Below are 114,932 nucleotides of genomic sequence, written 5' to 3'. Positions count from 1 at the left end.
GGCTCTCCCGCCTCGCCGGCAGGCTCCGTCGCCGCACCCGCGGCTGAGTCCGCACCAGCGTCACACACCGCGCCTCCCGCCCGTCGACCAGACGGACGGGAGGCGCGGTGCCGTCCGGGCGCTCGGCCCACCGCCGACGGGTGGTCCGGCCCGGCGGGACGACCTGTGGACGGGCACGCGGGTTGTCGGTCGTGACGGCTACCCTTGTCGCGTGGTCACCGCCCTGTATCGCCGTTACCGGCCCGAGAACTTCGCCGAGCTGATCGGGCAGTCGCAGGTCACCGACCCGCTCCGCACGGCGCTCCGCACGAACCGCGTCAACCACGCCTACCTGTTCAGCGGCCCGCGTGGCTGCGGCAAGACGACGTCGGCCCGCATCCTCGCGCGCTGCCTGAACTGCGCCGAGGGTCCGACCGACACCCCCTGCGGTGTCTGCCCGAGCTGCGTGGAACTCGCCCGCGACGGCAGCGGTTCACTCGACGTCATCGAGATCGACGCCGCGAGCCACAACGGTGTCGACGACGCGCGTGACCTGCGCGACCGGGCCGTGTTCGCGCCGGCCCGCGACCGCTACAAGATCTTCATCCTCGACGAAGCACACATGGTGACGCCGCAGGGCTTCAACGCGCTGCTCAAGCTGGTCGAGGAACCGCCGGAGCACGTCAAGTTCATCTTCGCGACGACCGAGCCCGAGAAGGTCATCGGCACCATCCGGTCGCGCACCCACCACTACCCGTTCCGGCTCGTCCCGCCCGCGGTGATGCTCGAGTACATCGAGCAGCTCTGCACGCAGGAGTCCGTGTCGGTGGCCCCCGGCGTCCTGCCCCTGGTGGTGCGTGCCGGCGGCGGATCCGTCCGTGACACCCTGTCGCTGCTCGACCAGTTGATGGCCGGTAGCGAAGACGGTGCGATCGCCTACGAGCGTGCCGTGGCCCTGCTCGGCTACACCGACGCCGCCCTGCTCGACGACGTCGTCGACGCGCTGGCCGTCGCCGACCCGGCGTCCGCGTTCGCCGCGATCGACCGTGTCGTGCAGACCGGACAGGACCCCCGCCGCTTCGTCGAGGACCTGCTCGAGCGCCTGCGCGACCTGATCGTCGTCGCGGCGACGAACGAGAGCGCCGCCGCGGTCCTGCGCGGGGTCTCGCCGGAAGCACTCGACACCATGAGCCGTCAGGCCGGGGTGTTCGGCGCGACCGGGCTCTCCCGCTCCGCCGACATCGCGAACCGGGCCCTCACCGAGATGACCGGCGCGACCTCGCCCCGGTTGCACCTCGAACTCATGACGGCCCGGATGCTCGTGCCCGAGGCCGACGACACCCAGCGCGGAGCCCTCGCCCGGGTGGAGCGGCTGGAACGTCGTGTCGGGGTGGGTGACGTCGGTGGACACGACGCCGGTGGACACCAGGCCGGCGCCGGCGAGCAGTCCGCTCCCGCCGTCGCCGCTGCACCGCGTCGTGAGCAGCCGGCAGCCGCGGCTCCCGCAGCGGCTGCTCCCTCCCTCGCCCCGACGCCCGCTCCGGCAGCGGCTCGTGCGACGCCCGAGCGTCCCGTCGAGCAGCCCGCCGCGCCGCAGGCCGACTCCGGAGCCGTGGCCCGCGACGCCGCAGCGTCGTGGGCAGCGGTCGCTCCGAGTACTTCTGGAGCGCCTGGACAGACCTCGGCCGAGCCCGCGAAGTCCGAGCCCTCGAAGCCGGATCCCGCGAAGCCGGAGCCCTCGAAGCCCGCGGCCGAGCCGGTCAGCCCGTCGTCCACCGGTCAGGGCACGACGATCGGTGACGAGCCCGCCGTCCGGACCGTCGGTGCCGTCGGCTTCCAGCAGATGCGCGACTCCTGGCCGCAGATCGTCGAGCACGTGCAGCACGCCAAGCGTTCGGCGTGGTCGGTGGTCGTCACGGCGCAGGTCACCGCGCTCCGCGACGACGTGCTGACGCTGACGTTCCCGAGCCAGCAGGACGTCGCCTCGTTCAAGGAGATGTCCGACCCGTCGGCCAGCGTCAGCGAACTGCTCCGTGCCGCCATCGTGGACGTCCTCGGGCTCCGGGTGAAGTTCGTCGCCCGCGGGCCCGGACAGCAGCAGCGTCCCCAGCAGCAGCAGCAGTCGGCTCCGGCACAGCAGGCCGCACCGGCCCAGCGTCCGGCGCCCGCTGCCCAGGCGCCCGCCGCCGCGGCCCCGGCGCCGGCCCCGGCGCCCGAGCCCGCAGCACCGGAGTCCCCGGCGCCGGCTTCCGCTGGTGAGCCCACGCCGACGGCTGCCCTTGCCGCCGAGCCGAAGGCCGCGTCGGCAGCACCCGGGTCGACGGCACCTCCTGTGCCGACGGCAGCGCCCGCGCCGAAGTCCGCGCCAGCGCCGAAGTCCTCGCCGGAGCCGAAGGCAGCGCCGATCGCGTCCGCCCCGCAGCGCGACCAGGCACCGGCCGAACCGGCCCCCGCTCCATCCGGTGCGCCGGTGACGGACTGGGCGGTCGCGACCATCCCCGCCAGCGACCCCACCACCGACGCCGTCCCGGAGTCCGTCGAACCCAGCTGGGCAGCACCCTTCGGCACCGTGCCGGCGTCCGCGCCGGTCGCCCCCGCCGAGACGAGCACGCCCCAGCCGGCCGAGTCGGCACCGTCGGCCGCACCCGCGCGGTCTGACGCTGCCACGGCGGGGCAGCCCGACCAGCCGACCACCCCGGGGCCGCAGGCGGCGCCCGGAGCGGGAGCCGTGCCTCCCGGCGGTCCGGTCGTGCCGGTCGTGCCGGGCGTCCCGGTCGACGACTACCCACTCGACGACGAACCGTACGACGACGGCGCACCGTTCCCCGACCCGGGGATCGGACGCGGCGCAGCGCCCGCAGCCGCAGCGCCCGCAGCCGCAGCGCCCGCAGCCGCCGCGCCGGCAGCCCCGGCGCAGCAGACCGCACCGCAGCGTGCGGCCCAGCCCGCAGCCGCTCCCGCGCGCACCGCACCGCCCGCACGCCGGGCCCCGGTCGCCGGCCGGTACGGCGAGGCGGTCGTGCGTGAGATCCTCAACGCCCAGTTCATCGAGGAGACCGCTCTCCACCAGGACGGTGCCTGATGTACGACGGGATCGTCCAGGACCTCATCGACGAGTTCGGTCGCCTGCCCGGCATCGGCCCGAAGTCGGCGCAGCGCATCGCCTTCCACATCCTGCAGACCGAGTCGTTCGACCCGAGCCGGCTGTCCGAGCTGCTCGCCGACGTCAAGGAGCGGGTCCGCTTCTGCGAGATCTGCGGCAACGTCACCGAGAACGTCCAGTGCAGCATCTGCCGCGACCCGCGCCGCTCGCCGGCCACGATCTGCGTGGTGGAAGAGGCGAAGGACGTCGCGGCGATCGAGCGCACCCGGGAGTTCCGCGGGCTGTACCACGTGCTCGGTGGGGCGATCAGCCCGATCGACGGCATCGGGCCGGACGACCTGCGCATCCAGCAGCTCATGACACGTCTGGCCGACGGCACCGTGGCCGAGGTCATCATCGCGACCGACCCCAACCTCGAGGGCGAGGCGACGGCGACGTACCTCAGCCGGCTCCTCGTCCCGATGGGCATCCGCACCACGCGGCTCGCGTCGGGGCTGCCGGTCGGCGGCGACCTGGAGTACGCCGACGAGGTCACGCTCGGTCGTGCCTTCGAAGGGCGCCGCGTCGTCGGCGGCTGACCGCCACGCAGGATCCTTGCGTCGGGGCCCGCTCGCACGCAACATCCCCGAAACACCGACTACCATTGTGAGACCGCGTGACCTCGCGGTGTCGCCGTCTCCGGGAGTACCAGCCAGTGGCCTTGATCGTGCAGAAGTTCGGTGGTTCATCCGTCGCGGACGCCGAGAGCATCAAGCGCGTGGCGAAGCGGATCGTCGAGACGAAGAAGGCCGGCAACGACGTGGTCGTGGCGGTGTCGGCGATGGGCGACACCACCGACGAACTCGTCGACCTGGCGCACTCCGTCACGCCGATCCCCGCCGGCCGTGAGCTCGACATGCTCCTGACCGCGGGGGAGCGCATCTCGATGGCGCTGCTCGCGATGGCGATCAAGAGCCTCGGGGTCGAAGCGTCGTCCTACACCGGCAGCCAGGCCGGCATGCTCACTGACGCTCAGCACGGCAAGGCCCGCATCGTCGACGTCACCCCGAAGCGCGTGCGCGAGGCGCTCGACTCCGGCCACGTCGCGATCGTCGCCGGGTTCCAGGGCTTCAACCGCACCACGGGCGAGATCACCACGCTCGGCCGCGGCGGTTCGGACACCACCGCCGTCGCCCTCGCCGCAGCGCTCGACGCCGACGTCTGCGAGATCTACACCGACGTCGACGGCATCTTCACCGCCGACCCCCGCGTCGTGCCGAAGGCCCGCAAGGTCGACCGCGTCACCAGCGAGGAGATGCTCGAGCTCGCAGCCTCGGGTGCCAAGGTCCTGTACATCCGCGCCGTCGAGTACGCCCGGCGGCACGGCGTCACCCTGCACGTCCGGTCCTCGTTCAACAACAACGAGGGCACCATCGTCTACAACCCTGCCGAGGGGGAAACCGTGGAAGAACCGATCATCACCGGGATCGCCGGAGACCTCTCCGAGGGCAAGATCACCGTCGTGGGGGTCCCGGACCAGCCGGGCAAGGCCGCCGAGATCTTCACCAACGTGGCACGTGCCGGGGCGAACATCGACATGATCGTCCAGAACGTGTCGGCAGCGTCGACCGGGCGGACGGACATCTCGTTCACCCTGCCGAAGGACCAGGGCCAGACGGTGCTGACGGCGCTCGAGGTCGCGAAGGCCGACATCGGCTACGAGAGCATCCAGTACGACGACCAGATCGGCAAGCTCGCCCTCGTCGGCGCCGGGATGCGCACGAACGCCGGCGTCTCGGCGCAGCTGTTCCGCGCCCTGCACGACGCGTCGATCAACATCGAGATGATCTCCACGTCCGAGATCCGCATCTCGGTCGTGACCCGAGCCGACACCCTGAACGAGGCGATGCGCGTCGTGCACAGCGCGTTCGGCCTCGACGCCGACGCCGAGGCCGTCGTCTACGCCGGCACCGGCCGCTGACGCCCGCCGACCCGTCGATCCGCTGAACCACCAGGAGCACCGCATGAGCACCCTCACCGTCGCCGTCGTCGGCGCCACCGGCCAGGTCGGCGCCGTGATGCGTCGCCTGCTCGAAGAGCGCGCGTTCCCGGCCGACCGGGTCCGCTTCTTCGCGAGCGCCCGTTCCGCCGGCACGACGCTGCCGTTCCGCGGCGAGCAGATCGTGGTCGAAGACTCCGAGCTCGCCGACCCGTCCGGCATCGACATCGCGCTGTTCTCCGCCGGGGCCACCGCCTCCCGGGCCCTCGCGCCGAAGTTCGCCGCCGCCGGGGCACTCGTCGTCGACAACTCGAGCGCCTGGCGCATGGACCCCGACGTCCCGCTCGTCGTGAGCGAGGTGAACCCGCACGCCATCGACCAGGCGCCGAAGGGGATCATCGCGAACCCGAACTGCACGACCATGGCGATCATGCCGGTGCTCAAGGTGCTCGACACCGAGTCCGGGCTCCGCCGACTCGTCGCCACGACCTACCAGGCGGTCTCGGGTTCCGGGCTCGCCGGGGTCGAGGAACTCCTGGGCCAGGCGAAGGCCGCGCTCGAGCAGGACACCGCTGCGCTGACGCACGACGGATCCGCCGTGACGTTCCCCGAGCCCGTCAAGTACGTCCGCCCGATCGCCTTCGACGTCGTGCCGCTCGCCGGCAGCATCGTCGAGGACGGCCTGGGCGAGACCGACGAGGAGAAGAAGCTCCGGAACGAGAGCCGGAAGATCCTCGAGCTCCCCGACCTGCTCGTGGCCGGCACCTGCGTGCGCGTCCCCGTGTTCACCGGGCACTCCATCTCGGTGCACGCCGAGTTCGAGCGTCCGCTGTCGCCCGAGCGTGCGACCGAGATCCTGTCGAGTGCACCCGGAGTCGAGCTCTCCGACGTCCCGACCCCGCTGCAGGCCGCCGGCCAGGACCCGGCGTTCGTCGGCCGCATCCGCGCCGACCAGTCCGCGCCCGAGGGCCGCGGCCTCGTCCTGTTCGTCAGCAACGACAACCTGCGGAAGGGCGCCGCGCTCAACGCGGTGCAGATCGCCGAGACGATCGTCGCGCGCCGCTCCGTCGACGCGTAGCGCGCCCCGAGCGCGACCAGCAGACGGACAGGAGGCCCGTGGCGACACCGCCACGGGCCTCCTGTCCGTCTGTCGGATGCCGCCGGTAGGATCGACGGGTGGCAGAGCAGCAGGTGGACCCCATCGACGTCGTCCTGATCGGCGGAGGCATCATGAGTGCCACGCTCGGGGCCATCATCCACAAGCTCGAGCCCAGCTGGAAGATCCGCGTGTACGAGCGGCTCGGCACGGTGGCGCAGGAGTCCTCGAACCCGTGGAACAACGCCGGTACCGGGCACTCGGCCCTGTGCGAGCTGAACTACACGCCGGAACTGCCGGACGGCCGCGTCGACATCGCGAAGGCCGTCACCGTCAACGAGCAGTTCCAGGTCTCGCGGCAGTTCTGGGCACACATGGTCGAGACCGGCGTGCTGCCCGAACCCACGAACTTCATCAACCCCACGCCGCACATCTCCTTCGTGTGGGGCGAGGCCAACGTCGCGTACATGCGCGCCCGGTACGAGGCCATGCGGAACCACCCGCTCTTCGCCGGCATCGAGTTCTCGGACGACCCGGCGCAGATCCGGAAGTGGGCACCGGCGCTCATCCCCGGCCGCAAGAAGGACCAGCCGATCGCGGCGACGTACTCGGCAGCCGGCTCGGACGTCGACTTCGGGTCGCTCACCCGCCAGCTCTTCGACCAGCTCGAGATCGACGGTGTCGAGTTCGAGCCCTCGCACCAGGTCACCAACCTGACCAGGTCGAAGGTGTCCGAGGGCTGGGTGCTCAACGTCCGCAACGAGATCGGCCGGTCGACGCAGCGCATCGCCGCGAAGTTCGTCTTCGTCGGCGCCGGTGGCGGAGCCCTGCACCTGCTGCAGAAGTCCGGCATCCCGGAGATCCGCGGCTACGGCGGCTTCCCGGTGTCGGGCGAGTTCCTGCGCACCGACGACCCCGAGGTGGTGCAGAAGCACTCCGCCAAGGTCTACGGCAAGGCCAGCGTCGGTGCCCCGCCGATGTCGGTGCCGCACCTCGACACCCGCATCGTCGACGGTGGGTCGTCGCTGATGTTCGGGCCGTACGCGGGGTTCAGCCCGAAGTTCCTGAAGCAGGGCTCGGTCCTCGACCTGTTCCGCTCGATCCGGCCGCACAACCTCCGCCCGATGCTGAGCGTCGCGTTCTCGAACTTCGACCTGGTCCGCTACCTGGTCGGCCAGCTCCTCGCGTCGAAGCACACCAAGTTCGAGGCGCTCCGCGACTTCATGCCGAGCGCCGAGCCCGAGCACTGGCACCGCATCACCGCGGGGCAGCGCGTCCAGGTGATCAAGCCCGACAAGGACAAGGGCGGCGTGCTGCAGTTCGGCACCGAGGTCATCACCGCCGCCGACGGCTCGATCGCCGGCCTGCTCGGAGCGTCGCCGGGTGCCTCGACCGCCGTGCCGATCATGCTCACGATGCTGCGCCGGTGCTTCCCGGACCGGTGGGACGGCTGGCAGGACGACGTCCGAGCGATGGTGCCGACCTACGGGCAGGACCTGGGGGACGACCCGGCTCTGGCGGACGCCACGCTCGAGCGCACGGCGAAGGTGCTCGGCCTGCACCGCTGAGGCTTGCGGCGGTCCCTTCGGCTTGCAGTCTGTTCGAACGTGTGTTCGAATGACGGCATGCGGTGGAGTGGACAGGCGATCGACGCCGAGCAGAGCGACGCGCTGCCCGGGATGGAATCGAACAGCGGGTTCGTCCGGAGCGTGACGACGCCCGAGTTCGCCGGGGTGACCTTCCACGAGGTCCTGGCGAAGAGCGCCCTGAACCGGGTGCCGAGCGCGGACGGGTCGGGGACCTACGGCTGGACGATCAACCCGTACCGCGGGTGCAGCCACGCCTGCGTGTACTGCTTCGCCCGCCCGACCCACACCTACTTGGAGTTCGACGGCGGCGCCGACTTCGACCAGCAGATCGTGGTGAAGACGAACGTCGCCGACGTGCTGCGTCGTGAGCTCGGCAAGCCCTCGTGGGACCGTCACCCGGTGGCGCTCGGCACGAACACCGACCCGTACCAGCGGGCCGAGGGGCGGTACCGGCTGATGCCCGGCGTGATCGAGGCGCTGGCGGAGTCGCGCACCCCGTTCAGCATCCTCACGAAGGGCACGCTGCTGCGCCGCGACCTGCCGCTGCTGGCCGAGGCGGCGAAGGTGGTGCCGGTCGACCTCGCGATGTCGATCGCCGTGTACGACGACTCGCTGCAGCAGTCCGTCGAGTCCGGCACCCCGACGACGTCCGCCCGGCTGGCGACCGTGCGGGCCATCCGCGACGCGGGGCTCGACTGCGCGGTGTTCCTGATGCCGGTGCTGCCGTACATCACCGACACCCGGGCGCACCTCGACGACGCCATCGGTCGGGCGACCGCGGCCGGCGCGACGAGCATCATGTACTCGGCGCTGCACCTGCGGCCGGGCGTCAAGCCGTGGTGGTTCGAGTGGCTCGGCCGCGAGCGACCCGACCTGGTGCAGCGGTACCGTGCGATGTACCTCGACAACACCTACGCGCCGAAGGACTACCGACGGTGGCTGTCGGAGCGCATCCGCCCGATCCTGGCGGCGCACGGGGTCGGACTGGGGCGAGTGGACCCGGCGACGGGGTCGATGGGCTTCTCGGAACCGCGGACGCTGCAGCCGGGCGTGCCGCAGGGGCTGGGCACGGGCGGGCCGCAGGCGCTGCCGCAGGAGCAGTCGGTGCCGACGGTGTCACCGCTGAAGCGCGCCGACCCCGGGTTCGACCAGCGGCTGCTCCGGCCGGCTGCGGCGCAGACGCTGTTCTGAGGGGCGTCCGTCCGGGTCGTGTCCGGTCCACGTTCGGGGGACAGCAAGACCCCGGTCCGGGCCGCTATCATCGTGCGGGTCGCCGCACGGCCCCGGATTCGGGGTACACGGCCGCTGCTCCGGTGGTTGGATCGTGGACGGCGCCCTCGCCACCCGGAAGGATCCACCTCGTGCTCGGCATCCCCACGCACCTCGCACCGCGAGTGAACGCGTGGTCGACCGTGCGCGCGTTCCACGCCGGCGCCTTCGGGTCCCTGCTGGCCGCGGCCATCACCCTCGTGCTGTACGGCCTGTCCGAGCCCGGGGTGCAGGTCGTCGGCACCGCGTTGGCGGTCGTCCCGATGCTCGCCATGATCGGCGTGCACGTGCAGTTCGGAACCCGGGTCTCGGCGATCGCGTTCCTGGTCGTCGGCGGTTTCTGCGCCTGGTGGTTCGCTGTCGGGGTCCAGGAGCAGGTGCCGACCGGCTGGGTGACCTCGTACCTGATGTCCCTCGTCGTGATCCCGCTCATCCTGGTCGGGGGAGCCGGTGCCGTGCCGACCCGCGTCGTGCTGTGGTCCTTCGTGGGCTTCCTGGCCGGACGACTCGCGACCTGGATCGCCATCGTGCAGGCCGACGAGTCGCCCCGTCCGCTCATCCTGGCCTGGGTCACCCTGGGCTTCGTGGTCGCGCTCGTGCTCTTCACCACCCGCAGCACGGGGCGGAGCGAACGGGTGCAGCCCGAGCTCCTGCGCTCTGCTCGTGAAGAACACGTGTCCGCCTACCGCGCCGGGGTCGAGGCCGAGGCGTCCGCGATCCTGCACGACACCGTGCTCAACCACCTGGGCGCCATCGCCCTCGCGCCGGACGGCCCGATGGACCCCCACCTCGCCGAGACGGTCGACGCCGACGTCGCGGTGCTCACCGGCAAGGGGTGGCTCGCGCCGGCCGCCCGCCCGCGTCCCGGGGCCGCGGCCGAGGCGTTCGGCGCCATGGTCGACGAGCACCGGACGCTCGGGCTCGACGTGACCGTCTCCGGTGACACCTCCGCGCTCGAGCGCCTGGACCACCGTGCACTGTCGGCGGTCGTCCGGGCCGTCGGCCAGTGCCTGGCCAACGTGCGGAAGCACGCGGGGACCGACGCCGCAGAGGTCAGCGTGTTCGACGACAGCGCGTCCTGCACCGTCATGGTCGTCGACGACGGTCGTGGGTTCGACGAGGACGCCACCGGAGCAGACCGGATGGGCCTCCGCGGTTCGGTGCGTGAGCGGATCGGCCGGGTCGGCGGAGACGTCCAGATCTGGTCGTCGCCCGGTTCCGGCACGAGCGTCATGATGACCGTGCCGTACGGACCGGTCACCGGCGCGGTCACCGTGCCGGTGGTCGGCGACGACCGGGGGACCGAGCGATGACGGCTGCCCGGCAGCGCCTCGGATCCCGATCCGGGTCCCGCCGCACCGCCCAGCAGTACGACCCGCTCGGCGCGATGGGGTCGCGGCCCCTGGCCCTCGTGCTCGGGGCCGGCAGCGTCCTCTGGGCCCTGCTCGTGTCGATCTTCGACCGCGACGTCGAGGGCAGCCCCACGCTCAGCGCCCTCACCGTGCTGCTCGTCGCGGCCTCGGCGGTGGTGGTGCTCGCTGCCTCGAGCCCGTTCCGTGCGCCGTTCCCGCGCTCGGCGTTCGTCGCGCACGTCGGGTTGCTCGGCCTGGCGTCGGTCACGAGCGTCGCGGCGCAGTGGGGGCCGGACCGCAGTGCCCTGAACGACTTCATGTCCCTGATCACCGCGACCGGCATCGTCATGGTCGCGCCGTACCGTCCGTGGACCGACCTGACGATCGGCGGGGTCGTCCTGGCCGCGGTGAACGCCGTGACCTGGGGCGCGGGCGCCGCCGAGTTCCCGCACGAGGTGCCGGTCGCCGTCGCGGCGTTCCTGGCCGCGGCCCCGACGCTCGTGCTGACCGCCGCGTCCGCGGTGTTCGCCTGGACCTTCGCGGGGCTCGCCGAACGGGTGCAGATCCGTGCTGGGTCGTACTCCGTCGCACGCGCCGAGCGGGACGGCATCGCGGCGAGCGTGCAGCAGGACCGCTCGACGATCCTGTCCCGCGACGTCGCCCCGTTCTTCGCCGAGCTCCGCACGCGCGACGTCATCACCGACGCCGACCGTGCCCGTGCCCGTGCGATCGCCGACGGCATCCGCGCGTCCATGGTCGCCGACGCCGACCGCACCTGGTTCGAGCACGCCGTCCGGGTCGACGGCGGCCAGGCGCCGGTGGTCGACGACCCCGACGGCCTGATCGCGACGCTCGACACCGACCAGCGGGCTGTCGTCCGCACCTTCGTCCGTGCGGCCCTCCGTGCCTCGACCGTCGACCCGGCCGGCTTCCGCGCGACCGTGCGACGAGCCGACACGGCGGCGGGCCCTGCGGCCCCGGCTCCCCGGCCCGCGCAGGCACCCGCACCCGCTCGGGTGTCCGTCGACGTGGAGCTCGCCGTCGCGGACTCCGACATCGGCATCCACCGTACCTTCGACCCCTACTTCGCAGTCCTCCGCGTGACGTTCCCCGACCTCGACGTCGCGGTCCGCCCTTCCGCCCTCGCACTAAGGTTCTCCTATGACCAGCACTGACCCGAACAGGCTCTCGGAGGGGTCGCCGTCCCTCCCGAACCCGGGAGCACGACGTGTGCGGCTGGCCATCCTCGACGACCACGAGGTGCTGCTGGACAGCCTGTCGAGCTGGATCGCGGTGAACGCGTTCGACTTCGACCTGGCCCTGACCGCGCACACCTGGCTCGAGATGGTCCACAGCGACAGTTTCCCGACCGACCTGGTGTTCCTGGACTTCCAGCTCAAGGAACCGGTGTCGATCGAGGCCCGCGTCCGCACCTGCCGTGCCGCCGGGGCGAAGGTGATCGTGCTCTCGAGCGTCGACAGCCGTGAGTCCCGCGACCGCGCCCTGGCCGCAGGCGCCGCGGCGTTCCTGTCGAAGTCGCTCCCGATGCGCGAGGTCATGGACGTCGCCCGCGAGATCATGGGCGTCGCCCGTGAGACCCCGCAGCCCCGTGAGTGGCGTCCGCTGCCGACCGGTGCCGCCGCGCACCAGCGGCCGAAGCTCAGCGCCGGTGAGGAAGAGGCGCTGCGGCTCTACGTGTCCGGCTACTCGACGAACGAGGTCGCCGCGCAGATGAACGTGCAGTACGAGACCGCCAAGACCTACCTGCGTCGCGTGCGCGAGAAGTACAGCAAGGTGGGCCGCCCCGCCTCGAAGAAGTCCGACCTCATCCGTCGGGCCGCCGAGGACGGGTTCCTCGCGTAGTGGCGAAGCTCTACTTCCGCTACGGCGCGATGAACAGCGGCAAGAGCACGGGGCTCCTGCAGGCCGCCTACAACTACGAGGAGCGCGGGCACCGGGTACTGCTCGCCAAGCCCGCGGTGGACACCAAGGGCGACCGTGAGATCGTCTCCCGCCTCGGCGTCACCCGGACCGTCGACATCGTGTTCTCGCCGGACGCCGACGTGCGCCAGGCGGTGACCGCCGCCGGGGCCGTCGACCCCGAGTCGGACCGCCTGGACGGCATGGTGCGGCCGGTCAGCTGCGTGCTCGTCGACGAGGCGCAGTTCCTCACCCCGCGTCAGGTCGACGACCTGCTGCGCATCGCTGTGCTCGACGAGATCCCGGTCATCACCTACGGCATCCGCACGGACTTCCGCACCGAGGCGTTCCCCGGCAGCGCCCGCCTGCTCGAGGTCGCGCACTCCCTCGAAGAGCTGAAGACCATCTGCCGCTGCGGCCGCAAGGCGGTCTTCAACGCCCGGACGGTCGACGGCCGGTTCGTCTTCGACGGCTCCCAGGTCGCGATCGACGGCGTCGACGTCGCCTACGAGTCGCTCTGCGCCAACTGCTACCTGACGGAGTCCGGCGGCCGCCTCGACGGCGCCTGACCGCTCGTGCCGGCGTGCGTCCGGTACGCACCCAGCAGACGGACTGGAGGCCCGTGGCGGCGCCGCCACGGGCCTCCAGTCCGTCGCGTGCTCAGGAATGCACGTGCGCCGGCGCGCGTTGGTGACCACATGACCGACGACACCCTGCACCTGTCCGTCCTCGACCTGGCCACCCGCGAGTACGGCCAGTCCAACACCGAGGCCCTGCAGGGGTCCATCGACATGGCCGTGCACGCCGAGCAGCTCGGGTACGAGCGGTTCTGGGTCGCCGAGCACCACGGGATGCCGGGCATCACGTCCTCGGCTCCGGCGGTGCTGCTGAGCGCCGTGGGTGCGGCCACCTCGACCATCCGCATCGGGTCCGGTGGCGTCATGCTGCCCAACCACGCGCCCCTCGTCGTCGCCGAGCAGTTCGGAACGCTCCGTGCGCTGTACGGCGACCGGGTCGACCTCGGGCTCGGGCGCGCTCCCGGCACCGACGGTGCGACGGCGATGGCCCTCCGCCGCACGGACCGACTCGACGTCGACGACTTCCCAGACCGCCTGGCCGACCTGATCGGGTTCTTCACCGGCATGGGCGCGGAGAACCCGCTGGCCGGCATCCGCGCCGTCCCGGGCTACGGCGACGTGCCGGAGTTCTGGCTGCTCGGGTCCTCCGGCTACAGCGCCCAGGTCGCCGGTGCGCTCGGCATCTCCTTCGCCTTCGCCCACCACTTCGCGTCGGACAACACCGAGGCGGCACTCGCCCTGTACCGCGATTCGTTCCGTCCGTCGCGCTTCCGGCAGACGCCGAACGCGCTGATCGGTGTGCAGGTCGTCACCGACGAGGACCCCGCCGTCATCGACGAGCAGAGCGCCCCGGGCATGATCTCGTTCATCCGGATGCGCTCGGGCCGGAAGCCGGAGCCGGTGTCGATGGACGAGGCGCGTGCGTACGAGTTCAACGACCTCGAGCGTCGGTTCATCGCGGCCCGCACCGAGCGTCAGGCGTACGGCAACGCCGAGCAGGTCGCGGAGAAGATCAACGCACTCGTGGCGTCGACCGGGGCGAACGGCGTGATCGTCTCGCCCGGTGCTGCACAGGCGCGGTACCGGCACCAGGCGCTCGACGTCGTGGCCGGGCTGCACGCCGCCGGCAAGCTCGTGCCCGCGGGTGCTGCTGCTGGCGCCGGGGCGTCGTCCGTCGGCTAGTCCGGGTCGCTTCGTCGAGTTCGTTCGTTTCGTGGGCAGGAATGGTCGGGTGTCCGCTGGGCACCCGACCATTGCTGCTCACGAAGTTCCGTGGCGCCTCAGGTGAGCAGGCCCAGGCGCGTGGCCGCAGCGACCGCCCCGACGCGGGAACCGACGTCCAGCTTGCGGAAGACGTTGTAGACGTGCCGCTTGACGGTGCCGATCGCGAGCTGCAGGTCGGCGGCGATCTCGGCGTTGGTGCGCGCGGCGGCGAGGAGTCGCAGGACCTCGAGCTCGCGGTCGCTCAACGGTGAGCCGGCTCGGGCCTCGGTCACCAGGTCGACGGGGAACGTGACCGGTGCCGCATCGGCGTGGGCTGCTCGGGCGATCCGGTCGACGAGTTCGCGGCTCGGGGTGTCCTTCGTGACGAAGTCGACGGCGCCGGCATCGAGCAGGGTCCGGCGGAGGACGGCGTCCCGGTGCATCGTCAGCACCACCACCCGGATGTCCGGGCGAGTCCGGCGGACCGTGGCGATCGTCGTCCGTGCCGGGGGCCCGTCGAGTTCGACGTCGAGCAGCAGGACGTCGATCGCGGCGGCCTCGGGCGAGTCGAGCACCTCTGACGGTCGTTCGCCGTGCGCCACGACGCGGATCGTGGGGACCGCCGCCAGGATCGTGGCGAGTCCTTCGCGGAAGAGCCGGTGGTCGTCGACGATGGCGACGTGGGTGACGGTCACAGGGTCCCCCTCGGGATGGTCAGACGGACGGTGGTGCCGTGGTCTCGGCTGCCGCAGACGCTCTCGACGTCGAGCCGGGCGCCGATCACCGCGGCACGCTCGCGCATGGTCTGCTGGCCGAGGCGGCCGTCGGCGTCGCTCTGCACGTCGAAGCCCGGGCCGTCATCGGCGACCGTCACCACCAGCGCTGCGGGGGACCACGCGAAGCGCACCCAGGTCGTCGAGCCCGGGGCGTGCTTGCTGCGGTTCGTGAGCGCCTCGAGCAGGATCGTCAGTGCTTCCTCGGCCTGCCAGTTCGGCAGGGGACCGGCCACACCCGTCGACTCGATGGTCAGGAGGTCGTCGTCGGGGAACAGGTCGCGCACGTGCCGCCGGAGCGCGTCGTCGAGCAGGGCATCCCCGACCCGGGCGTGCAGGCTCACTGCGAGGTCCTGTACGTCGCCGAGTGCGCTCCGGAGCAACCGCGCTGCGTCGTCGAGCTGGTCAGCTCGTTCGTCCGCCGGCGGGTCCGTCAGCAGGACGAGGTCGAGGCGCTGCAACCCGGCGAGGATGCCGTGGGCGACGCGGTCGTGCAGGTCCCGCGCGATCTGCGTCCGGGAGTCCAGGTGCGCCGTGGTGAGGCGTTGGCGCAGTGCCTCCGTGTACGCCACCGCCCCGGCCGGGAACCGGCTCCAGATGCCGGCGTGCAGGGCCCTGGTCGCCCGCAGGACCTCGGCGGTGGACTCTGCGCCGACCTCGTCGACGAAGACCGGCAGGTAGGCGTCGAACAGCATCTCCGCCGCGAGCATCGCGCCGGCCGGGTGCTGGGCGTGCTCGGCGTGCAGACTGCCGGTCGCCAGGTGCGCGGGGTCGAGGAACGTGCGGCTCACGACGCTGCCATCGGTCCCCGCGGCGTAGCGCTCGTGGGCCTCGGCGATCATCGACGAGACGTTCTCGGTGAGGCTCTGCGCCAGCGCCGGGTCGTCCGCGATGTCGGGGAACTCGGCGGCGATCGCGGCGAGCACGGCGGCGAGGGGATGGTCGTTCTGCATGGCGCTTGCGAGCGTAGCGGGAGGGGCTGCTCGCGATGGGGCGGCTGACGGCTGACTGGGTCGTGCGACCCATCGGGCAGCCGAGATGCACCCGGGGAAAGCAGAAGGCCCCGGTTCCGGAGAACCAGGGCCTTCTTCGTACTGTCTCAACACAGTGTCGGGGTGACAGGATTTGAACCTGCGACCTCCTCGTCCCGAACGAGGCGCGCTACCAAGCTGCGCCACACCCCGCGGTGCGGCTACCTCTACGAGGCAACCCGACCAGCATAGCTGATAGGGCCGAGAGGTGGCGATTTTGCGATGATGCCCGGGCGAGTCGGCCAAGCAAAGGGCTGGAGTGGGTGCGTCAGCAGGTTGTGGACTTGCCTCCGACCTTGTACCAGGGGCCCGTGAAGGAAGCGGGTGACCCAGAGTCCCGGGAGTACACCATCCGAGCGCTGACGACACCCGATTTGTACGCAGTGATGTGCGACGCGGTGCCACCTACGCTACTGATAACCCTTGATTCGCCGTTATACTTCTTGCCGCACGCGTTCTGGTACTGAAACTTGATTGTTCCCCCGCCGTCGACCTTCGTCGCTGTCGGATTCCATCGGAGCCAAGCCGTGCCGTTGCAATTGCTAGACCCGCGGAGCTCCACATACTTGTTCAGCATTGTGACTCCGTGATAAGTGCGCCCACCGTCGGTGCAAGCGGCGGCGTGAGCGGACCCATTGCTCCCGACAAGAGGGAGAATTGGCGCGAGGGCTCCAAGTGTGACTGCTACCGCGAGTATCCCGAACGACCTGCTCATCAGGTTCCGGGTCTTGTTCTCGTGCGTTTTCATAGTTCGGTCTCTTCCGTTGAGCTACGGTGAGCTCATTCGCCCCCCGATCGACGATAGGCCAGCACGGAGCATTCGGTCAACTAGTCTTTGCTCTCGAGAAGGTCCCCCAAAGTGCGGACTGTGGACTCATTGCCCCCATGACATGGTGAGATCGGGGACCGGAGGCCAGTGCTACGCAGCTTCCTCCGCGGTAGACTTTTTGCGAATTCGACGTGGTCTTCTTTTGCGAGTTCGTGTGTCGAACTGTTGTGACCCGACGTTGTCAGCGGCAACGCGCTCGATCGCCAGAGGACTTAGTGCGAATTGCGGCGCTCGAAGCCCTGTTGAGAATATCGAACGAACTCCTCACGGCGTTGCTGCTGTATCTCGAAGGCTTGTCGACGGTCCGGTGTCGGGCGCTAGTGGCGACGCAAGCTATGAACCAAAGGCGCAACTGAGGGAACTCGAGACACAACCCCTTGGTCAGGTATCAGCATGTCTCCGGGCTTGTTCGAGTCGACCTCAAGTCGTGAACGCCCTGCGGTACAGTGTTTGTCGACTCCGAGTCATTTGCGGTATTCGCGTCTGAGGGTGGCGTGGGTGCCATAACGCCGACGTAGGGGGGGGGCTGCACGCTCGAGCAATCGAGCGATGTGTAAGTGCACATTGCCCGAACAAAGTTATGCCAAATTACGGGCGTGCGGTCAGGGTGACCACGACGGCCTCGGGTCGGCAGGCGAACCGGACGGGCGCGTAGATCGAGGTGCCGAGGCCCGCGGAGACCTCGAGCCACGACCAGTGGTTGCGGTGCTCCCACTTGTGCAACCCGCTGGCGTACCGGCGGGGGAGGTCGCTGTTCGTGACGAGCGCGCCGACCCCGGGGACCGCCACCTGACCGCCGTGGGTGTGCCCGGCGAAGATGATGTCGGCACCCTGGGTCACGAAGGCATCGAGCACGCGACGGTACGGCGCGTGCGTGACTCCGATCGCGACCGGAGCGGGGCCGTCCTCGTCCTCGGACCACGGCACGTCGCTGCGCATCTCGTCGACGTTGGTGGGGAGCAGGTCGAGGCGGTCCCAGTCGCGGTGCGCGTCCGAGGTGCCGAACAGCTCGAACCGGGAGCCGCGGAGTTCGATCGCGTGCGCCTGGTCGTTGAGGTCGAGCCAGCCGAGCGACTCGAAGAACGCCGTCTGCCGATCGATATCGAGACCGACGGGCTCCGCAGCCTTGTGCATCCGGCTCGGCCCCGAGAAGTACTTGAGCGGGTTGCGCGGGGAGGGCCCGAAGAAGTCGTTCGACCCGTAGGCGAAGACACCGGGCACCCCGCGGAACGGCTCGAGCGCGTACTCCACGGCGGCGTTCGCGGTCGCGTGGCCGAGGTTGTCCCCGGTGTTCACGATGAAGTCCGGTTCGACCAGGCTCAGGTCGCGCAGCCACTGCTGCTTGTCGGCCTGCCACGGGGCCATGTGGATGTCGGAGAGGTGCAGGACAGTGACGTCACGGGATCCCGGCGGGAGCACCGGGACGGTCTCCCACCGGATCCCGAAGCGACGACGCTCGACGAGCGAACCCCACGCTGCCGAAGCAGCTCCGACGGCCGCGCCGGCAGCGAGGACACCGAGTGCGGTGCGACCGCGGGTCACTTGCAGTCCTTGGGCGCCTTGCCGTTCTTGTCGCCGTAGAGCTGGATCGTCACGTTGTCGTTCTTGTTCGCCGTCGCGTTGATCGCCGGCTCGACCGCGGCGACCTTGCAGGTCTTGCCACCGCCGCCCTTGGCGTAGCTGTTGGCGAGGTTGACGCTCGTGAACCCGGCATCGTTCAGGGCCGAGCGGGCGTCCCCGAGGGAGTCGCCGCCGATCTCGGGAACGGTCGCCTGGGTGCCGTCGGACGTGTAGACGGTGACGCTCGAACCCGAGGACAGGAGCGCACCCGCCGCCGGGGACGTCGAGGTCACGGAGCCGGGGTTCCCCGGGCCGGGGCGTGCCCCACCGTCGACGTAGGTGAACCCGGCGCCCGAGATCGCCGCGCGGGCTTCGTCAGCCGTCTTGCCCTGCAGGTTCGGCAGTGCCTTGGCGTTGCCGCGGATCGCGTTCTGCTGCGGGTCCGTGAACGGGCCAGCGGGGTAGATCGCGTTGATCGGGGTCATCGCCTCGCGCCAGACCTTGGCGCGGTCTCCGGCGTACGTTCCGCCGACACCGTTGCTGAAGTGACGGAGGTTGATCTTGCGACCGTCGGTGTTGCCCTGCCAGTAGGCGGTGGCCACGCGCGAACTCGCACCAACGAGCCAGATCTGGTCAGCCTCGTCGGTGGTACCCGTCTTGCCGAACAGCTGGGTGCCGTCAGGCGTCTGCGCGCCCACTGCCGTTCCGCTCCTGATCGTGCCCTTCATTGCATAGATCGCTGCCTGGGCGAAGGCCGGATCGACGGCCTGCTGGCAGTCCTTGGTCTGGCCGCCGAGCTTCTTGCCGGACGGCGACGTGATCTCGTCGATCGCGATCGGCTTGCAGTAGATGCCGTTGTTCGCGACGGCCGCATAGGCCGCGGCCATCGTCATCGGAGCGATCTCGTTCGTGCCCAGGATCGCGGAGGGGTTCTGGTACTGCAGCTCTCCGCCGTCCGCACGGTGGACACCGAGCGACTGCGCGATGTCACGGATGTCGCAGAGATCGAGCTTCTGCGCCATCGAGGCGAACGCACCGTTGATCGACCCCGCCGTGGCTCCCATCACGCTCCAGTTGCCGCCCTCGCCGGGAGCGTCGTTGGACACCGGGAAGGGGGTTCCGACCGTCTGGCCACAGATGGTCCAGGGGGACACCGTTCGTTCGGCACCGCTCACGGTCTCGTTCAGGCCGTGTCCGGCCTTGACCCAGTCGAGCAGAGTGAACAACTTGTAGGTCGAGCCGGTCTGGAAGCCCTTCGAGCTGCCGTACTTCTCGTCGACGCTGTAGTTCAGCGAGGTCGATGTCGGCGCCGACTTCAAGGACTCGTCGAAGTCCTTGTTCTGTGCCATCGTGATGATTCGGCCGGAGCCAGCCTCGATCGAGTTGAGCGTCGAACCCAGGGCCAGGTTCGTCTCGGCCTTGTTGTCGTAGGTGTTCAGCAGACGCTTCTGCTCGGCGTTCAGGTCGATGTTCAGCGTCGTCTGGATCTTGTAGCCGCCGTTCCGCCACGCGGTGTCGCGAGCCTTCTGCGACGAGCCGAGCTGCGACATCTCGAGCACGACCTTCTTGGCGTAGTCGCAGAAGAACTGCGAGCCGTCGCCGACCGAGGCGCGGCAGCCCTGCGACGGCTGCGTGAGGTGCACGTAGTCCGCCGGCTTCGACTGGCGAGCCGTTCGGTACTCGGCCTCGGTGAGGTTCTTCTGGTCGTACATGGAACGGAGCACGACGTTGCGTCGGGCGACGTTGGCGTCGTACTTCTTCGGGCTCGACAGGTTGCGCGCCTCGGGGTACTGCACGATCGCGATGAGCGACGCGGCCTCGGCCGGGGTCAGGTCGGTCGCGCTCTTGTTGTAGTAGTGCTGCGCCGCGGCCTGCACGCCGTAGGTCTGGTCGCCGAAGTAGGCGATGTTCAGGTAGGCGGTGAGGATCTCCTTCTTGGAGTACTTCTTCGCCAGCCCGATCGCGAGCTTCATCTCCTCCAGCTTGCGGGGGATGGTCTGCTCGACGGCCTCGTTGTAGGCCTTCTCCTGCTCCTCCTTGGTGGGGAGGTTCAGGGCTTCGTTCATCTTGATGTTGCGGACGAGCTGCATGGTCAGCGTCGATCCACCGCCCGAGTCGCCGAGGCCGCCCGCGATGCTGCCCACACCGGCGCGGATGAGCGACGTCATGTCGACGCCGCCGTGGTCGTAGAAGCGCTTGTCCTCGCCGTCGATCGCCGCGTTCTTCAGCTGGTCGCTGATCTGGTCGAACTTCAGCTCTTGGCGGTTCTGGTCGTACAGGGTGGCGAAGTGCACGGACTTGCCGCCCGAGTACGCGTACAGCTCGTTGCGCTGCGGCAGGTCACCGATCTCGATGTACTCCGGCAGGGACTCGAACACACCGATCGTGGACGTCGTGGTGACACCGGCGACGGCGATGGCCGGGGTGACCCCGATCGTGACGAGCAGGCCGGCGAGGGCACTGAACCCGACGAATCCGATGAAGGCGCCGACTGCTGAGACGGGCTTGGTCCGCGATGCAGACGTCTTCTGGGCAGACATAGGATGCAGCCTAAACGACACCCCCGACTGAAAGGCTGGCAAGGAACCGCATGACTCGCTGGGAGTACTTCACCACGCCGCTGATGATCCACAACACCACCGCGATCCTCAACAACTACGGGGACGAGGGCTGGGAGCTGGTCCAGATCGTCACCGGGCCCGAGGGCGGTCTCGTCGCCTACCTGAAGCGCCCCAAGGCCGACGCATGAGCGTCTCCGACCGGCTCGCCGAACTCGGCCTGACGATCCCCGCGGTCGCCGCGCCCGTCGCCGCCTACGTGCCCGCCGTCGTGACGGGCCAGTACGTCTACACGGCGGGCCAGCTGCCGTTCGTCGACGGCTCCCTTCCCGTGACCGGCAAGGTCGGCACCGACGTCGACGCCGAGACCGCCGCCGCGCAGGCTCGCGTGGCCGCGCTGAACGCCCTGGCCGCCGTGCAGTCGGTCGCCGGTTCGCTCGACCGCGTGGCCCGTGTCGTCAAGGTCACGGTCTTCGTCGCGTCGGACCCGTCGTTCACCGGGCAGCCCGGCGTCGCGAACGGGGCATCGACCCTGGTCGGCGAGGTCTTCGGTGACGCCGGCGTCCACGCGCGGAGCGCGGTGGGCGTCGCGGTGCTCCCGCTGGACGCACCGGTCGAGGTCGAGCTGGTGGTGGAGCTCACCGCCTAACGGACCGTCAGCCGAACGCAGAACGCGAGCAGGGCCTCCAGTCCGGATCTGACTGGAGGCCCTGCTTCCGTCTGGCGGGACTACATGAGTTCCGCGATGGTCGCCATGATCGTCGGGTCGGCGAGCGTCGTCGTGTCGCCGATGCGGCGGCCCTCGGCCGCGTCGCGGAGCAGCCGCCGCATGATCTTGCCGGAGCGTGTCTTCGGCAGCTCCGGCACGATGACGACCTGGCGCGGCTTCGCGATCGCGCCGATCCGCTTGCCGACCCAGTTCCGGAGCTCCGCCGAGGCGCTCTCGCGGTCGACGTCTGCGGCGGCCTCGGCGGTCAGGATGACGAAGGCGACGACGGCCTGCCCGGTGGTCTCGTCGGCGGCCCCGACCACGGCAGCCTCGGCGACGCCCTCGTGGCCGACCAGGGCGGACTCGATCTCGGCCGTCGACAGGCGGTGTCCCGAGACGTTCATGACGTCGTCGACGCGCCCCTGCACCCAGATGTCGCCCTGCCCGTCGAGCCGCGCGCCGTCGCCGGCGAAGTAGCGGCCGGGGAACCGCGACCAGTACGTCTCCACGAACCGGTCCGGGTCGTTCCAGATCCCGCGCGCCATCGACGGCCACGGCTCGGTGATCGTGAGGTAGCCGCTCTCGCCGGGGTCGGCCCGGTTGCCGTCGTCGTCGACGATCTCGGCGACGATGCCCGGCAGGGGCGTCTGCGCGGCGCCGGGCTTGAGCTTCGTGACGCCGGGCAGCGCGGAGATCATGATTGCGCCGGTCTCGGTCTGCCACCACGTGTCGACGATCGGCGTGCGGTCGTGGCCGATGACCTGGCGGTACCACTGCCACGCCTCGGGGTTGATCGGTTCGCCGACGCTGCCGAGCAGGCGGAGGGTCTCGAGGCTGCGCGCCTCCGGGATCTCGCGGCCGGCCTTCATCGCCGCACGGACCGCCGTGGGTGCGGTGTAGAGGACCGTGACGCCGTACGCGTCGACGAGGTCCCACCAGCGGCCGGGCTTCGGCTCGTCGGGGGTGCCCTCGTAGAGCACCTGCGTGACGCCGTTGGCGAGCGGGCCGTAGACGACGTAGGAGTGACCGGTGATCCAGCCGATGTCTGCGGTGCACCAGTAGACGTCCTTCTCCGGGTGCATGTCGAAGACGTTCTTGTGCGTGTAGGCCGCCTGCGTCAGGTAGCCGCCGGAGGTGTGCACGATGCCCTTCGGCTTCCCGGTCGTGCCCGAGGTGTACAGGATGAACAGCGGGGTCTCGGCGGGGAACGCCTGGGCCTCGTGGGTCGGCGCCGCCTTCGCCAGCTCGTCGTGCCACCAGAGGTCGCGGTCGGTCCAGGCGATGTCGTTGCCGCCGCGCTTGACGACCAGGACGTGCTCGACCGTGTCGGTGCCCTCGCCGGTCAGTGCCTCGTCGACGGCGGGCTTGAGCGGTGAGACGGCACCGCGCCGCCACCCGCCGTCCGCGGTGACGACGAGCTTCGCGCCGGCGTCCTCGATGCGGGCACGGAGGCTCTCCGCGCTGAACCCGCCGAAGACGACCGAGTGCACGGCACCGATGCGGGCGACGGCCAGCATCGTCACGACGGCCTCGGGGATGAGCGGCAGGTACACGACCACCCGGTCGCCCTGGCCGACGCCGAGGTCGGTGAGCATGTTCGCGGCGCGCTGCACCTCGGCGGTCAGCTCGCCGTAGGTGATCCGACGCGTGTCGCCGGGAGCGCCCTCGAAGTGGATCGCGACCCGGTCGCCGTTGCCCGCGCGGACGTGCCGGTCGAGGCAGTTCTCGGCGACGTTGAGCGTGCCGTCGGCGAACCACTTCGCGAACGGGGCGCCCGACCAGTCCAGGGTCTGCGTGAACGGGGTGCGCCAGTCGAGCAGGGAGCGGGACTGCTCGGCCCAGAACGCCTCGCGGTCGGCCGCTGCTGCGTGGTGGAGGTCCTCGCCGGCGACCGCGTCGGCCACGAACTCGGGCGGCGGTGCGAAGGTCGCTCCGTCGTCGCCTCGGGGGTCGGTCTGGGTCGGAGTGGACATCGATGTCCTTTCGCGTCGTTGCGGCCTCTGGTGGCATCCGTCGTGGATGCGTGCGTGCATCCGTCGCCGGTGCCTGCGTGCATCCGGAGACTACCCCTCGGCCGGGTTGGGGCGCGGCACGCCCGGAGGTCGTGTCCGGGGTTGCCCCGGAGGGCCGATCGTGGGGTACAGTAGATCCCGCTGGACTCGTTTCCGGCGGCATCGAATCGGATTCCCCCCAATCCCTCGATGTCAAGGCGGCACCTGTTCCCCCCAACCGGTGCCGCCTCTTCTGTTTCCCGGGGTCCGACTCGAGCGATGCTGGCTCGTCGGGCTCCGTCGTGCGCCCCGATCCGCGCAGGGAAGCCGGTCGCGTGGACAGACCGGTCCATGCCCGTGCATGCATTCTGCATGTTCTTGCGGAGCAGGTGCTCCGCACAGTCCGGCCGGGGGAAGCGGGGGTGGTGGGCAACCCCGAGCGCGTCGGTGTCGCATCATCGACCGGGGTACGGCTTTCCGTTTCGGGGGACAAACCGGTCCGTTGGTGGGGCACTCCGACGTTGTCCACAGAAGTGGGGACCGTCACGGCTGAAGGCCGACGTGCTCCCTACCGTCGGCGCCATGCCCCTGCACCGTGCTCCACTTCTTCCCCACGCCTCGGCGCCATCCGCGTCGACATCGCCTGCGTTCTCGGCACCGGCGCGGGCGCATGCTCCGTCGGCGCCGTTCCTGCCCGGAGCAGCGCCTCCGGCTCGTCGTCGGGCGTCCGTGGTCGTCGAGTTCGAGGAACTGGCCGCCCTGGTGACTGATGCCGCCGTGACGGACGTCCTGGTGCTCGGTGGCGTGGGGACGTGGGTCGACCGCGGGACCGGACTCGAAGTCGTCCAGCCGCGACTGACCGAAGCACGTGCCCGCGAACTCGCGACCCGGCTCGTCGCGCTCGGCGGCCGCCACGTCGACGAGACCACCCCGTGCGCGGACGTCCGGCACGGCGACGGCGTCCGGGTCCACGTCGTCCTCGCTCCGGTGTCCGTCGGGGGCACCGCAGTGTCGATCCGGCTGCCACAGGTCCAGCGCCCCTCCCTCGCCACCCTCGAACGCGGCGGGACGTTCGCGTTCGTCCCGCGGTCGGTCGTCGAGGACGCCGTCGCCGCGCGCCGGAACGTCCTGGTCACCGGCGCGACCGGCAGCGGCAAGACCACCATGCTCGCGGCGATGCTCGGGAACGTCCCCGTCGACGAGCGAATCGTGACGGTGGAGGACGTCGCCGAACTCCGGATCGCCCATCCGCACGTCGTCGCGCTCGAGGCGCGGCAGGCGAACGCCGAGGGGGTCGGCGCGCTCGACCTCGACCGGCTCGTGCGCGAGGCGCTGCGGATGCGACCCGACCGGATCGTCGTGGGGGAGTGCCGCGGCGCCGAGGTCCGCGAACTCCTCTCCGCCCTGAACACCGGGCACGACGGGGGAGCCGGCACCGTGCACGCCAACGGCATCGCCGACGTGGCCGCTCGCCTCGAAGCGCTCGGGGCGCTCGCCGGCCTCGGTGCCGAGGCGCTGGCCCGGCAGGCCGTCAGCGCCTTCGACCTGGTCCTGCACGTGGAGCGACGAGCAGGACAGCGGCGGCTCGGTGGCGTGGGCGCCTTGCGCGTCGGCCCGGACGGGAGGCTCGAGGTGCGTCCGGTGGACGGGCTGCGGTGAGACGACCCACACCCGACGGCCCGGCGCGGGTGGCCGGGGTGCTCGACCGGGTGGCGACGCTGGTCGCGGCAGGAGTCCCGCCGCCGCGAGCCTGGCGGCTCGTCGGCGGGCTGCCCGGGGTCGGAGGACCCGCCCAGCAGGACATCGTCGTCGTCCTCCGCGTGGCGGACCGGACGGGAGCGCCCGTCGCGGAGACCCTCCGCGGGCTCGCCGGCGCGCTCCGGCGCGCCGCGGCATCGGACCGGGCGATCCGGGTCGCCCTGGCGGGCCCGCGGACGAGCGCCCGGGTCGTGCTCGCGCTGCCGTTCTTCGGGTTGGGACTCGGTGCGGCCTGGGGCGCCGGTGCCGTCGAGGTCCTGGTCGGTTCACCGGCCGGTTGGGCGTGCTCGTGCACCGCGGCGGCCCTCGTCCTGGCCGGGCGACGGTGGACCGCCCGGCTGGTCCGTTCCGCGACGCCCGACGGCCGAGTCCCCGGGGTGCTCCTCGACGCCTGGGCCGTGGCGGTCGCCGGAGGCGGGTCGTGGACCACCGCCGGGCAGGCAGTCGCCGAGGCGTCCGCGGGAGCCGCCCCGCCCGCCGAGGACGTGCACCGGCTGCGGGAGGTCCTCGACCTTGCCCGGCGGGCGGGGGTGCCCGCCGCGGGGTTGCTCCGCCGCGCCGCCGAGGACGTGCGTGACGAGGCCGCTGCCGACGGGCTCGTGGCGGCGGAACGACTGGCCGTCCGACTGGTGCTGCCGCTCGGGGTCTGCGTCCTGCCGGCGTTCGTGCTCGTGGGGGTGGTGCCCGTGGTGATGGGGGTCCTCTCCTCCACGGTGGGCGGGGCCGCGTGACCTCTCCACAGATGCCACCGGGACCCCTTCGTCGACACCCCAGCCCGGACAGGCTGGTCCCACCGAACAGAAAGGACGGACTCCATGAGCACCACGTCTTCCCCCGACCGCCGCACCCGTCGGGCCATCTGCCACCGTCGCCCGCGTCCCCCCGCCGCCCGGTGGTCGTCCCGGCTGCGGGACGACCGGGGATCGGCCACCGCCGAGTACGCGGTCGTCATCCTCGCCGCCGTGGCCTTCGCCGGTGTGCTCGTCGCGGTCATGCGCTCCGGTGAGGTCCAGACCATCCTCACCGACCTCGTCCGTGGCGCGCTCTCGCTGTGAGCGCGGCTCGGTGACCGTCGAGTTCGCGGTGGCGCTCCCCGTGGTGGCGATCGTGTTGACCGCCCTCGTCGCGGCCGTCCTCGTCGTCGACGCGCAGGGCCGTCTGCAACTCGCCGCAGCCACCGCCGCCCGGGCGATCGGGCGTGACGACGAGCACCAGGGCCGGTCCGCGGCCGACCGGATCGCTCCGGGGGTCTCGGTCGTCGTCCGGTCGGACGGCGACCTGGTCTGCGTCGACGCCACGCGCGGCGGGACCGGTCCCTTCGCGGCGCTCCCACTGACCGCGACGGGGTGTGCCGCGGCCCGAGGGGGCTGACGTGACGATCCCCGACGGCCAACGCGGCTCGGCGACCGTGCTGCTCGTGGCGATCCTCGGCGTGGGGGTCCTCGTCGGGTCGACGGCGCTCGCCGCCGCCGGCCACCGCACGCAGGCCCTCCGCGCCCAGGGCGCCGCCGACGCCGCCGCCGTGGGCACCGCGGCGGCCGCCACCGGGCTGGTATCGGGGGAGCCGTGTGCGGTCGCGACCCGGATCGCCACGGCGAACGGGGCCGCCCTCGACGCCTGCGAACTCGTCGCCACCACGGCCCGCGTCCGCGTGGTCGTGGGCACGGGACCGTTCGTCGTCGGCGCACTCGCGGTGGCCGGTCCGGCGGGCGACCCGCCCGAACACTATGTGTATGGTGTGCCTGTCGGCCCGCGGTCACCGATGTCCCGGTCGACCCGGACACGCTCGTGGCCAGGGCCGATCAGCACCATCGATCAAGGAGACACGTGCCAGGCACGAAGAAGCTCGTGATCGTCGAGAGCCCTGCGAAGGCGAAGACGATCGCGCAATACCTCGGTGACGGATACGAAGTCCAGGCCTCGGTCGGACACATCCGCGACCTCGTCGAGCCGAAGAACCTGCCGCCCGAGCTCAAGAAGGGCTCCCTCGGCAAGTTCTCGGTGGACGTCGACAACGGCTTCGAGCCGTACTACGTCGTGTCCGACGCCAAGAAGAAGACCGTCTCCGAGCTGAAACGCGCCCTCAAGGACGCCGACGAGCTCTACCTCGCAACAGATGAAGACCGCGAGGGTGAAGCGATCGCGTGGCACCTGCTGCAGGTCCTGAAGCCGAAGGTCCCCGTCAAGCGGATGGTCTTCCACGAGATCACGAAGGAGGCGATCCAGCGCGCGCAGGAAGCCACCCGTGAGCTCGACACCGCCCTCGTCGACGCGCAGGAGACCCGCCGCATCCTCGACCGTCTGTACGGGTACGAGGTCTCCCCGGTCCTGTGGCGCAAGGTCGCCCCCGGTCTGTCCGCCGGCCGTGTGCAGTCCGCCGCCACCCGTCTCGTCGTCGACCGTGAGCGCGAGCGCCTGGCCTTCGTGTCCGCCAACTACTGGGACCTCTCCGCCCGGTTCGAGAAGGCCGGCGAGTCCTCCTTCTCGGCGCGACTCGCCCGGATCCACGGCACCCGCGTCGCCTCCGGTCGTGACTTCGATGACCGCGGCACGCTCAGCGGTGACGTCGTCCGGCTCGACGAGGCCGCTGCCGCGTCGCTGACGACGGTCCTCGAGCGCGCCGGTGACGCCACCGTCCGCAGCGTCGACTCGAAGCCGTACACGCGACGCCCGGCCGCGCCGTTCACCACGTCGACGCTCCAGCAGGAAGCCGCGCGCAAGCTCCGTCTGTCACCGCGACAGACCGCTCGCGCTGCGCAGACCCTGTACGAGAACGGCTACATCACCTACATCCGTACCGACTCGGTCTCGCTCTCGAAGCAGGCCATCGACGCGGCCCGCAAGCAGGCAGCGGACCTGTACGGCTCGGCCACCGTGCCCGACAAGCCCCGCCTGTACGCGAGCAAGAGCAAGAACGCGCAAGAGGCGCACGAGGCGATCCGTCCCGCCGGCGACTCCTTCCGCACCCCGCAGGACCTGCAGGGCACCCTCACCGGTGTCGAGTGGCGCCTCTACGACCTCATCTGGAAGCGCACCATCGCCTCCCAGATGGCGGACGCCAAGGGTTCGACCGCGTCGATCGTGCTCGGCATCTCCTCCACCGAGTCGGTCGAGGGCATCGCCTCGACCGCGAACGGCACGGACGCCGAGTTCACCGCATCCGGCACCGTCATCACGTTCCGCGGCTTCCTCAGCGCCTACGAAGAAGGCCGTGACGAGGACCGCCACGAGTCGTCCGAGCGCGCGGGCCAGGACGTCGCCCTGCCGAACGTGACCCAGGGCGAGCACCTCGCGGTCACCGACGTCGAGGCGAAGGGGCACGACACCACCCCGCCGCCGCGCTTCACCGAGGCGAGCCTCATCAAGACGCTGGAAGAGCTGGGGATCGGGCGTCCGTCGACCTACCCCACGATCAGCCCGACGATCATCGACCGCGGCTACGTCTCGCTCCGCGGCACGCAACTCGTTCCGAACTGGATCGCGTTCAGCGTGGTGCGCCTGCTCGAGGAGTACTTCGGCGAGCTCGTGGAGTACGACTTCACCGCCGAGATGGAAGAAGACCTCGACCGCATCGCCCGCGGCGACGCCGACCGGGTGGATTGGCTCAAGGGCTTCTACTTCGGTGGTGGCGACGACGACCAGCGTGGCCTGCGGACCGTCATCGACAACCTCGGTGAGATCGACGCCCGCGAGATCAACTCGGTCGAGCTCGCTCCGGGCCTCACGCTCCGGATCGGTCGGTACGGCCCCTACATCGAGGTGCCGAGCGACGACCCCGAGAAGCCGCGGCGCGTGAACGTGCCCGAGGACCTCGCTCCCGACGAACTCACCGTCGAGAAGGCGAAGGAACTCGTCGACGCCCCGGTGATCGGCGACCGCGTCGTCGGGGTCAACCCGGAGACCGGAAAAGAGGTCCTGGCGAAGGACGGCCGCTTCGGCCCCTACGTCACGGAGCGCACCCCGGAGCCCGAACCCACCGTGGACCCGAAGACCGGCGAGGTCGTCGAAGCGCCCGCAGCGGCAGGGGCCCCCGTGGCCGACGCGGCTGCTGCGACCGCGACGAGCGAGACGGCGTCGGCGACGGCGACCGCGAAGAAGGCGCCCGCCAAGAAGGCGCCCGCGAAGAAGACGACGAAGAAGGCGGCGGCGCCGAAGGAACGCACCGCTTCGCTCTTCAAGTCGATGGACCCGCAGACCGTCGACCTCGAGACCGCGCTGAAGCTCCTCGACCTTCCCCGCGTCGTGGGCCAGGACCCGGAGACGGGCAACGACATCACGGCGCAGAACGGCCGGTACGGGCCGTACCTGAAGAAGGGGACCGACACCCGGACCCTGCCCGGCGAGGACGCGATCTTCGACATCGACCTGCCCGGTGCACTCGAGCTGTTCGCACAGCCGAAGTACGGCGGCAACCGCACCGCGAGCGCCGCGCTCAAGGAGTTCGACGCCGACCCGGTGTCCGGCAAGCCGATCAAGATGAAGGACGGCCGGTTCGGCCCGTACGTCACCGACGGCGAGACGAACGCGACCATCCCGAAGGGCGAGGACGTCGAGGCCGTCGACCACGCCCGCGCGGTCCAGCTCATCGCCGACAAGCGTGCCAAGGGGCCGGTCAAGAAGAAGACCCCGGCTCGTCGGACGGCGGCCAAGAAGAAGTGACCGGTCGCTTCATCACGCTCGAGGGCGGCGACGGCGCGGGCAAGACGACCCAGGCGGAGCTGCTCTCGGCGTGGCTCGATGCGCACGGTCGGACCGTGGTCCGCACCCGCGAGCCCGGCGGCACCGACCTTGGCGTCCAGATCCGGCAGATGGTCCTGCACGAGCGGGGCCACGTCGCACCCCGGGCCGAGGCGCTGCTGTACGCGGCCGACCGTGCCCAGCACGTCGAGACGGTCGTCCGTCCGGCGATCGCTCGCGGCAAGGTCGTCCTGCAGGACCGCTACATCGACTCGTCCGTCGCCTACCAGGGCGTCGCGCGCGGGCTCGGCGCCGAGCAGGTCCGGTCCGTCTCGGAGTGGGCAGCGGACGGTCTGGCACCGGACCTCACGATCCTGCTCGACCTCGACGTCACCGTCGGACGCGCCCGGGTGGCCGCGGCGCGGGGCGACACCTTCGACCGTCTCGAGTCCGAGGCTGCGGCGTTCCACGAGTCCGTTCGTCAGGCCTTCCTCGCGATGGCCGAGGCCGAGCCGGCGCGCTTCCTGGTGGTCGACGCCTCGGCCCCGACCGACACCGTGCAGGACGCGGTCCGTCGAGCGGTCGCCCCGCTCGTCGGGATCGACCCGGCATGACGGTGGTCACTGACAGGATGGTCCCGTGAGCGTGTGGGACGGCCTGACCGGGCAGGAAGAAGCGGTCGCGTCGCTGCGCAACGCGGCCGAGTCCACCGGCGGCACCGGCGGCATGACGCACTCGTGGCTCATCACCGGCCCGCCCGGATCGGGTCGGTCGAACGTGGCGACCGCCTTCGCCGCGGCGCTCGTGGGCAACGGCCCCGACGACGACCACACCCTGCGGCAGATCACCGCGAAGACCCACCCCGACGTCTCGGTGCTCACGACCCAGCGCGTGATCATCACGATCGACGAGATCCGGCAGCTCGTCACCTCGTCGTACTACTCGCCGTCGGTCGGCCGCTACCGGGTCGTCATCATCGAGGATGCCGACCGCATGACCGAGCGCACGTCGAACCTGCTGCTCAAGGCGCTCGAGGAACCCCCGGAGCGCACGGTGTGGATCCTCTGCGCCCCGAGTGAGGCCGACCTGCTGCCGACGATCCGGTCCCGCGTCCGCTCGGTCCGCCTGCGCGTGCCCGGCATCGAGTCCGTCGCCGACCTGCTCGTCGCCAGGACCGGCGTCGACCGTGCCCTCGCGATGGATGCTGCTCGTCAGGCGCAGAGCCACATCGGCATGGCGCAGCGCCTCGCCACGAGCGAGCCGGCACGAGACCGTCGCCGCCGGACCCTGACGACCGTGCTCGGTGTGCGGAGCGTCGGTGACGCCGTCATGGCGGCAGCCGAACTCCTCGCCGTCGCCGACGAGGACGCCAAGTCCATCACCGAGCAGCGCGACTCCGAAGAGCGAGACGCAGCCCTGCGGTCGCTCGGGGTCGAACCCGGTGGGACGATCCCGCCGGCACTCCGGTCGCAGCTCCGTGCCCTCGAGGACGACCAGAAACGCCGGGCGACCCGCAGCCTGCGCGACGGCCTCGACCGGATCCTGGTGGACGTCTCCTCCCTGTACCGCGACCTGCTCCTGCTGGGGCTCGGAGCCCCGGCGGAACCGGTCAACCTGGCCATGCAGGACCAGCTCGAGCACGCGCTGCCGACGACACCGCCGGCTGCCGCGCTCGAGGTCCTCGACGCCGTGGCCCTGGCTCGCCAGCGCATCGCGGCGAACGTGGCCGCACTCCTGGCGCTCGAAGCGCTGCTCGTCACCATCGCCCGCGCCCGCCGCTGAGGCCCGGCGTGCGACAATCACGGCATGCCCGACGCTGAACCCGGCCTGCGCGAACGGAAGCGCCGCGCCACCCGGCGCGCCATCCAGCAGGCTGCGCTCCGGATCGCCATCGAGGACGGCCTCGGCGCGGTCACGGTGGACGAGATCTCCCGGCGGGCCGACGTCTCGCCCCGGACGTTCTTCAACTACTTCCCGAGCAAGGAGCAGGCGATCCTCGGGGACGACCCGCAGCTGCCCGACGACGCCGCGCTGCAGGCGTTCGTCGACGGTGGTCCGAGCGGTGACCTGCTCGCGGACATCGGCGCGCTGCTCGTGCACTCCACGCGCGAACTGATCGAGGAGCGCGGGCTCATCGAGGAGCGGCAGCAGGTCCTCCGCGCGAACCCGGAGCTGTTCAGCCGTCGCATGGCGTCCATGAAGGAGTTCCAGGCGGAGCTGCAGGCGGCCGTCGCGCGCCGGCTCGAACACGCCGACCCGGAGCTCGCCGCCGACGCCGAAGCACTCCGCCGTCGCGCGGGTCTCGCGGCCATCGTCGCCCTCGCCGCCCTGCGCCACGCGTGGTGGGAGTGGTCGGGTTCCGAGGCTGGTACACACCTGGTCGACGAGCTCGAGCGGTCCTTCTCCGAGCTCGGCGTGCTGGTTTCGCGTTCACTCGTCTGAACCTGTATAGTCATTGCTCGTGCCACTCCGGACATGGAGTGTGCGCCGCCTTAGCTCAGTCGGTAGAGCGATTCACTCGTAATGAATAGGTCGTCGGTTCGATTCCGACAGGCGGCTCCGTGAACGCCCCGGTCAGACCCACTCGAAGTGGCTCTGACCGGGGTTTTCGTATTCCGGACGAAATCCGTGTCCCTCGCCCGAGGGGGCAGACGTCGGGCGTGTTCGCGGGCTAGCCTTGTCCGCGATACGGGGGACACGATGACCGACCACCAGCCCAGCGCTCCACCGGCGGTGACGCCGTGCTGAAGCGTGTCCTGGTCATCGTCGTGGTCGCTGCCACCGCCGGAGCCCTCGCGGTCACCGCGGCAGCCGTGCCCGAGTCCCGTGCCACGTCCGCCTCGACCTCGTCGCCGAGCACCGGTTCGTCTGCGACCCCGACGGCGTCCGCGACCGGCCCCGCGTACCTGGCGGACCGCGAGCCGACCTTCTCCGAGGACTTCGACACCCCCGCAGCAGCCGGCGGCCCCTTCGCCGAGACGTACCGGAACTCGTGGCAGCCGTACCCCGACGGCACGGGCGGCAAGTACTACTCGGACAAGCTCATCAGCGCCCACGACGGCTACTTGGACGTCTCGATGGACGGGGAGCACGGCGCTGCCGGGACGTTCGGCACGCGCACCGGTGCCTGGTCACACGTCGGCGGCACCTTCAGCATCCGTGCGCGGGCGACCGGTGGCGACGGCAACGGGATCGCGGTCATGCTCTGGCCGACGTCGAACGCGTGGGCCGACGGTGAGTTGAACTACCCGGAGGGGCAGTTCAACGGCTCACCCCGCGTCTTCCACCACTCGATGCTCCAGGGGCTCGAGAAGCGGACCGAGCACTACAACACCCGGGTGTCCTGGAACGATTGGCACACCTACACGACCGAGTGGGTGCCGGGGAAGATCATCCGGTACTACCTCGACGGCAAGCTGGTGTTCACGGTGCCGCGCAACGTGCCCACCACCCCGCACCGCTACATGTTCCAGATCGGCAACTGGGGCGACCCGGGGCACGTGCAGATCGACTGGGTCCGCACCTACGACACGGAGTGACCAAACCCCCCGGACGGGGGCTCCGAATCAGTCCGGTCGTACGACCCGACACCCGTGTGCTCGCGTCGATGACCCGAACCTCGACGCGGGTGCGCGGGCGGGAACGATCCCCGTTCTGGGGCTGCCCCACGGCGTCGGCGCGGTCCACGATGAGAGGGAACCCGTTCCGTCGTCTCCGAGAGGTCGTCATGCTGCTGTCCCTGGTCTACATGAGCGCAGCGAACGAGGTGTTCGACCAGGAGCGGCTCGACGCGCTGCTCGAGCACGCACGGGTCCGCAACACCGCGTCCGGCCTGTCCGGTCTGCTCGTCTACAAGGACGGCCGGTTCATGCAGCTGCTCGAGGGTCCCGAGGCGGCGGTGCTCGAGACGTACCAGCGCATCGTCGACGACCCGCGGCACACCGACGTCGGCCTGCTGGTCGAGGAGCGCATCCACACCCGGCGTTTCGGCGAGTGGAAGATGGCGTTCCACCGCGAGCCGGACGCCGACCTGCCCGACGGCTTCGACTCGTTCCTCGCCGAGGGAGACGCGAGCGCCGACACGAGTCGTGCCCGTGAGCTCCTGCGCTGGTTCCGGAACCACCCGATGGCCGCCCCGGACGCCGCGCTCGGCAAGCACCGCCGCTGACGACCCGAGCTGGGCCCCGCCGCAGCCCACCCCTCACTGGTAGACAGGACCCATGACGGTTCGCTGGGGAGTCATCGGCACAGGCGGCATCGCACGGTCCTTCGTGGGTGACTGCACGGCGGCCGGCATCGTGTTCACCGCCGTGGGCAGCCGCACCCGCGATCACGCTGAGGCCTTCGCCGCGGAGTTCGGCATCGAGCGGGCCCACGGTTCCTACGAGGACCTGGTGGCGGACGACGATGTCGACGCGGTCTACGTCGCGACCCCGCACGTCCGGCACGCCGAGGACGCCCTGCTCGCGATCCGGGCGGGCAAGCACGTCCTGGTCGAGAAGGCCTTCACGATGACCGCGGCCGAGGCCCGGACGGTCGTCGACGCGGCTCGGCACGCGGGTGTCGCGGTGATGGAGGCGATGTGGACCCGGTTCCTGCCCCAGATGGCGATGATCCGCGAGGTCGTCGCCGAGGGACGGATCGGCCGCCCGATGGTGGTCGAGGCGACCCACCACCAGGCCCTCCCGACGGACCCCGGCCACCGGTTGCGCGACCCGGCACTCGGCGGCGGAGCGATGCTCGACCTCGGGATCTACCCGGTGTCCTTCGCGGTGGACGTGCTCGGGGTGCCGACCACGCTGGTCGCAGCCGGGACGCTGAGCGAGCAGGGCGTCGACGAGCAGATGGGTCTGGTCATGACGCACGAGGGCGGTGCGCAGTCGATGATCCACTTCGGGATGGACCTGCGGAGCCCGAACACGGCGTCGATCATCGGCGAGACCGGCCGCATCGACCTCGACTCCACCTGGTACACGCCGACCACCTGGCGGATCCGTGACCGCGACGGTGCCGTCGTCGAGGAGTTCGACGGCCGCGAGGAGCTCGCCGGCTACGAGCACGAGGCCCGCGCCTTCGAGACGATGATCACGTCCGGCCGCCACGACGGCGGCCCGATGGACCCGGACGAGACCGTCGCGATCATGGCGGTGCTGGACGAGGCGCGGCGGCAGGTCGGGGTCCGGTACCCGGCCGACGGTCCCGTCACGGCTCCCTGATCCGGCTCCCGTCCGCCACGGATCCCGGATCCGGCCTGGAGGCTCCTGCCGCAGTTCCGTAGGATCGGTCGCGATGTCCGAGCAGCAGCCCACCCCGCGTTCCGTCCCGGAGCGGTTCCGCGCCGCCGTCACCGCGGTGCGCGCCTCCGCCGCGCGACGCCCGGTCCCCTGGATCGCCGGTGGTCTCGCGGCGCTGTTGGTGGTCGGTTCCGGTGGGGCCGTCGCCGTCGCGGCGGCCACGACCCCGGACTCCCGGACCGCCGCGGCGCCGAGTCCGACCCGGACCGCGTCCTCGGCTCCGGACCGGACGCCCACCACGAAGCGCCCGACCACGAAGCCGTCCCCCACTCCGACCGCCGATGCTCGCGCGGTGCCGGACGACCTCGCCGGTCCGTCCGCGCTCCGGACCTGCTCGATCGCGACGGCTGCGTCGGCGAGCGGCCTCGGTGACTTCGAGGGGTACGTGATGGACGCGAAGACGGGCAAGGTCCTGTTCTCGAAGCACGGCGAGCGGGCCGCCCAGACCGGCAGCGTCATGAAGACCCTGACCTCGGCGACCGCGCTGTCCGTGCTCGGAGGCGACCACCGCATCCCGACGACCGTCGCACGGGAGTCCGCGAACACCGTCGCCCTGGTCGGTCACGGCGACGCCACCCTGTCCGCCGGCGGTGGCACCGTCTACCCGGGCGCCCCGACCCTCGCCCAGCTCGCGCAGCAGGTGAAGGCGAAGGTCGGTGACACCCCGGTCACCACGATCGTCACCGACGACTCGTACTGGAGCGACGCCGACGCCTGGGACCCGACGTGGCCGGTGTCCGAGCGCACCATCGGGTACCAGCCGAAGGTCACCGCGCTCATGGTCGACGGCGACCGAGCCAACCCCGCCGCGGCGACCTCGCCCCGATCGGAGGACCCGGTCGGACGCGCCGGGATCGCCTTCCGGACGGCACTGGCGAACGCTGGCGTCGCGGGCGCCGGGTCCGCGCAGATCGTCAAGCGGGCGACCACCGGCACCGAGACGATCGCCACGGTGTCGTCGCAGCCGGTGTCGACGCTCATCGGGCAGATGATCCCGAACTCGGACAACACCCTGGCCGAGATGCTCGCCCGGGTGTCCTCGAAGGAGTCCGGCTCGAACGGCTCCGCGGCATCGCTGTCGTCCGTGTACCAGTCGGCACTGCGCTCCTACGGCCTCGACCCGGCCGGCATCGTGATCAAGGACGGCTCGGGCGAGAGCGCCTCGAACGCCGTGTCGCCGGAGTTCGTCGCGCACCTGATGGTGCAGGTCGCCTCCGGCGCGAAGGGCCTCGGCACGCTCGCGAACGCCCTGCCGGTGTCCGGGCAGTCCGGCACCCTGGCCAGCCGTTTCACCGGCGCGAACGCGGTCGCCCGCGGCAAGGTGCACGCGAAGACGGGCTGGATCGACAGCGCGAACACCCTCGGCGGCTACATCGACGCCGCCGACGGGTCGCGGCTGACCTTCGCCTTCTACGCCATCGGTTCGCCGCGTGCGGCGGCACTGCCGGCACTCGACGCGGTGACCGCCGCGACCTACTCCTGCGGGAGCAAGCTCACCGGCTCCTGAGCCGACGGGTGTTGGATGGACCCATGGCAAGAGCACTGCTCGTCGTGGACGTCCAGAACGACTTCACCGAGGGCGGTGCGCTCGCGGTCACCGGGGGAGCGGCGCTCGCGGAGCGCATCACCGCGTTCCTCGGTCGGCACGGGGACGAGTACGACCTGATCGTGGCGTCCCGCGACTGGCACCACGGCGACGACGACAACGGCGGACACTTCGCCGGACCAGACGGACCCGACTTCGTCGACACGTGGCCGGTGCACTGCGTCGCCGGCACACCCGGCGCCGACTACCACCCCGATCTCGACACCGCACTGATCGACGTCGACGTCCGCAAGGGGCAGGGCACGCCGGACTACTCGGCGTTCCAGGCCCGGACCGAGGCAGGCGTCCCGCTGGCCGAGGTGCTCTCCGAGCGCCGCGTGCACACGATCGACGTCGTCGGCATCGCGACCGACCACTGCGTCCGGGCCTCGGCACTCGACGCCCGTGCCGCGGGACTCGACGTCGCCGTGTACGAGGACCTCGTGGCAGGCGTCGACGCCGAGCGCAGCGCCCGGGCGCTCGACGAGATCCGGGCGGCCGGCGGACACGTCGACCGCAGCGACATGGACGAGGGCCTCGCGAACCCAGGAGGAGCACGACTGTGACCGACACCACCACGAACGAAACCACCACCACCACCGTCGCCGACGAGCACGTCCGCGTCGAGGGCGTCCCCACCGGACTCTTCATCGGCGGCACCTGGCGTGCCTCGTCGAGCGGGTCCACGTTCGCCGTGCACGACCCGTCGACCGGCGCCGTCCTGGCCGAGGTCGCCGACGCCACCCCCGAGGACGGCCTCGCTGCCCTCGACGCCGCGGCTGCCGCACAGGAGTCCTGGACAGCCACGGCCCCGCGCACGCGCTCGGACATCCTGCGCCGGGCCTTCGACCTGGTGCACGAGCACGCCGACGACCTCGCGGCCCTGATGTCGCTCGAGATGGGCAAGCCGCTGGCGGAGGCCCGCGGCGAGGTCGTCTACGGCGGCGAGTTCCTGCGGTGGTTCTCGGAGGAAGCCGTCCGCATCACCGGCGACTACCGGACGAACCCCGAGGGCACCGGGCGCGCGATCGTGCTGAAGCGTCCGGTCGGCCCCGTGTACGCGATCACGCCGTGGAACTTCCCGCTCGCGATGGCGACCCGGAAGATCGGCCCGGCCCTGGCCGCGGGCTGCACGGTGGTCGCCAAGCCGGCCGACCTCACCCCGCTGACGACCCTGTTCCTGGTCGAGCTGTTCCGACGTGCCGGCCTGCCGGACGGCGTGCTCAACGTGATCCCGTCGAGTGACGCCAAGGGACTGTCCGAGCCGATCATCGCCGACCCGCGCCTGCGGAAGCTGACGTTCACCGGTTCGACCCCGGTCGGTTCGGCGCTCCTCAAGCAGGCGGCGGACAACGTGCTCAAGACGAGCATGGAGCTCGGCGGCAACGCCCCGCTGCTCGTGTTCGACGATGCCGATCTCGACAAGGCGGTGGACGCGGCGATGCTCGCGAAGTTCCGCAACACGGGCGAGGCCTGCACCGCCGCGAACCGGTTCTTCGTGCAGGACGGCATCGCCGATGCGTTCGTCGCGGCCCTCACCGAGAAGGTGAACGCCCTGCGCGTCGGCCGGGGCACCGAGGACGGCACGACGCTCGGACCGCTCATCGACGACCGGGCCGTGGACAAGGCCGCGTCGCTCGTCGACGACGCCGTCGGCCGCGGTGCCCGGCTCGTCACGGGCGGCCACCGGATCGACCGCCCGGGGACCTTCTACGAGGCGACGGTCATCGACGACGTGCAGCCCGGCTCGGAGATCATGACGACGGAGATCTTCGGACCGGTCGCCTCGGTCACCCGCTTCAGCACCGAGGACGAGGGGATCCGGCTCGCCAACGACACCGAGTACGGGCTCATCGCCTACGCCTTCACGACCGACTTCCGGCGCGGTCAGCGGCTCGCCGAGCGCCTGGAGACGGGGATGCTCGGGCTGAACACGGGCGTCGTCTCGAACGCGGCGTTCCCGTTCGGCGGCGTGAAGTCCTCCGGCCTCGGCCGCGAGGGGTCGCACGAGGGCATCGAGGAGTACCTCGAGACCGTCTACGTGCTGACGCCGGACCCCTTCGCCGCCTGAGCCAGAGCCTGAGCCTGACCCCGAGCCTGGATCGCGGGTACGGCCGCGGTACTCGCGGCCGTACCCGAACTCACACGAGCAGCTGGTGCTTCGCCAGGTCGCGGTAGAGCGGCGTCGACTCCACGAGCTCGGAGTGCGTGCCGCTGCCGACGACGCGGCCGTGCTCGAGCACGACGATCACGTCGGAGTCGACCACCGTCGACAACCGGTGGGCGATGACGAGCAGGGTGCGGTCCTCGGCGACGGCGTCGATCGCGAGCCGCATCTTCTGCTCGTTGACCCCGTCGAGTGACGACGTCGACTCGTCGAGCAGCAGGATCGGGGGAGCGGCGAGCAGCGCGCGGGCGATGGCCAGGCGCTGCCGTTCCCCACCGGAGAGCATCACGCCGTCCTCACCGACCTGCGCGTCGAGACCGCGGGGGTCGCGGTGCAGGACCTCGCCGAGGTTGACCGCCTCGAGCACCCGGACGCAGTCGTCCTCGGTGGCGTTCGGTGACCCGAGCAGCAGGTTAGCGCGGATCGTGCCGGCGAGCACGGGGGCGTCCTGCTCGACGTAGCCGATCTGGGCACGCAGCTCGTCGCGGTCCATGCCGCGGACGTCGATGCCGCCCAGGCGGATGACGCCGTCGGTGGGATCGTAGAACCGCTCGATGAGCGCCAGAGTCGTCGACTTGCCGGCACCGGACGGGCCCACGAGTGCGACGCGCGAGCCGCGGGGCACCCGGAACGACACGTCGTGGAGCACCACGTCGTCGGCCGGGCGCTCGTCGTCGACGTGATCCGGGCCTCCTGGACGGTCCGCGGGGTCGGACGCGACCGCGCCGTCGGCACCCGAGGCGTCCGCCTGGGCGCGGTACCGGAACGACACGTGCTCGAACGCGATGGCGTCGTCGGTGGCGACGGCCGCGGCGGGCCGGACCGACTCGTCGTCCTGGGACTCCGTCGGCAGGTGCAGGATCTCCTCGATCCGGCCGAGCGCGCCGAGCGCCTGGGCGACGGCCACGGCAGCGCCCATCGCCTGGCCGAGCGGCATGATCATCATGAAGAGCAGCAGGATGAACGTGATGAGCGTCGCGATGGTGATGGTGCCGGCCGCGACCTGTGCCCCGCCGACGCCCAGGACGGCGATGAACGCGACCTGCATGACGATGCTCGCGACGGGGACGACGAAGGCGGACATCTTGGCGATGTCGAGGCCGCGCTTGTAGGCCTCGGTCGCGTGGCCGTCGACCTCGCGCACCTCGCGTTCGGTGGCGCCGGCCGCACGGATCGTGCGGACCGCGCCGATCCCGCGTTCGACCGCGGCGGTGAGGTCGCCGACCTTCTCCTGCGCACGCTTCGAGGCGACCCGGATGCGACGGCTCAGTCCGCCGACGACGACGATCGCGATCAGGACGATCACGATCACGATGCCGAGCAGCAGTGGGTCGATGATGGCCATCGCGACGATGGCGCCGATGAACGTGAGCGCGCCGCCGATCGACTCGATCAGTCCCTGGGTCAGGACGGCCCGCAGGAGCGTGGTGTCGCTGCCGACGCGGGACACCAGGTCACCGGTGCGCCGCGTGTCGAACTCCGAGATCGGCAGGTTGAGGATGCGGGCGATGAGCTTGCGGCGGGTGGAGAGCACGACGCCCTCGCCCGCGCGCTGCAGCAGGAAGTGCTGGACGCCGTTCAGCACCCCCGCGACGATGACGAGCCCGACCAGCAACCACACGAGCGTGCTGAGGGTGTTGCCCTGCTGCACCGCGGTGATGACCTGGTTGACCAGGAGCGGCTGCGCGAGCGAGGCCCCCGCACCGAGGACGCTCAGCACGATGATCACGACCATCGCGGGCTTGTTCTCGAACAGGTAGGACAGCAGGCGGCCGAACGTGGCGCGGGGGCCGTCGGAGGTCTTCGGGCGTGCGAAGGGGAAGCTCATCGTGTTCCTAGTTTCTGCCGTACTTCTTGTGCACTGCCTGTCGGCTGACACCGAGCAGCGTCGCGATCTCCTGCCACGAGGCGCCGGCGGTGCGGGCACGTCGCGCGGCGAGCTCTTCGGTCCGGTCGAGCTCACGGCGCAGTTCGCGCACGCTGGCGAGGGCGGAGAACGGGTCGTCCCCCGATGCTCCGGCCGCGAGGCTCGTGATGGTCGGTCGGTCCATGCCTGTCAACCTACATTGACGCACCGACATCCGTCAACCTGCGTTGACGGAATCTCGCACCGGGGCAGTGGGGTCGCGCACACGACGGACGGGAGGCCCGGTGCCAGCTGGCACCGGGCCTCCCGTCCTGCGGATGCGTCCCCGATCAGGCGTCGGCGATGTCCTTCGACTTCGTCTCGCGCACGAACAGCAGCGCGACCAGCGTCACGACCGCCGCGATCGTCAGGTACAGGCCGACCAGGAAGATGTTGCCGTCCGGCTTCCAGAGCGCCAACGCGATGGTCGGGGCGAGTGACGCACCGAGGATCGACGCGACGTTGTAGGCGATGGCCGAACCGGTGTACCGGACGTTCGTCGGGAACAGCTCGGGCAGCAGCGCACCCATCGGACCGAAGGTCAACCCCATCAGCGAGAGCCCGACGATGAGGAACGTCACCACGGTGATCGGGCCGCTCGACGCCGCGAACCAGAACTGGAACGTCAGGCCGAACAGCGCGATGCCGATCGTGGTCGGGATGAGGGTCTTGCGGCGGCCGAACTTGTCGGCGAGCAGTCCTGCGATCGGCGTGAAGATGCCGAAGAACACGACGCCGATCATGAGCAGCGTCAGGAACTCGCCACGGGTGTACCCGAGGCCGACCTTCGGGACGAGTGCGCTGGCCTCGGAGCCGGTCGTGCCGTACGACAGGGTGAACGTCGTCATGAAGTAGAAGAGCACGTAGGTGGCGACCATGCCGAAGGTGCCGACGATGACGGCCCGCCACGAGGTGCGGAACACGCGGCCGAGCGGGACCTTCGCGACCGTGCCGGACTCCTGCACGCCGCGGAACACCGGCGACTCGACGAGCTTGAAGCGCACGTACAGGCCGATGATGACGAGCACGGCGGAGAGCAGGAACGGGATGCGCCAGCCCCACGCCTGGAAGTCGGCGTTCGGGGTGCCGTCGGCACCGGCGGGCATCGCCGCGTTGATCGCGATGAACAGGCCGTTCGCGAGCAGGAAGCCGATCGGGGCACCGAGCTGCGGCATCGAGCCGAACACGCCGCGCTTGCCCTTCGGCGCGTTCTCGGTCGCAAGGAGGGCCGCACCGGACCACTCGCCGCCGAGCCCGACGCCCTGGGCGAAGCGCATCACGGCGAGCAGGATCGGCGCCCAGACGCCGATGGTGTCGAACGTCGGCAGGCAGCCGATCAGGAACGTGGCGGTGCCCATCACGAGCAGCGACGCGACGAGGGTGGTCTTGCGGCCGATCCGGTCACCGAAGTGCCCGAAGATGATCGACCCGACCGGCCGGGCGAAGAACGCCAGGGCGAAGGTGACGAAGGACGACAGCTGCGAGGCCGTGGGGTCCTCGTTCGGGAAGAACAGCGTCGGGAAGACGAGCACCGCGGCGGTCGCGTAGACGTAGAAGTCGTAGAACTCGATCGACGTGCCGACGAGGCTCGCGATGACGACGCGGGAGCGCGGGTTGCCGGCGGGTGCCGGAGCGGAGGTGGGGGTTGCGGGTGCCGGGGCGGCGGTCATGACAGGGCGAGGTCTTCCGTGCTGCGTGCTTCCGACGGGGAACACGAGGATCCGAAACGGCGGACACCGATCGGTTCGCGCGGGGTGGCGCGGGCACCGGTCGGGTGCGTTCGGCTGAGGGGGGACCGCTTGTGACGGAAGCCCGATCATACGACAGATGTCGTCTGCCTGCGAATCAGCCCAGAGTCAGCTGGCCGAAGCGTCGGCCGTTTGCGCGCGCTCAGGCGCCCGCGCCGGCTCCCGCTTCGAGGTGCTCGGGCAGTTGGTGGCCCATCCGGTCGCGCTTCGTGTCGAGGTACCCGGCGTTCTGCGCCGAGATGCCGACGACGAGCGGCACGAGGGAGTCGACGGTGATGCCGTGCTCCTCGAGCTGGCGGCGCTTCTCCGGGTTGTTCGACAGCAGCCGGACCCGGGTGATGCCGAGGTCGGCGAGGATGCCCGCGGCGCCGCCGTAGGCGCGGGAGTCGGCGGGCAGGCCGAGCGCGAGGTTGGCGTCGAGGGTGTCGAGACCGTCCTCCTGCAGGCGGTAGGCCTTGAGCTTGTTGATGAGGCCGATGCCGCGGCCCTCTTGCCCGCGCAGGTAGATGACCACGCCGCCCTCGGCCGCGATCGTGTCGAGCGCGGCGTCGAGCTGGGGGCCGCACTCGCACTTGAGCGAGCCGAAGGCCTCACCGGTCAGGCACTCGGAGTGCACCCGGACGAGTGCGCCGTCGGTGGGCATCGAGCCGTCCGGCAGGGTGCCGATGATCGCGACGTGCTCCGCGCTCGTCACGAGGTCGCGGTAGGCGCGCATCTGGAAGGTGCCGTGGGTGGTCGGCACGTTCGTCGACACCTCGAACTTGACCGGGCTCCCCGGCGTGGGGGAGGTCAGCGCATCGGTCATGGGGTGCTCCGGTCGTTCGTGGGCCCGTCGTTCCCGAGCCCGGGTGTCGCGTCGTGCTGCTGCTGCCGGTCGTGATGGTGCTGGTCCTGGTGCTGGTGCTGGTGCTGCGGACGCTGCGGTCGGGCTCGGACCAGCAGGTCGGGGCCGAGGCTGGTGGTCGATAGTACGTCCAACCGCCGACGATCGGAGATGCTTCCCACCCCCAGGTCGTCGAGGGCGACACGGGGCCCGCCGAGCAGCACCGGGGCGATGTACACCAGGTACTCGTCGACGAGTCCGGCGGCGATGAGCGCCGACGCCACCGTGGGACCACCCTCGACGAACACCGAGTGCACGCCGTGCCCGCGCAGGGCGCCGAGCGAGGTGGCCAGGTCGTGTCCGGGCAGGGTGACGAGCCCGCGCGGGTGCCGACGGACCGCGGCGTCGGCCGGCACCGGGCGGTCACCGAGCACCACGGCGAGCGGCTGGTCGGCGAGGAGTTCGCCGGCATCCCCGCGGGCGGTCAGGCTCGGGTCGTCGGCCAGGACGGTGCCGGTGCCGACGAGGATCGCGTCGTGGGCGGCGCGCTGTTCGTGGACGTGCTGCCGTGCGGCGGCGCCGGTGATCCACTTGCTCGTGCCGTCGGCAGCGGCGGCGCGCCCGTCGAGGCTGGAAGCCCACTTCACGGTGACCCACGGTCGGCCGAGCCGGACCGAGAGCAGCCACCGTTCGAGGAACGCCTCGGCCTGGTCGGCCAGCACGCCGGAGACGACCTGGACCCCGGCGGCGCGGAGTCGGTCGGCGCCGCCGTGCACGTCGGCTCCGGGGTCGTCGATCGCGTAGACGACCCGGGCGATCCCCGCGTCGAGCAGTGCCACGGCGCACGGTCCGGTGCGGCCGACGTGGTTGCAGGGTTCGAGGGTGACGACCGCCGTCGCGCCGCGCAGCAGTGCCGGATCGACCTTGGCCATCGCGTCGACCTCGGCGTGCGGGGTGCCGGCGCCCTTGTGCCATCCCTCGGCGAGGACCTCACCGGTGGGGGAGAGGATCACGGCGCCGACGCGGGCGTGGTCGCCGACGACGGGCCCGAGGGCCGCGAGTTCGAGCCCGCGGCGCATCGCCCGGACCTCGGTGGGTCGTGCCGTGTCGCTCACGGGCCGAGCCTACCGGCGGTGGTTGGGTGACACGTCACCACGGTTGTGAGCCCGTTCAGGCGCTGGGCCAGGGGAGCTCGGAGGCGGGAGTGCCGTCGGCGCGTCGTAGTGCGGTCCACGCCGTGGTCGGGCCGCCGTCCCGGTCCGGGACCCGGGCTGCGCCGAGGCCGGTGTACGAGAACCCGGCCGCACGGGCGACCGCCGCCGAGGCCGTGTTGCCTTGGTAGCACTCCCAGTAGACGTCCGGCGCACCCTGCTCGAACGCCCAGCCGACGACGAGCCGGACGGCGTCGTGCATGAGCCCGGCGCCCCGCGCGGAGGGTGCGAGCCAGAACCCGAGGTCACGACCGGCGGTGCGGTAGCTGATGATGCCCGCGAGCCACGTCGAACCGGCCGGTCGGATCGCCCACGTGTACTCGCGGTCCGATGCCCATCCCGGTCCGACCAGGGCGTCGACGAAGGTCCGGGCGTCCTGCTCGCGGTACGGCGTCGGCACCGTCGTCCACCGGACGATCTCCGGGTCCTGGCAGGCCTCGGTGATCGCCGCGGTGTCGGCGCGGGTGGGCAGGTCGAGCCGTACCCGCGCGGACTCGAGTGTGACGGACTGCACGGTCAGCCGCGCGACCGCGGGACGAACCCGATGCGGTCGTAGACGCGGGCCAGGGTCTCCTGCGCGATCGATTCGGCGCGGTCGGCGCCGACGGCGAGCAACCGGTCGAGCTCCGCCGGGTCGTCGAGCAGCTCGAGCGTGCGGGCGCGGACCGGTTCGAGCTCGGCCACGACGGCGTCGGCGACCTCGCCCTTCAGGTCGCCGTAGCCCTTGCCGGCGAACGATTCCTCGAGCGCGGCGATCGAGGTGCCGGTGAACGCGGACAGGATCGACAGCAGGTTCGTCACACCGGGCTTGGCCTGGCGGTCGGCCCGGATCTCGCGCTCGGCGTCGGTGACGGCCGACTTGATCTTCTTCGCCGTGCGCTTCGGGTCGTCGAGCAGGCGGATGAGGCCGTTGTCCGACGCTGCGGACTTGCTCATCTTGCTGGTCGGGTCCTGCAGGTCGTAGATGCGCGCGGTCTCGGTCAGGATGCGTGCCTCGGGCGTGACGAAGGTGTCACCGAAGCGCGAGTTGAAGCGTCCGGCCAGGTCACGCGTGAGCTCGACGTGCTGGCGCTGGTCGTCGCCCACCGGCACGACCCTGGTGTCGTAGAGCAGGATGTCCGCGGCCATCAGGATCGGGTAGGTGAAGAGCCCGACCGACGCGGCCTCGGCGCCCTGGCGTGCCGACTTGTCCTTGAACTGGGTCATCCGGCTCGCCTCGCCGAAGCCGGTCAGGGTGTTCAGCACCCAGGCGAGCTCGGCGTGCGCGGGCACGTGCGACTGCACGAACAGCGTGGCCTTGGACGGGTCGATGCCCGACGCGATGTACTGCGCAGCGGTGGCCCGGGTGTTCGCGCGGAGCTCGGCCGGGTCCTGGGGCGAGGTGATCGCGTGCATGTCGACGACGCAGTAGATGGCGTCGTAGTCGTCGAGCAGGGTCCTCCACTGCATGAGCGCCCCGACGTAGTTGCCGAGGTGCAGCGATCCGGCGGACGGCTGGATGCCCGAGAAGATGCGGGTCTTGGTCATGGTGGTGCTCCGGTGCGTCAGGTGAAGCGAGAGAAGAGGGTCAGAGTTCGTAGTCGACGACCACGGGGGCGTGGTCGGACCATCGCTGGTCGTACGCCGCGGCGCGGTCGACCGTGTACTCCGTGACCTTGGCGGCCAGGTCGGGCGTCGCCATCTGGTAGTCGATGCGCCAGCCGGTGTCGTTGTCGAAGGCCTGACCGCGCCACGACCACCACGTGTACGGGCCGTCGACGTCGCCGGCCTGGGCGCGACCCACGTCGACCCATCCGAGGCCGGGGCCCGTGGAACCGTCGGCGCCCTCGACAGGCTCGCCGTCGGCGCCGAAGAACCGCGAGAAGTAGGCACGCTCGCGGGGCAGGAAGCCGGCTCGCTTGACGTTGCCCTTCCAGTTCTTGATGTCGCGCTCGTCGTGCCCGACGTTCAGGTCACCGACGACGACCGCGAGCGGGTTGTGCGCCCGGAGTGCCGGCAGCCGCTCGGTCATCGCGTCGAGGAACTTCCACTTCTCGCCCTGCTTCGGGGTGTCGACCTCGCCCGAGTGCACGTAGGTGGAGACCACCGTGACGGTCGTCCCGCCGATCTCGTAGTCGGCCTCGAGCCAGCGGCCGGCCGAGTCGAAGTCGTCCGGACCGAGCGCGACGCGGTGGATCTGAGCGGAGTGTCGAGATGCGATCGCGACGCCGGCCCGGCCCTTCGCGGTCGCCGGGTCGTGCACGATGTCCCACTCGTCGCCGAGCAGCGCCGCCAGGTCGTCGCTCGACGCGCGGACCTCCTGCAGGGCCAGCACGTCGACGTCACGGGTGGCGAGCCAGTCGCCCATGCCCTTGCGGAAGGCGGCGCGGACGCCGTTCACGTTGACGGATGCGAGGCGCAGGCGTGTCATGCAGAACACCTTATCGGCGGGTGCCGACAGCCCTGGACGCCCCCACGGACGCACGGGAGGCACGGTGCCAGCTGGCACCGTGCCTCCCGTCCGCTCTGTGGTCGCGTGCAGGACGCGACCTGCGCGATCAGGCCGCGTCGTGGTCCGTCTTGAGGAACTCGACCAGGCTGTCCGCCGTGGTCTCGGCGTCGTCGCCCGAGACGGTGAGGGTGACCTCGTCGCCGTTCTCGATGCCGAGCCCGAGCAGGGCGAGGATGCTGCCGGCGTTCCCGGACTTGTCGCCCTTGGCGATCGTGACCTGGTGCCCCGACGCCGTCACGGTCTGGACGAAGAGGGATGCGGGGCGAGCGTGCAGGCCGGATGCGCTGGCGACGGTCACGGTGCGGGTGGCTTCGGACATCGATGTACTCCTGTCGATGGGTGGTTGGCTCATGCTAGCGAGCACTGGGTGGGCGGGAACGGGGCGCGGTCAGGGTCGGCCGGGCCAGAAGACCTCGGTGCCGGCGGCCTCGACCTCGCGGACCAGGTCGAGGTTGACGGCGGGGTCGGTGATGATCGTGTCGATCGCGGCGAGCGGGGCGACGCGACCGAACTCCTCGCGGCCGAACTTGGTGTGGTCGGCGAGCAGGATGCTCCGTCGGGCGGACTTGATCATCGCGCTCTTCACGGCGGCCTCGGCCATGTTGTGGGTCGTCAGGCCGCGCTCGGGCGTGATGCCGTTGATGCTGATGAAGGCGACGTCGACGCTGACCATGCCGATGAGCTGGTGCGTCCAGGTGCCGACGCCGGCCAGGGAGTCGCTGCGGATGTTGCCGCCGAGCAGGTGCAGGTCGATGCCGGGGCGGTTCGCGACGGCGGTGGCGACGGGGAGCGAGTGCGTGACGACGGTCAGCCCGCGGTCGGTCGGCAGCAGCTCGGCCAGGCAGATGGTCGAGGTGCCGGCGTCGATCATGATCGAGCCGTTCTCGGGCAGTTCCGCCAGGGCGGCCTCGGCGATGACCATCTTCTCGGTCTGGTTGATGCCACCGCGGTCGCCGACGCCGGGGTGCAGGGTGATCCGCTCGACGGGGATCGCGCCGCCGTGCGCGCGGCGGACGAGACCGCGGCGCTCGAGGCTCGTCAGGTCGCGGCGGATGGTCTCGGGCGTGACGGCGAGCGACTCCGCCAGGTCCTTGACGTCCACCCGGCCCTGCGCGCGCGCCTGCTCGACGATGCGCTGGTGACGTTCTGGTGCGTACATCGGACCTCGTCGTCTCGGGTCGGAACGGAACGGACATGCTCGGGCACGGCATCCGCGACGTCGTCCCCTGCGTTCGATCCGCCAGACGCAAACGGGCATCTGTTTCTGCATTTTTATCCCCGGATGTGTTTGTTTGTCAACGCGAAGCGGGGTAGTGTGCTGCTCAGCCGCACGGGCGTGGTCTGTTCCCGTGTCGTGTGCACCGAACGATCCACCCCACCGCAAGCGCGTGTGAGATGAAGGAGTCTCGAATGTCCGAACTGCTCGGCACCGGCGTCGGCCGTGGCGTGGCCCACGGCCCCGTGCTCCGGATGGCCGACCCGCTCGGCGAACCGTCGAAGGACGCCCTGGTGGGCTCGGCGGACGACGCGAAGCAGGCCGTGCACGACGCACTGGCCGCCGTGGCGGACGACCTCAACAAGCGCGGACAGCTCGCCGGTGGCGACGCACAGGCCGTGCTCGAGGCCCAGGCGCTCATGGCGCAGGACCCGACGCTCCTCGACGACGTGCACACCCGCATCGACGGCGGCACCAACGCCGAGCGCGCCGTGTACGAGGCGTTCGCCCAGTTCCGCGACCTGCTCGTCGGCATGGGCGGCTACATGGGGGAGCGCGCGGCCGACCTCGACGACGTCGCCCAGCGCATCATCGCCAAGCTCCGCGGCGTGCACGCACCCGGTGTCCCCGAGTCGGACACCCCCTTCGTCCTCGTCGCCCGCGACCTCGCCCCGGCGGACACCGCGTTGCTCGACCTCGAGAAGGTCCTGGCGCTCGTCACCCGCGACGGCGGCCCGACCTCGCACACCGCGATCCTCGCCCGCGCCAAGGGCATCACCGCCATCGTCGGCGTGACCGGTGCCGACGACCTGGCCGACGGCGTCCACGTCGTCGTCGACGCCGTGGCCGGCACCGTCTCGACCGACCCGTCCGACGCGCTCGTGGCCGAGGTCGACCAGCGCATCGCCGACCGCCTCGCCGCCGCAGCAGCACCGCTCACTGCGGGTGCGCTCGCCGACGGCCACGTCGTGCCCCTGCTCGCGAACCTCGGCAGCCCCGCCGACGCCGCCGGCGCCGTTGCTCTCGGTGCGGAGGGCGTGGGGCTCTTCCGCACCGAGTTCCTCTTCCTCGACTCACCCAAGGCCCCCACGGTCGACGAGCAGACCGAGTCGTACCGCCAGCTCCTCGCGGCGTTCCCCGGCAAGAAGGTCGTCGTGCGCGCGCTCGACGCCGGCGCCGACAAGCCCCTGCCGTTCCTCACCGACAAGGACGAGGAGAACCCGGCCCTCGGGCGCCGCGGTCTCCGTGCCCTGCGGAACCACCCCGAGGTCCTGCGCGATCAGCTCACCGCGCTCGCGCAGGCCGACGCCGCGACCGAGGCCGACCTGTGGGTCATGGCCCCGATGGTCGCCGACGCCGAGGAGACCGAGTACTTCGTCACCCTGGCCCGCGAACTCGGCATCCGAACCGCGGGTGTCATGGCCGAGGTGCCGTCGCTCGCGCTGATGGCCGAGCAGGTGTTCCAGAACGCCGACTTCGTGTCGATCGGCACGAACGACCTGACCCAGTACACGATGGCCGCCGACCGCATGCTCGGCACCGTCGCGTCCTACCAGGACCCGTGGCACCCCGCTGTCCTGCGCCTCGTCGCGCAGCTCGGCTCCGCGGGCGCCACCGCCGGCAAGGCCGTCGGGATCTGCGGTGAGGCAGCAGCCGACCCGCTGCTCGCCGTCGTCCTGGTCGGTCTCGGCGCCACCACCCTCTCCATGACCCCCGCGGCCCTGGCCGACGTGCGCGCCGAACTCGGTCGCTACACGCTCGAACAGGCCCGCGAGATGGCGACGGCGGCACTCGCCGCGAGCACGGCGGCGGCCGCGAAGTCCGCTGCCGCGGCCGCGACGCACGCCGCCTGAGCCACCACCCCCGGCACCACCCCTCCCATCACCACGCAGCAGCTCCACCACACAGAAAGTCACCGCACATGACAACGTCGTCCGTTGCAGCGCCCGACGCACCCGCGAAGTCGCGGGGCGGCGCACGCGTCGCCGTTCAGAAGTTCGGCACGTTCCTCTCCGGCATGGTCATGCCCAACATCGCGATCTTCATCGCGTGGGGCATCATCACGGCCTTCTTCATCGAGACCGGTTGGACGCCGGTCGGCATCCTCGGCGGGTTCGGTGAGACCGACGGTGTCGCCAACATCGGCCTCGTCAGCCCGATCCTGACCTACCTGATCCCGCTCGCGATCGCCTTCCAGGGTGGCCGCATGGTCTACGAGACCCGCGGGGCCGTCGTCGGCTCGATCATGGCAATGGGGGTCATCCTCGGCGCCAACGGTACGATCATGATCCTCGGTGCGATGATCTGCGGCCCCCTGGGGGCTTGGCTCATCAAGCAGGTGGACAAGATCTGGGACGGCAAGATCAAGCCCGGCTTCGAGATGCTCGTCAACAACTACGCGGCGGGCATCCTCGGGTTCATCCTGGCGATGATCGGCTTCTTCGTGCTCGCCCCGATCTTCAAGGCGATCGCGAACGGCCTGGGTGCTGCGGTGGACTTCCTCGTCCAGCACTCGCTCCTGCCGCTCGCCAGCGTCATCATCGAGCCGGCGAAGGTGTTCTTCCTGAACAACGCCATCAACCACGGCGTGCTCGACCAGCTCGGTGCGGCCCAGGTCGACGACTCCGGCAAGTCGATCCTGTTCCTGCTCGAGGCGAACCCCGGCCCGGGTCTCGGCATCCTGCTCGCCTTCACGTTCTTCGGTGTCGGCATCGCCCGATCGACCGCTCCCGGCGCGATCATCATCCAGTTCCTCGGTGGCATCCACGAGATCTACTTCCCGTACGTGCTGCAGAAGCCGGTCCTGTTCATCGCGGTCATCCTCGGTGGTGCCACGGGTGTCGCCACGAACGTCGCGTTCCAGTCCGGCCTGGTCGCGCCGGCATCGCCCGGATCGATCTTCGCGGTGCTCGGTGCGACGTCGAAGGACAGCTTCGTCGGCGTCATCCTGTCGGTCATCCTGTCCGCCGCGGTCACCTTCGCGGTCGCGTCGTTCTTCCTCCTCGCCAGCCGCAAGCGTGACCTCGCCTCCGGCAACGGCGGAGACATGAGCGCCGCGATGGCGAAGCTCCAGGCGAACAAGGGCCGCGACGTCAACGCCGCCACCGCCGGCCTGCTCGGCAACAACTCCCCGGCCAACGAGGAAGAGGCAGAGGCCTCCCTCGGCGGCGTCGGCTCGGCGAGCACGGCGACGGCGACGAAGGTCCAGAACCTGGTCTTCGCCTGCGACGCCGGCATGGGCTCGAGTGCGATGGGCGCCAGCGTCCTGCGCAACAAGATCAAGAAGGCGGGCATCGAAGGGGTCACGGTCTCCAACAAGGCGATCGCGAACCTGTCCGGTGACGAGGACCTGATCATCACGCAGGAAGAACTGACGGACCGCGCGAAGCAGAAGAACCCGAACGCGCAGCACGTGTCGGTCGGCAACTTCATGAACGCTCCGCAGTACGACCAGGTCGTCGAGCAGCTGAAGAACCAGTAACGCCACAACCAGTAACGAAGTGCAGTATCGGAGGGGACGGGGCTGACCCGTCCCCTCCATCTCGTCCTCAACACAAGGAGAACCCCCGATGCCCGTCCTGCAGGAGAGCCAGATCCGCATCCACACCGAGGACACCGCGCCGACCAAGTCGGAAGCGATGAAGGAGGCGGCCGAGATCCTCGAGGCTGCGGGCGCGGTCACGGCCGACTACTACCCGGCCATGCTCGAGCGTGAGAAGAGCGTGTCCACCTACATGGGCAACTTCCTCGCCATCCCGCACGGCACCAACGACGCGAAGGACGCCATCAAGTCGTCCGCCCTGTCGTTCATCCGCTACGCCAGCCCGATCGACTGGGACGGCAACCCCGTGCGCTTCGTCGTCGGCATCGCCGGCGTGAACAACGAGCACCTCGACATCCTGTCGAAGATCGCGATCGTGTTCTCCGACGAGGACGAGGTCCAGAAGCTCACCGACGCCGCCGACACCGCCGCGATCCTCTCGATCCTCGGCGAGGTCAACGAGTGAGCACCAGCACCGCCGTCCACTTCGGCGCCGGCAACATCGGCCGCGGCTTCGTTGGGCTCCTGCTCCACGAGGCCGGGTACGAGGTCGTCTTCGCCGACGTCGCCGCCCCGCTCATCGATGCCCTGGCCGCAGCCGACTCGTACACCGTGCACGAGGTCGGGGCCGGGGCCCAGGACCACGAGGTCACGAACTTCCGCGCACTGAACAGCGCGCAGGACGAGGACGGCGTGGTCGCCGAGATCGCGACCGCAGCGATCGTCACGTGCGCCGTCGGCCCGAACGTCCTGAAGTTCATCGCCCCGGTCATCGCCCGCGCGCTCGTCGCCCGTGACGCGGACGCCGCACCGATCGCCGTCATGGCGTGCGAGAACGCCCTCAACGCCACGGACCGCCTGCGGGAGTTCATCGTTGCCGCCCTGCCCGAGGACGGCCGCGACGCCGCCCTGGCCAAGGCCGTCTTCGCGAACACCGCCGTCGACCGCATCGTGCCCGCGCAGCCCGAGGGCGGCGGACTCGACGTGACCGTGGAGACCTACTTCGAGTGGGCCATCGACCGCACCCCGTTCGGTGGGAGTGAGCCGGAGATCCCCGGTGCGCACTACGTCGACGGCCTCGCCGCCTCGATCGAGCGCAAGCTCTTCACCGTGAACACCGGGCACGCCACCGTCGCGTACCACGGCTTCGTCGCCGGGGCCGACAAGATCTCGGACGCCATCGCGATCCCCGCCGTGCGCTCCGAGCTCGAGTCCGTTCTCGCCGAGACGAGCGACCTGCTCATCCGCCGGCACGAGTTCGACCCCGAGGTGCACCGCGCGTACGTGCAGGCGATCATCGGCCGGTTCGAGAACCCGCACCTGCCCGACACGGTGACCCGCGTCGGGCGCCAGCCGCTCCGCAAGCTGTCGCGTGACGAGCGGTTCGTGTCGCCCGCCGCCGCGCTGGCCGAGGACGGCACCGAGCCCACCGCGCTCCTCGACGCGATGGCCGCGGCGCTCCGCTTCGACGTCGCGGACGACGAGCAGAGCGTCGAACTGCAGGCGCTGTTGGCGTCGGACGCGTCCGACGCGGACGTGGCCACGCAGATCACCGGTCTCGCCGCGGAGCACCCGCTGCACGCCGCGTTCGCCGATCGGATCCGGTCCGCGCGCGCCTGACGACGTCCGCAAGGGCGGCTTGACGACGTCCGCACGGACGGACGGGAGGCCCGTCACCAGCTGGTGACGGGCCTCCCGTCCGTTCCGGGGTCGCGACGCGTACCGTCGCCCGCATGACGAAGCACTGGATGGCCCCACGGTTCGGCGGCAGCGAAGTCCTGGAGTACGTCGAGGCAGAGGTGCCGGTGCCCGGCCCCGGCGAGGTCACGATCGCCGTCCGCGCCGCCGGCATGAACCCGGCCGACACCAAGCACACCCGCCAGGGCGACCCCGCGGACCTGCCCATCGCCGTCGGGTACGAGGTCGCCGGCGTCCTGTCCGCCGTCGGTCCCGACACACAGATCGCGTCCGGCGGGGGAGCGGTCGGCGACGAGGTCCTCGCCTTCCGCATCAGCGGCGGCTGGGCCGAGTCCGTCACGGTGCCCGCGGCCGACGTCTTCGCGAAGCCCGTCGCGCTCGGCTTCCCGGAGGCCGCCAACCTGCTCCTCGCCGGCTCGACCGCCGCCGACATGCTCCGCGTCACCCGCGCCGAGGGGCGCGACACCGTCCTGGTGCACGGCGCCTCGGGCGCGGTCGGCGTCAGCCTGCTCCAGCAGCTGCGGCTGCTCGGCACCCGCGTCATCGGCACCGGGTCGGAGCGTGGTGCGGACGTCGTGCGACGCTTCGGTGGCGAGTGGGTCGCGTACGGCGACGGCCTGGAGGCTCGTGTCCGTGATCTCGCACCCTCCGGCATCGACGTGGCACTGGACTGCGTCGGCACCGAAGAGGCCGTCGACGTCTCGCTCGCGTTGGTCGCGGACCGATCACGGATCGTGACGATCGCCGCGCAGGCGCGGGCTGCATCGGACGGCATCGCCGCGGTGGGCGGCGCACAGCTGGCCAGCAAGGCGTTCCGTGACTCGGTACGGCAGCGGCTCATCGACCTCGCCGGTGCCGGACAGCTCGAGGTCCCGGTGGCGCGGACGTTCCCGCTGGCGGAGGCGAAGGCGGCGGCGGAGCTGCTGGAGTCCGGGCACCCCGGGGGCAAGCTCGCGCTCCTGCCCTGACCGCACGGTCGAGCCGTGGTGTCGTCCGGGCAGTCCGCGCAGCCCGGTCCGGGCCAGCCGAGTGGTGGGAGGTCCGCGCCGGCGCGCTGGGCGCCCTGGTACCTGATCGGTTCGGCGGCCGTTGGCAGGGGTCACGCGCGGTACCGGTTCTGACCGCCGCTCAGGAGTTCTGGTTGACTCGACCGTGAACATCAGCCAACACTCGAGGGGGACCACGTGAGCGACCAGTACCCGCAGGATCCGAACAACCAGCCGAACGCCCAGTTCGGCGGTGCACCGCAGTACGGCCAGCAGCCGCCGACCGGACCCAACGGCGAACCGCCGCTCTGGGCGCCGTGGTACGGGATCTCGTTCGGCAAGGCCGTCGGCCGCTTCTTCAAGAAGTACGCCACGTTCAGCGGTCGTGCCAGCCGGAGCGAGTTCTGGTGGTGGTACCTCGCCAACGCCATCGTGGGTGCCGTCCTCGGCATCCTGTACGGCATCGGCTTCGCGACCTCCGAGCGCTCGACCGTGTCGATGTCGTCCTCGACGTCGGCCAGCGTCCAGTCCACCGTCACCGAGCCGTCCGCACTCTTCGTCATCGTCGGCATCGTCTCCCTGCTCTGGGGCCTCGCGATCATCATCCCGACGCTCGCCCTCGGCTGGCGCCGCCTGCACGACGCGAACCTCCCCGGTGCGCTGTGGATCATCGCGATCTTCGTCGGCATCGTCGGCATCGTCTTCGGTCTGCTGCCGTCAAACCCGCAGGGCTCGCGGTACGACCGCCCCGACTCGAGCCGATGAGCAACGACGGGACGCCCCAGTGGGGCCAGCCCGGCGGCGATCAGCAGCAGGGGCAGCCGGGGTCCGGTGAGCAGCCCGGGTACGGGCAGCAGCCCGGCTACGGGCAGCAGCCCGGCTACGGACAGCAGCCCGGGTACGGGCAGCAGCCGTACCAGCAGTACGCCCAGCCGTACGTCGGTGGGTACCCGCAGCTGGCGCAGCCGATACCGGTCGGCCCGGACGGCGTTCCGCCGCTGTGGGCCCCGTGGTACGGCATCGGGTTTCTCGACGCGTTCCTCCGGTTCTTCAGGAAGTACGCCCGCTTCGACGGCCGCGCCGGTCGCAGCGAGTACTGGTACTGGTTCCTGGCCAACGCCATCGTCACGCTCGTGCTCTACGGGGGCTTCATCGCCCTGCTGATCGCCACCAGCCCGACCACAACCGTCGTGGACGACTACGGGTACTCGCGCGACGTGTCGGGGGCGCCTTCGCCGTTCGCCTTCGTGCTGCTCGGGCTCTTCGTGCTGTGGTGGCTCGCCACCCTCGTGCCGAACCTGGCACTCGCGTGGCGCCGGCTCCACGACGCGAACCTGCCGGGCCCGCTCTGGCTCGTCTCGCTCATCGCGAGCCCCGCAGCCATCGTGTTCGGCTGCCTGCCGTGGAACCCGGCCGGTGCGCAGTACGACCGCCCCGACCTGCGGTAGCTCCACGAACGAGAACAGCCCGCCCCGCGCATCGAGCGCGGGGCGGGCTGTTCGTGTGTGTCGGACGGCTCAGACGACCCGGAGACGGACGAGCGCGCCGTCGACGACCAGGTCACGCACGGTGGCCGACGGGTCGGCGATCTGGAAGCGCAGAGCACCGCCCGGCTGCTCGAACCAGGGCTGGACGAAGCGGACGTTCACCAGGAACGGCCGATCGACGACGTACCGATGGGTCTCCGGCGACGAGGTCACGTGCGGGGGCAGCGACCGGCTGGGCAGCGGGGTGTCGAGCGGGTGCAGCAGGTAGCCGTCCGGGCCACCGATGCGGTCGACGGGGACACCGGCCGGGATCTGGATGGTCAGCCCCTGCTCGCCGGCCTGCGCGACCTGCTGCGCGAGCTGCGGGTAGGTCGACGCCGCACGGTCGCGGAGCCCCTCGAGCTCGTGGCGGGGGATGTCACGCGGTTCCGGGAACGGACGGTTCAGGAAGCGGCGCAGCATCTCGACCGCGTCGTCCTCGCCCGTGGCCTGCGCGAGACGACGAGCCGTTCCGTAGTCGACGACCTCGAGCGCGTAGCCGGAAGCGTCGGTCTGGACGATGCGGAGCGCCCCCTCGACCGGCGGTTCGTGCAGGGTCTCGCCGGGGAGCTGCACGTACCGGGTCGTGTAGCCGAGCTGGTCGAGGATGGGGCGGGTGTCCGCGAACGTCATGGTCGGGAGCCTATCGGTCGACGTGGTGCTGGGCCTTGGACGGAGCCGGGACTACGCGCGGCCGCGCATGATCGCCTGCTTGACCTCGGAGATCGCCTTCGTCACCTGGATGCCACGGGGGCACGCGTCGGTGCAGTTGAAGGTCGTGCGGCAGCGCCAGACGCCTTCCTTGTCGTTGAGGATGTCGAGACGGACGTTCGCGGCGTCGTCGCGGGAGTCGAAGATGAACCGGTGTGCGTTCACGATCGCAGCGGGGCCGAAGTACTGCCCATCGGTCCAGAACACCGGGCAGGACGACGTGCACGCGGCGCAGAGGATGCACTTCGTGGTGTCGTCGAAGCGGGCGCGATCGGCGACGGACTGCACGCGCTCCTTGCCGGGCGTCGGGGCCGACGAGGACTGCAGGAAGGGCTGCACCTCGCGGTAGCTCTGGAAGAAGGGCTCCATGTCGACGACGAGGTCCTTCTCGAGCGGCAGGCCCTTGATCGCCTCGACGTAGATCGGCTTCGAGACGTCGAGGTCCTTGATCAGGGTCTTGCACGCCAGGCGGTTGCGACCGTTGATGCGCATCGCGTCGGAACCACACACGCCGTGCGCGCACGAGCGGCGGAAGGTCAGGGACCCGTCCTGCTCCCACTTGATCTTGTGCAGGGCGTCGAGGATGCGGTCGGTCGGCAGCATCATGACGTCGAAGTCCTGCCAGCGCGGCTCGTCGTCGACGTCGGGGTCGAAGCGACGGACGATGACCGTGACGGAGAAGGATCCGGGAGGGGCGTCCTGCACGGTGTCGGTGCGGGGTGCGTCGGAGACCAGGGTGTCGGTCATCTCAGTACTTCCTCTCCATGGGCTGGTACCGCGTGATGACGACGGGCTTCCAGTCGAGCGTGATGTGGTCATCGGCGAGTGACGAGTGCGGGTCGCCCGTCAGGTACGCCATGGTGTGCTGCATGTAGTTCTCGTCGTCGCGCTTCGGGTAGTCGTCGCGCATGTGGCCGCCGCGGCTCTCCTTGCGGTTGCGCGCGGAGTAGACGACGACCTCGGCCAGGTCGAGCAGGAACCCGAGCTCGACGGCCTCGAGCAGGTCGGTGTTGAACCGCTTGCCCTTGTCCTGCACGGAGACCTGCATGAAGCGGTTGCGGAGCGTGTGCAGTGTCTCGGTGACACGGGCGAGCGACTCGTCCGTGCGGAACACCTGGGCGTTCTTGTCCATCTCCTCCTGCAGTTCCTTGCGGAGGGCGGAGACGCGCTCGGTGCCGGTCGAGGCACGGAGCTGGTCGAGCATGCCGCGGACGCCGGCCGCCGGGTCTTCCGGCAGCGGGAGGAACTCAGCGGTCTGGACCCACTCGGCGGCGTTGTTGCCCGAGCGCTTGCCGAAGACGTTGATGTCGAGCAGCGAGTTGGTGCCGAGGCGGTTGGAGCCGTGCACGGAGACGCAGGCGCACTCGCCGGCGGCGTACAGGCCGGGGACGACGGTGGTGTTGTCGTACAGGACCTCGGCCTTGACGTTCGTCGGGATCCCGCCCATCGCGTAGTGCGCGGTCGGCATCACCGGCACCGGCTCGACGACGGGGTCGACACCGAGGTACGTGCGGGCGAACTCGGTGATGTCCGGCAGCTTCGTCTCGAGGACCTCGGCCCCCAGGTGCGTGCAGTCGAGCAGCACGTAGTCCTTGTTCGGTCCGGCTCCCCGCCCCTCGGCCACTTCCTGCACCATGCAGCGCGCGACGATGTCACGCGGTGCGAGGTCCTTGATGGTGGGGGCGTACCGCTCCATGAAACGCTCGCCCGAGGCGTTCCGGAGGATCGCACCCTCGCCGCGGGCACCCTCGGTCAGCAGGATGCCGAGCCCGGCGAGCCCGGTCGGGTGGAACTGGAAGAACTCCATGTCCTCGAGCGGCAGGCCCTTGCGCCACACGATGCCGACGCCGTCGCCGGTCAGGGTGTGCGCGTTCGAGGTGGTCTTGTACATCTTGCCGAAGCCGCCGGTCGCGAAGATCATCGCCTTGGCGTGGAAGACGTGCAGCTCACCGGTCGCGAGCTCGAACGCGACGACGCCGGCCGGCTGCTGGCGGGTGACACCGTCGTCACCGACGACGTCGACCATGATGAGGTCGAGCGCGTAGAACTCGTTGTAGAACTCGACGCCGAGCTTCACGCAGTTCTGGAACAGCGTCTGCAGGATCATGTGCCCGGTGCGGTCTGCTGCGTAGCAGGCCCGGCGGACCGGGGACTTGCCGTGGTCGCGGGTGTGCCCACCGAAACGGCGCTGGTCGATCTTGCCCTCGGGCGTGCGGTTGAACGGCAGGCCCATGTTCTCGAGGTCGATGACGGCGTCGATCGCCTCTTTCGCCAGGATCTCGGCGGCGTCCTGGTCGACCAGGTAGTCGCCGCCCTTGATCGTGTCGAACGTGTGCCACTCCCACGAGTCCTCTTCGACGTTCGCGAGGGCCGCGGCCATCCCGCCCTGCGCCGCGCCGGTGTGCGACCGGGTGGGGTAGAGCTTCGAGATGACGGCCGTCTTCGCCTTCGGGCCGGCTTCGATCGCGGCTCGCATGCCCGCGCCTCCGGCGCCGATGATGACGATGTCGAACTGGTGGTGGTGGACGGTGGTCTCGGTCACAGGGGTCTTTCCGTAGACGGTGGGAACGCGGGCAGCAACGGTGGTGGTGCTACTGCGCCGGGCAGAAGGACGGCAGGTCGGCGGCAGCGGCGCCGGCGGGGCACGGGTCGAAGGTCCAGCAGACGAGGAGCCCGAGGACGATCAGCACGACGCAGGCGGCCAGGATCGCGACGAGGAGGGTCTTGCGGATGCCGGGCTTCGACACGTAGTCGTTGACGATCGTGCGCATGCCGTTCGAGCCGTGGATGAGCGCGAGGACCAGCATGAGCGAGTCCCAGACCTGCCAGAAGGGGTTGGCCCACTTGCCGGCGACGAAGGCGAAGTCGATCTGCTTGACGCCCTCGCCCGCCACCATGTTGACGAAGAGGTGGCCGAAGATCAGCACGACGAGCAGCACACCCGAGGCGCGCATGTAGATCCAGCCCCACTTCTCCCAGTTGGTGGTGCTGCGGGCGGCTGCGGCCGAGCGGGGAGGTTCGACGATCTGCGTGGTCATGTTCGTGCCCCTCAGTTGAAGTCCGCGACGAGGTTCATGAGCTGGCGGGGCAGGAAGCCCGCGATCGCCACGGCCCACAGGACCATGACGATCCAGAACATGGCCCGCTGGTACTTCGGGCCCTTCGACCAGAAGTCGATCAGGATGATCCGCAGGCCGTTGAAGGCGTGGAACACGATGGCCATGACGAGCGCGATCTCGCCGAGGTTCATGATCGGGGTCTTGTACGTGCCGATGACCGCGTTGTACGCCTCTGGGGAGAGCCGCACGAGCGCCGTGTCGAGGATGTGCACGAGCAGGAAGAAGTAGATCGCGACGCCGGTGATGCGGTGGAGGACCCACGACCACATCCCGATCGAACCGCGGTAGAGCGTGCCCTGTGGCGTCCGAGAAGCCCGTGGCGCATCGATACGCTCTCCGTCGATACGTACGTCGGGCACCGCGGTCGCCGTACCCCCGCCGGTGTGCTCAGCCATGAGCTCGTCCTTCCATAGGACGGGCTCGCCCGATCGGCGAGCCCTTGCCGTTCGTGTTCGTGTGGAACACGACCATCCTATGCGCGGGCGCTGACCTTCTCGTCCCGACCGGCCCGGAGGCCCCGTCCGACGGGCGGCGCGCCGATGGTGCGGGCCGTGTCGTGGTGGTCGAGGAGCTGGTCGCCGACTGCCTCCCAGGTGGTGCCCTCGACCCGGAGCCGACCGGCGGAACCCATCCGCTCCGCCAGCGCGCGGTCGTGGTGCAGCCGCAGGACCGCGTGCCGCAGGGCCTGCGGCGCATCGGCGTCGTAGAGCTCGCCGTCGAGCCCCGGGGCGACCAGGTCGAGCGGGCCGCCGGACGCCGGCGCGATCACGGGCAGGCCGGAGGCGTGGGCCTCCTGCAGGGTCTGCCCGAAGGTCTCGGCCGGACCGGTGTGCACGAACAGGTCGAGCGACGCGTACGCGTCGGCGAGTGCGTCGCCGCGCAGGGGGCCGGTGAAGGTGACGTCGAGGTGCCGGAGCCGACGTTCGAGCATCGCCCGCGACGGACCCCCTCCGGCCACGACGACCCGGATGCCGGGGACGCCGCCGAGTTCGGCGAGCCGCTCGACCTCCTTCTCCGGGGCCAGGCGTCCGACGTACCCGACGATGGTCTCGCCGTTCGGGGCCAGGCGGCGGCGGAGTGCCCGCACGTGCCCGGTCGACCGGCGCGCGGGGTGGAACAGCTCGGTGTCGACGCCGCGACCCCAGCGGGCGACGCGGGGCACGCCCTCCTCGGCGAGCATCGCGGCCGTCGCGCTCGACGGGGCGAGCGTCAGCGAGGCGCCGGCGTGGATGCGTCCGAGGATCTTCCGCACCAACGGGACGGTCGCGGTCAGGCCGTTGCGGCGGGCGAACCCGGCCACGTCGGTCTGGAAGACGGCGACGGAGGGGATGCCGAGCCTCCCGGCTGCCGTGATCGCGCGCCCACCCACCAGGAACGGACTGGCGGCGTGGAGCACGTCGGCGCCGGAGGCGGCGAGGATCGTGTCCAGCACCGGGTGGGGGAGTGCCACCGGGAACTGGCGGTAGGCGACGGCGGGGATGCGGTGGACGTCGAAGGAGCGGTAGCGCTCGACGGCGCTGCGCGACCGGAACTGGGCGAGCCCGGGGGTGTCCGGTGCGATCACGACCGCGCGGTGACCCCGTCGTTCCAGGTGGTCGAGGACCGCCAGGACACTGGTGGTCACGCCGTTGAGGGTGGGCAGGAAGCTCTCGGTCACGACGGCGACGGTCCGGGGGGACGTGCCGCGCTCCACGCTGCGTGCGCTCATGGTGCTGCCCATGCTCCGGGCGTGACGTGACCCGGTGGGGCCGACGACGTGAACGGGACGCGCGCGACGGGTGAACAACGCGACGGCCGACGCTGCGGGAGCCCGCATGCGGGAATCGTGCGGAGACCACCCAGGATCCGCCCGGTGGGACCGGTACGGTGAGCGCGTGGCTGACGCTCTCGAAGACTTCTACGCGATCATCCCCGCAGGGGGCATCGGATCGCGCCTGTGGCCGTTGTCGCGCGCGGACGCACCCAAGTTCCTGCACGACCTGACGGGCTCCGGCACCTCGCTGCTGCGGCAGACCTGGGACCGCCTGGCGCCGCTCGCCGGCGACCAGCGGATCATGGTCGTCACCGGCCGTGCGCACCGGGTCGCGGTGGAGTCGCAGCTGCCCGGCGTCGAGGACCACAACGTGGTGCTCGAGAGCGAGCCGAAGGACTCCACGGCCGCCATCGGCCTGGCCGCGGCGATCCTGGTGCGCCGCGAACCAGACGTCGTCATCGGCTCGTTCGCCGCCGACCACGTCATCGGGGACGCCCGCGGCTTCCGTCGTTCGGTGCGCGAGGCCGTCGCCGTCGCCCGCGCCGGCTACGTCACGACCATCGGCATCACCCCGACGGAACCCGCGATCGGCTTCGGCTACATCAACGCCGACACCGTCGCGCTCGACATCGAGGGCGCTCCGACCGCACACGCGGTGAAGTCGTTCGTCGAAAAGCCCGACCTCGACACCGCCCGCTCGTACGTCGAGCAGGGCAACTACCTCTGGAACGCCGGCATGTTCATCGCGCGCGCCGACGTGCTGCTCGCGGAGATCGGCCGGACGAAGCCGGAGCTGCTGGCGGGCATCAACGAACTCGCCGACGCCTGGGACACCTCGGCCCGCGGCGCCGTCGTCGATGCCGTCTGGCCGATGCTCGAGAAGATCGCGATCGACTACACCGTCGCCGAGCCGGCCGCCGCCGCCGGACGCATGGCGGTCGTCCCCGGTGACTTCGACTGGGACGACGTGGGCGACTTCGCCTCGCTCGCCAAGCTGCAGTCCGGCGGCCGGCCGAACAACCTCGCCGTGCTCGGGGACGGCGCCCGCATCCTGGCGGACTCGTCGAGCGGCATCGTGATCTCGCACAGCCAGCGGCTCATCTCGCTCATCGGCGTCGAGGACATCGTCGTCGTGGACACCCCGGACGCGCTGCTCGTCACCACGAGCGCGAACGCGCAGCGGGTGAAGAGCGTGGTGGATGCGCTGAAGATCAGCGGCCGCGGCGACGTCCTGTAGCGCTCCACCGACAAACCCCCCGAACTGGGGGTGCGTGGGTGGCCCCGCGTTACGGGCGCGTTTCGGCGGGGTCGCGATCCCGTAACCGATCCGCAGGACCCCCGCAACGGGTCCTGTACCGACCCGACGGTCGTGTACTGTCGCCACGATCGCCCGGAACGCACGTGGTCCGGGCACGCTCCCCGGAGGAACCAACCCGTGACATCTCGTACCCGACAGGTCGTCCTCAGCGGCCTCGCGCTCGCCGGCACCGTCGCCGTCCTGGCCGGCTGCGCCTCGGCGCCGTCCACCACCGACTCGGCGAAGAAGACCGACTTCCGCCCCTGCATGGTCTCCGACGCCGGTGGGTTCGACGACAAGTCGTTCAACCAGCTCGGCTACGAGGGCATGAAGGACGCCGCCAAGGACCTCGGCGCCACCTACAAGGAGGCCGAGTCGAAGGACGCCACCGTCTACGACTCGAACATCGAGCAGCTCATCGGCCAGAACTGCAACCTCGTCGTGACCGTCGGCTTCAACCTGGCGGACGCCACGAAGAAGCAGGCCGCTGCGAACCCCGACACCGACTTCGCGATCATCGACGACAACTCGATCGACGCGAAGAACGTCAAGCCGATCACGTTCGACACCTCGCAGGCGGCGTTCCTCGCCGGCTACGCGGCGGCGTCCTACTCGAAGACCGGCGTCGTCGGCACCTTCGGCGGCATGCAGATCCCGACCGTCACCATCTTCATGGACGGCTTCGCGGACGGCGTGAAGTACTACAACGAGCAGAAGGACAAGGACGTCAAGGTCGTCGGCTGGAACGTCGACACCGGCAAGGGCTCCTTCACCGGTGGCTTCGAGGCCGGCACGCAGGCCAAGTCGGTCGCGCAGACGCTCCTCGACCAGGACGCCGACGTGATCCTCCCCGTCGGTGGCCCGATCTACCAGTCCGCTGCCGAGGCCATCAAGGACGCCGACAACGGCTCCGTCCTGATCGGTGCGGACAGCGACCTGTACGAGGCCGACCCCCGCTACAAGGACATCGCCTTCACCTCGGTCGAGAAGGGCATGCGCCCGGCCGTGAAGGACGTCGTCGAGCAGGCGGCCGACGACAAGTTCTCGAAGGACCCGTACGTGGGCACCCTCGAGAACGACGGCGTCGGCATCGCCCCGTTCCACGACTTCGAGTCCAAGGTCGACAAGGGCCTGCAGGGCGAGCTCGACGATGTGAAGGCCGGCATCATCGACGGCTCGATCAAGGTCAAGACCCAGTCCTGACCCGATGAACGCGGGCGGGGGAGCATCCCTCGCCCGCGTTCTCGTGCGCCCGGGTGGCGCACACCACATCGTGCGCCCGGCGGCGCACACCACATCGTGCGCCCGGCGGCGCACACCACATCGTGCATCCGCGGGGTGCACGCGACACCGTGCGCCCGCGTGGCGCGCGCGAGACAGAAATAGACTCCCGAACATGAAGCTCGAACTCCGCGGCATCACCAAGCGGTTCGGCGCCCTGGTCGCCAACGACCACATCTCGCTCACCGTCGAGCCGGGTGAGGTCCACTGCCTCCTGGGTGAGAACGGCGCCGGCAAGTCCACCCTGATGAACGTCCTGTACGGCCTGTACGACGCCGACGAGGGCGAGATCCTGCTCGACGACGTGGTGCAGGACTTCGACGGCCCCGGTGACGCCATGCGCGCCGGCATCGGCATGGTGCACCAGCACTTCATGCTCGTGCCCGTGTTCACCGTCGCCGAGAACGTCATGCTGGGGCAGGAGCAGACCACCTTCGGCGGGCGGCTCGACCTGGCCGGTGCCCGCAAGCGCGTGCAGGAGATCTCCGACCGCTTCGGGTTCGACGTCGACCCCGACGCCAAGGTCGAGGACCTGCCCGTCGGTGTGCAGCAGCGCGTCGAGATCATCAAGGCGCTGTCCCGCGACGCCTCCGTGCTGGTGTTCGACGAGCCGACGGCCGTCCTCACCCCGCAGGAGACCGACGAGCTGATGGGCATCATGCGCCAGCTCCGCGAAGCCGGCACCGCGATCGTCTTCATCACCCACAAGCTCCGCGAGGTGCGCGAGGTCGCCGACCGCATCACGGTGATCCGCCTCGGCAAGGTCGTCGGCGAGGCATCGCCGACCGCCACGAACAACGAGCTGGCCGCGCTGATGGTCGGCCGTGCCGTCTCGCTCGTGGTCGACAAGGCTCCCGCGACCGGTGGCGCCGACGCCCTGGTCGTCGAGAACCTGACCGTGACCGACCCATCCGGCATCGTGCTCGTCGACGACGTCTCCTTCACGGTGCGCCGCGGCGAGGTCCTGGCGATCGCCGGGGTGCAGGGCAACGGGCAGACCGAGCTCACCGAGGCGATCATCGGCCTCGAGCCCGCCCACGCCGGCCGCATCACCCTCGACGGCAAGGAACTCACCGGGCGGAGCGTCAAGCAGGTGCTCGACGCCGGCGTCGGCTTCGTGCCGGAGGACCGGAAAGAGGACGGGCTCGTCGGCGAGTTCACGATCGCCGAGAACCTGATGCTGGACCGGGCCGACCACGCCGAGTTCGTCCGTGCCGGCACGATCCGGGCGGCCGAGCGCGACGCCTTCGCCGACGAGAAGATCGCCGAGTTCGACATCCGGACGCCGGGTCGCACCACCGCGGCCGGTCGGCTGTCCGGCGGAAACCAGCAGAAGATCGTCCTGGCGCGCGAACTCAGCCGCGAGCTGCGGCTGTTCGTCGCCGCGCAGCCCACCCGCGGCATCGACGTCGGCTCGATCGAGTTCGTCCACAAGCGCATCGTCGCCACCCGCGACACCGGTGTGCCGGTCATCGTCGTCTCCACCGAGCTCGACGAGGTCGTCGCCCTGGCCGACCGCATCGCCGTGATGTACCGCGGCGGCATCGTCGGCATCGTCCCCGCGGCCACCCCCCGCGACGTCCTCGGCCTCATGATGGCCGGGGAGATCCCCGAAGGAACGGAGCTGGCCGCATGACCGGTTCGGCCGGCGAGATCCACGCCACACCCACGACCGGAACGGAGCTGGCCGCGTGACCGCGCAGGAACCAGACAACACGCAGCAGCCGGTGCCGGCTGCGCACGGCACCGCGGACGCCCCGCTCACCGACGACCGTCTGCAGGAGGTCGAGTCGACCCCGCACCTGATGACGGACTCGGCGGAGGACACCGAGCGCCGCAACGGCGCCGGTGGTGACCGCTGGCAGGCCGCCCTGCAGGGGATCCTGAACGGCTCCGTGCTCGTCACGGTGCTCGCCGTCGTCCTCGCGCTGGTCGCGTGCGGCATCCTCATCGCGGTGACGGACGAGAACGTCCGTGCCACCGCCGGCTACTTCTTCGCCCGCCCCACCGACATGCTCCAGGCGATCGGCACCGCGGTCGGCGGCGCGTACGCCTCCCTGTTCCAGGGCTCGGTGTTCAACTTCGGCGCGGACTCGTTCCAGCAGGCGATCGGGCCGCTCACGCGCTCCGTCGACTACTCGGTGCCGCTCATCGCCGCCGGGCTCGGGATCGCGCTGTCGTTCCGCGCCGGACTGTTCAACATCGGCGGCCAGGGCCAGATCCTGATGGGCGCCGCGGCCGCCGGGTGGGTCGGGTTCTCGTTCGACGGCCCCGCCGCGATCCACATCCCGCTCACGATCATCGCCGGCATCGTCGGTGGCGCGGTCTGGGGCGGCATCGTCGGGGTGCTCAAGGCCCGGACGGGTGCGAACGAGGTGGTCGTCACGATCATGCTCAACTACGTCGCGCTCTACCTGGTCAGCTACCTGCTCCGCACCCCGGGCCTGCTGCAGGCCCCGGGCAGCAGCAACCCGATCTCGCCCGCCACGAAGGAGAGCGCCCTGCTGCCGCAGCTCTTCGGCGTGCGGTACGGCGTGGACCTCGGGTTCATCGTCGCGATCATCGCGGTCGTCGTCGTCTGGTGGCTCGTCAACAAGTCGTCGCTCGGCTTCCGGTTCCGCACCATCGGTGAGAACCCCCGTGCCGCCCGTGTGGCCGGCATGAGCGTCCCGTCGCTGACCATCTGGGTCATGGTCATCTCCGGCGCCCTGGTCGGCATCGCCGGTGCCTACCAGGTGCAGGGCGCCGTCACCACGGGCTTCACCTCGGGCATCGACGCCGGCATCGGCTTCGACGCCATCACCGTGGCCCTGCTCGGCCGTTCGAAGCCGTGGGGCGTGTTCTGGGCGGCGATCCTGTTCGGCGTGCTGAAGAACGGTGGCTACGCCATGCAGGCCGCCAACGGCATCCCGATCGACATCGTCGGCGTCATCCAGGCACTCATCGTCCTCTTCATCGCTGCGCCGCCGCTCGTCCGCGCGATCTTCCGGATCCCGCAGCCGGGTACACGCAAGCGCACGAAGACGAGCAAGAACAGCAAGAAGGCGGTCGCCGCATGAGCACCCTCAGCCCCACCGCGGCCGCGCCGCGCATGCCCCTGGACGACCGCCCGGTCGAGACGACCCGCAGCTGGAAGCTCCCGATCGGGTACGGCGTGTTCACGCTGCTCGCGCTCGTGCTGTTCGGCTTCGGACACCGCCCCGGAACGGCGACGCTCCGCCTGGCCTCGAAGGGCGACTTCTTCGCGCTGCCGAACCTCCCGCTGCCGGCGACGGCCACCGGGATCGTCGTCACCGTGCTGCTCGCGCTCGCCACGGTGTACGCGATCGTCGAGACCCGTGCCTCGCGTCGTGTGCCGCTCTGGGTGACCTCGGTGTTCGCGATCGTCTTCGTAGTCGGCTTCCTCGCATGGGCGGTCGCCGGCGACTCGATCACCATCCCCGGCATGCTCTTCGGTGCGCTCGGCCTCGCGGTCCCGCTCGTCTTCGGTGCACTCGGCGGTGTGATCTCCGAGCGTGTCGGCGTGGTGAACATCGCGATCGAGGGCCAGTTCCTCGCCGGTGCGTTCACCTCGGCGCTCATCGCCTCGCTGACCGGGTCGCCCTGGGTCGGTCTCGTCGGTGCCCTCGTCGCGGGTGTGCTCGTGTCGTTCGTCCTCGCGGCGTTCAGCATCAAGTACCTGGTCGACCAGGTCATCGTCGGTGTCGTCATCAACGCCTTCATCTCGGGCCTGACCGGCTTCCTGTACTCGCAGGTGCTGTCCCCGAACCAGCAGACGCTCAACATCGGCATACGGTTCCCGAAGTTCGAGGTGCCGGTGCTCCACCAGATCCCGATCATCGGACCGATCTTCTTCGAGCAGTCGGTCGTCGTCTACCTGGCCTACATCGCCGTCGCGGTCGTCACCTTCGGCTTGTTCAAGACCCGTTGGGGTCTGCGGCTCCGCGCCGTCGGTGAGCACCCGCAGGCCGCCGACACGGTGGGCATCAACGTCACGAGCACCCGGTTCTGGAACGTCTCGCTCGCCGGTGCGATCGCGGGCCTCGGCGGGGCGTACTTCACGCTCGATGCCACCGGCGGGTTCACGAAGGACATGACGGCGGGCGCGGGCTACATCGCCCTGGCCGCCGTGATCTTCGGCCGCTGGGACCCGATCAAGGCCACGCTCGCGGCGCTGCTGTTCGGCTTCGCGTCGAACCTGCAGAACACGCTCAGCGCGGTCGGCTCGCCCGTGCCGAGCGAGTTCCTGCTGATGCTGCCGTACGTGGTGACGATCTTCGCCGTGGCCGGCCTGGTGGGGCAGTCGCGCGGCCCAGCCGCGTCCGGCAAGCCCTACATCAAGAGCTGACGGCCTGGAGGCACGACACATGACCGACGCACACGCTGCAGGTGACCAGGGGGTCACCGTCACCGACCCGGCGGACGCCGCCACGGGCTTCCCGGTCGACGACGTGGACTGGGGCGCCCTGCGGGACGCCGCCACGGCCGCGATGCGGCGCGCCTACGCGCCGTACTCGTCGTTCCCGGTGGGCGCCGCGGCGCTCACCGACGACGGCCGGATCGTCTCCGGCTGCAACATCGAGAACGCGAGCTACGGGGTGACGCTCTGCGCGGAGTGCTCCCTCGTGTCGCAGCTGCACATGACCGGCGGCGGCAAGCTCGTCGCGTTCACGTGCGTCGACGGTGACGGGGCGACCCTGATGCCGTGCGGGCGCTGCCGCCAGCTGCTGTTCGAGCACTCGACCGAGGGCATGCTCCTCGAGACGCTCTCCGGCATCCGCACCATCGACGAGGTCCTGCCGGACGCCTTCGGGCCGCGGACCCTCGCCACCTACCAGCAGGAGCACTGACATGGCCGTCGAGCCGTTCGACACCGTCGACCTCATCCGCACGAAGCGCTCCGGCGGGGCCCTCAGCACCGCCGAGGTGGACTGGCTCGTCGACGCGTACACCCGCGGCTACGTCGAGGACCCGCAGATGGCCGCGATGGCGATGGCGATCTTCCTGAACGGGATGGAGCGGCGCGAGATCAAGGACCTCACGCTCGCGATGATCGCGTCGGGGGAGCGGATGTCGTTCTCGTCGCTCGGCAAGACGACCGTGGACAAGCACTCCACCGGTGGTGTCGGCGACAAGATCACGCTGCCGCTCGCACCCCTGGTGGCGTCGTTCGGCGTCGCCGTGCCGCAGCTGTCCGGCCGCGGACTCGGCCACACCGGCGGGACGCTCGACAAGCTCGAGTCGATCCCCGGCTGGCAGGCGTCCATCTCGAACGACCGCATGATGCAGGTGCTGCAGGACGTCGGCGCGGTCATCTGCGCGGCCGGGTCCGGCCTGGCACCCGCGGACAAGAAGCTCTACGCGCTCCGCGACATCACCGGCACGGTCGAGTGCATCCCGCTCATCGCGTCGAGCATCATGTCGAAGAAGATCGCCGAGGGCACCGGTGCGCTCGTGCTCGACGTCAAGTTCGGGTCCGGCGCGTTCATGCCGACCTACGAGGCGTCCCGGGAGCTCGCGCAGACCATGGTCGACCTCGGCAACGACGCCGGGGTCGCGACCTCGGCGCTGCTGACCGACATGGAGGTCCCGCTCGGGCTGACGATCGGCAACGCGCTCGAGGTGCGGGAGTCGGTCGAGGTGCTCGCCGGCGGCGGCCCCGCCGACGTCGTCGAGCTGACCGTGGCGCTCGCGACCGAGATGCTCACGCTGGCCGGACTGCCCGACGCCGACCCCGCCGCGGCGCTCGCGGACGGCCGCGCGATGGACACCTGGCGTCGGATGATCGAAGCGCAGGGCGGGGACCCGTCCGCCGCGTTGCCCGTGGCCCGCGAACAGCACGTCGTCACTGCTCCGACGTCGGGGGTCCTCACGCAGCAGGACGCGCTGCCGTTCGGCGTCTCGGCCTGGCGGCTCGGGGCCGGTCGTGCCCGCGCGCAGGACCCGGTGCAGGCCGGCGCGGGCATCGAGCTCCACGTCAAGCCGGGGGACATCGTGACCGAGGGCCAGCCGCTCTGGACGCTGCACTCCGACGACGCGTCGCGGATCCCGCGCGCGCTGGAATCGCTCGAGGGCGCGTGGACCATCGGCCCGGCGGGCTCCGCTGCCGCGGCACGGGGGCCGATCGTGCGCGAGCGCATCGGGTCCTGAACTCGGCCACCCGACCGACCGGAGGCTCCCTGCACACCTGTGGGGAGCCTCCAGTGTCTTCCGTCGTGGGTTGTGCACAGGTGCCTGCGCGGCGGCGGTGACCACCGATAGCCTGGGGGCATGAGCGCCGACGCCCCGACCTACCGCCTGCCCGACGCCGGGGCGGTCATCAACGACCTGCCGAAGGTCTCGCTGCACGACCACCTCGACGGCGGCCTGCGTCCCGCGACCATCATCGAGCTCGCAGCCTCGGCGGGTGTCACGCTCCCCACCACCGACCCGGCCGAGCTCGGGCAGTGGTTCGCCGACCAGTCGAACTCCGGCTCCCTGGTCGAGTACCTGAAGACGTTCGACGTCACCACGTCGGTGATGCAGACCGCGCCGCAGCTCACCCGGATCGCCCGCGAGTTCGTCGAGGACCTGGTCGCCGACGGCGTCGTCTACGGCGAGGTCCGCTGGGCGCCGGAGCAGCACCTGCAGGGCGGACTGACCCTCGACCAGACGGTGGAGGCCGTGCAGGCCGGCATCGAGGAAGCCGTCGACGCCGCCGGTGGGCGCATCCGCGTCGGCCAGCTCGTCACCGCGATGCGGCACGCCGACCGGTCGCTCGAGATCGCCGAGCTCGCCGTCCGGCACCGTGACGCCGGGGTCGTCGGCTTCGACATCGCCGGTGCCGAAGCCGGGTTCCCCGCCTCGAACCACCGCGCCGCCTTCGACTACCTGGCGTCCGAACTGTTCCCCGTCACCGTGCACGCGGGCGAGGCCGACGGGCTCGCCTCCATCCGGTCCGCGCTGGTCGACGGCCGGGCGCTCCGCCTCGGGCACGGCGTCCGCATCTTCGAGGACGTCGCCCTGTCCGACGCCGGCGACGGTTCGACGCTGGCCTCCCTGGGCGAGGTCGCCTCGTGGGTCCGTGACCGCGAGATCCCGCTCGAGGTCTCGCCGTCGTCCAACCTGCAGACCGGGGCGATCGCCGCGTGGGGCGACGACCTCGCCGACCACCCGTTCGACGTGCTCTACCAGCTCGGCTTCCGCGTCACGGTGAACACCGACAACCGCCTGATGAGCGGGACCTCGCTGTCGAAGGAGCTCGCACTGCTCGCCGGCACGTTCGGGTACGACCTCGACGACCTGGCCGCGTTCCAGATCAACGCCGCGCTCGGGTCGTTCCTGCCGCTCGAGGACCGCGAGGAGATCATCGCCACCATCACGGCCGGGTACCAGGAGGCCTGACGCATGGGACTGCCACCGCTGCCGGACACCGCCGTCCTCCTCGGTGCGGACGCGCCCGCGTGGCGTGACGCGATGCGCCTGGTCGGCGGTGCGCTCGCCGCTTCGGGCGCCACCACCGACGAGTACACCGACGCCATGATCGGCATGGTCGAGGAGCACGGGCCGTACATCGTCATCTCGCCGGGGCTCGCGTTCGCGCACGCCCGGCCGGGTGGTGCCGTCGTGCGGGACGGACTCGCGATCGTGACGCTCGCGTCGCCGGTGGTGTTCGGACACCCGCACAACGACCCCGTCCGTGTGGTGCTCGGGCTCGCGGTGGCCGAGGTCGGCACCCACCTGGAGTCGATCGGCGAGATCGCGAACCTGTTCAACGACGCCACCGTAACCGGACGGATCGCGGCGGCGACCACGGCGGACGAGGTCCGCGCGATCATGGGGGTCTCCGCGTGAAGATCGTGACCATCTGCGGCGCCGGCATCGGGTCGAGCGGCATCCTCAAGGTGAACGCCGAGAAGGCGCTCGACGCCCTCGGGTTGTCGGCGTCCGTCGTCGCGGCGGACGTCGCGTCCGTGCGGGACGTCTCCGACGACGCCAACGTGATCCTGACGAGTCAGGAGTTCGTCGAGGCGATCGGCGACACCTACGCCGAGGTCATCGTCATCGCGAACCACTTCGACCAGGGCGAGATCACGGCGGCGGTGGACCGGGCGCTCGGCGAGCACTGAGGCGGGTGCGGCGGCGGCCGTGCGGCGGGCGCGGCGGCGGCTGCTGCGGCGGGTGCGGCGGCGGCCGCTGCGGCGGGCGTCCGCCCTTTAGAGTTGGGGCATGAGCACCGAAAACCCGCTGAACGACCCCGCTGCCGACCCGTTCGAGGTCGCGCGGGCCGCCGCCGCCGTCATCGCCGAACAGTCCGGCATCGAGCGGCACGACATCGCCCTGACCCTCGGGTCGGGCTGGGGCAAGGCCGCCGACATCATCGGTGAGACCGTGTCCGAGATCCCGGCCGAGCAGGTCCCCGGGTTCAGCGCCTCGGCCGTCCCCGGACACTCCGGCACGATCCGGTCGATCCGCCTCGCCGACGGCCGCCACGCGCTCGTCATCGGGGCCCGTACCCACTACTACGAGGGCCACGGGGTCCGTCGGGTCGTGCACAGCGTCCGCACGGCCGCGGCGACCGGTGCCTCGATCATGGTGCTGACCAACGGTGCCGGCGGCATCAAGGAGCACTGGACCCCGGGCACCCCGGTGCTCATCAGCGACCACATCAACCTGACCGCGGACAGCCCGCTCGAGGGCGCGACGTTCATCGACCTGACCGACCTGTACTCCGCGCGTCTGCGTGAGCTGGCCCGGACGGTCGACCCGTCGCTCGACGAGGGCGTGTACACGCAGTTCCGCGGCCCGCACTACGAGACCCCGGCCGAGGTCCAGATGGCGAAGACCATCGGCGGACACATCGTCGGCATGTCGACCGCGCTCGAGGCCATCGCCGCCCGTCAGGCCGGCATGGAGGTCCTCGGGTTCTCGCTCATCACGAACCTCGCCGCGGGCATCCAGAAGACCCCGTTGTCGCACACCGAGGTGCTCGAGGCCGGCAAGCAGGCCGAGCCGGTGATCGCCGACCTGCTCGCACGCGTGGTCGCCGCACTCGGGCAGCCGGCATCGTGAAGCTCGACCTCGACCAGGTGCTCGGCACCGCGCGGACGTGGCTGGCGCAGGACCCCGACCCGGAGACCCGCGACGAGCTGGCCGCGGCGATCGACGCGGCGGCCGACGGTGACGGTCCCGCTGTCCGGGCGCTCGCCGAGCGGTTCGACGGTCGGCTGCAGTTCGGCACCGCGGGACTCCGCGCGGAACTCGGCTGGGGCCCGCTGCGGATGAACCGGGTCGTCGTGACCCAGGCCGCTGCGGGGCTCGCACGGTTCCTCATCGACACCGGCCGCTCGCGCAGCGTCGTGATCGGGTACGACGGCCGGGTGAACTCGGACGTCTTCGCACGTGACTCGGCCGAGGTCATGCGCGGCCTCGGGCTCGAGGTCACCCTGCTGCCCTCGGCCCTGCCGACGCCGGTGCTCGCGTTCGCCGTCCGGCACCTCGACGTCGGTGCCGGCGTCATGGTCACGGCGAGCCACAACCCGCCGCGGGACAACGGGTACAAGGTCTACCTCGGTCAGGACGACGACGGCTCGCAGATCGTGCCGCCCGTCGACGGCGAGATCGCGGACGCCATCGACGCCGTCGCCGCGGGCTCCGTCACCGACCTGCCGCGCGGCACGGACTACACCGTCGCGTCGTCGGCCCTGGTCGACGCCTACGTGGCCGCCACGGCCGCGATCGTGCCCGCTCCCGCACTCGGGGTCGACGAGCAGCCGAAGGTCGTCTACACGGCCATGCACGGCGTCGGGTGGGAGACCGCTCGCGCGGTGTTCGCGGCGGCCGGGTTCGCGTCACCGACGGTGGTGCCGGAGCAGATCGAGCCGGACGGTGCGTTCCCGACGGTGTCGTTCCCGAACCCCGAGGAGCCCGGCGCGATGGACCTGGCGATCGACCGCGGGCTCGCCGTCGGCGCCGACCTGGTGATCGCGAACGACCCCGACGCCGACCGGCTCGCACTCGCGATCCCGGACGGATCCGGTTCCTACCGTCGACTGTCGGGCAACGAGGTCGGCTGGCTGCTCGGGTGGCGGGCCGCTGCACGGGCGTCGGAGTCCGGTGCGACCGGCACCCTCGCCGCTTCGATCGTCTCGTCGCCGGCGTTGGCCCGGGTGGCCGCGCGCCACGGGCTGGAGTACCGCGACACCCTGACCGGCTTCAAGTGGGTGTCGCGGGTGCCCGAGCTGCTGTTCGGGTACGAAGAGGCCCTGGGCTACCTGGTCGACCCGTCGGTCGTGCGCGACAAGGACGGCATCTCGGCTGCGCTGGAGCTGCTGTCCCTCGCCGACGAGCTCGCCGCGTCGGGCTCGACCATCGCCGACCACCTCGAGGCCTTCGCCGCCGAGTTCGGCGCGTTCGCCTCGGGGCAGGTCGCGACCCGCGTCGACGACCTGTCGCGCATCGGCGAGATCATGGCGTCGCTCCGGTCCACGCCGCCGTCGACGCTCGGCGGGCTGGACGTGCACACGGTGACGGACTACGCCGACGGGGTGGCTGGCTTCCCGCCCTCGGACATCCTGCGCTACGACCTGTCCGGCGACGCCCGGGTGATCGTCCGCCCGAGCGGCACCGAGCCCAAGGTGAAGGTCTACATCGACACCGTCGCGGACACCCCCGCCGAGGCGCAGCGCCTGGTCGACGCCCTCGCCGACGCGGTGCGCCCCCTGGTGTCGTAGGGCGCGGTCCTGCCCGAACCAGGTTCCGGACACAGCACCGCGCATCTTCGCGGTGCTGTGTCCGTTCCGCAGTGTCGCGTGGGCCCGATACCGCTCCACAACGGCAACGGTCGCCTGGTTCTCCACAGCGACCGGGTGATCGTGCCGTGAGCGGTCGCCGGAACGACAGGCTGTCCCGATGGAACGCCTCACGCTCATGACGACTCCGGTGGACAGCGCAACGGCTCGCAGCATGCGGCGCAGAACGGAGCGGGGCGAGTTCCTCCGCATCGGCCACGGCGTTTCGACCCCCGCCCAGGCGTTCAGGGATGCGTCGGAAGCGGCTCGTCACCGTGCCCGGATCGACGCCGTCCTCGCTGCCTCCCGTCCGGGGCTGATCGTGTCGCACGCGTCGGCCGTCGTCATGCACGGGCTGCCGTGGTTCGGGTCGCTCCCGGATCGCGTGGCCCTCACCGACCCCACGCGCGACCGTGCGCAGCGCCTGCGGTTCAGCGACAAGGTGCCGGCGCGTGGTCGAGACGTGGCAACCGTGCTCATCGACGGGGTCGAGACGACGGACCTGGTGACCACGGCCATCGACGTTGCGCTCCGATCTGACCGGGGCCATGCCCTGGTCGTCCTCGACGCGGTGCTCCGACGAGGGGCCGATCGTCACGACCTGCTGGCCGAACTCGAATCGCGACCGACACGCCGTGGTGCCCAGCGGGTCCGAGCGCTCCTCGAGCTCGCGGATGGTCAGATCGAGTCCGTCGGAGAGAGCCTCGCGCTGTTGGTGATGCACGATCTCGGGTTGCCACGGCCGGAGCTGCAACACGAGTTCTCCGTCGACGGCCGATGCATCGCACGGGTCGACTTCTGGTTTCCGGAGCAGGGGGTGGTCGTGGAGTTCGACGGACTCGTCAAGTACCGGGCCGGCGAGGTTCGGGGCGCGCGGACGGCAGAAGAAGTGGTGATCGCGGAGAAGTTCCGAGAAGACGCGGTGCGTGCAGTCCCGGGGGTCCGCGGTGTCGCGAGGCTGATCTGGCGCGAGGTTCTGCCCGGCGGGGATGCTCCGTCCACGCTCCGGAGGTCCGGACTCCCGGTCCCACTGGCGAGCCGCACGACACCGACGTGGTGACGCACCGTGGAACGGACACAGCACCGTGTAGATGCACGGTGCTGTGTCCGGAACCTGGTTCCGGGGGAGAGAAAGAACCCCGCGCTACGCGAGCTCGAGCAGCATGTGACCGGACGAGACCGTCTGGCCGACCGGGGCGTTCAGCCCGGTGACGACGCCGTCCTTGTGGGCCTGCACGGGCTGCTCCATCTTCATGGCCTCGAGCACGACGAGCAGGTCGCCCTTCACCACGGTGTCACCCTCGGCGACCGCGAGCTTCACCACGGTGGCCTGCATCGGCGACGCAACGGACGACCCGGACTTCGCCAGACCCCCGCGGACAGCCGACGAGCGGCGCTTCGGGGGAGCGGAGGGGCCGGCCGGACGACGACCGGCGACACCGCCGGCAGCACCGCCACCGACGATCGACGGCATGGTGACCTCGATGCGCTTGCCCTGCACCTCGACGACGACGCTGTCGCGCGCAGCCGGAGCCGGAAGTTCCTCGGGGGAGCCGCTCCACGCCGGGATCTCGTTGACGAAGTCGGTCTCGATCCACTGCGTGTACACGGAGAACGGTGAGGAGTCGTCGGTCGCGAACGCCGGGTCCGACACCACGGCACGGTGGAAGGGCAGCACGGTCGGCAGGCCGGTGACCTCGAACTCGGCGAGTGCGCGACGCGAACGCTCCAGCGCCTCGGCACGGGTGGCGCCGGTGACGATCAGCTTCGCGAGCATCGAGTCGAACGAGCCGGACACGACGTCGCCGGAGACGACACCAGAGTCGACGCGCACGCCGGGGCCGGACGGCGCGTTGAACGCGTGCACGGGACCGGGCGCGGGGAAGAAGTTGCGACCCGGGTCCTCGCCGTTGATGCGGAACTCGAACGAGTGTCCCCGCGGCGTGGGGTCCGAGTAGTCGAGCACGCCACCCTCGGCGATGCGGAACTGCTCACGCACCAGGTCGATGCCGGTCACCTCTTCGGACACGCAGTGCTCCACCTGCAGACGGGTGTTCACCTCGAGGAACGACACGGTGCCGTCGGCCCCGATGAGGAACTCGCAGGTGCCGGCGCCGACGTAGCCGACCTCGCGCAGGATCGCCTTGGACGACTCGTACAGCGCGGTCTGCTGCTCGGGCGTCAGGTAGGGCGCCGGGGCTTCCTCGACGAGCTTCTGGTGGCGACGCTGCAGCGAGCAGTCGCGGGTGGAGACCACGACGACGTTGCCGTGCTCGTCCGCCAGGCACTGGGTCTCGACGTGGCGCGGCTTGTCCAGGTACTTCTCGACGAAGCACTCGCCCCGGCCGAACGCGGCGATCGCCTCACGCGTGGCGGACTCGAACTGCGCGGCGACCTCGTCGCGCGTCCGTGCGACCTTCAGACCACGGCCGCCGCCGCCGAACGCCGCCTTGATGGCGACCGGCAGGCCGACCTCGTCGGCGAACGCGATGACCTCGGAGGCGTCCTTGACGGGCTCGATGGTGCCGGGGGCGAGCGGGGCGCCCACCTTCTCGGCGACGTGGCGCGCGGACACCTTGTCACCGAGGCGCTCGATCGACTCCGGCGACGGGCCGATCCAGACGAGCCCGGCATCGATGACGGCACGGGCGAAGTCGGCGTTCTCGGCGAGGAACCCGTAGCCCGGGTGCACGGCGTCCGCGCCGGAGCGGCGGGCGACCGAGATGATCTTGTCGATGACGAGGTACGTGTCGGCGCTCGTGGTGCCGTTCAGCGCGTAGGCCTCGTCGGCGAGGCGGGCGTGCAGGGCATCGCGGTCCTGGTCGGCGTAGACCGCGACCGATGCCTTGCCCGCGTCGCGGGCCGCGCGGATGATGCGGACGGCGATCTCGCCGCGGTTCGCGATGAGGACCTTGCTGATACGGGGCATGACACATCAGCGTATTCGTGCGGCGGGAGTGCGTTTTGACTGGCACCCACAAAGAACCACCCCGAACAGGTGCGGATGTCTACAGTGCCCACAGGTCGTGCCAGGCGATGCCGAAGCCCCGGAGGAGCATCGATCGCAGCACCGGCAGCGACATCCCGATCACGGCGGACGGTGCCCCGTCGATCCGCGTGATGTACGCCGCGGCCCGACCGTCGATGGTGAAGGCACCGGCCACCTCGAGCGGCTCGCCCGTCGCGACGTACGCGTCGATCTCGTCGACGGACACGTCGTCGGCGAAGGTCAGCACCGCGCTGTCGACTGCGACCACGCGGTCGCCAGCGGCGGCCAGCGCCGACCCGCCGGGCGCGACGTCACCCAGCTGCGGAACGCCGGCGGTGGACGTGACCAGGGACCGGACGGGAGGCACGGTGCGGGCCGGTGCCGCGCCTCCAGGCCGTCCCGTGGCCGGGTCCAGGTCCCGGCGCCGGTCGTCGCGTCGGCGATCGATCACGCAGTGTCCGCTCCACAGCGTCCCGCCGCCGGCGGCGAGCATCTGCCGCCAGCGCTCCCGGGCGACTGCCGGGTCGTGCGGCTTGCCGTACAGCTGTCCGTCGACCTCGAACGCGGAGTCCCCGCCGAACACCACCCCGTCGACCGGTGACCCGGCGACCGCGGAGTCGGCGACTGCGGACGCCTTCGCGACGGCGAGGAGCGAGACGAGCTCCGGACCGGTCAGGTCACGGCCGAGGGACGCAGCTGCTGCGGCGCCGACGGCGTCCTCGTCGACCCCGGGGGACACGAGCACGGGTTCGATCCCGGACTGGGCGAGGAGTGCTCGGCGGGCGGGGGATGTACTCGCGAGGTACAGACGCATGGGACCATCTCACCATGGGTGAATCCGTCGGCACGCTGCTCGAACTCGACGTCACCGGGATCGCCCACGGCGGCATCTCGGTGGCACGGCACGAAGGACGGGTGGTCTTCGTCTCGGACGCGATCCCCGGGGAGCGCGTCGTCGCCCGGGTGACCGAGGACCGCAAGAAGTCGTTCTGGCGCGCCGACACGGTCAGCGTCGTGACGCCGAGCGAGCACCGCGTCGACCACGTCTGGCCCGAGGCCGCGCTCGAGCGTGACCCCGAGACGCGCCCGGGTGGTGCGGAGTTCGGTCACATCGCCCTCGCACACCAGCGCACGCTCAAGCACGACGTCCTCGTCGACTCGTTCGCACGGTTCGCACGGATGGACCTCGCCGAGGCGCTCGGTCACGACGTCGTCGTCGAGGCCGCGCCCGGCGACGACGCCGCGAACGGCCTCGGCTGGCGCACCCGCGTCCGGCTGCACGTCGACGAGCAGGGCACCGCCGGCCCGTTCGCGGCCCGCTCCCACTCCGTCATCCCGGTGACCGGCCTGCCGCTCGCGACCGCCGTCGTCCAGCAGAGCGCCCCGCTCGGCCGTGGTGCGCTGCCGGGCTCGTCGGTCATCGACGTCCTCGCACCGAGTGGCTCCGAGGGAGCGCGGCTCGTCATCGACGACCAGAAGCCCACCGTGGTGACCGAGGTCGTGGGAGAGCGCACGTTCCAGGTCGACGACAACGGGTTCTGGCAGGTGCACCGCGCCGCGGCGACCGTGCTCACCGAGGCCGTGCAGGACCTCGTCGACCGCGACCGCCTCGACCCCGAGGGCACCCACCTGGACCTGTACGGAGGTGTCGGCCTGCTCGCCGCCGCCCTCGGCGACCTGGTCGGCCCGAAGGCGCGCATCACGAGCGTCGAGAGCGCCGCCCGTGCCACCGAGCACGCGCAGGAGAACCTGTCCGAGTGGCTCGGCGCCCGCGCCGAGACCGGCCGCGTGGACCGCTGGCTGACGAACACGGTGGCGAACGCCTCGCGCGCCGAGAAGGACCGCTTCCGCGCCGGCACGATCGTGCTCGACCCGCCCCGCGCCGGTGCCGGTCGTGACGTGGTCGTGCAGATCGCCGCGCTCCAGCCGGAGCAGGTCGTCTACGTGGCGTGCGACCCGGTGGCGCTGGCCCGCGACGTCGCGACGTTCGCCGACCTCGGCTACCGGCTCGAAGCACTGCGGGCCTTCGACCTGTTCCCGCACACCCACCACCTGGAAGCCGTCGCACGCCTGGTCCCCGCGCGCTGAGGTCCGGGCGCGACCGGGGCGGGCGCGACCGGGGCGGGCCCGGCCGCCGCTCCTTGCGTGCCGGGGTGTCCACCAATCGGCGGACCGGCCAGCGTGGCGCGGCGGAGAAGCCCCGCACCTGAGTCCGGGCTGGGTATCCTGGGTCGTTGATGGCACTCCGGTTTCAGGGGCCGGCGTCGCGCATCGGAACGAGAGGCCACTGTGGCAGCAGGAACGACAACCACCAGCACCGAGACGTCAGGGGCGGCCGCCAGGCCGGTCCGGGTCGCGATCGTCGACGACCACGAGTCCGTCCGACTCGGGATCCAGGCGGCGTGCCAGAACGAGGGGTTCGAGGTGGTGCTCACCGCCGCCAGCGTCCCCGAGTACGTCCAGAACCTCGACGGGCGAGAGGTCGACGTCGTCGTCCTCGACCTGTCCCTCGGTGACGGCTCGACCGTGACCGAGAACGTCAAGGGCGTGCAGGGGACGGGATCGGCGGTGCTCGTGCACTCCATCGCGGACCGTGTCGCCAACGTGCGTGAGGCGCTCGCAGCAGGGGCTGCCGGCGTCATCCCGAAGTCCTCGGCCACCAAGACCGTGATGGCCGCGGTCGCCACCGTCGCACGCGGTGACGTGCTCAACAACCTCGAGTGGGCGAGCGCCATCGACGCCGACCGCGACTTCGCGAAGGCGCAGCTCGGCCGCCGCGAGCGCGAGATCCTGCACCTCTACGCTTCGGGCCTCCCGCTCAAGCTCGCCGCCCAGCAGCTCGGCATCGGCTACTCGACGGCCCGTGAGTACCTGGACCGGATCCGTGTGAAGTACGTCGAGGTCGGTCGCCCGGCCCCGACGAAGGTCGACCTGCTGCGTCGAGCCGTCGAGGACGGGATCCTCCCCGGGCTCGACTCGGGCATCGACCCCGACGGCGACGGTCGCTGACACGGATGGCGACCGCGGCTGAGTCGGCGCGGACGGTCGTCGAACCGGCGCCGTTCGGCGCCGATCCGGCGCGCAGCGTCCGCGCCTCGATCACGCAGGCGTCGGTCGAGCGCGCGTTCGCGATCCTCCTCGCGATGGCGGCGATCGGCCTCGGCATCGTCGATGCGCCCGCGGTCCTGCAGCAGCTGCCGTACCTCGACCCGTTCTGGGGTCCGACGCTGATGCTCGCCCTCGCGGCGTCGTTCGTGTTCATCGGGGTCTCGGCCTTCGTGCAGCGGGTCGCCCAGCTGGCGCAGATCGTCTGTGCGCTGCTGTTCCTCGTCGTGCTCGTGACGTGGACGGCGACCGTGCAGGAGCCCATCCCGTCGTCGCAGCAGCCGTGGCCGTGGTGGTTCTGCACGGTCGGCTGCACGGCGGCGGCGATGGGCTTCGCCACGTGGCGCGCGACGGTCTACACGGCGCTCGTGCCGGCGGTATACGTCGTGATCCGGCTCAGCCCGCTCGGCGGGGACGTCGGGGTCCTCGCCGTCCTGCTCGACGGCGTGTACACGGCGCTGCTCAGCGGCGCGGTGCTCGTCATCGCCGTGGTGCTGCGGCGTGCGGCCACGTCGGTCGACACGGCGCAGTCCACAGCCGTGCGGCGGTACTCGCTCGCCATCCGGGAGCACGCCACCGAGGTCGAGCGGGTCCAGGTGGACGCCATCGTGCACGACAGCGTGCTCACGACGCTGCTCTCCGCCGCCCGGGCCGACACGCTCGAGGCCAAGACCCTCGCCGCGCGGATGGCCCGGAACGCGATCGACCACCTCGAGGCCGCGGCCACCGACGGTCCCGGTGACGTCGCGCCGGTCGCCCTCGGGGAACTCCGGGCGCGCATCCGCGAGGGCGTGAGTGCGTTGCCCGCCCCGGTCCGTCTGGTCCCGACACCGACCGGGTCGGTCCGCCTGCCCGCGTCGGTCGCCGACGCGCTGGCCTCGGCGGCGCTGCAGGCCGCGGTGAACAGCGTGCAGCACGCCGGCGACGCTGCCGTCTCCCGCTGGGTCCGCATCGAGCAGCAGGGGCAGGGGGTGCTCGTCGAGGTCGGTGACGACGGGCGCGGGTTCGACGTCGCGGCCATCCCCGCCGAACGGCTCGGTGTCCGCCGCTCCATCGTCGAGCGGGTCGCGACCGTCGACGGCCGCGCCGAGGTGCACACCGCACCGGGCGAGGGCACCCGCATCGTGCTGACGTGGTCGCCGGCCGCGAGGACGACCGCATGAAGGTCTCCCTGCCGGCGAGCATCGCCCTGGGCCTGGCGTCGCTGTTCTCCCTCTACCACCTGGTCCTCGCCGCAGCTACGCTGCCGCGCGTCGACCAGGTCGCCCCGATCATCGCCTGCATGGTCCTGTACGCCGCGGCCACCGGCCTGGCACTGTTCGTCCCCGGCAGGGTCCTGCCGGTCTGGACGGCCTGCTTCTCCCTCGCCACCGCCATCGTGATGCCGGTGATCGCCGCCCCCGTCCTCGTCGAGGGTCGTGGTCCCGGCTCCGCAACCTGGTGGATCGCGGCCATCGGCACGCTCATGGTGGTGCTCGTCGTGCGCGGTCGGGGTCCCTTCGCGTGGGCCGGCGTGCTGTTCCTGACCGTGTACACCGTCGCCTGGGCAGGCCTCGGCTCGCTCGGCGGGCTCGGCGTGGTCGGCAGCGTCGCCTGGGTCGCGATCGCCACGGTCTTCGCCGCCGCGATGAGCCGTGCCATCCGGAACACCCGCGAGCTCGTCCTCGCCGAGCAGGAGACCGCCGACTGGCAGGCCGCGCAGGACGCCCACGTCTTCGAGCGGCAGTTCCGGCTGAGCCAGACCACCCGGATGGCCCTGCCGATGCTGCAGCGCATCATCGACTCCTGCGGCGACCTCGACGATGCCGACCGTGCCGAGTGCCTGCACCTCGAGCAGGCCATCCGCGACGAGATCCGGGGCCGGTCCCTGTTGTCCGACGACGTCCGCGACGAGGTGATGCGCCTGCGCCGCCGCGGAGCGACCGTCCAGCTGCACGACGACGGCGGGCTCGACGACCTGGACGCCCCGGACATCCGCCGCATCCACGCCCGTGTCGCCGAGGCGCTCCGGCAGGCCCGCGACGCCGACAACGTCATCGTCCGGACCGTCGGCGAAGGGTCCGACTCCGCGGTGACCGTCGTCGGACTCCGCCTCGACGGTGCGGCCAGCGAGTCCGCGGCGCTCGGAGCGGGGATGGACGACGACGACGGGGACGAGGACGACTCCGTCGCGCTCTGGCTGGAGATCCCGCGGCACGAGCCGGCGTAGCGCGCGGCACGCGCACGCACGCCCCGCGCGGCACGCGTGTTGCGACGATGCACCACGTGATCGACGCGTGGATCGTCGCGAACGTGGTGCTGACGGCGCTGCGGAGGCGGGTGGTGCGCCGGGCGCGCGGGCGGCGGTGGACGCGATGGGGGACAGCCTGGAGGCCCGCGGCGGCCCGCCACGAGCCTCCAGGCCGTCACGTGGTCGCGCCGGGCTGGCGCGCCCGCGGAAGCGACCATGCCGCTGTCGTACGACGTCGACGGTGTCGTTCGGCATCGGCCGAGGCATTGACCCGACGCCTGCCCGTACGCGCCGAACACGCGCCGGAAACGGGGAACGGGCCGGTCGGATACCGACCGGCCCGTTCACGACCCGAGGCTGAGCGACAACCCGAATGTCGCCCTGCCTCGCAGCGGACGGTGGCTTCGTACCCTAGTCGGCCACCGACCTGCGATGTCTTTCGTTGAAGGACACCGAACACCACCAACTATGCCCACACCCGTGTTGCATGTCAGTCGTCATTATGGGGGACAATTCCGGCATTTCCGGTCCGTATCCGCTGATCATGTCCCCCGAGCGAGGGGATACCGACCGGGAAGTGCGCCCTGCAACGCGTTCCGGTCGCCCGCGCACCAGGGGTACATCAGCGGAGTGATCGGCCCCAGGCGCCCGGTCCGTGGTCGAGCGGGCGGCGCAGTCCGCGGGCTGCGGCGTCCCACCCGGTGCGGGGCTCGACGACCACCGCAGCGCGACCGGCGGCCGCGGCCTCGTCGGCCTGGCGCTGCAGGACGGCCACGACCGCGGCGAGCTCCTCGGGCGTGGGGTCGCCGGAGACCACCCGGACGTCCGCCACCGAGGCGGGCTCGTCCGAGGGCACGGCTGCTGCGTGGCGACCCATCAGGCCGCGGGAGCGTGATGATCCCGTGCGCGGCGATTCGACCGGTTCCATCAGAGGGGGATGTTCCCGTGCTTCTTCGGGGGCAGTGTGGCGCGCTTGCCCCGGAGCGACCGGAGGGCCTTGATGACCGACACCCGGGTGGCGTGCGGCTGGATGATGCCGTCGAGCTCACCGCGCTCGGCCGCCAGGTACGGGGACGCGACGTTGTACGTGTACTCGTTCGCGAGCTTCGTGCGGACCGCGGCGACGTCCTCGCCGGACTCCTCGGCGCGCTTGATCTCGGCGCGGTACAGGATGTTGACGGCACCCTGGCCGCCCATGACGGCGATCTCGGCGGTCGGCCACGCCAGGTTGATGTCGGCACCGAGCTGCTTCGAGCCCATCACGATGTACGCGCCGCCGTAGGCCTTGCGGGTGATGACGGTGACGAGCGGGACGGTGGCCTCGGCGTAGGCGTACAGCAGCTTCGCGCCGCGGCGGATGACGCCGGTCCACTCCTGGTCGGTGCCGGGCAGGTAGCCGGGCACGTCCACCAGGGTCAGGATCGGGATGCCGAAGGCGTCGCAGAACCGCACGAAGCGGGCGGCCTTCTCGCCGGCGTCGATGTTCAGCGTGCCGGCCATCGCCTGCGGCTGGTTCGCGATGATGCCGACCGTGCGGCCCTCGACCCGGCCGAAGCCGATCAGGATGTTCGGGGCGAAGAGCGGCTGGACCTCGAGGAACTCACCGTCGTCGACGATGTGCTCGATGATCGTGGTGACGTCGTACGGCTGGTTCGTCGAGTCCGGGATCACGAGGTCGAGCTCGTGGTCGGCGTCGGTGGTCTCGAGCTCCGGGGCGACGTCGTAGGCCGGCGGGTCGGACAGGTTGTTGTCCGGCAGGAACCCGATGAGTGAGCGCGCGTAGTCGAGCGCGTCGGTCTCGTCCTCGGCCAGGTAGTGGGCCACGCCGGAGACCGCGTTGTGGGTCTGGGCGCCGCCGAGCTCCTCGAAGCCGACGTCCTCGCCGGTGACGGTCTTGATGACGTCGGGGCCGGTGACGAACATGTGGCTGGTCTTGTCGACCATGATGACGAAGTCGGTCAGGGCGGGGGAGTACACCGCACCGCCGGCCGCCGGGCCCATCACGATGGAGAGCTGCGGAATGACACCGGAGGCCTGGGTGTTCAGGCGGAAGATCTCGCCGTACTTGCCGAGCGCGACGACGCCTTCCTGGATGCGGGCGCCGCCGGAGTCGAGGATGCCGATGATCGGCACGCCCGTCTTCAGCGCGTGCTGCATGACCTTGATGATCTTCTCGCCGGCGACCTCGCCGAGCGACCCGCCGAAGACCGTGAAGTCCTGCGCGTAGACGGCGACGTTGCGACCGTGGATCGTGCCGACGCCGGTGACGACCGCGTCACCGTAGGGGCGCTTGGCGTCCATGCCGAACGACGTGGTGCGGTGCCGCACGAACTCGTCGAACTCCACGAAGGAGTTCTCGTCGAGCAGCTGCTCGATGCGTTCGCGCGCGGTGCCCTTGCCCTTCGCGTGCTGCTTGGCGATGGCGGATTCGCCCGCGGCGGTCACGGCCTCGTGGTACCGGTCGCGGAGGTCGGCCAGTCGGCCGGCCGTCGTCGACAGATCGGGGGAGTCTCCTGAAGTCACCCGCTCACCCTACCGGCGGGTGGGACGGTGCCGGTTGGAGGACCCCCACGGTTCCTGCCCGTACATTTGCGTGCATGTCCACATCCCCGTCGCCGTCCTTCCCCGCCACCAGCGCGGCCGTCCGGGCGGCGGGCGGGACGATCACCACCCCCGCCGAGACCGGGTCCACCAACGCGGACCTGCTCGCCGCCGCCCCCGAGCAGCAGCACGGCAGCGTCGTCGCGACCCTGCACCAGACCGCGGGTCGGGGCCGGCTGGACCGCACCTGGACCGCTCCGGCCGGTGAGACGCTCGCCGCCAGCGTGCTCGTCCGTGCGGACCTGGACGACCACGACCGCGGCTGGTTGCCGCTGGTCGCCGGGGCGGCGATGCGCGATGCGATCGCGTCGGTGCTCCCCGCCGGCGCCGACGTCGTCGTGAAGTGGCCGAACGACGTGCAGGTCGCCGGGGACAAGGTGTGCGGGATCCTCTGCCAGGTCGCCGCCGACGGCAGCGTCGTGGTCGGGGCCGGCGTGAACCTGACGATCCCGGCGGACCGGCTGCCCACCCCGACGTCCACCTCGCTCCTGCTCGCCGGCGCGGTCGACGACGCACCCGCCCTGGCCGACGCGGTCCTGGCCGCCTTCCTGCGGTCCGTCCTGGAGGCGGTGGCCGGCCTGGTCACGGGTGGTCCCGCCGCCGAGACGGTCCGGTCCCACGTCCGCGCCGCGTGCGGAACGATCGGTCGCCGCATCCGCCTCGAGCTGCCGGACGGCACCGTCGAGGAGGCCGACACGACCGGCATCGACGACGCCGGCCGCATCACGATCCGGGACCAGGCGGGCGTCACCAGGGGCGTCGCGGTGGGGGACGTCACCCACCTGCGGTATGCATGACGGCATGACCGCCGAGCCCCCGCCCGAACGTGTCGTCGCACGCCTGCGACCGCACGCCCGTCGGCTCGTGCGCCCGGCGGTGTTCGTCGTGCTCGTCACCGCCGCCGGCGGGTTCGGCTTCGGCGTGTTCCAGGCGCAGCTGGCGTGGCTGAACGCCGTCGTCGCGCTCGTCGTCGTGGTGCTCGTCGTGTTCGGTGGCGCCGTCCCGCTGTTCCGCTGGATGTCGGAGCGGTACGTCGTCACCACCCGTCGCCTGGTCGTGGTCAACGGACTCGGCACGCGCACCCGCAGGGAACTCCTGCACTCCCGCGGCTACGACGTCACGGTGCGGCGCCGCGGGCTGCAGGGGCTGTTCCGCTCCGGCGACGTGCTCGTGTTCCCCGGGGACGACCCAGCGGTGGTCCTCGCCGACGTGCCGCACGCCGACCTCGTCGTCGCCGTCCTGCACGACCTGGTGGAGGCGTACGAGGCCAGGCGTCGGCATCGTGAACCGGACTGGGACGAGATCGTCGGCGGTCCGGACCGTCCGCCGTGGGGCGACGTGCGGGCCTGACCCGGCGGCTGCGAGCGTCACTGCGGGCGTCGCCGGGGGCGCCGTGATGAGACTTCGGCGAGAAACCGGTACCTTCTTCGACGTGCGTATCTCTGTGATCGGCTGCGGCTACCTCGGTGCCGTGCACGCCGCCTCCATGGCCAAACTCGGACACGAGGTCGTCGCCGTGGACGTCGACCCCACCAAGATCGAGCGGCTCGCCGCGGGCGAGGCCCCCTTCTTCGAGCCCGGCCTGCCCGAGATCCTGACCGAGGCCCTCGAGTCCGGTCGGATCCGCTTCACCACCGACATGGCCGAGGTGGCCGGTGCCCGCGTGCACTTCCTCGCCGTCGGCACCCCGCAGGGTCCCACCGGCGCCGCGGACCTGACCTACGTGAACGCCGCCGTCGCCGCGCTCACCCCGCACCTGTCCGCCGGCGAGTTCGTCGTCGGCAAGTCGACCGTGCCCGTCGGCACCGCCGCACGTCTGGCCGCCGAGGTCAGCGAAGCCGTCCCCGGTGCCACGCTCGTCTGGAACCCCGAGTTCCTGCGTGAGGGCTTCGCCGTGCAGGACACCATCGCGCCGGACCGCTTCGTCTACGGCGTACCGGACGGCGAGGCCGGCGAACAGGCCGTCGCCGCCCTCGACGAGGTCTACGCCGAGGCACTGTCCACCGGCACGCCCCGACTCGTCGTCAACCTGCCCACCGCCGAGCTCGTGAAGATCAGCGCCAACGCGTTCCTCGCGACCAAGATCTCGTTCATCAACTCGATGGCCGAGATCGCCGAGGTCGCCGGTGCCGACGTCACGGCGCTCGCCGACGCGATCGGCCACGACGCCCGCATCGGCCGCAAGTTCCTGAACGCCGGCCTCGGGTTCGGTGGCGGTTGCCTGCCGAAGGACATCCGTGCGTTCCAGGCGCGGGCGAACGAGCTGGGGGTCGGGGAGTCCCTGGCGTTCCTCGCCGACGTCGACGCCACGAACCTGCGTCGTCGCGCGCACGTCGTCGAGCTGGCGCAGGAGCTGCTCGGCGGGGTCGTCAGCGGCAAGCGCGTCGCGGTGCTCGGCCTGGCCTTCAAGCCGAACTCCGACGACGTGCGCGACTCGCCGGCCCTCGACATCGCAGCCCGCCTGCAGGAACTCGGTGCCGTCGTCTCGGCGTACGACCCCGAGGCCGTCGTCACCGCCCGCCGCGTGCACCCCGAGCTCGACTACGTCGAGAGCGCGGCCGAGGCGCTGGGCGGGGCGGAGCTGGTGCTCGTGCTCACCGAGTGGACCGAGTTCCGCGAGCTCGACGCGACCGCCGCCGCCGCGCTCGTGGCGTCGCCGGTCGTCATCGACGGCCGCAACTGCCTCGACCGTGACGCGTGGACCGCTGCCGGCTTCACGTACCGCGGCATGGGACGCTAGCCCCGACCGACCGGAGGCCCGGTGCCGGTCCGTGGGACCGGCACCGGGCCTCCAGTGCGTCCGCCGCGTCGTCAGCCGATGGCCGCGCGCAGCACCGCCCGGTAGCGCTCGCCGATCCGTTCGGTGGAGAACTCCGCTGCCGAGACGACGGCCTGCTCCTGGTAGCGCGAGCGCGCTGCGTCGTCGGTGAGCACGCGCTGCAGTGCTGCGCGGAGTGCCGCGACGTCCCCCGGGGGCACGAGCACGCCGGACACGTTGTCCTGCACGACGTCCCGGATGCCCGGCAGGTCGCTCGCCACGATCGCGGCCCCGACCGCAGCTGCCTCGAGCAGGGTGACCGGCAGCCCCTCCTGGTCGCCGTTCGCCGCGGGGATCGACGGCACCGCGACGACGGTGGCGGACGCGAGGGTCTCGAGCACCTCGGTGCGGCCCCGCTGGCCCAGGAACGTCACCGGCAGCCCCGCTGCCTGCTGCTCGAGCTGGGCGCGGTAGGGGCCGTCGCCGACGACGGTGAGCCGCCAGGGCGCGTCGTCGCCCAGGCCGCGGAGCGCCTCGACCAGGTTGCCGAAGCCCTTCTTCTCGACCAGACGACCGACCGCGACGACGTGGTGCTCCTGCGGCGCGACGCGGGCGCGGGTGTCGCGGGCCGGGCCCAGATCGACACCCATCGGGATCACGGTCGAGCGCGAGTCGGGAACGCCCCACTCGGTCAGACGCTCGCGCATCTCGGAGTTGACGGTGGTGACGTGCGCCGACCGTCCGAAGATCCAGCGCTTGAGCCGGACCAGGGGAGCCGCACGGAGCGCGTAGATGTCCCCGCCGTGGGTCGTCACGACGACGGGCACGCCCGGGGCGGCCAGCGTCGCGACGAGGGCCTGCGGGATGGCCCAGTGCGCGTGGATGACGTCGGGCCTCGCGGAGCGCACCACGCGCCGCACGGCCAGGTACTGCGCGAGCACCAGCGCGGGCACCTGCACGATGCGGGAGCGCCGCTCCTTGAGGTTGTCGAGGATCGCGCCGTCGGCCAGGTCCTCGAAGCGACGCGGGAAGTACGGGTAGCGGCGCACCGCGACCTCGCCGATGCGCTCCTTCGCGGCACCGCCGGGGACACGGGGAGTGAGCACGAGGGTGTCGAACTCGGTGGCCTCCTGGTGGGCGAGGTCGAGCACGAACGCCGGCACGCCGTCGTCCGGACGGGCCGGGAACGTCGAGCCCAGGACGAGCAGGCGGGGGCGCTCCTGGCGGGAGCGGGCGGAGCGAGTGGTGCGGGACATCGTGCCTTTCCGGGGCTGGCGGGGACGGTCCGGTAGGCTCTCACCCCGTGCGCGTACTGATCCACAATAGCGATTCGCCCCACAACCGCGGGGACCGGGCGATCCTCGCCGGCAACGTCGAACTCGTCCGCCGCCGGTGGCCGGACGCCGAGATCGTGTCCCTGTCCCAGTACCCCGAGCGGGACGCTGCCTGGTTCGGGATCCGGTTCCTGCCGGTCTCCCCGTACAGCACCGGCATCGGCGACCTGTTCGCGCTGCTCCGTGCCGCTCGCGGCGCCGACGTGGTGCTCTGGGGCGGCGGCGAGATCCTGAAGGACTACACGAACAAGCTCGGCCTCGTGTACTGGTTCGGCAAGATGCTGCTCGTCCGTTCGGTCAACAAGAACCTCGTCGGGGCGTTCCAGGGCATCGGCCCGACCACCGCCGGGGTCAGCAAGCGCCTGATCCGCGCCACCGTCGACCTCTGCAGCGCGTTCGCCGTCCGTGACGACGAGTCCCGCGAGAAGCTCCTGTCCTGGGGTGTGACGACGCCGATCGTGTCGTCCTTCGACCCCGCGGTCGTCGGGACGGTCACTCCGCCCGACGCGGACGTGCTCGAGCGGCTCGAGCGCACCACGGGCCTGACGGCCGAGCAGCTCGAGGGCTCGATCGGCTTCGGCGTCCGTCGCTGGTTCCACTACAAGCGCAGTGGCTGGATCCCGTTCCGGTTCCTGCCGAAGCGCTTCCGCCAGACCGGTGTCGACAGCGACAAGCTCGTGACGTACCGGCAGGCCGTCGCCGACCTGGCCGACCGGGTCATCGACCGCTGGGACGCCGACGTGGTGTTCTACCCGATGCACATGGAGGCGTCCGAGGGCGACGCCGCCTTCGCCCGCGAGGTCATCGCGCTGATGCGGCACGCCGACCGCACCCACGTGGTCGAGGCCGACGAGTTCTCGCCGTCCGAGTACGCCGGGCTGATGTCGCGCAGCCGCCTGTTCCTGGCGAGCCGCCTGCACTCGGCGATCGTCGCGACCATCGCCGGGGTCCCCGCCGCGGTGCTCTACTACGTCGACAAGGGCCGGCTGTTCTTCGAGCAGATGGGCCAGCAGGCCTACTCGAAGCCGATCGAGGCCGCACTCGAGCCCACGTTCGTCGACGACGTCACGGCGCAGCTCGAGGCGCTCGACGCAGACCGCGACGCGGTCCGCGCGCAGCTCGCGCAGGGCGTTGCCCGCATGGCGACCGCCCTCGACGCCGACTTCGCCGAGGCGACGCGCGACGTCCGCTGACACTGTGCGCTGACACGGCGGGTGCGAACCCGCGCCCGTGACGGACAGGAGGCCCGTGGCGACACCGCCACGGGCCTCCTGTCCGTTCGTGGTGGCGGAGCGCCGGGGGCGCGCGCCCCTAGGCTGACGACATGACCGAGCGTCGATCCCTCACCGTCGCCGGCGGCGTCACCGCCGCCATCGGCGGAGCCATCTCCGGAACCGGGGCGCTGATCCTCACCGTTTACGCCGCGACCGGCGGGAGCTTCCCGTTCGGTGCGGCGTTCCTCGTCTTCGCGGGTGGGCCGTTCCTGCTCGTCGGCGCGGTGCTGGTCGCCGTCGGCTGGTGGCAGGGCCGTCGGTCGCAGCGCCGTCTCTGACGGGCGTCAGCTCGTCCGGGACGCGAAGCGCTTCAGGTATGTGATGTCGTTGCGGTAGACGTCCTGGTCGCCGGGGAGCGTGCCGCTGGCCGCCCACTGCCAGAAGGTCCACTTCGACCAGCTGCGTCCGAGGGTGCCGGGGGTGGTGAAGTTCTTCACCGGGTAGATCGCGACGAACAGCGGGTTCTTCGAGAACTGGTTGCTGTTGTTCGTGCAGCGCTTCCACCAGTCGGTCGTGGTGTAGATCGCGGGGTACCGACCCGTCTTGGCGACGACGGTCCGGTTGAAGTCCTTGATCCAGCTGCGCATCGACGACCACGACTTGCCGTAGCAGGTGCCCTGGGCAGCGCTGCCGTACTCGATGTCGAGCAGCGGCGGCAGGGTCTTGCCGTCCTTGCTCCACTGGCCGCCGTGGGCGAAGAAGTAGTTCGCGGTCGCGGCGCCGCTCGCCTGGCTCGGCTGTGCGTAGACGTAGCCGCCGCGGTACAGGTTGCGCTGCTTGGCGGTGGCGTACTGCTGCTTGTAGGTGGAGCTGACGTACGAGGTGCCCTCGGTCGCCTTCACGTACACGAACCGGGCGCCGTTGCGGTACGCCTGCAGGAAGTTGACGCTCGGCTGCCACGCGCTGATGTCGAAGCCCTGCACCCGGCCGGGAGGTGGCCCGCCTGCGGTGGCGGCAGCGGCCGACGAGCTGAGGGACTGTGCGCTCACCCCGCCGCCCGAGGTCGCGTCGGGGGAGGTCGTCACGTGGGTCTCACCGGCGTGGGCGGCGATGCCGGCACCCATGGTGTGGTTACCGGTGCGGTCCATCTCGGCGATGGAGAGCTGCTGACCGGTGTCGGCGGGTTCCGTTGCGGTCGCGCCGACCGCCGGGCCGCTGCCGAAGGTGATGGCCCCGGCGACGGCGGCAGCGGTGCCGAGTCCGAGGATCCTGCTGATGGGTGCGCGCATGTGGTCTCGTCTTCCCTGTCGAGATGCCGTGGGCCTGATCTCCCACGCCGCGGTCCGAGCGATGCTACCCGGCCTCGGCGACACCTGTCCGTGAGACGCAGCCGGACGGCGTCGACTGCAGCGCCCGTGTCGGGGCTAGCGGGCGGTGCGGGTGCCCTCGTCGGCCGTCTCGACCTCGGGCAGGCGCCCGCGCGAGGAGACCTCGCGGGTAGCGTGCTTCTGCCGGCGGTTCAGGAAGTTGCGCTCCACGAGCCACCACATCCCGACGCAGATCGCCAGGGTGATCGGGATCACCACGAAGACCATCATCAGGAACTGCCACTTCGGGTACAGGCCCATCGGCAGGAGCAGCAGGTTGCCGAGTCCGAGCAACGGGCTGTGGAAGAGGTAGATCGTGTACGACACGAGGCCGGCGAGCACGAAGGGCTTCCAGGCGAAGAACCGTGCGAGCCAGGTGTGCTGCCCGGTGACCGCCTTGCGCCCCATCCAGGTCAGCAGGATGCCGGCGAAGATGCCGAGGACGACCTCGGACGGCCAGGTCTGGTGCTGCCAGTAGTCGCGGTTGCGGAAGAAGACGAGGAGCATGCCCACGAACATCGCGGCCACGAACACGCCGCTCTGCCACCGCGGCCCGCCGAGCTTCGAGGTGTTCAACTTGCCGGTCAGGTGCTCGTCACGGGCCTTCACCGTGAGCTCGGCCGCGAGCATGCCGACCGCGAAGAGGCCGACGAACCACGGGTGCATCCACGAGTAGCGGCTCTCGGCGCCCATCCACATGCCGATGAGGACCAGCGAGGACGCGGTCGCCCACCCGCCGAAGACCTTCCAGAGCGGCAGGATCAGCAGCGGCATGAGGAAGTAGATCTGCCACTCGACGGCGACCGTCCACATCGGGCCGTTGATCTTGCCGATGTACTGCGGGAAGAAGTCGTGCACCAGGAAGAAGTGCGTGAGGAACGTGCCCCAGCCCATCGGCAGCTTCGTGTCCCACTGGGTGCCGCCGGGCTGCCCCATCACCGGGACGAACAGGATGATGAGCGCGAAGACGACGAGCGACGCCCAGTACGGCGGGATGATCCGTCGGGCGCGGCGCCAGATGAACTTCCAGAAGCCGCCGGGCAACCGGTAGCGGTCGAACCGGGTCACGACGGGCAGCATCAGGACGTAGCCGGACAGGACGATGAACAGCGGGACGCCGAGGTAGCCCCACCCGATGAACGGTCGGAGCCACGGCAGTTCGGTGGGCCCGGTGCCGGTCGTCCCGGTGAAGAGGTACGCGTGGTAGAACACCACGGCCAGGGCGGCGAGACCGCGGAGCCCGTCCAGGTACGGGAACTCGAGCCGACCCCCGGCGCGGGGAGCGGCGGCCGTCGGTTCGGCTGCGGATTCGGCTGCGCGGGTTTCGGTGGCCAACGAACGTCCTCGAGGTGGTCGGAGCGGGGTCCCCGGCAGTCTCCCACACGCCGAGCGGGGCTCGCGATCCGCCTCGGTGCGGTCCGACAAGCGAACGGATGTCATGATGAAGCACGTGACCGTGACGACGACCGCACCACCGCAGATCACCCACGAGCCCGCACGACGGCGTTCGGGGGCGGGTGCGCGACGGTACCGGCACGTCGTCGCGCCCCTGATCCTGGGCGTCCTCGTGGTGATCGGGGTCGCCCTGAGCGCCGCCGTGGCCTACCACAACCGCCTCGGCGTGACGAACGTCGACGGGATCTCCTACATGGGCATCGCGCGCGAGTACGCGAACGGCTGGCTGCCCGACGCGATCAACGCGTACTGGTCGCCGCTGGTCTCGTGGATGATGGCGCCGTTCATCGCGCTCGGCCTCGGTATGCAGACCGCCTTCGCGATCGTGAACTGCTTCGCCGTGGCCGTCGTGCTCGGCATCGGCGGGTGGCTGGTCTGGTCGCAGAACCACCGCATCGTCCCCGCCGTGCTCTTCATGGTCACCGCGATCCCCGCCCTGATGAGCGCCGTGTCGGTGCAGACCCCGGACCTGCTCGTCGTCGCGTGGGTCGTCGGGTTCCTCTGGGCGCTCCGGTGGGCCGACCAGGCGCTGCACGGCTCGACGCGTGCGCGGGTCGCCTCCGGCGCGGTGCTCGGCGTCGTGGCCGCGCTCGGCTACTTCACCAAGCTCTTCCTGCTGCCCGTGGCCGTCGGCGCCGTGATCCTCTGGTTGCTGCTGCGCGTCTGGTCCGCCCGCCGCCGCCGCGAGCCCGTCCGGCACTGGTGGACGGCCCCGGTCGCCACGATCGTCGTGTTCGCCGTCGTCATCGCCCCCTGGGTCGGCGCGCTGACCCTCAAGTACGGCACGGTGACGCTCGGGTCGTCGCTGTCGGTCAACATCGGTTCGAAGTTCGACGACGGCGGCCGTGCCACGGACTGGCCGTTCCTGCCGGTCCCGCCCAACGACCACGCCTTCTCGCCCAACGAGGACTTCACCCCGTCGGTCTACAAGCAGGGCCCGATGGACAACCCGGACCCCGCCGTGGTGCCGCCGCCCACGCAGTCGACCACCGAGGACACCGCGCCGAAGGTCACGAAGGAGTCCGGCATCGCGGCCCGCGCCGGGTACTACCTGCACGAGCGCATGCTCGCCCTGCCGTACTACCTGCAGAAGATCAGCACCTTCGCCCCGTTCGCGGCGCCGATCGCCCTGCTCTTCGCGGCAGCACTCGTCATCGGTGTCGTGCGGTTCCGCCGCTACGCGTTCACCTGCATCGTCGCGGCGACGACCCTGGTGTACTTCGTCGGCTACGGCATGATCACCTCGTCGTCGAGCGGCGGTGGCAACGCCCGCTACTACTGGCCGCTGTTCTACCTGACGGCGATGATCGGGGCGCTCATGCTGCCGGCCGTCTGGCGGCTGGTGCGCCGTCGAGGCGTGGTCCGCACGATCGTGGCGTGCGTCGCGATCGCCGTCGTGCCGATCGCCTCGTACACGCAGAACTGGTTCGGGTCCCCGGCGCCGTTCTACCCGTCGGTCAACCGCACCGAGGCGCTGCGCGTCTTCGGACCGACCGACGTGCCGGAGATCGTCCGGCTCGCCGACCAGATCCGGGCGAGCGGCGCGCTGCCCGAGGACGCCACCGTCATCGGCTCGAACTACCGCTCGCTCTCCTCGCTCGCGTTCCTGACCGACACGCGTGTGTACGGTCGCTCAGGTCAGGGCTACACGTACCACTCGGACGCGATGCGCAACCTGTTCATCGACGAGGGCGTGCAGTACTTCGTGCAGTTCGACCCGGCGACCGCCCCGGCGCGCGACTACTCGGTGGCCGGCAAGCTGGTCGGCACGTACAACGCGACGATCTCGTGCAGCGCGGACCGCTCCACCGACCCGGAGATCCCCTGCCGCGTGCAGATCGTCAAGCTCGCCCGGTGACGCTCGACCGGTGACCGTGCCCGTGACCCGCACCCTGCAGCAGCACCGCAGGGAGTGGCCCGCCCCACCGTCTACCATGACCTGAGCCCGTGACCTGAGCAGGAGACCCGTTTGTCCGCAAGCACCAGCGACACCCCCGCGCCCGAGGGGAAGCGTCCGTCGAAGCGACGACGATTCCTCGGCAAGGCGATCCCCATCGTCTTCTACGTCCTGCTCGCGGTGTTCCTCGTGCTGTACCTGCGCGGCGTCGACTGGGGACAGCTCGCCGGGCTCGACTGGCAGTGGTCCTGGGTGGTCGTCGCGACGGTGATCAGCCTCGGGTTCCGCTACTGGGGCGTCGGCATCTGGTTCTACCTGCTGCGACGGCTCGGTGCGACCGGGCTCAAGGGCAGCGGCGTCACCCTGACGTACGTGTACGCGAAGTCGTGGATGGGCCGCTACATCCCCGGTGCCGCGACCTGGATCATCGGCAAGGTCTACTTCGCCTCGAAGCACGGCGTCTCGAAGGCGCGGCTCGGTGTGAGCGGCCTGCTCGAGGGTGCCCTGCAGATCGCCGCCACCCTGGCCCTGGCGCTCGTGCTGCTGCTCATCGACCCGCGCACGCACGACCTCGACCCGTGGCTGATCGTCCTGATGATCGCGGCCTTCGTCGGCTGCGTCGTCTGCCTGATCCCGCGCGTGTTCGTGTTCCTGATCGGCATCGCGCTGAAGGTCCTGCGTCGCAAGCCGCTCGAGGCCGACGTCAGTCCGAACCTCGGCACGGTGCTCGGCGGCGCCGGGCTGTACGTCGCCGGCGCGGTGCTCTCCGGAACGGCCTACTACTTCATCACGCTGGCGGTGTACCCGTCGCTGAAGCTCTCCGACGCGGCGTTCGTGATCGGTGCCGCGAGCATGGCCTCGGCGATCAGCATGCTGGCCGTCTTCGCCCCCGGCGGGCTCGGCGTCCGCGAGGGCGTGCAGGCCCTCCTGCTGGCGCTCGTGATGCCGGTGCCGGTCGCCCTCGTGGTGGTCGTGGTCACCCGTATCTGGAGCCTGGCGGTCGACGGACTCTTCCTGCTCTGCGCTGCGGCCCCGACGTGGTTCCGGCGCAACCGCCCCACCGACGACCCCTCCGCGGTCGAGGGCGGCGTCCCCGCCGCCTGACGCGTCGCTTCGTGAGCAGCAATGGTCGGGTCCGGATGACGGACCCGACCATTGCTGCTCACGGAGTGGGGCACCGGTCGCGCGTGACGACGGACGGGAGGCCCGTGCCAGCTGGCACCGGACCTCCCGTCCGTCCCGTGGGTGCGCTCACCGCACGCCGCGCGCCGTCCGCAGAGGGGTCACGAAGTGTCGTCTGCGGCCTCGCCTGCCGACAGTTCGCGACCCCTCGGCGCCGCCTGCGGCACGTCGTGCCACCGCGGCGCTCCGCGGCCGCGCGTGTCAGCGGACGGGAACTGTCGTCGACAGGGCGCGACGGTCGGCGCGCGCGACCTGCACGACCGACGCGACGAGCCCCACCGCGACCAGGGCCACGACGACCACGAGCACCGCGGGTGGCACCGGCCCGATCTCGGAGTACCGCAGCAGCCCGCGGCCCGTCACCGGGAACAGCGCCGCGTTCCAGAACCAGGCCGACGCCACCGCGAAGCCGTACACGCCCACCGCGGGCAGCACGACGGCCAGCGCCACCGCGGCCCAGGTGCGTGCCCGGCCGGCCGGCACCAGTCGTCGCCACGCGAGCGCGCTCAGCACGATCAGGCAGATGATCGCGGGGAAGTAGTACCGGCCCTGGGTGGCGGCGACCTCGGTGGTGGTGAGGTACGAGTGCGCGCTCGTGCGGTTCTGGATGCCGATCAGCAGCGCCGGGAACACCGCGAGGCACAGTGCCACCCGCAGGTCCGGACCCCGGCGGAACGCCCAGCCGACGAGCACCACGAGGGCGACCAGGGTCAGGACGGCGGTGAGCAGGTCGCCGATGGTCACCTGGGCCCGACCGCCGAAGCTGCCCCAGAACGTGCGCGACAGGGTGCCCCAGCTGACGTCGAGGAAGTGTCCGAGCGTGGGGCTCTCGCCGGGCGGGAAGTCCTTCGGGGGCCGCATCGCCGTGTAGCCGTTCGGCTGGATCCGGCCGTACGACACGACGTTGTGCAGCCACCACCAGGCACCGATGCCGCCGGAGACCGCCATCGTGACGACCGTGCGGACGATCCGTTGCCGCAGGGAGAGGACCCCCGCACCAGCGAACAGCACCACCACCGCGACGAACGGCACCGCCGGCAACCCGGTGCCCTTGATCCAGACCAGGGCGCCGAGGACCACCGCCAGTGCGATCGTGGTGCGCCAGCGTATGTCGCCGGTGAGCAGACGGGTGGCCAGCCAGACGACGATCCCGGCGACCAGCAGCACCGGGGCGTCGTTCGAGAACGACGAGCCGATGGACGCGAGCTCCGGCGTCGCGAACACGGCGAGGGCCCCGATCAGCGCGGCGCGGGGGCTGCGGGTCACCCGGCGCACCGACGCCCACGCGAGCAGGGGGAGCGCGGTGACGGCCAGCACGTCGGCCAGGCGGAGGGCGATGAACGCGTGGTCCCAGCGGAGCTCGCCGAAGTCGACGGCCCGGAGCACGGCGGCTCCGGCCAGGTAGGCGGTCGGCGGGTGCTGGGTCATCTGGTTGACCGTCGCCGAGGGTCCCGGCGCGTTCTGCAGCAGCTCGCTCACCGTCGACCACTCGTCGGACGGCTTCGTCGCCTGTTCGACCTTCGCGGCCTGCACGGCGTTGGTGACGTGCAGCTCGCCGGGGGCCGCCCACGCGTCACCGAGGGCGACGTGCACGGCGGCGTCGATGTGCGCGGTCTCGTCCGGGGCCTCGAACACCGGGACGAGCAACGCCCACGCCACCAGCCAGAGCCCGAAGGTCGCCGTGATCACCGCGATCGCGACACGTTCCCAGCGCGCGGTGCGGGGTGGGGTGGGGGTGGTGGTCGTCTCGGCCGTCACCCCACCGATCCTAGGTCAGGCGTCGTGGGGGACCCGCGGCCCGTCGGACACCGACTCGTCGGCGGCGGCCGGCTGCGTGGCCGTGCGCTCGGGGTGGTAGACCCAGACCTTGTAGAGCCAGAACCGGAAGACCGTGCCGAGCACGAGCCCGATGATGTTCGCGACGTTGTCGGCCAGCACCGAGGTGAGCCCCATCGCGTAGTGCGACACCCCGAGGCAGGCGAGCGCGATGACCATGCCGCCGAGCGACACGACGACGAACTCGATGCCCTCGCGGGTGGCCACGGCGCGACGCTGCTCGCGGAACGTCCAGTACCGGTTGCCCATCCAGTTCACGAAGATCGCCACGACGGTGGAGATGACCTTCGCCCAGAACGGCCCCGAGTGGACGTCCTCGGGGTTCAGGACGGTGATGCGCAGCACGTTGAACACCGTGGTGTCCACGACGAAGCCGACGGCACCGACGACGCCGAAGCGTGCCAGCTGGGCGATGAGGCGCCGCACGAGCCCTCCAGGATCCGTAGAGTTGTGACCGGTCGTGCAGAGCGCGACCCGAACAGCGATTGTAGACAACGCGTTCCCACCGCACGGTGGGAGCGCCGGAAGGATCACACAGCATGGCGTTGCGCGTCGGGGTCATCGGTGGGGGACAGCTGGCACGGATGATGGTGCCGGCCGCGGTCGAACTGGGGATCGACATCCGGGTGCTCGCCGAGGGGCCGGGCATGTCCGCCGCGATCGCCGCCACCGCCGTGGGCGACTACCACGACGCCGCCACGGTGCTCGAGTTCGCCCGACAGGTCGACGTCGTGACCTTCGACCACGAGCACGTGCCGCAGGACGTCCTGCGCAGCCTGGTCGACGCGGGCGTGTCGGTCCACCCCGGACCGGACGCGCTGGCCGTCGCCCAGGACAAGATCACCATGCGTCGCCGGCTGAGCGAACTCGGGCTGCCGGTGCCCGAATGGGCCGCCGTGCAGGGACCTGACGACCTCCGAGCATTCCTGGCGGACCACGGTGGCCGTGCCGTCGTCAAGACGCCGCGGGGCGGGTACGACGGCAAGGGCGTCCGGGTCGTCTCCGACGCGTCCGACGTCGACGACTGGTTCATCGCCGTGGCCGAGGCCGGCGGCGACCAGGCCCTCCTGGTCGAGGAGCTCGTCCCCTTCACCCGCGAGCTCGCGCAGTCCGTGGCACGCCGTCCCTCCGGGCAGGTCGTCGCCTGGCCGCTCGTCGAGACCGTGCAGCGCGACGGGGTCTGCGCCGAGGTCATCGCACCGGCCCCGGACAGCGCCGGCCGGATCGCCGACCTGACCGAGTCGATCGCCGTCCGCATCGCGGAGGAACTCGGTGTGACCGGTGTGCTGGCGGTCGAGTTGTTCCAGACCGACGACGAGCGCATCCTCATCAACGAACTCGCGATGCGTCCGCACAACACCGGGCACTGGACCATCGACGGCGCCACCACGAGCCAGTTCGAACAGCACCTGCGCGCCGTCCTCGACCTGCCGCTCGGAGCAACCGGCTCGTTCGCCCCCGCGTCCGTCATGGTGAACGTGCTCGGCGGACCCGCCGACGGCGACCTCGCCGCCCGGTACCCCGCCGCACTCGAGGCCTTCCCCGAGGCGAAGTACCACTTCTACGGCAAGGCGCCCCGGCCCGGCCGGAAGATCGGGCACGTCACGGTGCTCGGCGACGACGTCGACGACGTCGTCTACCGCGCCCGCGCGGCCGCGGCCCACTTCGACGACTGAGCCGGTGTCCGCGACACCGGGTCGCGTCCTCGACGTGACCGGCTGACGGACGGGAGGCCCGTGGCGACGCCGCCACGGGCCTCCCGTCCGTCATGGGTGCGGGACACACTTGTCGGTCGCTCTGCGGACACCCCCTCGGGTGGCACCCGCTCGGGAGGCTGGCGGGGGCCGGGAGCGCGTGTTCCCCTGGAACGGTCCGTGCCCGCCGTCCAGGGAGTCTCCATGCGCCGCCGTCCGCGTCGTGCCGCCGTCTGCGGCGCAGCCGTCGCCCTCGTCGCAGCCGTCGCCGGCCTGCTGCCCACCGCGACCGCGTCCGCCGCGACCCCGGCCTCGACCATCCGCTCGGCCACGTCCGCGTCGCTCTACGGCGCCGGGCCGTACCGGTCGCCCACGAGCGAGGCCGCGAAGGCGCAGGCCGCCCTCGCCGCCACCGACCCGGCCGGGGCTGCTGCGGCGGCGAAGATCGCCGGCTACCCCGTCGCCACGTGGCTCGGCGACTGGAGCCAGGGGACGCAGCTGACCAAGACCATCAGCACCGCCCTCACCGGGGCGGAACAATCCGGCACCACGCCCGTGTTCGTGCTCTACGCGATCCCCGACCGCGACTGCGGCGGGTACTCCGCCGGCGGCTTCGACGAGGGGTCCTACGACGCCTGGGTCGACCAGGTCACCGCGGCGCTCGCCGGGCACCGCGCAGCGGTCATCGTCGAACCGGACTCCCTCGCGATGCTCAGCAACGCCAAGTGCAGCACCGCGCTCGACGAGCAGCGCTACCGGATCCTGTCCCGCACCGTCGCCGGGCTGACCGCCGCCGGGGTCCCCGCCTACCTGGACGCCGGCAACTCGAACTGGGTGCAGCCCGCGCTGATGGCGTCGCGGCTGAACAGCGCGGGCGTGCAGCAGGCCCGCGGGTTCTTCACGAACGTCGCGAACTACTACCCGACCGCGCAGGAGCAGGCGTACGCGCAGAAGGTGTCCGCCGCCACCGGGGGCTCGCACTACGTGATCGACACCTCACGCAACGGGCAGGGCTGGCGCGGCACCTGGTGCAACGGGCCGGGCGCCGGGCTCGGCACCTCGCCCCGGGTGGTGTCCGACGGCACGGCGCTCGACGCCCTGCTGTGGGTGAAGACCCCCGGCGCGAGCGACGGCACCTGCAACGGGGCCCCGGCCGCCGGCAAGTGGTTCTCGGCCTACGCGCAGGCACTCGTCGCGAACGCACGTCCGGGAGCGCCCGCCGCCGACCTGACGCCCCGTGGCACGCTCGAGGCCGTCGCCGGGACCGGCGGCGGCGTCCGCGTGTCCGGGTGGGCCTACGACGAGGACGACCCCACGCAGCCCGTGCGGGTCCGTGCCACCGTCGACGGTGTCTCGGCCGGCGTCACCACCGCCGGGCTCGACCGGCCCGACGTCGACGCACGCTCCGGGGTCGGTGCGACCCACGGCTTCGACGTCGTGGTGCCCGCAGCGGCCGGCGCTCGCCGCGTCTGCGTCACCGCGGTGAACATCGGCGCGGGGTCGGACACCCCGCTCGGGTGCTCGACCGTCCGCGCGTACCGGCACGACCCGTACGCCGAACTGGAGTCCGCCAAGGCCGCGACCCGGGGCATCGCCGTGCGCGGCTGGGCGTTCGACGGCGACGCGGTGGCCTCGGCGAGCCGGGTGGCGATCACCGTCGACGGCAAGCGGGTGACGTCGCTGGACGCCGGCCGCAAGCGCGCCGACGTGGACGCGACCTGGGGCTCCGGCGCGTCGCACGGCTTCGCGGGCACCGTCCGGGCGGCGGCCGGCAAGCACACCGTCTGCGCGATCGTCCACAACACCGGGAGCGGAGCGGACCGCAGGGCGTCGCCGTGCCGGACGGTGACGGTGCGCTGAGCGGCGGCACCGTCCGCGAGTGACCTCGCACGGTGCGAGGCACGAGGTGCGAGAGGATGGGCACATGCCGCGTGATCTCGTCCGCCGGGCCGCCCGACGCCTGCGCCGTGCCGTCGCCGGGGCCCCGCCGCAGCCGGTGCCCCTGCCCGTCCTCGGGTACGTCGTCGCCGGTGGTGGGGGCGCGCACCCGGCCTCGGCGCACGTCCGTGTCGTCCGCCGCACCGAGCACCTGGCCGCGAGCGGCACCGCCGAGGTGCGTCAGGTCGACCCCGCAGCGTTCGTCGACGGCTCCGACCAGACGCCCTACGCCGCGCTCCTGGTGCAGCGGGACATCCTTCCCCGGGACGGTGTGCAGCCCTTCCTGGCAGCGGCCGCCTCCAGGGGCATCCGCGTCGTGGCCGAGGTCGACGACGACTTCTTCACCGAGTCCGGACGCGCACGTCTGGCCCGCGCCGAGTACGACCCCGACCGGCTCGCCTCGATCGACGCCCTGGTGCGCGGTGCCGACACCGTCGTCGTGAGCACGCCCGAACTCGCCGACGTGGTCCGTCCTGTCGCGCGGGACGTCGTCGTCGTGCCGAACGCCCTCGACCCGGCGATCTGGACTGCCGGCGCAACGGCGGACGACGACGAGCGGCCCGCGGGGGAGCACCGGGTGCTGTACATGGGCACGCTCACCCACGCCGCCGACCTCGAGCTCCTGCGTGGCGTCTTCGCCGACCTCGCCGCCGCCGACGGCACCCCGATCCGGCTCGAGGTCATCGGGGTGACCGAGGAGGGCGGCGCCGACTGGTTCCGCCGGGTCGAGGTCCCCGACGGGCACTACCCGGCGTTCTCCCGATGGCTCGTGGCGCACCGGGAGCGCTGGCGGGCGGGCGTCGCACCGCTCCGCGACGAGGAGTTCAACCGCGCGAAGAGCGACCTGAAGTTCCTCGAGTACACCGCGCTCGGACTGCCGGGCGTGGTGTCCGACCGTCCGTCCTACGCCGTCGCACGGGCCCACGGGGCCGTGGCCGTGCCGGACGACGTGCAGGCGTGGCGGGACGCCGTCCGGACCGCCGTCGAACGTGGCCGGGCGGACGAGGGGGCGGCCCGCTGGGTCGCCGAGGACCGGACGATCGGCCGTGACGGCGACACCTGGCGACGGGTGCTGCTCGGCTAGGCTCGTCGCGTGACCGACACCGCCGCACCCGCACAGCCGCTCGTCTCGATCATCATGGGGTCGGACTCCGACTGGCCGACCATGCGGGCCGCGGCGGACATCCTGACCGAACTCGGCATTCCGTTCGAGGCGGACGTCGTGTCGGCGCACCGCACGCCGGACAAGATGACCCGCTTCGCCCGCGGCGCCGCTGTCCGTGGCATCCGGGTCGTCATCGCCGGGGCCGGCGGGGCGGCGCACCTGCCGGGCATGGTGGCCTCGATGACGACGCTGCCGGTGATCGGTGTCCCGGTGCAGCTCGCGCGCCTCGACGGCCTCGACTCGCTGCTCTCGATCGTGCAGATGCCGGCGGGGATCCCGGTCGCGACGATGGCGATCAACGGTGCCGCCAACGCCGGTCTGCTGGCCGCGCGCATCATCGGTTCCTCGGAGCCGGCCGTCGCCGCTCGCCTGACCGAGTACGCCGACGGGCTCGAGCGCCTGGTCGAGGAGAAGGCGGCGCGCCTCCGCGACTCGCTCTGAGTCTGCCGCTGCGGGTTCCGAGCCGCGCTACGGTAGCGGGATGCGCCGCGCCGTCCCTGTCCTCGTCCTCTCGGCGGTCGCCGTGGTCGCCGCGGTGGTGTGCGGATCCTGCCTGGTCGCCGCCGGTCCCCTGAACCCGGTGTCCGGCTGGTTCGGCCCCGCTGAGCGGGGCTTCGTCTCGACGAAGTCGCAGTACGAGTCGATGCTCACGTCGGTGCACGTCGCCGAGGCCGCGGCCCTGGTCGCCGTCGTCGCCGCGGTGGCTGCCGTCGTGGTCGCGGTGGTGGTTCGGCGCCGGCGCGCACGGCTCTGACCCGGCGACGAGACGTCCGCGCGCATCCGATCGGGACGGCGCCGAACCCACGCCACGCGCACTGACCAGGACTTCTTGCCCGATGGCTGATCCTCGCGCAAGACCCGTGTACTGGGGGTGCGCTGGAGTGTCAACCCCCGGGCGCAGATTGTGGATAGCAACTACCGTGAACGCCGGGCAGCCGAGAGCCGGTCGCCCAGCACCCACGGGAACGGGTGCGAACAGTCACGTCAGGGAGTGACAGACCTCATGCAGAAGCGCACCACCAGGAGGGCAGCACTCGCCGTCGTGCTCCTCGGAGCAGCACTCGTCGCCGGACCGCTCGGTCAGGGGACCGCAGCGACCGCCAGCTCGGCACCGCTCGGCGACGTCGGGAACTTCAAGCAAACCTTCCGCGAGCAGTTCAGCACCGCGGCGAGCGCCAAGGGCGCCTTCGCCAAGAAGTACGCGAACTCGTGGCAGCCGTACCCGGACGGGACCGGCGGCATGTACTACTCGGGCTCGCAGATCAGCTCGCACAACGGGTACATGGACGTCAAGCTCGACGGCAAGCACGGCGCCGCCGGCACGTTCGGCACGCCGACCGGAGCCTGGGGCCACAAGGGCGGCAAGTTCATCGTCCGCGCCAAGGCGACGGGCGGTGCCGGCAACGGTGCGGCCTTCATGCTTTGGCCGTCGTCCGACCGCTGGGCCGACGGGGAGATCGACTACCCCGAGGCCAACTTCGACCAGCAGCCGATGCTGCACCACCACTCGATGATCGCGGGCCAGGAGGCCAACGCGACGAGCATGAGCACCGGCGTCTCGTGGCGTTCGTGGCACACCTACTCGATCGAGTGGGTGCCCGGGAAGTCCGTGCGGTACCGCCTCGACGGCAAGGTGATCAAGACGATCACCACCCACGTGCCGAAGACCGCACACCGCTACATGTTCCAGGTGGGCGACTGGGGCGATGCGGGGCACCTGTACATCGACTGGGTCAGTACCTACACGTACAAGGGCTGACGCGCTCCGACCGTCAGAGGTCGGCGTGCAGCTGCCAGGTCTCCGCGGCGGAGTCGGACCAGTCGTACATGCGTGCGCGGTCCGGCCCCGCCACGGCGAGCTGGCTGGCCAGGTGTGGATCGTTCACGACCTGGTAGACCGCCTGTGCCAGCCGCGCGGGGTAGGACTCCCGGGGCGACCGGGCGACGGTGACGCCGGCGTCCGACGCGACCTCCGCCACGGCGGGGTCGTCGGAGTGGATCACCGGGGTACCGAAGCTCATGGCCTCGACCACGGGCAGGCCGAAGCCCTCGGCGAGGCTGGGGAACACGAACACCGTCGCACGGTCGTAGACCACCGCGAGGTCTGCGTCGTCGATGCGGCCGAGGACCTTCACCCGGTCACGTGACAGGCCTGCGCGTTCCGCGGTGCCGTACACGTCGACGTCGCCCCAGCCGTCCGGACCGGAGATGACCAGGGGCACGTCGCCGGGGGCGTCCGGGTGGGCCATCGCTTCGATCAGGGACGCCAGGGCCTTGCGCGGCTCGAGCGTGCCGACCGCGAGCACGTAGCGGTCGGGCAGGCCGAGGCGCTCGGCGCGCAGGTCGGCGTCGACGGGCAGGCGGAGACGTCCGCTCGGCGCGCCGCCGATCACGCGGAGCCGGTCGTCGAACCGGTGGATCTCGTTCAGCGCCCCCGCCACGGCGTGGGTCGGCACCACGACGGCGTCGGCGTGCTTCCACGCCCGCTTCACCATCGCCTTGTGGAAGTGGACGCCGCGCGGCGTCAGCGTCTCGGGGTTGGTCCACGGAACCACGTCGTGCACGGTCACCACGGTCTGCCGGCCCGGGTCCTGGAAACGGTCGTGCTTGACCAGCGGCGCGAGCACGCTCGGCGCGTGCACCATGCCCTTCGCGACGCCGCCCACGAACCCGCCCTGCCAGGCGAGCGACAGCTCACGACGCGGCAGCGGCAGTCGCTGCAGGTCGGACAGCCCGGGCAGGAGCCTCCGCAGGTGCGCCATCTCGTCGGACCCGACGGCGGAGACCACACCCGCGACCTCGCAGCCGCTCGGCGCGTGCTCGACGAGGTGGCGCGCGAGCTCCTCGGCGTAGCGCCCGATGCCGCCCGGCACGGGCGCGACGATCTGGTCGACGATGACGTGGAGGGTGGTCATGGTGCTGTGCTCCTCGTCGTGGTTCGTGGACCCGTGGTCAGGGGGGCCGATGGCCGGCCCCGCGCTCGGCTGCCCGACACTACCAGGGTGATCCCGGCGCCCCCTGGGCGCGGTCGGTGGTCGGACAGGAGGCGCGGGGCGGGTCCGCGGTGTGCGGAACCCGACCCGCGCCTCCGGGGCGAGAGCCGTGCCTACGCGGTCAGCGCACCCGCCGCGACCGCAGCGTGCAACGCGTCGCGCCAGTCGCGCATCGGCGCGAGTCCGGCGCGCGACCAGCCGTCGTGGCCGAGCACGCTGTACGCCGGGCGCGGCGCCGGCCGGACGAAGGCGGCGCTGTCGGTGGGCAGCACGCGCTCCGGGTCGAGCCCGAGTTCGCGGTAGATGGCCTGCGTGAAGTCGAACCAGGAACCCTGGCCGGCGTTCGTGCCGTGGTAGATGCCCGCTGGGGCGTCCCCGTCGACGAGCTCGACGATCCGCGCGGCGAGGTCGCCCGTCCACGTCGGCTGGCCGACCTGGTCGGTGACGACGCTGACGGTGTCGTGCGTCCCCGCGAGCCGGAGCATCGTCGCGGCGAAGTTCGGCCCGTGCGCGCCGTAGATCCACGCGGTGCGGACGACGTACGAGGTGTCCGGGGCGATCGCGCGCACGAACGCCTCGCCGGCGGCCTTGGTGCGGCCGTAGGCGTTGATCGGGTCGGTCGGGGCGTCCTCGGCGTAGGGCGCGGTCCCGTTGCCGTCGAAGACGTAGTCGGTCGACACGGTGACGAGCTTCGCGCCGTGGCGGACCGCGGCCTCGGCCAGGAGCTTCGGCCCCGTCGCGTTGACCGCGTGGGCGTCGTCCTCGTGGTCTTCCGCGTCGTCGACCTTCGTGTAGGCGGCCGAGTTGATCACGACGTCGTGCCCGGCGACGGCGGCGTCCACCGCGGCCGGGTCGGTGATGTCGAGGTCCGCCCGCGACAGCGCGGTGACGTCGCGGCCGGCGAGTGCGGCCTGGAGGTCCTTGCCGAGCATGCCGGCGGCGCCGGTGATGAGGTACCTGGTCACGGTGTGCCGGTTCAGCTCAGGGCCGCACGCTGCTTGAGCGGCTCCCACCAGGCGCGGTTGTCGCGGTACCACTGCACGACGTCGGCCAGGCCCTGCTCGAACGGCACGAGCGGCTCGTAGCCGAGCTCGGCCTGGATCTTCGAGATGTCGACCGAGTAGCGCAGGTCGTGGCCGAGGCGGTCGGCGACGCGGTCGACGTACGACCAGTCCTTGCCGGTCGCGTCGAGCAGCAGCTGCGTGAGCTCCTTGTTGGTCAGCTCGGTGCCGCCGCCGATGTTGTAGATCTCGCCGGCGCGGCCACGGGTCAGGACCATCGCGATGCCACGGGTGTGGTCGTCGACGTGCAGCCAGTCGCGGATGTTGTTGCCCTCGCCGTACAGCGGCACGTGCTGGTCGTCGATGAGGTTGGTGACGAACAGCGGGATGACCTTCTCGGGGAAGTGGTACGGCCCGTAGTTGTTCGAGCAGCGCGTGATCGACAGGTTCAGCCCGTGCGTGCGGTGGTAGCTGCGGGCGAGCAGGTCGCTGCCGGCTTTCGACGCCGAGTACGGCGAGTTCGGTTCGAGCGGGCGCTCCTCGTCCCACGAGCCCTCGCTGATGGAGCCGTAGACCTCGTCGGTGGAGACGTGCACGAAGCGCTCGGTGCCGTGGCGGAGCGCGGCGTCGAGCAGGCGCTGCGTGCCCACGACGTTGGTCTCGACGAAGATGCCGGAGTCGCGGACCGAGCGGTCGACGTGGGACTCGGCGGCGAAGTGCACGATGGCGTCGACGGTCGGCACGACCTCGTCGAGCTTCGCGGCGTCGCGGATGTCGCCGTGCACGAAGGTGTAGCGGGGGGAGTCGGCGACCGGGGCGAGGTTCGCTTCGTTGCCGGAGTAGGTCAGTGCGTCGTAGACGACGACCTCGGCGCCCTCGAGGCCGGGGTACGCGTCCTCCAGCGTGCGGCGGACGAAGTTCGAGCCGATGAAACCGGCTCCTCCGGTGACGAGGATCTTCACGAGTTCTCTTTCCTGACGGTCGGTTCGTGGGTCGGCGGCGATTCTAGCGGGCCGCTGGTGGGGTCGGCGGGCTCGGCGGCCGTGGCGGGTGCTCCCGTCTCGGCGACGGTCCGCCACACCAGGACGACGGTCGCGGCGGCGGCGGCCGCGAACAGGACGGCGACCAGCGCGATCACGGCCGGGCCGGTGAGTGCGCCGCCGGCCATCGCGGAGATCCCGCCGGGCGTGACGCGGAACTGCGTGTTCTCCCACCCGCCGCGGTAGGTCAGGCCGATGCCGTACGTGCCGATCGCGAGGGAGCCGACGACCGCCGACCGGGCCAGGCGCCGACGCAGCTCCGGACGGACGACGAGGGCGTGCCATGCGACCGCCTGGGCGAGCACGAGCGCCACGACCGCGACGAACAGGAACCGGCCCTGCAGCCCGTTGCCCTGGTGCGTGCCGAGGTAGTTCCGCCAGTTGTAGGCGAGGGTGGCGACGAGGACCACCGTCGGCCAGACGAGCAGGATCGTGGTCACCCGGCGACCCGGAGTCCGGCGGGCGTACGACCACCCGATGACGGCCAGCCCCACCACCGCGAGCGTGTCGACGACCATCGGCGGCAACGGCCACTGGTTCGCACCGAGTGCACCGAAGAACGAGGCGGTCAGGCCGTCCCACTGGCGCCCGGCGAATGCCCCGGGGTTCGCGCCGCCCGCCGGGTACGGCTGCACGGTCGTCACGGCACGCAGGGCGTCGGGCAGGAGCGTCCCGCTGACGAGCAGCGTCCGCACCCACCACCAGCCGGACACGGCGACGGCAGCGAGGACGACCACGCCGGCGTGCAGGCCCCGGCGGCCCCACGTCCGGCCCGGTGCCAGGGCGAACACGAGGACGACGAACGGGATCGCCAGGAGCCCCAGCGCGTTCAGGGCGGCCAGTCCGGTGACGGCGACGGCGAGCCCGGCGGTGGTCCACCACGAACGGTCGCCGGTCAGCACGCGTGCGCTCAACCAGACGAGCACGGCGCCGAGCAGGACGACCGGTGCCCACACCGTGACGCCGGAGGTGACCTGCGCCAGCTGCGGGACGGCGAAGAGCAGGACCGGGGCGACGAGTGCGGTGCGGGGCGAGCGGGTCACCCGACGGACCGTCGCCCAGACCAGGACCGGCAGCGCGGTGACGAGCAGCACGTCAAACACGCGGAGCACGAGCACCGAGGTCGCCCAGTCGTGCGAGCCGAACCGGATGACGCGCAGGATCCCGGCGGCCACCAACCAGTACGTCGGCGGGTTCTGGGACATCGGGTCGATCGCCGGGGAGTCCCCGGGCACCGCCGCCAGCAGCGCGTCGACCGTGGGGCGGTCGACGGCCGGTGCCGGGTGCTCGACGATCTGCCGCACGGCGGCGAGGTAGTGCATCTCGCCGCCGTGCGGCCAGCCGAGTCCGAGCGCGAGGCGGAACGCGGCGTCGACGTGTGCGGGCTCGTCGGGTGCCCCGAAGGCCGGGGTGACGAGGGCGAAGGTCAGCAGGAAGGCGAGCCAGGCCAGCGTCACGGTGCCGAGCAGGACCCACTCGTGCCGGCCGACGAGCGGTCGTGGGGCGCTCACGCGGGCACCTCCGGACGGCGCATGAACCGGACGAGCAGCACGGCGGTGACGGTCAGCGCGACCGCGGCGACGGCGACGAGGGTGAAGTTCGTGCCGGCGGGGACCATGCCGTAGCGGTCGAACCGGCCGATCGCGAACTCGTCGACCCAGAAGGCGGCGTCCCGCCCGAAGGCCCGCAGCGCGTAGGCGACGCCGTACAGTGCGATGGCCATCGACGCGATCGACATCCCGACGGCGAGCCGCGTGGTGCCGGCTGCCGTCACGGTGACCCGGCGCCAGGCGAGGGCGCTCAGGGCGATGAGGGCGATGAGCGTGGGGTAGTAGTAGCGCCCCTGGGTGCCGGCGACGATGGTGCTCCGGACGTACCCGCCCCACCCGCTCTGCAGGTGCAGGGCGATGAGGATGACGGGGAACGACGCCAGCACGATCGCCGGGCGGAGCGACGGGCCGCGGCGGAAGCCCCAGACGACGATGCCGACGAGCGACGCGATGGTCAGCCCGTCGATCAGGACCTGGGCGAGCTGGAACTGGGTGAGACCGCCGACGCTGCCCCAGAAGGTCCGGGTGACGCCGTTCCAGTAGTCGCGGAGGAACACCTCGGGGCTGGCGGCGGTGCCGGCCGGGAACGGCATCGGCGGACGTGCGCCGGCCATGCCGTCCGGCTGGATGTCGCGGTACACGAGGATGTTGCGCAGCCACCACCAGCCACCGACGACGGCGGCGAGCCCCAGGGTCCACAGCGTCCGGAGCGCGTTCCGCCAGACGGTCGCCCGGGTGCAGCCAGCGGCCATCACGGCGATGCCCACGAACGGGATCGCGGGCAGCGCGGTGCCCTTGACGAGCAGCATCGCGCCGAGCAGCAGCCCGATCCAAATGGTCGTGCGCACCCGCAGGTCGCCCGTGAGCAGTCGCACCACGAAGTACACGAGCGCCCCGGCCAACGGCAGCATGAGCGCGTCGTTCGTGACCGACGTGCCGATCGAGGCGACCTCGGGCAGGGCGAACACCGCGGCACCGCCGACCAGGGCGGCCCGTGGTGAGCGGGTCAGCCGACGAACGGTGGCCCACGCCAGGAACGGCAGCGGCAGGACGAGCAAGGCGTCGAACAGTCGCAGCACCATGACGGCGAGGTCCCAGCGGAGGTCCTCGAAGTGCACCAGCTGCAGGACCCCGGCGGCCAGGGCGTAGTACGTGGCGGGGTGCTGCGACATCTGGTCGATGCTCGTCGGGTGCACGCCCGGGAACTCGCGGAGCAGCTCGCCCCACGTCTGGTTCACGTCGGTCGACTGCCGCATGTTGCTGATCTGGGTGTCGTGCACCGCGTTGAGGTAATGCATAGCACCGGGTGCCGGCCAGCCGTCACCGATCGCCAGGTGCAGCACGGCGTCGACGTGGGTCGGCTCGTCCGGGGCCTTGTACGTCGTGGTGACGACGGCCCAGACCGCGAGGACGGCGGCGAACGCCACCGTCAACGCGATCACGAGGATGCGCTCGCGCCGCCCGACCGCGGGTCGGGTGTCGGAGCGCGACACGGCCGGGGCCGTGTCAGTCGCCATACCGCTGCAGTTTCTGCAGGTCGAGCTGCTCCTCGGCCAGCGTGCGGTTGAGGCGGGTGAGGTCGGCCACGACGCCGATGACTATGGAGAGGAGCGCCGTGATGAGCAGGACGACGCCGAGGATGATCGACTGCAGGTGGTTGCCGCCGGTCTGCATCGCCAGGAGCACCAGGTACCGGATGAGCGGCCAGAGCCCGAGGGCACCGAGCACCGCCGCGACCCAGAGGAACAGGGCCATCGGCCGGTACATCAGGTAGACACGGGCGATCGCCGAGCCGGACTCGAACATGTGCTGGAAGATGTTGTTGAAGAGCCGCGACTCGCGGGTCTTCGGGTTCGTCGTGATCGGGACCGACGCGATCGCCAGGCGCTTGTAGCCGGCCTGCACGATGGTCTCCATGCAGTAGCTGAAGCGCGTCACGATGTTCAGGCGGATGAGCGAGTACTTCGAGTACGCGCGGAACCCGCTCGCCGCGTCGGGCAGGTCGAGCCCGGCCGCACGGCTCGCGACCCACGAGCCGAAGCGCTGCATGACCTTCTTGAAGCCGGAGAAGTGCTCGATGGTGCGCGTCTGCCGGTCGCCGATGACGATCTCGGCTTCCTTCCGGAGGATCGGCTGCACGAGCTCGGCGATCTGCGCCTGCGGGTACTGGTTGTCCCCGTCGGTGTTCACGACGATGTCCGCACCGTGCAGCAGCGCGTAGTCGACGCCGTCACGGAACGAGCGGGCGAGGCCCATGTTCGTGGTGTGGTGCACGAAGTGCTTGACGCCGTGCTCCTTGGCGACCTCGACGGTGCGGTCGGTGCTGCCGTCGTTGATCACCAGGATCTCGATCTCGTCGATGCCGTCGATCTCCCGCGGGATGGAGTCGATGACGCTGGCGAGGGTGTTCTCCTCGTTGAGGCAGGGGATCTGGACGAATAGCTTCACGGGCTCGCTGGGTCTCGTTTCGGGAGTCGGCAATGCGCAGAACCATGACAGCCTATGCGAACTCACGGCTTGCTAGGCTTCCCCGGTGCAGATCCGCGAACTGAAGATCCCTGGCGCGTGGGAGTTCACGCCCGTCCAGCACGGCGACGCACGAGGAGCATTCCTCGAGGCGTACCGTGCCGACGTGCTCGAGGAGACCGTCGGTCACCCGCTCGACCTCCGCCAGGTGAACATGTCGATCTCCGCGGCCGGTGTCGCCCGCGGCATCCACTACGCCCTCGTCGCGCCGAGCCAGGCGAAGTACGTCACCGCCGTGCGCGGGGCGTTCATCGACTACATCGTGGACATCCGCGTCGGGTCCCCGACGTTCGGCCAGTGGGACTCCGTCCGGATCGACGACGTCGACCGCAAGGCCGTCTACCTGTCCGAAGGGCTCGGTCACGCGATCGTCGCGCTCGAGGACCAGTCGACCGTGAACTACCTGGTCAGCGCGCACTACAACCCCGAGCGCGAGAAGGGGATCACGATCCTCGACCCGACGGTCGGGCTCGACCTGCCCGAGGGCCTCGGCGAGCTGGTGCTGTCCGAGAAGGACACCAGCGCCCCCACCCTCGAGGAAGCCGCGGCACAGGGCCTGCTGCCGACGTACGAGGAGTGCGTCGCGTACACCGAGTCGCTCCGGACGAAGAAGTAAGGGACGGGACACCGATGAAGGGCATCATCCTCGCCGAAGTAGCCGACCCGCGACCCATGGGAGCAGTCCGATCATGAAGGGCATCATCCTCGCCGGCGGTTCCGGCACGCGCCTCTGGCCGATCACCAAGGGCATCAGCAAGCAGCTCATGCCGATCTACGACAAGCCGATGGTCTACTACCCCCTGTCGACCCTGATGATGGCGGGCGTCCGAGAGGTGTTGGTCATCACGACGCCGGAGTACAACGACCAGTTCCGGGCCCTGCTCGGCGACGGCTCGGCGCTCGGCATGGAGATCCAGTACGCCGTGCAGCCGTCCCCCGACGGTCTGGCGCAGGCCTTCGTCATCGGTGAGGAGTTCATCGGCGACGACAGCGTCGCCCTCGTCCTCGGCGACAACATCTTCCACGGCACCGGCCTCGGCACGAACCTCCGGAAGAACACCGACGTCCAGGGTGCGACGATCTTCGCGTACCACGTGGCCGACCCGAAGGCGTACGGCGTCGTGGAGTTCGACGACGACTTCACCGCCGTCTCCATCGAGGAGAAGCCGGCCGAGCCGAAGTCGAACTACGCCGTCCCCGGCCTGTACTTCTACGACAACAAGGTCATCGAGATCGCCAAGACGATCGAGCCGAGCGCCCGTGGCGAGCTCGAGATCTCCACGGTCAACGAGCGCTACCTCGAGGCCGGCGAGCTCGGCGTCCAGGTCCTCGACCGCGGCACCGCGTGGCTCGACACCGGCACGTTCGAGTCGATGATGCAGGCGTCGGAGTACGTGAAGGTCATCGAGGACCGTCAGGGCTTCAAGATCGGCTGCATCGAGGAGATCGCCTGGCGGAACGGCTGGATCGACGACGCGCAGCTCGCCGAGCTCGCCGCGCCGCTGGTCAAGGGCGGCTACGGCGTCTACCTGCAGCGACTCCTCGGCGTCTAGCTCCGCACGTGACCCCCGCCCCCGGTTGGTTCGGTCGACGCCGCCGTCCGGATGCGACGGCCTCCGGCCACCCCGGCCAGGAGGCCCGCCCCGCGTCCGTGACGGCGGCGTCCGTCGTTCCCGTGACCGGGTTCCCGGACCCGCTGCCGCGGCTCGACCAGGACGTCACGGTGCTCGTCACGACCCGTTCGGACCGGCACGCCGAGGTCGCCCGGCTCGTGTCGGTCGCCCGTGATGCCTTCGGCCGCGGGGTCGACGTCCGCGCCGTGAGCTACGTCGCGGATGCCTCGCCGGTCGACCCGTTCGGCCGTCGCCTGCCGTGGGTCCGACCGGAACCCGTCGACGGCCTCGGCTCGGCGATCAACGCCGGGGTCACAGCCGGTGCGGGCCGGACGCTCGTGGTGGTCGACACCTCGGTGTCGGTCGACG

104 protein-coding genes, 2 tRNA genes and 1 pseudogene (2 of these 107 running past the window's edge) are annotated in these 114,932 nt (G+C 71.1%); 70 read left to right on the top strand and 37 right to left on the bottom strand.

Annotated features, from left to right (window positions below; translation table 11 throughout):
• From DEJ20_RS12715 to DEJ20_RS12660, 12 genes are all read left to right on the top strand, one after another.
• Window positions 1–47 carry the 3' end of a choice-of-anchor G family protein gene (locus DEJ20_RS12715; RefSeq protein ID WP_111235584.1) on the top strand. It extends 7,573 nt beyond the left edge of the window, so only the last 47 of its 7,620 coding nucleotides appear in the window; the start codon falls outside the window, past its left edge; it ends in the stop codon at window positions 45–47.
• A gap of 164 nt (window positions 48–211) precedes the next feature.
• Window positions 212–3,061, top strand: coding sequence for a DNA polymerase III subunit gamma and tau (locus DEJ20_RS12710; protein ID WP_111235583.1), 2,850 nt, complete (start codon window positions 212–214; stop codon window positions 3,059–3,061).
• Window positions 3,061–3,660 (top strand): recombination mediator RecR, encoded by a 600-nt coding sequence (gene recR / locus DEJ20_RS12705; RefSeq protein ID WP_017888680.1) that lies wholly within the window; start codon window positions 3,061–3,063, stop codon window positions 3,658–3,660. The genes DEJ20_RS12710 and recR overlap by 1 nt, the downstream gene beginning before the upstream one ends.
• Before the next feature lie 116 nt (window positions 3,661–3,776).
• Window positions 3,777–5,042, top strand: a complete 1,266-nt coding sequence (locus DEJ20_RS12700) for an aspartate kinase (protein WP_017888681.1) — start codon at window positions 3,777–3,779, stop codon at window positions 5,040–5,042.
• A gap of 43 nt (window positions 5,043–5,085) precedes the next feature.
• The gene (locus DEJ20_RS12695; protein WP_071405015.1) at window positions 5,086–6,138 is read left to right on the top strand and encodes an aspartate-semialdehyde dehydrogenase; all 1,053 of its coding nucleotides are present in this window, start codon (window positions 5,086–5,088) and stop codon (window positions 6,136–6,138) included.
• 98 nt (window positions 6,139–6,236) lie between these two features.
• On the top strand, window positions 6,237–7,724 hold the full coding sequence (locus DEJ20_RS12690; RefSeq protein ID WP_111235582.1) for a malate:quinone oxidoreductase: 1,488 nt from the start codon (window positions 6,237–6,239) through the stop codon (window positions 7,722–7,724).
• A 57-nt stretch (window positions 7,725–7,781) separates the two neighbouring features.
• Window positions 7,782–8,936 (top strand): Rv2578c family radical SAM protein, encoded by a 1,155-nt coding sequence (locus DEJ20_RS12685; protein WP_111031969.1) that lies wholly within the window; start codon window positions 7,782–7,784, stop codon window positions 8,934–8,936.
• A gap of 170 nt (window positions 8,937–9,106) precedes the next feature.
• On the top strand, window positions 9,107–10,327 hold the full coding sequence (locus DEJ20_RS12680; RefSeq protein ID WP_111235581.1) for a sensor histidine kinase: 1,221 nt from the start codon (window positions 9,107–9,109) through the stop codon (window positions 10,325–10,327).
• Window positions 10,324–11,541, top strand: coding sequence for a hypothetical protein (locus DEJ20_RS12675; RefSeq protein ID WP_111235580.1), 1,218 nt, complete (start codon window positions 10,324–10,326; stop codon window positions 11,539–11,541). The genes DEJ20_RS12680 and DEJ20_RS12675 overlap by 4 nt, the downstream gene beginning before the upstream one ends.
• Window positions 11,528–12,229: a response regulator transcription factor gene (locus tag DEJ20_RS12670; protein WP_035808846.1), complete on the top strand. Its 702-nt coding sequence runs from the start codon at window positions 11,528–11,530 to the stop codon at window positions 12,227–12,229. The genes DEJ20_RS12675 and DEJ20_RS12670 overlap by 14 nt, the downstream gene beginning before the upstream one ends.
• The gene (locus DEJ20_RS12665; protein ID WP_071247330.1) at window positions 12,229–12,855 is read left to right on the top strand and encodes a thymidine kinase; all 627 of its coding nucleotides are present in this window, start codon (window positions 12,229–12,231) and stop codon (window positions 12,853–12,855) included. Before DEJ20_RS12670 ends, DEJ20_RS12665 begins: the two co-directional genes overlap by 1 nt.
• Window positions 12,856–12,984: 129 nt before the next feature.
• A complete protein-coding gene (locus DEJ20_RS12660; RefSeq protein ID WP_110861445.1) occupies window positions 12,985–14,046 on the top strand; it encodes an LLM class flavin-dependent oxidoreductase in 1,062 nt (353 codons plus the stop codon).
• Window positions 14,047–14,144: 98 nt separating this feature from the next.
• On the opposite strand, the gene DEJ20_RS12655 is transcribed toward DEJ20_RS12660, so the two are convergent.
• The 5 genes from DEJ20_RS12655 to DEJ20_RS12635 all read right to left on the bottom strand — a co-directional run bounded on the left by DEJ20_RS12655 (window position 14,145) and on the right by DEJ20_RS12635 (window position 20,800).
• Window positions 14,145–14,762 (bottom strand): response regulator transcription factor, encoded by a 618-nt coding sequence (locus DEJ20_RS12655; protein ID WP_111022276.1) that lies wholly within the window; start codon window positions 14,760–14,762, stop codon window positions 14,145–14,147.
• Window positions 14,759–15,793: a sensor histidine kinase gene (locus tag DEJ20_RS12650; protein ID WP_111235579.1), complete on the bottom strand. Its 1,035-nt coding sequence runs from the start codon at window positions 15,791–15,793 to the stop codon at window positions 14,759–14,761. Before DEJ20_RS12650 ends, DEJ20_RS12655 begins: the two co-directional genes overlap by 4 nt.
• A 157-nt stretch (window positions 15,794–15,950) precedes the next feature.
• Window positions 15,951–16,024, bottom strand: a tRNA-Pro gene (locus DEJ20_RS12645).
• Between the two features lie 1,264 nt (window positions 16,025–17,288).
• A complete protein-coding gene (locus tag DEJ20_RS12640) occupies window positions 17,289–18,242 on the bottom strand; it encodes a metallophosphoesterase (RefSeq protein ID WP_111235577.1) in 954 nt (317 codons plus the stop codon).
• Window positions 18,239–20,800: a transglycosylase domain-containing protein gene (locus tag DEJ20_RS12635; protein ID WP_111235576.1), complete on the bottom strand. Its 2,562-nt coding sequence runs from the start codon at window positions 20,798–20,800 to the stop codon at window positions 18,239–18,241. The genes DEJ20_RS12640 and DEJ20_RS12635 overlap by 4 nt, the downstream gene beginning before the upstream one ends.
• Before the next feature lie 50 nt (window positions 20,801–20,850).
• On the opposite strand from DEJ20_RS12635, the gene sp36 reads away from it, so the two are divergent.
• Both sp36 and DEJ20_RS12625 read left to right on the top strand, forming a co-directional pair.
• On the top strand, window positions 20,851–21,009 hold the full coding sequence (gene sp36, locus DEJ20_RS12630; RefSeq protein ID WP_017888699.1) for a Sp36 family protein: 159 nt from the start codon (window positions 20,851–20,853) through the stop codon (window positions 21,007–21,009).
• Window positions 21,006–21,467, top strand: a complete 462-nt coding sequence (locus DEJ20_RS12625; protein ID WP_111235575.1) for a RidA family protein — start codon at window positions 21,006–21,008, stop codon at window positions 21,465–21,467. Before sp36 ends, DEJ20_RS12625 begins: the two co-directional genes overlap by 4 nt.
• A gap of 80 nt (window positions 21,468–21,547) precedes the next feature.
• Here the strand turns inward: DEJ20_RS12625 and acs are convergent, their stop codons facing one another.
• On the bottom strand, window positions 21,548–23,500 hold the full coding sequence (acs, locus tag DEJ20_RS12620) for an acetate--CoA ligase (RefSeq protein WP_111235574.1): 1,953 nt from the start codon (window positions 23,498–23,500) through the stop codon (window positions 21,548–21,550).
• A gap of 747 nt (window positions 23,501–24,247) precedes the next feature.
• Between acs and DEJ20_RS12615 the strand changes: the two genes are divergently transcribed.
• The 16 genes from DEJ20_RS12615 to DEJ20_RS12540 all read left to right on the top strand — a co-directional run bounded on the left by DEJ20_RS12615 (window position 24,248) and on the right by DEJ20_RS12540 (window position 38,903).
• Window positions 24,248–25,177, top strand: a complete 930-nt coding sequence (locus DEJ20_RS12615; protein WP_111235573.1) for a TadA family conjugal transfer-associated ATPase — start codon at window positions 24,248–24,250, stop codon at window positions 25,175–25,177.
• Window positions 25,174–26,007, top strand: a complete 834-nt coding sequence (locus tag DEJ20_RS12610; RefSeq protein WP_111235572.1) for a type II secretion system F family protein — start codon at window positions 25,174–25,176, stop codon at window positions 26,005–26,007. The genes DEJ20_RS12615 and DEJ20_RS12610 overlap by 4 nt, the downstream gene beginning before the upstream one ends.
• 84 nt (window positions 26,008–26,091) lie before the next feature.
• Window positions 26,092–26,331 (top strand): DUF4244 domain-containing protein, encoded by a 240-nt coding sequence (locus tag DEJ20_RS12605; RefSeq protein ID WP_111235571.1) that lies wholly within the window; start codon window positions 26,092–26,094, stop codon window positions 26,329–26,331.
• Between the two features lie 10 nt (window positions 26,332–26,341).
• The gene (locus DEJ20_RS12600) at window positions 26,342–26,647 is read left to right on the top strand and encodes a TadE family type IV pilus minor pilin (protein WP_181431568.1); all 306 of its coding nucleotides are present in this window, start codon (window positions 26,342–26,344) and stop codon (window positions 26,645–26,647) included.
• A 1-nt stretch (window position 26,648) separates the two neighbouring features.
• On the top strand, window positions 26,649–27,128 hold the full coding sequence (locus DEJ20_RS12595; RefSeq protein WP_111235569.1) for a hypothetical protein: 480 nt from the start codon (window positions 26,649–26,651) through the stop codon (window positions 27,126–27,128).
• Entirely contained in the window at window positions 27,104–29,935 is a 2,832-nt protein-coding gene (topA, locus tag DEJ20_RS12590) for a type I DNA topoisomerase (RefSeq protein WP_111235568.1), read from the top strand. The genes DEJ20_RS12595 and topA overlap by 25 nt, the downstream gene beginning before the upstream one ends.
• Window positions 29,932–30,567 carry a dTMP kinase gene (gene tmk / locus DEJ20_RS12585; RefSeq protein ID WP_111235567.1) on the top strand — a complete coding sequence of 212 codons (636 nt, stop codon included), beginning with the start codon at window positions 29,932–29,934 and terminating at the stop codon, window positions 30,565–30,567. Before topA ends, tmk begins: the two co-directional genes overlap by 4 nt.
• A gap of 25 nt (window positions 30,568–30,592) precedes the next feature.
• On the top strand, window positions 30,593–31,735 hold the full coding sequence (locus DEJ20_RS12580) for a DNA polymerase III subunit delta' (RefSeq protein WP_111235566.1): 1,143 nt from the start codon (window positions 30,593–30,595) through the stop codon (window positions 31,733–31,735).
• Between the two features lie 24 nt (window positions 31,736–31,759).
• Window positions 31,760–32,395 (top strand): TetR/AcrR family transcriptional regulator, encoded by a 636-nt coding sequence (locus tag DEJ20_RS12575; RefSeq protein ID WP_220034997.1) that lies wholly within the window; start codon window positions 31,760–31,762, stop codon window positions 32,393–32,395.
• Between the two features lie 44 nt (window positions 32,396–32,439).
• Window positions 32,440–32,512 (top strand) — tRNA-Thr (locus DEJ20_RS12570).
• A 182-nt stretch (window positions 32,513–32,694) separates the two neighbouring features.
• Window positions 32,695–33,492: a glycoside hydrolase family 16 protein gene (locus DEJ20_RS12565; RefSeq protein WP_111235565.1), complete on the top strand. Its 798-nt coding sequence runs from the start codon at window positions 32,695–32,697 to the stop codon at window positions 33,490–33,492.
• A 188-nt stretch (window positions 33,493–33,680) separates the two neighbouring features.
• Complete coding sequence (locus DEJ20_RS12560) at window positions 33,681–34,121, top strand: BLUF domain-containing protein (RefSeq protein ID WP_111235564.1); 441 nt, start codon at window positions 33,681–33,683, stop codon at window positions 34,119–34,121.
• Window positions 34,122–34,173: 52 nt separating this feature from the next.
• The gene (locus DEJ20_RS12555; RefSeq protein ID WP_111235563.1) at window positions 34,174–35,169 is read left to right on the top strand and encodes a Gfo/Idh/MocA family protein; all 996 of its coding nucleotides are present in this window, start codon (window positions 34,174–34,176) and stop codon (window positions 35,167–35,169) included.
• Between the two features lie 73 nt (window positions 35,170–35,242).
• Entirely contained in the window at window positions 35,243–36,754 is a 1,512-nt protein-coding gene (gene dacB, locus DEJ20_RS12550) for a D-alanyl-D-alanine carboxypeptidase/D-alanyl-D-alanine endopeptidase (protein WP_111235562.1), read from the top strand.
• Between the two features lie 23 nt (window positions 36,755–36,777).
• Window positions 36,778–37,398: an isochorismatase family protein gene (locus tag DEJ20_RS12545; RefSeq protein WP_181431567.1), complete on the top strand. Its 621-nt coding sequence runs from the start codon at window positions 36,778–36,780 to the stop codon at window positions 37,396–37,398.
• Window positions 37,395–38,903, top strand: a complete 1,509-nt coding sequence (locus tag DEJ20_RS12540) for an NAD-dependent succinate-semialdehyde dehydrogenase (protein WP_111235560.1) — start codon at window positions 37,395–37,397, stop codon at window positions 38,901–38,903. Before DEJ20_RS12545 ends, DEJ20_RS12540 begins: the two co-directional genes overlap by 4 nt.
• Before the next feature lie 70 nt (window positions 38,904–38,973).
• Here DEJ20_RS12540 and DEJ20_RS12535 read toward each other — a convergent pair whose 3' ends face one another.
• From DEJ20_RS12535 to DEJ20_RS12490, 10 genes and pseudogenes are all read right to left on the bottom strand, one after another.
• The gene (locus DEJ20_RS12535; RefSeq protein WP_111093503.1) at window positions 38,974–40,827 is read right to left on the bottom strand and encodes an ABC transporter ATP-binding protein; all 1,854 of its coding nucleotides are present in this window, start codon (window positions 40,825–40,827) and stop codon (window positions 38,974–38,976) included.
• A gap of 7 nt (window positions 40,828–40,834) precedes the next feature.
• Complete coding sequence (locus DEJ20_RS12530; RefSeq protein WP_111235559.1) at window positions 40,835–41,050, bottom strand: hypothetical protein; 216 nt, start codon at window positions 41,048–41,050, stop codon at window positions 40,835–40,837.
• Window positions 41,051–41,195: 145 nt separating this feature from the next.
• On the bottom strand, window positions 41,196–42,575 hold the full coding sequence (locus DEJ20_RS12525) for an MFS transporter (protein WP_111235558.1): 1,380 nt from the start codon (window positions 42,573–42,575) through the stop codon (window positions 41,196–41,198).
• Window positions 42,576–42,795: 220 nt separating this feature from the next.
• Window positions 42,796–43,425: pseudogene (gene ribA, locus DEJ20_RS12520) on the bottom strand (GTP cyclohydrolase II); the annotation flags it as partial.
• Between the two features lie 29 nt (window positions 43,426–43,454).
• On the bottom strand, window positions 43,455–44,555 hold the full coding sequence (gene ribD, locus DEJ20_RS12515) for a bifunctional diaminohydroxyphosphoribosylaminopyrimidine deaminase/5-amino-6-(5-phosphoribosylamino)uracil reductase RibD (RefSeq protein ID WP_258377181.1): 1,101 nt from the start codon (window positions 44,553–44,555) through the stop codon (window positions 43,455–43,457).
• 91 nt (window positions 44,556–44,646) lie between these two features.
• Entirely contained in the window at window positions 44,647–45,201 is a 555-nt protein-coding gene (locus DEJ20_RS12510) for a GNAT family N-acetyltransferase (protein ID WP_181431566.1), read from the bottom strand.
• 2 nt (window positions 45,202–45,203) lie between these two features.
• Window positions 45,204–46,214 (bottom strand): tryptophan--tRNA ligase, encoded by a 1,011-nt coding sequence (trpS, locus tag DEJ20_RS12505; protein ID WP_071244338.1) that lies wholly within the window; start codon window positions 46,212–46,214, stop codon window positions 45,204–45,206.
• 40 nt (window positions 46,215–46,254) lie between these two features.
• A complete protein-coding gene (locus DEJ20_RS12500) occupies window positions 46,255–47,097 on the bottom strand; it encodes an exodeoxyribonuclease III (protein WP_111235555.1) in 843 nt (280 codons plus the stop codon).
• A 127-nt stretch (window positions 47,098–47,224) separates the two neighbouring features.
• The gene (locus DEJ20_RS12495) at window positions 47,225–47,497 is read right to left on the bottom strand and encodes an HPr family phosphocarrier protein (protein ID WP_022905912.1); all 273 of its coding nucleotides are present in this window, start codon (window positions 47,495–47,497) and stop codon (window positions 47,225–47,227) included.
• Window positions 47,498–47,566: 69 nt separating this feature from the next.
• Window positions 47,567–48,337: a DeoR/GlpR family DNA-binding transcription regulator gene (locus DEJ20_RS12490; protein WP_071406394.1), complete on the bottom strand. Its 771-nt coding sequence runs from the start codon at window positions 48,335–48,337 to the stop codon at window positions 47,567–47,569.
• Window positions 48,338–48,588: 251 nt separating this feature from the next.
• On the opposite strand from DEJ20_RS12490, the gene ptsP reads away from it, so the two are divergent.
• The 7 genes from ptsP (at window position 48,589) to DEJ20_RS12455 (ending at window position 56,067) form a co-directional block, all read left to right on the top strand.
• A complete protein-coding gene (ptsP, locus tag DEJ20_RS12485; protein WP_111235554.1) occupies window positions 48,589–50,247 on the top strand; it encodes a phosphoenolpyruvate--protein phosphotransferase in 1,659 nt (552 codons plus the stop codon).
• 68 nt (window positions 50,248–50,315) lie between these two features.
• Complete coding sequence (locus DEJ20_RS12480; RefSeq protein ID WP_181431565.1) at window positions 50,316–51,875, top strand: PTS mannitol transporter subunit IIBC; 1,560 nt, start codon at window positions 50,316–50,318, stop codon at window positions 51,873–51,875.
• Between the two features lie 88 nt (window positions 51,876–51,963).
• Window positions 51,964–52,401, top strand: a complete 438-nt coding sequence (locus tag DEJ20_RS12475) for a PTS mannitol transporter subunit IIA (RefSeq protein WP_071244331.1) — start codon at window positions 51,964–51,966, stop codon at window positions 52,399–52,401.
• Window positions 52,398–53,555, top strand: a complete 1,158-nt coding sequence (locus tag DEJ20_RS12470; protein ID WP_111235552.1) for a mannitol-1-phosphate 5-dehydrogenase — start codon at window positions 52,398–52,400, stop codon at window positions 53,553–53,555. Before DEJ20_RS12475 ends, DEJ20_RS12470 begins: the two co-directional genes overlap by 4 nt.
• Before the next feature lie 113 nt (window positions 53,556–53,668).
• The gene (locus DEJ20_RS12465; protein WP_111235551.1) at window positions 53,669–54,601 is read left to right on the top strand and encodes an NADP-dependent oxidoreductase; all 933 of its coding nucleotides are present in this window, start codon (window positions 53,669–53,671) and stop codon (window positions 54,599–54,601) included.
• Between the two features lie 216 nt (window positions 54,602–54,817).
• Entirely contained in the window at window positions 54,818–55,384 is a 567-nt protein-coding gene (locus DEJ20_RS12460) for a DUF805 domain-containing protein (protein WP_111235550.1), read from the top strand.
• The gene (locus tag DEJ20_RS12455) at window positions 55,381–56,067 is read left to right on the top strand and encodes a DUF805 domain-containing protein (protein ID WP_181431564.1); all 687 of its coding nucleotides are present in this window, start codon (window positions 55,381–55,383) and stop codon (window positions 56,065–56,067) included. Before DEJ20_RS12460 ends, DEJ20_RS12455 begins: the two co-directional genes overlap by 4 nt.
• Before the next feature lie 69 nt (window positions 56,068–56,136).
• On the opposite strand, the gene DEJ20_RS12450 is transcribed toward DEJ20_RS12455, so the two are convergent.
• From DEJ20_RS12450 to DEJ20_RS12425, 6 genes are all read right to left on the bottom strand, one after another.
• On the bottom strand, window positions 56,137–56,778 hold the full coding sequence (locus DEJ20_RS12450; protein WP_071244287.1) for a TNT domain-containing protein: 642 nt from the start codon (window positions 56,776–56,778) through the stop codon (window positions 56,137–56,139).
• Window positions 56,779–56,829: 51 nt separating this feature from the next.
• Window positions 56,830–57,603 (bottom strand): succinate dehydrogenase iron-sulfur subunit, encoded by a 774-nt coding sequence (locus DEJ20_RS12445; protein WP_071244286.1) that lies wholly within the window; start codon window positions 57,601–57,603, stop codon window positions 56,830–56,832.
• Between the two features lies 1 nt (window position 57,604).
• The gene (gene sdhA, locus DEJ20_RS12440; protein WP_027466445.1) at window positions 57,605–59,398 is read right to left on the bottom strand and encodes a succinate dehydrogenase flavoprotein subunit; all 1,794 of its coding nucleotides are present in this window, start codon (window positions 59,396–59,398) and stop codon (window positions 57,605–57,607) included.
• Window positions 59,399–59,447: 49 nt separating this feature from the next.
• The gene (sdhD, locus tag DEJ20_RS12435) at window positions 59,448–59,894 is read right to left on the bottom strand and encodes a succinate dehydrogenase, hydrophobic membrane anchor protein (RefSeq protein ID WP_027466446.1); all 447 of its coding nucleotides are present in this window, start codon (window positions 59,892–59,894) and stop codon (window positions 59,448–59,450) included.
• Between the two features lie 11 nt (window positions 59,895–59,905).
• Window positions 59,906–60,370: a succinate dehydrogenase, cytochrome b556 subunit gene (gene sdhC, locus DEJ20_RS12430; protein WP_111235549.1), complete on the bottom strand. Its 465-nt coding sequence runs from the start codon at window positions 60,368–60,370 to the stop codon at window positions 59,906–59,908.
• A 77-nt stretch (window positions 60,371–60,447) separates the two neighbouring features.
• Window positions 60,448–61,683 (bottom strand): glycosyltransferase family 4 protein, encoded by a 1,236-nt coding sequence (locus DEJ20_RS12425; protein ID WP_258377176.1) that lies wholly within the window; start codon window positions 61,681–61,683, stop codon window positions 60,448–60,450.
• Window positions 61,684–61,849: 166 nt separating this feature from the next.
• Here DEJ20_RS12425 and DEJ20_RS12420 point away from each other — a divergent pair, with 166 nt between their 5' ends.
• The 13 genes from DEJ20_RS12420 (at window position 61,850) to DEJ20_RS12360 (ending at window position 76,135) form a co-directional block, all read left to right on the top strand.
• Window positions 61,850–62,965, top strand: a complete 1,116-nt coding sequence (locus DEJ20_RS12420) for a mannose-1-phosphate guanylyltransferase (protein WP_110861300.1) — start codon at window positions 61,850–61,852, stop codon at window positions 62,963–62,965.
• A gap of 198 nt (window positions 62,966–63,163) precedes the next feature.
• Window positions 63,164–64,228, top strand: coding sequence for a BMP family lipoprotein (locus tag DEJ20_RS12415; RefSeq protein ID WP_027466452.1), 1,065 nt, complete (start codon window positions 63,164–63,166; stop codon window positions 64,226–64,228).
• A gap of 193 nt (window positions 64,229–64,421) precedes the next feature.
• The gene (locus tag DEJ20_RS12410) at window positions 64,422–65,942 is read left to right on the top strand and encodes an ABC transporter ATP-binding protein (protein WP_111235547.1); all 1,521 of its coding nucleotides are present in this window, start codon (window positions 64,422–64,424) and stop codon (window positions 65,940–65,942) included.
• 55 nt (window positions 65,943–65,997) lie between these two features.
• Entirely contained in the window at window positions 65,998–67,365 is a 1,368-nt protein-coding gene (locus DEJ20_RS12405; RefSeq protein ID WP_181431563.1) for an ABC transporter permease, read from the top strand.
• The gene (locus DEJ20_RS12400) at window positions 67,362–68,654 is read left to right on the top strand and encodes an ABC transporter permease (protein ID WP_111235546.1); all 1,293 of its coding nucleotides are present in this window, start codon (window positions 67,362–67,364) and stop codon (window positions 68,652–68,654) included. Before DEJ20_RS12405 ends, DEJ20_RS12400 begins: the two co-directional genes overlap by 4 nt.
• A gap of 19 nt (window positions 68,655–68,673) precedes the next feature.
• Window positions 68,674–69,156: a cytidine deaminase gene (locus DEJ20_RS12395; RefSeq protein ID WP_111235545.1), complete on the top strand. Its 483-nt coding sequence runs from the start codon at window positions 68,674–68,676 to the stop codon at window positions 69,154–69,156.
• A 1-nt stretch (window position 69,157) separates the two neighbouring features.
• Window positions 69,158–70,456: a thymidine phosphorylase gene (locus tag DEJ20_RS12390; RefSeq protein ID WP_111235544.1), complete on the top strand. Its 1,299-nt coding sequence runs from the start codon at window positions 69,158–69,160 to the stop codon at window positions 70,454–70,456.
• A 120-nt stretch (window positions 70,457–70,576) separates the two neighbouring features.
• A complete protein-coding gene (locus DEJ20_RS12385; RefSeq protein WP_027466458.1) occupies window positions 70,577–71,689 on the top strand; it encodes an adenosine deaminase in 1,113 nt (370 codons plus the stop codon).
• Window positions 71,690–71,692: 3 nt separating this feature from the next.
• Window positions 71,693–72,139, top strand: a complete 447-nt coding sequence (locus DEJ20_RS12380) for a PTS sugar transporter subunit IIA (RefSeq protein ID WP_111235543.1) — start codon at window positions 71,693–71,695, stop codon at window positions 72,137–72,139.
• A complete protein-coding gene (locus DEJ20_RS12375) occupies window positions 72,136–72,414 on the top strand; it encodes a PTS sugar transporter subunit IIB (protein WP_027466460.1) in 279 nt (92 codons plus the stop codon). Before DEJ20_RS12380 ends, DEJ20_RS12375 begins: the two co-directional genes overlap by 4 nt.
• Window positions 72,415–72,514: 100 nt before the next feature.
• Window positions 72,515–73,357 carry a purine-nucleoside phosphorylase gene (locus tag DEJ20_RS12370; RefSeq protein WP_111031934.1) on the top strand — a complete coding sequence of 281 codons (843 nt, stop codon included), beginning with the start codon at window positions 72,515–72,517 and terminating at the stop codon, window positions 73,355–73,357.
• Window positions 73,354–75,018, top strand: a complete 1,665-nt coding sequence (locus tag DEJ20_RS12365; RefSeq protein WP_111235542.1) for a phospho-sugar mutase — start codon at window positions 73,354–73,356, stop codon at window positions 75,016–75,018. The genes DEJ20_RS12370 and DEJ20_RS12365 overlap by 4 nt, the downstream gene beginning before the upstream one ends.
• A 178-nt stretch (window positions 75,019–75,196) precedes the next feature.
• Window positions 75,197–76,135, top strand: a complete 939-nt coding sequence (locus DEJ20_RS12360) for a hypothetical protein (protein WP_111235541.1) — start codon at window positions 75,197–75,199, stop codon at window positions 76,133–76,135.
• Window positions 76,136–76,219: 84 nt separating this feature from the next.
• On the opposite strand, the gene DEJ20_RS12355 is transcribed toward DEJ20_RS12360, so the two are convergent.
• Both DEJ20_RS12355 and DEJ20_RS12350 read right to left on the bottom strand, forming a co-directional pair.
• The gene (locus DEJ20_RS12355; protein ID WP_111235540.1) at window positions 76,220–78,004 is read right to left on the bottom strand and encodes an acetyl/propionyl/methylcrotonyl-CoA carboxylase subunit alpha; all 1,785 of its coding nucleotides are present in this window, start codon (window positions 78,002–78,004) and stop codon (window positions 76,220–76,222) included.
• 79 nt (window positions 78,005–78,083) lie between these two features.
• Window positions 78,084–78,878, bottom strand: a complete 795-nt coding sequence (locus DEJ20_RS12350) for a Maf family protein (protein ID WP_111235539.1) — start codon at window positions 78,876–78,878, stop codon at window positions 78,084–78,086.
• 14 nt (window positions 78,879–78,892) lie between these two features.
• On the opposite strand from DEJ20_RS12350, the gene DEJ20_RS12345 reads away from it, so the two are divergent.
• From DEJ20_RS12345 to DEJ20_RS12330, 4 genes are all read left to right on the top strand, one after another.
• Window positions 78,893–80,152 (top strand): class I SAM-dependent RNA methyltransferase, encoded by a 1,260-nt coding sequence (locus DEJ20_RS12345; protein ID WP_111235538.1) that lies wholly within the window; start codon window positions 78,893–78,895, stop codon window positions 80,150–80,152.
• A 201-nt stretch (window positions 80,153–80,353) separates the two neighbouring features.
• The gene (locus tag DEJ20_RS12340; RefSeq protein ID WP_111235537.1) at window positions 80,354–81,073 is read left to right on the top strand and encodes a response regulator transcription factor; all 720 of its coding nucleotides are present in this window, start codon (window positions 80,354–80,356) and stop codon (window positions 81,071–81,073) included.
• A 5-nt stretch (window positions 81,074–81,078) separates the two neighbouring features.
• On the top strand, window positions 81,079–82,332 hold the full coding sequence (locus tag DEJ20_RS12335) for a sensor histidine kinase (protein WP_111235536.1): 1,254 nt from the start codon (window positions 81,079–81,081) through the stop codon (window positions 82,330–82,332).
• Window positions 82,302–83,378 (top strand): DUF8320 family protein, encoded by a 1,077-nt coding sequence (locus DEJ20_RS12330; RefSeq protein ID WP_284183329.1) that lies wholly within the window; start codon window positions 82,302–82,304, stop codon window positions 83,376–83,378. The genes DEJ20_RS12335 and DEJ20_RS12330 overlap by 31 nt, the downstream gene beginning before the upstream one ends.
• 643 nt (window positions 83,379–84,021) lie before the next feature.
• Here the strand turns inward: DEJ20_RS12330 and DEJ20_RS12325 are convergent.
• Window positions 84,022–84,276, bottom strand: a complete 255-nt coding sequence (locus DEJ20_RS12325) for an acyl-CoA carboxylase subunit epsilon (protein ID WP_051596908.1) — start codon at window positions 84,274–84,276, stop codon at window positions 84,022–84,024.
• 50 nt (window positions 84,277–84,326) lie between these two features.
• The gene (locus tag DEJ20_RS12320; protein WP_111235535.1) at window positions 84,327–85,922 is read right to left on the bottom strand and encodes an acyl-CoA carboxylase subunit beta; all 1,596 of its coding nucleotides are present in this window, start codon (window positions 85,920–85,922) and stop codon (window positions 84,327–84,329) included.
• Window positions 85,923–85,996: 74 nt separating this feature from the next.
• On the opposite strand from DEJ20_RS12320, the gene DEJ20_RS12315 reads away from it, so the two are divergent.
• The 3 genes from DEJ20_RS12315 to DEJ20_RS12305 all read left to right on the top strand — a co-directional run bounded on the left by DEJ20_RS12315 (window position 85,997) and on the right by DEJ20_RS12305 (window position 88,740).
• Window positions 85,997–86,797, top strand: a complete 801-nt coding sequence (locus DEJ20_RS12315; RefSeq protein WP_111235534.1) for a biotin--[acetyl-CoA-carboxylase] ligase — start codon at window positions 85,997–85,999, stop codon at window positions 86,795–86,797.
• A 4-nt stretch (window positions 86,798–86,801) separates the two neighbouring features.
• Complete coding sequence (locus DEJ20_RS12310) at window positions 86,802–87,350, top strand: PH domain-containing protein (protein ID WP_071244247.1); 549 nt, start codon at window positions 86,802–86,804, stop codon at window positions 87,348–87,350.
• An 82-nt stretch (window positions 87,351–87,432) separates the two neighbouring features.
• Window positions 87,433–88,740 carry a UDP-glucose dehydrogenase family protein gene (locus DEJ20_RS12305; RefSeq protein ID WP_071406414.1) on the top strand — a complete coding sequence of 436 codons (1,308 nt, stop codon included), beginning with the start codon at window positions 87,433–87,435 and terminating at the stop codon, window positions 88,738–88,740.
• A gap of 71 nt (window positions 88,741–88,811) precedes the next feature.
• Here DEJ20_RS12305 and DEJ20_RS12300 read toward each other — a convergent pair whose 3' ends face one another.
• Window positions 88,812–90,014, bottom strand: coding sequence for a glycosyltransferase (locus DEJ20_RS12300; RefSeq protein ID WP_111235533.1), 1,203 nt, complete (start codon window positions 90,012–90,014; stop codon window positions 88,812–88,814).
• 47 nt (window positions 90,015–90,061) lie between these two features.
• Between DEJ20_RS12300 and DEJ20_RS12295 the strand changes: the two genes are divergently transcribed.
• Window positions 90,062–91,285 (top strand): polysaccharide pyruvyl transferase family protein, encoded by a 1,224-nt coding sequence (locus DEJ20_RS12295; RefSeq protein WP_111235532.1) that lies wholly within the window; start codon window positions 90,062–90,064, stop codon window positions 91,283–91,285.
• Between the two features lie 131 nt (window positions 91,286–91,416).
• Window positions 91,417–91,644 (top strand): hypothetical protein, encoded by a 228-nt coding sequence (locus DEJ20_RS12290; protein WP_111235531.1) that lies wholly within the window; start codon window positions 91,417–91,419, stop codon window positions 91,642–91,644.
• 6 nt (window positions 91,645–91,650) lie between these two features.
• Here DEJ20_RS12290 and DEJ20_RS12285 read toward each other — a convergent pair whose 3' ends face one another.
• Complete coding sequence (locus DEJ20_RS12285; RefSeq protein ID WP_111235530.1) at window positions 91,651–92,595, bottom strand: GH25 family lysozyme; 945 nt, start codon at window positions 92,593–92,595, stop codon at window positions 91,651–91,653.
• 135 nt (window positions 92,596–92,730) lie between these two features.
• Window positions 92,731–94,008, bottom strand: a complete 1,278-nt coding sequence (locus DEJ20_RS12280) for an acyltransferase family protein (protein ID WP_181431562.1) — start codon at window positions 94,006–94,008, stop codon at window positions 92,731–92,733.
• Between the two features lie 106 nt (window positions 94,009–94,114).
• On the opposite strand from DEJ20_RS12280, the gene DEJ20_RS12275 reads away from it, so the two are divergent.
• Window positions 94,115–95,986, top strand: a complete 1,872-nt coding sequence (locus DEJ20_RS12275; RefSeq protein WP_111235528.1) for an ArnT family glycosyltransferase — start codon at window positions 94,115–94,117, stop codon at window positions 95,984–95,986.
• A gap of 111 nt (window positions 95,987–96,097) precedes the next feature.
• Window positions 96,098–97,129, top strand: coding sequence for a lysylphosphatidylglycerol synthase domain-containing protein (locus DEJ20_RS12270; protein ID WP_111235527.1), 1,032 nt, complete (start codon window positions 96,098–96,100; stop codon window positions 97,127–97,129).
• 279 nt (window positions 97,130–97,408) lie between these two features.
• Here the strand turns inward: DEJ20_RS12270 and DEJ20_RS12265 are convergent, their stop codons facing one another.
• Window positions 97,409–98,965 (bottom strand): DUF2142 domain-containing protein, encoded by a 1,557-nt coding sequence (locus DEJ20_RS12265; protein WP_111235526.1) that lies wholly within the window; start codon window positions 98,963–98,965, stop codon window positions 97,409–97,411.
• 15 nt (window positions 98,966–98,980) lie between these two features.
• Window positions 98,981–99,469, bottom strand: a complete 489-nt coding sequence (locus DEJ20_RS12260; RefSeq protein ID WP_111225090.1) for a GtrA family protein — start codon at window positions 99,467–99,469, stop codon at window positions 98,981–98,983.
• A gap of 113 nt (window positions 99,470–99,582) precedes the next feature.
• On the opposite strand from DEJ20_RS12260, the gene DEJ20_RS12255 reads away from it, so the two are divergent.
• The 6 genes from DEJ20_RS12255 to DEJ20_RS12230 all read left to right on the top strand — a co-directional run bounded on the left by DEJ20_RS12255 (window position 99,583) and on the right by DEJ20_RS12230 (window position 105,599).
• On the top strand, window positions 99,583–100,719 hold the full coding sequence (locus DEJ20_RS12255) for a 5-(carboxyamino)imidazole ribonucleotide synthase (RefSeq protein ID WP_111235525.1): 1,137 nt from the start codon (window positions 99,583–99,585) through the stop codon (window positions 100,717–100,719).
• A 222-nt stretch (window positions 100,720–100,941) separates the two neighbouring features.
• Entirely contained in the window at window positions 100,942–102,597 is a 1,656-nt protein-coding gene (locus tag DEJ20_RS12250) for a glycoside hydrolase family 6 protein (RefSeq protein WP_111235524.1), read from the top strand.
• A 64-nt stretch (window positions 102,598–102,661) separates the two neighbouring features.
• Window positions 102,662–103,759, top strand: a complete 1,098-nt coding sequence (locus DEJ20_RS12245) for a glycosyltransferase family protein (RefSeq protein WP_111235523.1) — start codon at window positions 102,662–102,664, stop codon at window positions 103,757–103,759.
• Between the two features lie 9 nt (window positions 103,760–103,768).
• Window positions 103,769–104,281 (top strand): 5-(carboxyamino)imidazole ribonucleotide mutase, encoded by a 513-nt coding sequence (gene purE / locus DEJ20_RS12240; RefSeq protein ID WP_220034996.1) that lies wholly within the window; start codon window positions 103,769–103,771, stop codon window positions 104,279–104,281.
• A 40-nt stretch (window positions 104,282–104,321) separates the two neighbouring features.
• Complete coding sequence (locus tag DEJ20_RS12235) at window positions 104,322–104,594, top strand: hypothetical protein (protein ID WP_111235522.1); 273 nt, start codon at window positions 104,322–104,324, stop codon at window positions 104,592–104,594.
• Window positions 104,595–104,843: 249 nt separating this feature from the next.
• A complete protein-coding gene (locus tag DEJ20_RS12230) occupies window positions 104,844–105,599 on the top strand; it encodes a family 16 glycosylhydrolase (RefSeq protein WP_284183328.1) in 756 nt (251 codons plus the stop codon).
• Window positions 105,600–105,612: 13 nt separating this feature from the next.
• On the opposite strand, the gene DEJ20_RS12225 is transcribed toward DEJ20_RS12230, so the two are convergent.
• From DEJ20_RS12225 to DEJ20_RS12200, 6 genes are all read right to left on the bottom strand, one after another.
• On the bottom strand, window positions 105,613–106,755 hold the full coding sequence (locus DEJ20_RS12225) for a glycosyltransferase family 4 protein (RefSeq protein WP_111235520.1): 1,143 nt from the start codon (window positions 106,753–106,755) through the stop codon (window positions 105,613–105,615).
• A 191-nt stretch (window positions 106,756–106,946) separates the two neighbouring features.
• Window positions 106,947–107,798 carry a dTDP-4-dehydrorhamnose reductase gene (gene rfbD / locus DEJ20_RS12220; RefSeq protein ID WP_111235519.1) on the bottom strand — a complete coding sequence of 284 codons (852 nt, stop codon included), beginning with the start codon at window positions 107,796–107,798 and terminating at the stop codon, window positions 106,947–106,949.
• An 11-nt stretch (window positions 107,799–107,809) separates the two neighbouring features.
• Window positions 107,810–108,796 (bottom strand): dTDP-glucose 4,6-dehydratase, encoded by a 987-nt coding sequence (rfbB, locus tag DEJ20_RS12215; protein ID WP_110892679.1) that lies wholly within the window; start codon window positions 108,794–108,796, stop codon window positions 107,810–107,812.
• The gene (locus DEJ20_RS12210) at window positions 108,793–110,385 is read right to left on the bottom strand and encodes a glycosyltransferase family 39 protein (protein ID WP_111235518.1); all 1,593 of its coding nucleotides are present in this window, start codon (window positions 110,383–110,385) and stop codon (window positions 108,793–108,795) included. Before DEJ20_RS12210 ends, rfbB begins: the two co-directional genes overlap by 4 nt.
• Window positions 110,382–111,941 carry an ArnT family glycosyltransferase gene (locus DEJ20_RS12205; RefSeq protein ID WP_111235517.1) on the bottom strand — a complete coding sequence of 520 codons (1,560 nt, stop codon included), beginning with the start codon at window positions 111,939–111,941 and terminating at the stop codon, window positions 110,382–110,384. Before DEJ20_RS12205 ends, DEJ20_RS12210 begins: the two co-directional genes overlap by 4 nt.
• Window positions 111,931–112,872 carry a glycosyltransferase family 2 protein gene (locus DEJ20_RS12200; RefSeq protein WP_071406435.1) on the bottom strand — a complete coding sequence of 314 codons (942 nt, stop codon included), beginning with the start codon at window positions 112,870–112,872 and terminating at the stop codon, window positions 111,931–111,933. The genes DEJ20_RS12205 and DEJ20_RS12200 overlap by 11 nt, the downstream gene beginning before the upstream one ends.
• A gap of 85 nt (window positions 112,873–112,957) precedes the next feature.
• On the opposite strand from DEJ20_RS12200, the gene DEJ20_RS12195 reads away from it, so the two are divergent.
• The 3 genes from DEJ20_RS12195 to DEJ20_RS12185 form a co-directional block, all read left to right on the top strand.
• A complete protein-coding gene (locus tag DEJ20_RS12195) occupies window positions 112,958–113,566 on the top strand; it encodes a dTDP-4-dehydrorhamnose 3,5-epimerase family protein (RefSeq protein ID WP_071406436.1) in 609 nt (202 codons plus the stop codon).
• A 73-nt stretch (window positions 113,567–113,639) separates the two neighbouring features.
• Window positions 113,640–114,503 (top strand): glucose-1-phosphate thymidylyltransferase RfbA, encoded by an 864-nt coding sequence (gene rfbA, locus DEJ20_RS12190; RefSeq protein ID WP_111029470.1) that lies wholly within the window; start codon window positions 113,640–113,642, stop codon window positions 114,501–114,503.
• Between the two features lie 122 nt (window positions 114,504–114,625).
• Window positions 114,626–114,932: the start of a glycosyltransferase family protein gene (locus tag DEJ20_RS12185; RefSeq protein WP_146245439.1), read on the top strand. Its footprint extends 1,424 nt past the window's final position; 307 of the gene's 1,731 nt are visible here — the first part of the coding sequence; the start codon lies at window positions 114,626–114,628; its stop codon lies off the right edge, out of view.

Origin of the sequence: Curtobacterium sp. MCSS17_005 (assembly GCF_003234225.2) — a bacterium.
Taxonomy (GTDB): domain Bacteria; phylum Actinomycetota; class Actinomycetes; order Actinomycetales; family Microbacteriaceae; genus Curtobacterium; species Curtobacterium flaccumfaciens.
Note: the sequence above shows the minus strand (reverse complement) of the source record. Positions and strands in the feature narration are given on the sequence as shown.

What these genes read in the sequence shown, in the direction of transcription:
- recR (WP_017888680.1), top strand. Translation starts at nt 3,061, where the DNA reads ATGTACGACGGGATCGTCCAGGACCTCATCGACGAGTTCGGTCGCCTG.
- DEJ20_RS12695 (WP_071405015.1), top strand. Translation starts at nt 5,086, where the DNA reads ATGAGCACCCTCACCGTCGCCGTCGTCGGCGCCACCGGCCAGGTCGGC.
- DEJ20_RS12685 (WP_111031969.1), top strand. Translation starts at nt 7,782, where the DNA reads ATGCGGTGGAGTGGACAGGCGATCGACGCCGAGCAGAGCGACGCGCTG.
- DEJ20_RS12675 (WP_111235580.1), top strand. Translation starts at nt 10,324, where the DNA reads ATGACGGCTGCCCGGCAGCGCCTCGGATCCCGATCCGGGTCCCGCCGC.
- DEJ20_RS12670 (WP_035808846.1), top strand. Translation starts at nt 11,528, where the DNA reads ATGACCAGCACTGACCCGAACAGGCTCTCGGAGGGGTCGCCGTCCCTC.
- DEJ20_RS12660 (WP_110861445.1), top strand. Translation starts at nt 12,985, where the DNA reads ATGACCGACGACACCCTGCACCTGTCCGTCCTCGACCTGGCCACCCGC.
- DEJ20_RS12650 (WP_111235579.1), bottom strand. Translation starts at nt 15,793, where the DNA reads ATGCAGAACGACCATCCCCTCGCCGCCGTGCTCGCCGCGATCGCCGCC.
- DEJ20_RS12635 (WP_111235576.1), bottom strand. Translation starts at nt 20,800, where the DNA reads ATGTCTGCCCAGAAGACGTCTGCATCGCGGACCAAGCCCGTCTCAGCA.
- sp36 (WP_017888699.1), top strand. Translation starts at nt 20,851, where the DNA reads ATGACTCGCTGGGAGTACTTCACCACGCCGCTGATGATCCACAACACC.
- DEJ20_RS12625 (WP_111235575.1), top strand. Translation starts at nt 21,006, where the DNA reads ATGAGCGTCTCCGACCGGCTCGCCGAACTCGGCCTGACGATCCCCGCG.
- acs (WP_111235574.1), bottom strand. Translation starts at nt 23,500, where the DNA reads ATGTCCACTCCGACCCAGACCGACCCCCGAGGCGACGACGGAGCGACC.
- DEJ20_RS12605 (WP_111235571.1), top strand. Translation starts at nt 26,092, where the DNA reads ATGAGCACCACGTCTTCCCCCGACCGCCGCACCCGTCGGGCCATCTGC.
- DEJ20_RS12575 (WP_220034997.1), top strand. Translation starts at nt 31,760, where the DNA reads ATGCCCGACGCTGAACCCGGCCTGCGCGAACGGAAGCGCCGCGCCACC.
- DEJ20_RS12560 (WP_111235564.1), top strand. Translation starts at nt 33,681, where the DNA reads ATGCTGCTGTCCCTGGTCTACATGAGCGCAGCGAACGAGGTGTTCGAC.
- DEJ20_RS12555 (WP_111235563.1), top strand. Translation starts at nt 34,174, where the DNA reads ATGACGGTTCGCTGGGGAGTCATCGGCACAGGCGGCATCGCACGGTCC.
- dacB (WP_111235562.1), top strand. Translation starts at nt 35,243, where the DNA reads ATGTCCGAGCAGCAGCCCACCCCGCGTTCCGTCCCGGAGCGGTTCCGC.
- DEJ20_RS12545 (WP_181431567.1), top strand. Translation starts at nt 36,778, where the DNA reads ATGGCAAGAGCACTGCTCGTCGTGGACGTCCAGAACGACTTCACCGAG.
- DEJ20_RS12535 (WP_111093503.1), bottom strand. Translation starts at nt 40,827, where the DNA reads ATGAGCTTCCCCTTCGCACGCCCGAAGACCTCCGACGGCCCCCGCGCC.
- DEJ20_RS12530 (WP_111235559.1), bottom strand. Translation starts at nt 41,050, where the DNA reads ATGGACCGACCGACCATCACGAGCCTCGCGGCCGGAGCATCGGGGGAC.
- DEJ20_RS12525 (WP_111235558.1), bottom strand. Translation starts at nt 42,575, where the DNA reads ATGACCGCCGCCCCGGCACCCGCAACCCCCACCTCCGCTCCGGCACCC.
- ribD (WP_258377181.1), bottom strand. Translation starts at nt 44,555, where the DNA reads ATGCGCCGCGGGCTCGAACTCGCGGCCCTCGGGCCCGTCGTCGGCGAC.
- trpS (WP_071244338.1), bottom strand. Translation starts at nt 46,214, where the DNA reads ATGACCAAGACCCGCATCTTCTCGGGCATCCAGCCGTCCGCCGGATCG.
- DEJ20_RS12500 (WP_111235555.1), bottom strand. Translation starts at nt 47,097, where the DNA reads ATGACACGCCTGCGCCTCGCATCCGTCAACGTGAACGGCGTCCGCGCC.
- DEJ20_RS12495 (WP_022905912.1), bottom strand. Translation starts at nt 47,497, where the DNA reads ATGTCCGAAGCCACCCGCACCGTGACCGTCGCCAGCGCATCCGGCCTG.
- DEJ20_RS12490 (WP_071406394.1), bottom strand. Translation starts at nt 48,337, where the DNA reads ATGTACGCACCAGAACGTCACCAGCGCATCGTCGAGCAGGCGCGCGCG.
- ptsP (WP_111235554.1), top strand. Translation starts at nt 48,589, where the DNA reads ATGTCCGAACTGCTCGGCACCGGCGTCGGCCGTGGCGTGGCCCACGGC.
- DEJ20_RS12480 (WP_181431565.1), top strand. Translation starts at nt 50,316, where the DNA reads ATGACAACGTCGTCCGTTGCAGCGCCCGACGCACCCGCGAAGTCGCGG.
- DEJ20_RS12475 (WP_071244331.1), top strand. Translation starts at nt 51,964, where the DNA reads ATGCCCGTCCTGCAGGAGAGCCAGATCCGCATCCACACCGAGGACACC.
- DEJ20_RS12465 (WP_111235551.1), top strand. Translation starts at nt 53,669, where the DNA reads ATGACGAAGCACTGGATGGCCCCACGGTTCGGCGGCAGCGAAGTCCTG.
- DEJ20_RS12455 (WP_181431564.1), top strand. Translation starts at nt 55,381, where the DNA reads ATGAGCAACGACGGGACGCCCCAGTGGGGCCAGCCCGGCGGCGATCAG.
- DEJ20_RS12450 (WP_071244287.1), bottom strand. Translation starts at nt 56,778, where the DNA reads ATGACGTTCGCGGACACCCGCCCCATCCTCGACCAGCTCGGCTACACG.
- DEJ20_RS12445 (WP_071244286.1), bottom strand. Translation starts at nt 57,603, where the DNA reads ATGACCGACACCCTGGTCTCCGACGCACCCCGCACCGACACCGTGCAG.
- sdhD (WP_027466446.1), bottom strand. Translation starts at nt 59,894, where the DNA reads ATGACCACGCAGATCGTCGAACCTCCCCGCTCGGCCGCAGCCGCCCGC.
- sdhC (WP_111235549.1), bottom strand. Translation starts at nt 60,370, where the DNA reads ATGGCTGAGCACACCGGCGGGGGTACGGCGACCGCGGTGCCCGACGTA.
- DEJ20_RS12425 (WP_258377176.1), bottom strand. Translation starts at nt 61,683, where the DNA reads ATGAGCGCACGCAGCGTGGAGCGCGGCACGTCCCCCCGGACCGTCGCC.
- DEJ20_RS12410 (WP_111235547.1), top strand. Translation starts at nt 64,422, where the DNA reads ATGAAGCTCGAACTCCGCGGCATCACCAAGCGGTTCGGCGCCCTGGTC.
- DEJ20_RS12400 (WP_111235546.1), top strand. Translation starts at nt 67,362, where the DNA reads ATGAGCACCCTCAGCCCCACCGCGGCCGCGCCGCGCATGCCCCTGGAC.
- DEJ20_RS12395 (WP_111235545.1), top strand. Translation starts at nt 68,674, where the DNA reads ATGACCGACGCACACGCTGCAGGTGACCAGGGGGTCACCGTCACCGAC.
- DEJ20_RS12390 (WP_111235544.1), top strand. Translation starts at nt 69,158, where the DNA reads ATGGCCGTCGAGCCGTTCGACACCGTCGACCTCATCCGCACGAAGCGC.
- DEJ20_RS12385 (WP_027466458.1), top strand. Translation starts at nt 70,577, where the DNA reads ATGAGCGCCGACGCCCCGACCTACCGCCTGCCCGACGCCGGGGCGGTC.
- DEJ20_RS12380 (WP_111235543.1), top strand. Translation starts at nt 71,693, where the DNA reads ATGGGACTGCCACCGCTGCCGGACACCGCCGTCCTCCTCGGTGCGGAC.
- DEJ20_RS12370 (WP_111031934.1), top strand. Translation starts at nt 72,515, where the DNA reads ATGAGCACCGAAAACCCGCTGAACGACCCCGCTGCCGACCCGTTCGAG.
- DEJ20_RS12360 (WP_111235541.1), top strand. Translation starts at nt 75,197, where the DNA reads ATGGAACGCCTCACGCTCATGACGACTCCGGTGGACAGCGCAACGGCT.
- DEJ20_RS12355 (WP_111235540.1), bottom strand. Translation starts at nt 78,004, where the DNA reads ATGCCCCGTATCAGCAAGGTCCTCATCGCGAACCGCGGCGAGATCGCC.
- DEJ20_RS12350 (WP_111235539.1), bottom strand. Translation starts at nt 78,878, where the DNA reads ATGCGTCTGTACCTCGCGAGTACATCCCCCGCCCGCCGAGCACTCCTC.
- DEJ20_RS12345 (WP_111235538.1), top strand. Translation starts at nt 78,893, where the DNA reads ATGGGTGAATCCGTCGGCACGCTGCTCGAACTCGACGTCACCGGGATC.
- DEJ20_RS12335 (WP_111235536.1), top strand. Translation starts at nt 81,079, where the DNA reads ATGGCGACCGCGGCTGAGTCGGCGCGGACGGTCGTCGAACCGGCGCCG.
- DEJ20_RS12325 (WP_051596908.1), bottom strand. Translation starts at nt 84,276, where the DNA reads ATGGGTCGCCACGCAGCAGCCGTGCCCTCGGACGAGCCCGCCTCGGTG.
- DEJ20_RS12315 (WP_111235534.1), top strand. Translation starts at nt 85,997, where the DNA reads ATGTCCACATCCCCGTCGCCGTCCTTCCCCGCCACCAGCGCGGCCGTC.
- DEJ20_RS12310 (WP_071244247.1), top strand. Translation starts at nt 86,802, where the DNA reads ATGACCGCCGAGCCCCCGCCCGAACGTGTCGTCGCACGCCTGCGACCG.
- DEJ20_RS12300 (WP_111235533.1), bottom strand. Translation starts at nt 90,014, where the DNA reads ATGTCCCGCACCACTCGCTCCGCCCGCTCCCGCCAGGAGCGCCCCCGC.
- DEJ20_RS12290 (WP_111235531.1), top strand. Translation starts at nt 91,417, where the DNA reads ATGACCGAGCGTCGATCCCTCACCGTCGCCGGCGGCGTCACCGCCGCC.
- DEJ20_RS12285 (WP_111235530.1), bottom strand. Translation starts at nt 92,595, where the DNA reads ATGCGCGCACCCATCAGCAGGATCCTCGGACTCGGCACCGCTGCCGCC.
- DEJ20_RS12275 (WP_111235528.1), top strand. Translation starts at nt 94,115, where the DNA reads ATGAAGCACGTGACCGTGACGACGACCGCACCACCGCAGATCACCCAC.
- DEJ20_RS12255 (WP_111235525.1), top strand. Translation starts at nt 99,583, where the DNA reads ATGGCGTTGCGCGTCGGGGTCATCGGTGGGGGACAGCTGGCACGGATG.
- DEJ20_RS12250 (WP_111235524.1), top strand. Translation starts at nt 100,942, where the DNA reads ATGCGCCGCCGTCCGCGTCGTGCCGCCGTCTGCGGCGCAGCCGTCGCC.
- DEJ20_RS12245 (WP_111235523.1), top strand. Translation starts at nt 102,662, where the DNA reads ATGCCGCGTGATCTCGTCCGCCGGGCCGCCCGACGCCTGCGCCGTGCC.
- DEJ20_RS12235 (WP_111235522.1), top strand. Translation starts at nt 104,322, where the DNA reads ATGCGCCGCGCCGTCCCTGTCCTCGTCCTCTCGGCGGTCGCCGTGGTC.
- DEJ20_RS12230 (WP_284183328.1), top strand. Translation starts at nt 104,844, where the DNA reads ATGCAGAAGCGCACCACCAGGAGGGCAGCACTCGCCGTCGTGCTCCTC.
- DEJ20_RS12225 (WP_111235520.1), bottom strand. Translation starts at nt 106,755, where the DNA reads ATGACCACCCTCCACGTCATCGTCGACCAGATCGTCGCGCCCGTGCCG.
- DEJ20_RS12205 (WP_111235517.1), bottom strand. Translation starts at nt 111,941, where the DNA reads ATGGCGACTGACACGGCCCCGGCCGTGTCGCGCTCCGACACCCGACCC.
- rfbA (WP_111029470.1), top strand. Translation starts at nt 113,640, where the DNA reads ATGAAGGGCATCATCCTCGCCGGCGGTTCCGGCACGCGCCTCTGGCCG.